The following is a 115343-nucleotide window of genomic DNA, read 5'->3' on the forward strand; positions in this document are numbered from 1 at the left end:
ACGGCCAACACAAACGATACCTAAAGGCGGGTCACTTCTCGGTGGAAACGCCGGGTCAGCTCTCAGTGGAAATCAACAGCCGAGCCCTCCGACCAATCTCCAGATCAAGTTCCCGCACCTTATCAATGAGGGCTCGCAATGTTGAAACCAATGCCAAGCAGGGTGCGCGTGCTGCCACCGTCAAGCTTGAGCTATCGTCTTCAACGTAACTGATCAGAATGCCGACATGCGAGGGGCCTTGCGGAACGGTAATTCCAAACTCTGCCATTAGACCACGTAGCGCATTGATAATCTGGGTCTTTTGCCGCACGAGAAGGTCACGGACCTTGAATGCTGTCGCCGCTGCCTGCTTCTCTTCGCTTTTTACTGCGACAAAACGCATAGTGGGTCGCATTGCCGCTTCGCAGACGGCTTCTGCATCGGCCGCATCATTCTTCTGACGCTTGACAAACGGTTTGACGTAAATGGGCGCAATCAGCTTTACTTGATGACCAAGCTTGACAACTTCGCGACCCCAGTGGTGGCTCCCCGCGCAGGCTTCCATCGCCACAATACAAGGATCAAAGGCGGATAGGAACGCAAGCAATTTCTTGCTCGAAATCTTTCGCCGAAAAAGCACCGAGCCATCACCGCTTGCTGCGTGAACTTGAATTATGCTCTTGGCCAAATCCAGGCCGATTATGCTAACCTTTTCCATGGACGCTCTCCCTTCTTATGGTTCCAACACAACCATTCTGGCATGAAGATGCCGTTGAGTGGGAGCGTCCACCTCATCGCTCACGGTGTTTCCAGGGGATGTTATCGTTGGAGATGCCGAAGGCGTTGTCGTGATCCCGGCCCATCTCGCGGACGAGATCGCGAACGAAGCCATAGAAATGACTGCATACGAAGACTTTGTGACTGAGAAGGTAGTGAATGGTAACTCGATCATAGGGCTTTACCCTGCAACAAATGAGCGGTCACTGCGAGATTTTGCAGATTGGCGAACAAGAAACAACCGATAGTGTTTACCGGCTTAGCCGAAGCTCTGACCTGTTTTTGTACGCACCGGTTTTTTGCGAGAATGTTATTAGTGTAACCGAGATGATGCGTGGCTTGCCTATGAGCCACGCGTTTTAGTGTTGGAAAACTCCCAAAATCTTTTCACAACTGACTTGACAATTGTATATGAACCTCTGCCCGATGTCTGCCAGCTGCAACTCGATCAGTATCTCCTGAAGAAGGCTAACGATTGTAAACAGGGCCCGGCAACGATTTCAAGGATCTTAGATACTTGTGGGGTAGCGAGTTTTGAGCGCCTGAATATCGATAGGCCATCGGTTAGCGGATGCGTTGCCTCGATTTCGCCGCACCCACCAGGTTAGCCACGGCTCGACCCCGTCGGCTTGTAAACGGAATACATGTCAACTTGGTTATATGACCTCAGCGCGGTGACACGCTCCCGTGTCCAGCTATTACTGTTGCCGGTCTTCATTCTGCCGCTATTGAGGACACCGGCAATCAGATCGTCAGTGGCGATCAAGCCAGTGAATGAGGAGGACGATCATCATCAGCATGGGCGACCACTTCGTTGATGAGCGTGCACACAATGCACTTCGTTAGTATTGCATAGCGTATCGGCGCCGTCCAGATGGTACGAAGGTTCCCTGCAAGCGCGGATACCGTGATGCGGACATGTAGATCATCTGTGGCGTGTGTAATCACGAGCCATCGACTATGGTTAACACTGAAAAAAATACAATCTTGTCCGGAGTTCCCTCCGACTATCCGGTTCAGCAATTTTCGATTGTGTGGATATGGACTGGCGTCATGAGCGAGGCTGGGGGGTCTTCCTTGCGTCCAAAGACAGCTGCGAGTGCCTCAATGGCAGTGCGAACCTCGAACGCCGGTCCCTGGTCGATGATGACGTCGATCAGGCCCTTTCGAAGCAAGTGTCGTCGGTCATCCGTCAATTCATGGGTTATGAAGACGATCTCTCCGGCTCGGCCCAGGGATTCAACGGCATTAACGACGGATGACGCTCCCGCTGACGCGTTGTAGATGCCGCGAATGGCGCAGTTGCGTTTCAAAGCGCTGAACACGAGATCCCCCGCCCGTTCAGCGCGCTCAAGACTTTCGAGCACGTCAGTTATACGGCAATCAGGATAGCGTTCGTTCAGGACGGCACGGAATCCAGCTTCACGCTCTTCATGTCCCATCATGCTTAGCATGCCGGAAATCACAAGGACGTCTCCACCGCCCTTGCCCAGAAGGCGCCCCATCATATCCCCGGCAATTCTGCCCGCCTTGAAGTTGTCGGGACCGACGTAGGCAAAACGCTCCGAGCCCGCGATGTCGGTGACAAGGGTGATCACCGGCTTGCCGAGCCTGCCAAATTCTCGCAACGCCGCGCCAATATCTTTATCTGCCGCACTGACAATCACTATTCCATCGCATATCTTCAAAAGGCTCCTGATCAGGCTAGCTGTTGCACCGGGCTTCGCCGGCTCGATGTGGTGGATCCTGAACTGCAGATTGAACTGCGGAAATTCCCGCATTGCCGCTTCAAAGTTAGTCTGGACAGCGGCGTGAAACGGGTTTTCGGGGCGCTGTAGCAACACCGCAATCCTGAGCGTTCGTGCCGCCCTCTGATTGAGAGCACGATCAATCTTGAGCTTGCGAGCCCATTCGACGACGCGTCTTTCCTTTGCTTCCGCGACGCCGCCGCGATTGTTGAGAACCCGGTCAACGGTCGAAAGCGAAACGTTTGCGGCCTCAGCGATGTCTTTGGCCGTGATCTTTCCCATACGTAGCCCTTCCATTTGAAGAAATCTCTTCAAAAATAAGATACTGCATCAAGAGCCTAAAGCTATCATCTTCTCCAACCGAGCGTCATGGAGGGCGCGTCGGGGCAAGGAGGTTAAATACATGATTGAGCTCGCCGTCTTTGGCGCAGGCCGTATCGGGCAGGTGCATGCCCTGAACGCGGCTGGCCACCCCTCAGCGCGCCTGAAATACATCGTTGACCCCGTAGCAAGCGAGCATCGCGAGCATCTCGCAATCCAAACCCGAGCCGTGCTGTGCGAGCCGGAAGAAGTCTTTGCCGACCCAGACATTACAGGCATCGTCATAGCGAGTTCCACTGATACCCATGCGGAACTGCTTTTGCGGGCTGCGCAGGCAAGCAAAGCCGTGTTCTGTGAAAAACCGGTCAGCCTTGATTTTGCAACCGTCGTAAATGTCACAAGCAAGGTTGAAAACGCCGGTGTGGCCTGCCTACTTGGATTTCAACGCCGATATGATCCGGATTATCGTCTGGTGCGTGACAGGATTGCGAGTGGTCAGGCGGGCCGCTTGGAGCACATCGTCATGCACACCCGCGACCCGTCGCCCCCGCCACGTTTCTACGTCGAGCGGTCGGGTGGCATGTTTCGAGACCAGGCGATCCATGATTTCGACATGGCCCGTTATCTTCTTGGAGAGGAAATCGCAATTGTCTACGCGGTTGGAAAAAGCCTGATCGACCCCGAAATCGAAGCGGCAGGCGATATCGACACGGCAATGATCACACTGACATCGGTTTCTGGTCGCTTCGTTCAGATGATAAATTGCCGGCGTGCGCCATTCGGTTACGATCAGAGGTTGGAGGCCCTGTGCTCGAGCGAGGTGCTCTACGTCGAAAACCGCCCGCAACGGGGCGTCATGATCGCCGACGCCAATGGTTTTCATTCGTCGATACCCATGAACTATTTCATCGAACGTTTTGCGGGTGCCTATCTCGCGGAAATGCACGCCTTCATCGATATGATCGAGAAGGGTACCAAACCCCTCGCCGGGATAAGAGATGGCTTGGAGGCGCAACGCCTTGCCGAGGCCGCGATCGTTTCGATGACAACCGGCTCACCCGTCCACATCAGTTCCGACTGGCATCCTTGAGAAAGGAAGGCAACAACTATGACAACCACCGATCTCCTGCCAGAAGGTGTCAGAATTGCCGTCAGCCCGTTGTCATGGGTAAATGACGTGCTTGAGGATCTCGGACGCGACATATCGCTTGAAACCTGCCTGAACGATGCGGCAGCAATCGGCTACCAAGGCGTAGAGCTGGGTCGCAAGTTCCCCCGAGACGCCGCCGTGCTTCGTCCGCTTCTGGACAGCCGCGACCTGCAACTCGCATCCGGCTGGTATTCCGGCGAACTTGCCGAGCGCGGCGTCGATGCGGAGATGGCAAGCGTCGCCGCGCACGCTGCCCTGCTGCGGGACATGGGCAGCAGTGTGCTTGTCTATGGCGAGGTGGCGATGATGGCACCAGGCGCGCCGCTCGATGCGCCGATGTCGAAACGCCTGACCATGCCGGCGGATGATATTGGCGGTTACGCCGCGAGACTGACAGAGTTCGGCAAGCGGCTTGGCGGAGAATACGGGCTGGTGCTCGCCTATCATCACCACCTGATGATGGTCGCAGAGACCTTCGACGAGATTTCGTCGCTCTTCGACAAGACGGGAGCGGAGGCTGGGCTTCTGCTCGATACCGGCCATGCCGCCGGTGGTGGTTTCGAGTACGCACGGCTGATCGAACGTTTCGGCGATCGCATCAACCACATTCATCTCAAGGATATGCGCACTCCCGTGATGACGGATGTTCGCAGCCGCGACCTCAGCTTTAACGACGGTGTTCGTGCCGGCATGTTCACTGTTCCTGGCGATGGTAACGTCGATTTCAGTCCGATCGTGCGCTTTGTTCGCGGCGGCTACAAGGGCTGGCTCGTGGTGGAGGCTGAGCAGGATCCCGCCCAAGCGCCGCCGCGTCCTGCCGTCACTCGCGCCTTCTTTCACATGCACGACCTTTTCGCAGCTAGACCAGATTGAAAGGGAGAGAGGCCATGACCCAAAAAAAACTCAATATCGGCCTGATCGGTTCAGGCTTCATGGGCCAGGCCCATGCGGACGCCTACCGTCGTGCTGGCGTGCTGTATCGTGATCTGGCGGCCATCCCCCATCTCTATATGCTCGCCGATGCGAGCGATGAAATGGCTGCCGATGCCGCCGCCCGATATGGTTTCGAGAAAAGCACCGGAGACTGGCGGCGACTGGTTGAGGATCCCAACGTCGATATCGTCGACATCACCTCGCCAAACGTCATGCACCATGAAATGGCGCTTGCAGCGATAGAAGCAGGCAAGCACGTCTACTGCGAAAAGCCACTTTCCGTGACGCTGGCAGAGGCAGAGCAAATGGCTGCAGCTGCCCGAAAAAAAGGCGTCAAGACGATGGTCGCCTTCAACAACATCAAGACACCGGCGGCAATGTTGGCCAAGCAATTGATCGACAGAGGCGATATCGGACAGCCCATGCGCTTTCGCGGCTGGTTCGATCAAGGCTTTTTCAATGATCCCGATTTGCCATTTTCGTGGCGCTGTACGCGTCGCGATGCAGGATCAGGGGCGCTGGGCGATCTCGGCAGCCACGTAATTTCCGTTGCACAATATCTGCTGGGTCCGGTTGAAAGCGTCATCGCCCAAAGTCAGACGTTTTTTCCGACGAGGCCCGTGCCCCGGGGTGGTTCGGGTTACGGTGCAAAGGCGGGCAATGATGCGCCTCGCGCGATGGTCGAGAACGAGGATCAGATCCAGGCGCTGGTCCGCTTCAAATCCGGCGCAGGTGGCACCATTGAGGCATCCCGCGTAGCTGCCGGCAAGGTCTTTGGCGTCTACTGGGAAATATCCGGGACGGAGGGCACGATCATCATGGACGGAGAGCGCTTCAACGAGCTGAAGATATCGCGTTTCAACGACCCCAAGCCTGACCGCGGATTCAAGACGATCCTAGCGGGAAGCCAAGTGCCGCAGTTTTCGGCATTTTTCGGCTTTGATTTCGCTGGCGGTGGCCTCGGCTACTTCGACGTCAAGGTTATCGAGGTACGTGACCTGATCGAAGGCATCATGCGCGATGCCGACTGTTACCCAAATTTCGAATTCGGGCTAGCCAACGAACAGATTATTGACGCCATGGAGCGGTCTCTGGCAACGGGCCAGTGGGAACAGACGGCGTCCTGAGCAATCGAGAGGCTTTTTGAGGAGATTTAAGATGACATTTCCAACCGCTCTTCCACCGTCCCGATTGCGAGCACCCCTGGACGCTCCTCCACTGCGCTGGGGCATTTTGGGGACTGGCTGGATAGCGGCAAAGTTCACAGAATCGGTAAAGGCACACACTCGGCAAGTAATCGCGGCCGTGGGTTCGAGATCGGAAGAAACTGCCAAGCGGTTTGCATCTGAGTGGGGTGTCGAGAACGCTTATGGAAGTTACGAGGCGCTCGTTCAATCACTCGATATCGATATCATCTATGTGGCGACACCACATGGTTGGCACCATGAGCACGTCCTGCTCGCGATCAACGCCGGTAAGCACGTGCTCGTCGAAAAGCCGATGGCGCTGAATCATGCCCAGGCTGCCGAAATGGTCACTGCTGCTCGTAAGAAAGGCGTCTTTTTTGCAGAAGCGCTCTGGACGTATTTCCTGCCGAAATTCGACATTGTCCAGCAGGTCCTTGATGCGGGCGTTATTGGGGACATCAAATCGGTCTACACGGAATATGGCGAGTATCTTCCGCGTGAGCACCGCATCTTCAACCCAAAACTGGCAGGCGGGCCGCTGCTTGATCTAGGTACGTATCCAGTGTCGTTAATAAGCAAGCTGCTTGGCGTTCCTTCCAAGGTCGTCGGCGTTGCAAGTCCCGATCCGGCCGGAGTGAATGGGCAGCTGGCTGTCGCCATGATGAATTCCCGGGGCTGCCAGGGGACCATGGCAACGACCCTTTATGGGTTTACGCCAACCGGCGCGACCATGGTCGGCACGGAGGGCTCGATCCGGTTTGTCAACGAGTTCCATTTGCCAGGCGCGTTCGAAGTGTGGTCGCTGGACGGGACTGTCAGGTTGAAATACGCAGAACCTCGTGGCGCGCATTTCGAAGGGCTTTACCATCAGGCTGCTGGGGTCGCTTACAGTATCAGCGACGGCGACCTTGAAAGTCCTTGCAGACCGCTTGATGCATCACTTGACACGATGAAAACACTTGATGCGATCCGTGCAGCGCTCGATATCGACTTCAGGAAAGCAGGGTTGTCTGAATGACCGCAAGACGGGTCCGACAGTCGTTATGTGAGGCACCGGTTCCCGTTGCGCAACAGGCTTACGCTGGACGCGAGGAGCTCACCGAGTGCAATACCGGCAATAGACATCAGAGTGTCGTTCGTTTCCGTACTTGGGAGAATGAGATGGACAGATGCGAGTTCTGCCAGACGTGAAAGGCTCTTATCCGTCGTTGCGATGACGGGTACGCCCTGCTGCACAAGTGTGGCTGCCAGACCGGAAATCTGGTCGGCATCAGCGCCACAGGCGATAACGATTGCCGCATCGCCTGGTGCCGCACAGGTCAACTGTGCTTCTCCGCCCGTAAGATCAGTCACCAGGATCGTTTTGATTTTCGACCGGACGAGGACGTGTTCCATGGCGACCGCAACTGGGAAGGCGCTTCCCCGCCCGATGACAAACATGCAATTGGCGCTGGCGATGATACGGGCAGCAATCTGGACATCCCTTGTCTTGACCGCGCTCAATAGATCATCCAGCACGTGGTGGCAGGCGTCAATCGCCCGACCAAAAAAGCGGTCATCCGGCCTTCCGTTCCGCTCGACAGCTTGTGGATCATTCCTTCCAGGGCGCCCTGAGATCTTTTGGCGCAGGGCGTCGCGAGCGATTGCCTGGACCGCAGCAAAGCCGTCATAGCCGAATAGTTGCGCGAACCGTATCAATGCTGATGGTGTGACATGTGCCGCCGCCGCGATATCCGTTGCAGAGTTCAGCGCAACATCATCCGGGGAATCCAGAACGTAGCGCGCAATTGCCGCGAGGCGTTTTGGCAATGAGATATACCGTGCGCGGATTCTCGCAGAAAGGTTCTCAAAATCCTCGGGGGCGCTTGTACTCTGACCTCTTTGATCAGACTTTTCGGGCATCGCGTTCCATGATCCATTCGACAGCGGGGTCTGGTACAAATCGCCACTTGCGCACTGGTCCTGCCATCACGTTGAGATAGTACATTTCGAACCCGTGCGGTGCACCACACGGATGATGACCGCGCGGCACAAGCACGACATCACCATCCGAAACGGCGATGGTCTCATCGAGCCTGCGATCATCAGTGTAGACGCGCTGAATTCCGAAGCCGCTTGCCGGGTTCAGTCGGTGATAATAGGTTTCCTCCAGGTAGGTGATGCGAGGGTAGTCATCCTCGTCATGTCGATGGCTCGGAAAGGAAGACCAGTTGCCGGCCGGCGTGAAAACCTCCGTGACGAGCAGGCTGTCGCAATAATCTTCGGCCTCCATGGCAATGTTGTTGATGTGTCGCTGGTTGGAGCCAACTCCCCGTGGAGTGAGCTTGATACCATCAGGCCCGATTTTGCGGGCAGGATGCCCACGTTTGCCGGGCGCTAGGCAAACCGCGATCGTGCAATCCGTCGTCGCCTGTGCCGCCCAACGCGAACCGTTCGGGAGATAGAGACAATGCGGTGGCGTTTTTTCGAAAACGTTCATCCGCTCGCCAAGCTCGCCCCAGTCCTCCCCATCGGCAGTAAAATGGGCCTTGCCTTCAACCATCACCAGTATTGCTTCCATGCTACCGGTTGCCTCGCTAATGGCTTCCCCGTCGCGCAGGCGATAAAGATTGAATCCGACATACCGCCACCCCGCCGACTGCGGGGTGATTTCGTGAACCTTGCCGTGGCCGCCGAACGGCCGGCGCAGAAGATGGCTCATGATGATGCTTCCTGTTTGTTTGCGTTGCCTGTTCAGGTCGCGGCCTTATCCAGCCCGACCTCGCAGGAGATCGATTTCAGTGCGTTCAAACCCATGTACTGGTAGAGGAAAGGTTCTCGAACGGCGCTGTCCTGCTCGGCCTCGATCACCAGCCAGCCGGTGTAGTTGTGGGCGGCGGCGACCTTGAGAACCGGCGCGAAGTCGACGCAGCCTTCCGGGTCACCAGGCACGGTGAAGACGCCGCGCCGCACACCATCGAGGAAGGAGAGGTTCTCCGTACGAACCTGCTTCATGATCTCGGGACGGATGTTCTTTGCATGGATGTGCGTTACGCGACCCATATACTTGTTTGCCACCTCCAGAGGGTTCGCGCCGCCGAACGTGCAATGACCCGTGTCGAGCAGCAGGCGGGTATAGGGACCGGCCATCGCCATGAAGCGATCGATGTCGGCCGCGCTTTCGATGATCGTGCCCATGTGATGGTGATAACCCATCTTCACGCCCTGTTCTGCCGCGTGCTTGGAGAGCGCCTCATAGCCCTCGGAAAATCGCGCCCACTGCTCATCGGTCATGATCGGGCGATTATTCACTGGCGTGTCGTCGCTGCCATGGACGGTATTAGAGCACTCGCACGCATTAATGTGATCGCCACCGGCCGCCTTGGTCATGTCGATGAAGGTCTGCAACGCTTTGATCTCGGTCGCGATGTCATTGATCAGGAGATTGGTCGAATGCCATCCGCCGACGAAGCGCAGGCCAAATTCGCCGAGCTTGGCCTTTAGCGCCTTGCCTTCGTTCGGCATCTTGTGTCCTTTCTCGATGCCGTCAAAGCCGATCTTACGGCAATCGGAAAGGCAATCTTCCAGCGACAGATGCGCGCCGATTGTCTGATCGTCGTCATTGGACCAGGCGATAGGGTTGGTTCCGTAGAGTATCATGGTTCAGTCCTTTCAGGCATTCGAAGCGTCAATTGATCCGCTGGCGAGCGGTGTTGGCTTCATAGTGTGCGCGCGCCTTCTTCAGTTTTTCGGTGTTGCCGACTTCGGGAACCGCGACGTCCCACCAGCCGCCGCCGATGCCAGCGCCGGTTTCGGCTTCGGTGTCGATGACGATGACGGTCGGGATGTTGCGGTCGCGAGCGGCGACCAACTCGGTCTCGAGCGCGGCGATGCCCGACACCTTCATGGCATGGGCGCCCATCGAGGCCGCATGTGCCACGAAGTCGATCTCCGGCTGCACTTCGATATTGCTGTCCTTGTACATATTATTGAATTCGGCCCCGCCGCATTCCTGCTGCAGGCGGTTAATGCAGCCGTAACCGCGGTTGTCGGTCAGCACGATCGTGAACGGGACACGCATCATCACGGCCGTCGCCAGCTCGGAGTTGGCCATCATGTAGGAGCCGTCGCCGACGAAGCAGACGACATCCTTGGCCTTATCCGCAAGCTTGATGCCGAAGGCACCTGCTACCTCGTAACCCATGCAGGAGTAGCCGTATTCCATATGGTAGCCATTTGTGGCTGCCCGCCACAGCACCTGCAGCGCCCCCGGCATGGTGCCGGCGGCACACATTGCGACAGTGTTCTCCTTGGCTTGGCGCAACACGGCGCCGATGACATGGGCATCCGATGGCAGGAAGTTGGCACTCTCTGGGTTCGGGGCGGCGAGGGCGCCGTCGGACAACCGGAACCATGCATCGCGCGCGGCATAGTCAGGATCTTCAAACCGGTGGCTATCCAGTCCCGCGGATAATCGTGAGAGCGCAACCTTGGCATCTGAGACAAGCGGGATAGCGCTGTGCTTTGCAGCGTCATAACCGGCAAGATTGATCGAGACAAGCTTGCGCGCCGGGTTGGCGAAAGCCGTCCAACTGCCCGTGGTGAAATCCTGGAAGCGGGTACCGACACCGAGGATGAGGTCGGCATTAGCCGCAATCTCGTTGCCGCAATCGGTCCCAGTGACACCTGGCGATCCGAAGTTCAATTTTTCCTTCCAGTCGATCGCGCCCTTGCCGGCCTGGGTTTCGACGACAGGAATGTTATGCATCCTGGCGAATTTTAGAAGATCGCTCTCGGCGCCAGAATAAAGGACACCGCCGCCCGCGACGATCACGGGATTGCGCGCCGACTTGAGAGCGGCGACGACATCGGCGACTTCACGCGGATCCGGCTCCGGCCGCCGGATGCGCCAGGTCCTTTCCTCGAAGAAGCTCTCCGGCCAGTCAAAGGCTTCCGCCTGCACGTCCTGGCAGAAAGCGAGCGTAACAGGACCGCAGTTGGCAGGATCGGTCATAACCTGCATGGCGCGTGGCAAGGCCGACAACAGGTGTTCCGGCCGCGTGATACGGTCAAAATAGCGGCTGACCGGCCTGAAGCAATCGGTGACGCTCATCGTTCCGTCCTCGAAATCTTCGATCTGCTGCAGCACCGGATCGGGTCGGCGATTGGCAAAGACGTCGCCGGGGATGAACAGCACGGGAAGCCGGTTAACATGGGCAAGGGCTGCCGCCGTCACCATGTTGGTGGCCCCCGGACCGATCGACGACGTGATCGCCATTGCCTTGCGGCGGCGTTTCGTCTTGGCATAGGCGATGGCTGCGTGCGCCATGGTCTGCTCGTTCTGGCCGCGCCATGTAGGGAGTCTTTCCTGGATACCGTGTAACGCCTCGCCGATGCCAGCGACATTTCCATGCCCGAAAATCGCCCAGACGCCGTCGATGAAGCGCTCCCCGTCCTCGTTCATCTGCACCGACAGCCAGCGGAACATCGCCTGTGCTGCGGTCAAACGGATCGTTGTCATATCAATTCTCCTTGGCGGCCTTGCGCGCCGCATCCCAAATCTCGCAAAGGCGGCTGTATCTCCGCGTCATTTCGGCAACGGCTGCCGCGTCTGTTGTCTCGCCCTTGAACCACTGACGCGCGACCTCACCAAAGATGGTCCGGCCAACGGCAAAGCCTTTCACCAGTTGATAGCGTGCGGCGACTTTGAAGCTTGCCTCGAGCTCCGCTTCCGGCGCATCAAGTCCGAGGACGACAATGCCGCGCGTGTTCGGGTCGTTGTCGTTGATCGCCGCGCAGGTCTTGTCCCAGGCGGCTGCGCTGACCATCGGCTCAAGCTTCCACCAGTCCGGATAAATCCCGATCTCGTAGAAGCGCCGGATAAGGGCAGCAGTGGTGTCGTCATCGACGGGTCCGACCTTGGACGGAATGATCTCAAGAAGGAATTCCAGCCGGTTGCGGCGAGCCGCCGAAAACAGGCGGCTGATGGTTGCTTCCTGCTCAGCCCGCATCTCTGCAGCGTCGCTCGGATGGCAGAAGCACAGCACCTTGACGACGTTCTCCAGAGCCCATTCGCTTAGAGCCCCATAGTCAGGCCCGAGTTCGGGCTCCAGCGTCAGAGGACGCGAACCTGGCCACTCGACCGGTCGCCCGATCCAGAGCCCCGTGCCGGAGGCTGCATGCAGCGCCTGACGCCCAAGCCTATTGTCGCAGAGAATTCCATACCCCGCCTTTCCGTTCTGAACATCGAGCGCCGCCTTGAGACAAAGTTGTTTAAATTCTCGGATCTTTTGCGATGTCGCTCCTTCCATCGCTTCCAGCTGAATGCGATGGTCGAAGGCAAAGACGCGCATCGTTGACCAGTCATTGTGGCGGTTGGTCGCCCAATGGATCTGCTCCAGCTCCGCATCTTTGCGAAGCGCCTTTTCCTTCACGCCACGCTTGAGGAAGAACTCCAGTTCCTCGAGCGAGGGATAGGCCGGCGTGCAGCCATGGCGACTGACGGCGAATGCACCGCAGGCATTGGCGTATTCCAGCGCTCTCGGCCAGGACGCGTCTTCCAGCCAGCCCTTGATCAGGCCGGACATGAAGCCGTCTCCTGCGCCAAGAACGTTGAAGACTTCGATCGGGAAACCCGGTCCCCGCTCGCCATCATCAAGACTGTCTGGGATCGCGCCGGTAAAGGCGACCGCGCCGGCTGCGCCGCGTTTGCAAATGAGCGTCGCTGGCGAGAGCTCGCGCACCGCGCGCAGTGCCGCGATCGTGTCGGTCGAGCCGCCCGCGATATGGAATTCCTCCTCCGTGCCGACGATCAGGTGGAATAGATGCAGGTGGCTCTGCAACTTCGTCGTGACACGATCACTTTCGATGAAGCGACTTTCTCCGTCGCCATGGCCCGCCAACCCCCACAAGTTTGGGCGATAGTCGATATCGAGGCCGATGCGCGCGCCGTGTTTGCGGGCAAGGTCGATGGCTTTGAGAACGGCACTTTCGGTCTTCGGGTGGCTGAGATGGGTACCGGTCACGACGAGGGCGCGGCTCTCGGAAATCAAGTCCTCTTCGATATCGTCTTCGCACAGCGCCATGTCTGCGCAGTTCTCACGATAAAAAATCAGCGGGAAATGTTCTTCATCGCGGATGCCGAGCAGGACGAGCGCAGTCAGTCGCTCGGGATCAGTCTTGACCCCGCGTACATCGACGCCTTCCTTCCGCAACTCCTCGCGAATGAACCGTCCCATATGCTCGTCGCCGACGCGCGTGATCAGACCGCTTTTGAGGCCAAGTCGCGCCGTTCCTGCCGCCATGTTGGTGGGCGAGCCGCCAATATATTTCTGGAACGACCCCATGTCCTCCAGCCGGCCGCCGATTTGCGCGCCATAGAGATCCACCGAAGAGCGGCCGACCGTTATCACATCCAAAGTTTTTGCCATTTCACTCCTCAAGCATCCCAGGAGACACACGCGTCAGAAGATCGCTCGCGGCAAAGCCGCGAGCGACTGGGTCAAATTGCCCGGTTGATGTGACCAATGCTGTCCCTCACGGCAGCAACCGGGTCATTCAATTCGTGAACGTCCTCCGCAAAGGGCTCGAAGCTGTAAAGGCCTCGGTATCCAGCGGCACTGAGTGCCTTGATCTGGGCAATGTTCTCCAGGCGGTCCGCGCCATCCACGAGAACGCGGTGCGCATCGAGCATATCGGACACCGCGACGGCCGGATCGACGACGCCTGAGATATGCACGAGCCCGGTCTTCTCCGGGAAGAACTCTGTCTCGCCTGCCAGGTGGTGGTGGAAGGTATCATGCACGAGCTTGTAAACTCCTTCGCCACCGGCAGCCTCGATGGCCTCCAACGCTTCTTTCTTCGTTCGCAGCGACGAAATCGGAAAGCCGAGCGGCTCAACGAGACCGGTCAGGCCGCGTTCTTTGAGGATCGGCTTCATCGCTTTCAGCGCAGCGACCAGATCATCAAAGGCGACCTTCGTGCCATCGTTGAGCGGGCACATGACGAGTGCCTCTGCACCGCTTGCGGCGGCGTAGTCGGCCAAAGCGACGGCGCGCCTCGGCAAGTCGCCGGACCAGACATTAAAGGGATAGAGCGCGTTGATCGAGATGATCGTCACGCCGGCCTTTGCCGCTGCGTCCTTTACCGCTGCGGGATCGATGGTGTTGACGACATCCGGCAGATCATTCCGAATTTCGACCTCGGTCAGCCCGAGACCTTTGGCGGCAGCGAAGAATGCCTCGAGAGTGAGTTTCGGTGCGGTGATGTGGTTGATCGCAAAACGCATGACAAACCTCAGTTATAAAGCGCCGGACGGGTCGGCAGGTCGATCGCGACGGACTGCCCTTCCTTTTCCTGCGCGGTGACGCAGGCGTCGGACGTGATGGCGGCCACATAGCCGTCCCAGGAGGTCGGTCCGGATGCGGTACCCTTGGCGGCAGCGTGGATGAAGTCCTGCAGCTCGACGTCGTAACTCGCGATGAAGCGATCCTTCCAATCCGTCAGGATGTCGTTCTGAAGCTTGGCGTCTAGGCGCGTCTGGATTGCCAGGGGTTCCGGCAGCTTGGCGATACCATCTTCGCCGACGACTTCGCACTGGATGTCGTAGCCGTAGTGGCAATTCACGAAGATCTCGACATTGATAATCGTGCCCTTCGCCGTTTCCAGGATCACGATCTGCGGATCCTTGAGCTTGGCGTGGCTGCGCACGGCAGAACGAGGAAACAGGACGCGCGCAGAGACGTAGTCGTCGTCAAGCAGCCAGCGGAACACGTCGATCTCGTGGATCAGCGTGTCGTGGATGGCCATGGGCGTCACATATTGCGCGGGAACAGACGGGTTGCGGTGCGCAGCGTGCACGATGATCGGTGCGCCGATCTTCGTGTCGACCGCCTTCTTTAGCGCGACGTAACCGCTGTCGTAGCGGCGCATGAAGCCAACTTGCACGACACGCTTGCCATGCTTTACCTCAGCATCAACGATGCGCTTAGCACCTTCGGCGGTCGTTGCCAGCGGCTTCTCGCAGAAGCAGGGCTTACCCGCTGCGATTGCTGCCAATACGTATTGCTCATGGGTAGCGCCCCAAGAGGTGACGAGCACGGCATCGACGTCGGAGGCGGCTATAAGTGCTTCGCCTGTGTCGTAGATGGCCGCATCCGGCGCGATATCTTTCTTCACGGCTTCGGCGGACGCCCTATTCACGTCGCTCAGCGCCACGATCCTCGCGCCGCCGAGAACCTGGTTGATGCGGCGCGCATGCTCGCGGCCGATTGCGCCGGTGCCGATGACACCAATTCTCAAAGTCATGGGAAGAGCCTCACTTCTGGTATTTGTTGATGTATCTGTTGATTTCGGAGCACATGAAGCGCCCGGATTCATCCGCCTTGTCTTCCCAGGCGAAGACGCAGGAGGTTACGATGCCGTCGAAGCCGATCTCCGAGAGCGTGCCGAAGAAATCCTCCCACGGCACCTCGCCCTGGCCGATATTGAGGTGCTGGTGGACCCGCGCCTGCGTGCCGGGTGGGTTCAGGATGTAGCGCAGCCCCGAGCTTGCCTTGTGATTGAAGGTGTCGCCGACGTGGACATGCGCCAGCACATCCTTTGCCTCGCGCAGCATCGCCTTGGTATCGTCGCCGAAATAAAAGGTATGCGGCGCGCAATAGAGAAATTTGACGCTCTTGGAGTTTACGGTACGAATGATGTCGAGTGCTGGCTGCAACGTTTCGCACCAGTCTTCCGGATGTGGTTCGATGTTGAGCTGGATGCCCTCACGTTCGAAAATCGGAACAAGCTCTTCCATCGAGCGCCACCAGGCATCTTCGCAGGCCTCGATCATAGAGCCTGTGTGGCAGCAGTAGCATGAGCCCTTATCGGGGTGCGGACCACGGCCGAATTCCGAGTTCATCGTATCGACTTCGAGCTCAACCGCGATCTCGATCGCGCGCTTCCAGTGCTTAACCGCCGCCTTGCGCTCGGTCTCGTCATTGGAGGCCCAGCGATACATGGGAAGCAGCGATGCGATACCGACATCCGCCTCCTTCAGCGATCTCTTGAGTGTCTTGATACGTTCGGGGAACACGCGTGGCGCCTTGAACCACTCCAGAAAGTCAGCGCGTGGCGATAGCTCGATCCAGTCGAAGCCAAGTTCCTTCACCTTGTGGGGAAGTTCCTCCAGGCTCAAATGGCGATGCATGAACGGGTCTATGGCGATCTTCATGGATGCCTCCTTTTCTCTGTCCTTGTGATCAAGGGAATGGTGGGGGCGCGGCGTTGAGAGGAGCCGATCGCGCCCCGGGGTGCTACTTCGCGTAGCTGGCCATGTATTCAGTGGTCATGCGCTCGAACGGCACACACAAGGTTTTCCGGACCGTTTCGCCAAGCGCCGTATTCTCCGCGAAAGAGGTCATGTTAACCCCGAGACGGATTTCGCCTGTCATTGCCGGAACGGTCTGAACCAGGCAAAGTGCGGTCGTTATCAGAAGCTGATTCATTACAGTTCCTCACAAATTGCATATCGATGTGAAGTTGCTCTGAGAGGCGGGGGAACGACGGGCCTGTCGCCACTCCTGGTCAGCTCTTTTTAACGCGCTTGCGCTGACGGTAGACGTCTGCCACCACGGCAGCGACGATAATGACGCCTTTTAACATCTCTTGGTAATAAGCGTCCAAACGCAGAAAGGTGAAACCCGAGATAATCACGCCGAATATGATCATTCCGATCATCGTTCCGAGTATGGAACCGCGCCCACCCGACAGGGAGACGCCGCCTATTACGGCCATCGCGATTGCGTCGAGCTCGTAGCTCATGCCCATGCCGGCTTGTGCGGTTAGACCTCGCGAGGCCACCACGATACCAGCCAGTGCCGACAGTAGGCCAGCAACGGCATAGACCTTGACCGTGTGGCGTTCGACGTCGATACCCGAAACCCGAGCGGCCTGACGATTTGCCCCTATCGCATAGGTGAATTTACCGTAGCGCGTGTAGCGCAACACGACATGCATGACGGCCGCCACGCCCAGAAAGATCAGGACAGGCGCGAGACCCTTGCCGATCATGGCGAAACTGTCGGTCGGGAAGCTAATCGGCTGCCCTTTGGTATACCATTTCGCAAAACCGCGCGCAGTCACCATCATGCCCAGCGTGGCAATAAAGGGAGGTATACGACTATAGGCGATCAGCACTCCATTGATGCCGCCGCAAACAATCCCGACCAAAAGACCGACTGCTACAGGCACGATAACCGGCAAATCGGTTAAATGGGGGTATAGGGCACGTTCATAGGTGCCGGCCTGTGCGAGACTCATCGAGATCATTGCGGTTGCGCCAACGATCGAGCCCGAGCTCAGATCAATACCGTCTGAAATGATGACCTGAGTGACCCCGATCGCAATAATGCCGATCACCGAAACCTGAAGAATCATAATGGAAAGACGTTGCGTATTCCCGAGAAAGCTCTGCCCCTGCAAAATCCACCCGAGGATTTCAAAAGTCAGCGAAATCCCGATCAGAACCAGGAATATTGTCAGTTCAGCCGGTAACCGACGTTTTGTGGTAAAGGTCGACGCTGTAGATTGGGTGATGGTGTTCATAATTTCCTCCCTTTCCCGCCGTCATCGGGCAGCAAGGTCCATAATTTTCACTTGAGTTGCATCGGCGCGATCAAGGAAACCGGCCACGTGGCCTTCGTGCATGACCATGATCCGATCGCTCATGCCCAACACCTCCGGCAGTTCCGACGAAATCATCAGTACGGCCACCCCTTCCGCAGCCAAGCCGGTGATCAGTCTGTGGATTTCGGATTTAGCGCCCACATCAATGCCGCGGGTTGGCTCGTCGAGGATAAGGATCCGGGGATTCGTCAGAAGCCAGCGCGCAATCAGCAGTTTCTGCTGGTTCCCGCCGGATAGATTCTCGACCGTCTCATGCAAATTCGGGGTCTTGACGCGAAGTTTGGCGGCCATCTCTTCGGCCAGTTTTGTGACGGTGGATTGATCGACGAACCCAGCCTTGACGTGTGAGCGTGTGATAAGGGCAGACTGGATGTTCTCGAGGCAGTTCAACGTCAGGAAACAGCCCGTCTCCTTGCGATCCTCGGTCAGGAACGCCAGTCCACAAGCCATCGCGTCGCTTGGGTTTGATATCGCCGCGATCTTGCCGTCGATCAAAATTTCACCTGAACTCGCCGGTGTGACACCAAAAAGAGCCTCCGCGACGTTCGAACGTTTTGAACCCACCAATCCCGCGAGCCCGAGGATCTCGCCGCGGCGGACTGAAAAGGAGATGTCGTAAAAGACACCCGGGATTGTCAGGTTCTTTACTTCCAGGATCACGTCGCCGATGGGGCAATCGACTTTCGGGAACATGTCGGTGATCTCGCGGCCGACCATCATGCGAATAATGTCATCGCGCGTCACATCCTTGGAAGAATGGGTGCCAACGTATTTTCCGTCTCGAAAGACTGTGAATTCGTCGGCAATCTCAAAGAGTTCATTCATCTTGTGAGTGATGTAAACGATGCCAATGCCGCGAGAGCGAAGATCGCGAATGATTGCGAAAAGGTGCTCCACTTCGCGATCGGTCAACGCCGAGGTTGGCTCGTCCATGATCAGGATCGAGGATTCATAGCTGACCGCACGGGCGATCTCGACCATTTGTTTCTGCGCAACGGTGAGTTCGGAAACCTGAGCCTTCGGATCGAGCTTAATGTTGAGACGCGAAAACAGATCCTCAGTCATCTTGGCCATATTTGAATGATCGATAAGACCAAAGCGATTTTTCGGTTCGCGGCGTATCCAGATATTTTCCGCCACAGTCATCGAGTTCATCAGCGCCAGTTCCTGATGGATCATGGCAACGCCCTGCTCGAGGGCGTCAAGCGGAGATTTCAACGTAACAGGTAATCCGCGCAACCTGATTTCACCGGCGTCTGGTTGGTAAATTCCTGCGATGATTTTCATCAGCGTGGACTTTCCAGCGCCATTTTCACCCATCAGCGCATGAACAGTTCCGGGCCGCACCCGCAGCCTGACATCATCGAGAGCGACGACGCCGGGAAACTCTTTTCGGATGCCTTCGATTGCCAGCAAACCATCGCGCTCGGTATTTTCGAGCATCTGCTTGATCGCTGCAGCTGTTGTTTGACTTACCATTGCAAATCCTCCGTCTCGCGAAAGAGGAAGGCATAGAGTTGCCTTCCTCGCATGGTCGCGCAGGTCAGTTCTTCGCCTGGTAGTTCTTTAGGTTTGCCGGGGTGACGAGTTCGAACGGAACATAGACCTTCTTTTCGATCTTTTCGCCCTTGGCAATCTTAATAGCAGCGTCAACCGCGCCTTTTCCTTGGCCGGCAGCGTTCTGGAAGACGGACACGTCGAGGTCGCCAGCCGCCATGGACGCAAGAGCGTCCTGCGTGGCATCGATGCCCGCGACAACGACGTCATTCATAGAGCGGCCCGATGATTTCAACGACTGAATCGCGCCAATTGCCATCTCGTCATTGTTGGAGATCACGGCATCGAACTTGACGCCAGCCGACAACCAGTTGGTCATCAGATCGGCACCCTGTGTTCGAGACCAGTTTGCAGTCTGCTCTTCGACGATCTTGATGAAGCTGCAATCGGGTGTTGCGATGACGTCCTTGATGTCCTGTGTGCGCACGCGCGCGGCTTGATTGGACAATTCACCCATCATGACGACGGCATTGGCTTCCTTCTTCCCTGCTTCCTTGAGAATTCGGCAGACCTCTTGAGTTTGAAGTGTTCCGGACTGTTTTTCATCCGATGCAACGAAAGCCTGCTTCTCGGGCAGGTCATCAACATTGACCGGTTGGCGATTGACATAAATGAGAGGGATACCGGCTGCTGCGGCTGCCTGTGAAAGCGCCGTGGTCGCATCGGTGTCGACCGGGTTAACGATGATTGCATCTACGCCCGAGGCCACAAAGTTTTGAACCTGGCTCAGTTGTTTCCCGACATCATTTTGCGCATCTTCGATCTGGAGAGTGACGCCGTCGAGGCCTTTGGCGTAATCAATCATGCCATTGCGCAAGACTGTCAGGAAGTTGTCGTCGAACAGTGCCATCGAGACGCCAATCGTCTGGGCAGACGCCGATGTAGCCAGCAAGCTGGCAAATGCGGCCATGATCAAATGTTTTTTCACGTGTTTCTCCTCCACGGTTTTCCTACCCACTCAGCGTGACAACGCCGGTGGGCTTGGTCTGTCAGAATATGCAACAGTTTTCCATGAGCTCTGACGAGGTCAGTTCCCTTGGCACGGCCATCAATGATCTTTACGAACGCGATGGCCTCCTGTCTCCGCCATCGCGCTCTCACCCTTTCGCAAAGGAGGGCCGTCGTCAACGATTTGTCGCCGCAGAATCTATCAAGCCTGATAGAAAAAACACACGGCCAATGAGAGATTCTATCAGATCTTTACAGGCTTTCAGGAACCCACAAATGCGCTGGCAGGAAGCGCTGGCCAGGATTCTCAGCCATCCCGTGCTCCTTGGTGTGGACCATTGTCACGATCAAATCTGCGCACAGGTCGCGCAATGGCGTTTGAAAGATGCCCGAAATGCGCCGCTCCAGAAGGGCCTGACGTGATTCAGGGGTTAGTTCATTGACGAGGCACGCAATGGATCCGGATCTGTTTTGCTGGATTAGCGCTTCAATAGCGCCCTCCATTCCACCGCCGATGCAGTACAGACCAACTAAGTCAGGATGGTGCGAGAGCGTGTCCGTCATGAGGCCATAGGTGAGGCGGCGGGTCTCAAGATTGACGAGGGCATCCAGAACTTCAAACTCAGGGGCGTATTCCCGCATATATGCGCGAAACCCTGTTTCCCGAAGCGAATGTCCATGAAACCGGTGTCCACCCAAAATCAGGAGCACCTTGCCGGGGGTGGGCGAAAGCTTTGAAATCATCCAGGCTGCAGTACGTCCAACTTTCATATTATTGGTGCCCAGATAGGTTTCACGGACACCTTGCGCGAAGTCGGAAAGTAGGGAAAACGTCGGTATTCCCTTCGATTTCATCGTGGCAACGGCTTTCGTCACGTCGTGGTGGTCTGGTCCTGCTGCCGCGATTGCCTGGACCTTGCCCGCCATTCCCAAAATCAATTCAGCGAGCTCGCTGGGTTCCTCTGATTTGGCAAATTCTATCTTGAGGTTGATGTTGCGGTCCTTTACAGCCAACGCAGCTGCCTGGAGTTCGGTGGCAAAGTCCTTGTAAAAAGTCTGCCGTTCCTTACGCAGAATTATCCCGAAATTATACGTAGGAGTGTCTCCCAGCATTCTCTGGCGGATAATGTTGGTGCCGCGAAACCCGATCTTCTCGGATGCCTCAAAAACTTTTCTGGCGGTCTCTTCGCGAACAGGTAAACGCCCGTTTAAAACGCGGTCTACGGTCGCAACGCTTACGCCTGCGGTGCCTGCAAGATCTGATATGGTTGGGCGCTTCACTGGAATGCCTTTCATAAATGGGCGAATGCTATCAAGAACCGCCCGGGATTTTTGCATTAACGTGAAAAACTATCAATCAGGTCGCTGTCTGCCGAAACTGGCCTCCGTCAGCGCGTAACCGTTGTGCGGATCAGCAGGCACCGGATATCAACTTTGACAAAACGATTAGCGGTTATGATGTGCGTTCATCAAAGCTCAGCAGCGCTCGCATGACCAGCTTGACGTGAATAGAGAGGTTTATCTCCATTTCCGGCGTTCTGCGGGAATCCGAGATCAATCTAGACACCGTTGCTCCGAAAAGTAGTGCCATCACAACTCCTGCCAGCTGAGATGCTTTCGAACTGAACATCTTTTTTGCAACGCCGTCCTCCAATATCGTATTGATCTTCGAGAAAACGGGTTCCGCGAATATCTCATTATAGTGGTCGATCAGTTCGGGAAACCGGGGGGCCTCCGCCAAGAGCAGCCTAAGCAGTTCCCGCATTTTCCGGTCATTTACAATGGCATCGAATAGGAAGCCCAAAAATGCTTCGATCTCTTCGACGGGATTTTTCCGCGCACCTGAATAAGTGTCGAGCACCTCTTGGACAGCCCTTGTAAGATTCTCGATCGTCGACCTAAAAAGTTCTTCTTTCGTTTCGAAATAGATGAACACGGTACCCTTCGTGACGTTCACGCGGTGAGCGATATCTTCGACGCGTGTAGCGGTGAAGCCATTCTTTGCAAATTCCTCGAATGCGGCATCAACGATCTCCAGTCGGCGCTGAGCTTTCTGCTCTGCGCGCGTTAATTTCTCGGCTGCGGACATTCTACACCCCCTCTCGACCTTCTTCGGTTTCGCTGCTCGCGTTGAGCGTGACCCTAACCGAACCCTCGCCAGTGACGTTCTAGTTCTAAGAGTGCGCCGCCCTGCAATTAGCATAGGAGCAGAATTGCATATTATATTTACAATCGGAATGTATGTATATAAACACGGGAGGGTGGGCTCGTTTCATGTGGCCCGGCAAAATCGTCATCGGAAGGTGAAAAAATGGTCGAGAAAAGTCAGTGGCGGCGCGGGCAAACGGTGGCCCTTGCGTTGATCCTATCCTGTGTCCTCTATCCCGGAAGAGTGCTCTCGCAGCAACAACCCACCCCGTCGGTCACGGTTGAAACCGCCAAAGCGGCGGATTTCACGCTGACTGCGCGTTTGCCCGGACGTATCAAACCTTCGACGATTTCAGAGGTACGGCCGCAGGTCTCAGGCATCATCCGGGAACGATTATTTGAAGAAGGCGCCCGTGTCGAGGCCGGTCAGGTTCTCTACAAGATCGAGGATGAAACCTATGTCGCGGCGGTGGAATCCGCAAAGGCCAACGTCGCCCAGGCGCAGGCCAGCTATGATTTCGCCGTCGTCGATGCGCGCCGTGCTGAGGAGACATTTGCCAATAATGTCAGCTCGGCGTCGAACCGCGATAACAAGATTGCAGAGAGAAACAAGACGCAGGCCGCACTTCAGGTGGCGCGGGCTCAGCTGACGACAGCACAGATCGACCTCGAGAGAACGACGATCCGCGCGCCAATCTCCGGCATCATCGGGTTTTCGGAAACGACTGCCGGCGCGCTTGTGGCTGCGCAGCAGACGACGGCTTTGACCACGATCCGTGCGCTCGACACGATCTATGTCGACGTAACCCAGTCCGTAAACGATCTGTTACGCTGGAATGCCGACAAAAGGGTAGGGGGCAGCCAGTCCCTGTCCGTCGCAACGATGATCCTTCCCAACGGCCAGACCTACCCGATCAAGGGCGACCTGAAGGCGGCCGAACCGAGGGTCGAGCCGACGACAGGCATGGTCACCCTTCGAATTTCATTTTCCAACCCGGATAACAGGCTTCTGCCGGGCCTCTATGTCGAGGTTGAACTGCCGCAGGCCGTCACCAAGGACGCGATCCTCGTTCCGCAAAGCGCCGTGATGCGCAATACAAAAGGCGAGGCTTCCGTCTGGATCGTGGAAGGCGGCAAGATTGTTCCCCGTCCGGTAACCATCGTCACTGGTGCCGGCAATCGCTGGGTCACCAGCAGCGGCCTGAAACCGGGGGACCAGATCGTCATGTCCGGTTTCCAGAAGGTGGCACCCGGTGCTTCGGTGGAAATAGAGCAACAGCCGGTGGCCCAGCAGGCTGCCCGGGTCGGGAGTAACTGATCCATGGCGCGGTTTTTCATAGACAGGCCCATTTTCGCCTGGGTCATCGCGATCATCATCATGGGCCTCGGCGTCCTGTCGATCATGAGACTGCCGATCTCGCAATATCCCTCGATCGCCGGTCCATCCGTGGTCATCGGCGCGACCTATCCCGGCGCATCCGCCGAGACGGTCGCGGATACGGTGGTGCAGATCATCGAGAAGGAAATGACGGGCCTTGACGGGCTGCGTTACATCGACTCATCGACGACCTCTACCGGTCGCGCCACCGTGACACTCACATTCAATCTCGGCACGGATCCCGACATCGCCCAGGTTCAGGTCCAGAACAAGCTCAGCCAGGCCGAAGCGAGCCTGCCTTCGGAAGTGACGCGTCAGGGTGTGACGGTTGAGAAATCGACAACCGGCTTCCTGATGGTGATCGCGCTGATCTCGGACGACGGAACCCGAAGCGCCATCGATCTCGCCGATTATCTGAACTCCTATATGGTCGAACCGGTGTCGAGACTGAAGGGTGTCGGCAAGGTCGAAGTGTTCGGGTCGGAATATGCAATGCGGATCTGGCTCGATCCACAGAAGCTGAAATATTACGGCCTCTCTCCCACGACCGTCATCAATGCCATCAGCGCCCAGAATGCGCAGATATCGGCCGGTTCCTTCGGCGCGATGCCGGCGCCGGAAGGCCAGCAGCTCAATGCCACCGTCACAGCCCAGTCGCTCCTGAAGACGCCGCAGGATTTCGAACGCATCGTATTGCGTGCCGATACCGATGGCGGCATGGTGCTGCTGCGCGATGTCGCGCGGGCCGAGCTTGGAACGGAAAACTACGAAATCTCCAGTTTCTATAACGGCAAACCGTCGTCAGGTATGGCGATCCAGCTGGCATCCGGCGCCAATGCACTTGAAACGGCGGAGTTGGTGAAGGCCAAGATGGCCGATCTCGGTGCGTTTCTTCCCGCCGGCGTGAGCTATGTCATTCCCTATGATACGACGCCGTTCGTCTCGCTTTCCATCGAGGCGGTCATTCACACGCTCATCGAAGCGATCGTACTGGTCGTGTTCGTGATGCTGATCTTCCTGCATAATTTCCGCGCGACGCTGATCCCGACGCTGGCCGTGCCGGTGGTTCTGCTTGGAACCTTCGGCATCATGGCGGCGCTCGGATTTTCGATCAATACGCTCACCATGCTCGCGATGGTTCTGGCGATCGGTCTGCTGGTAGATGATGCGATCGTGGTGGTGGAAAATGTTGAGCGTATCATGCGCGACGAGCATCTCGATCCCGTCGCGGCCACGAAAAAATCGATGGGAGAAATCCAGGGGGCGCTCGTGGGCATCGCCATGGTGGTTTCCGCCGTCTTCGTGCCCATGGCGTTTTTTGGCGGCGCAACAGGGGAAATGTACAAGCAGTTCTCGGTGACCATCGTCGCGGCCATGGCGCTCTCGGTGCTGGTCGCCCTCATCTTCACGCCGGCGCTTTGCGCGACGATGCTGAAGGCCCATGATCACAATGCCAAGCCGGGTCTTGCCAGCCGTTTCAGCAACTGGTTCGAGCGCAATTTCTCATGGCTGACGACACGATACGGCAATATCGTCAGGGCTTCGGCGAAAAGGCCTGTCAGGATGTTCCTTGTCTACCTGCTTCTGGTGGGTGCCATGGTCTTCCTTTACCAGAAGACGCCAACCTCGTTCCTTCCCGATGAAGATCAGGGAACCCTGCTCACCATCATCCAGACACCACCCGGTTCCACCGCGCAAAATACCGAGGCGGTTCTGGGCAAGGTGGAAAACTACTACATGAATGCCGAAGCCCAGAACGTCGAGTCTGTCTTCTCGGTTCGTGGTTTCTCCTTTGCCGGTCAAGGCCAGAACATGGGCATGATGTTCGTCAAGCTGAAGGACTGGGAAGAGCGCAAGGGCAAGGAAAACTCCGCCCAGGCCATCGCCGCGCGTGCCTTCGGGCCTCTGATGGGCGGCATCAAGGAGGCGATCGTGGTTCCGCTGGTACCGCCGGCGGTCACGGAACTCGGCAATTCCAACGGCTTTACCGCCTTCCTTCAGGCGCGTTCCGGCCAGAGCCACGAGCAGCTTCTGGAAGCGCGCAACATGCTGCTGGGTCTTGCGGCCCAAAGCCCGAAGCTTATGGCCGTCCGGCCGAACGGCGTCGAGGATGCTTCTCAGTTCGAACTCAACATCGACTGGGGCAAGGCCGGCGCTGTTGGCCTCAGCGCTGCGGATGTCGGGTCGTTCCTGACCACCGTCTGGTCGAGTTCCTATGTGAACGACTTCCTTTACGAGGGACGCATGAAACGCGTTTACGTGCAGGGCGAGCCCTTGGCACGCACAGGGCCGGAAGATCTTGCTCTCTGGCGGGTGCCGAATGCGAATGGCGATTTCGTCGATCTTTCAACCATCACCAGCCAGAACTGGGTCTTCGGCCCTCAGCAGGTCAGCCGTTATGACGCCCTGCCCGCCATGTCGATCGAAGGGTCGGCGGCTCCGGGTTTCTCCTCCGGTGAGGCGCTAGCGGAGATGGAGGCGCTTGCCGCGAAACTGCCGCCGGGCTTCAGCCTGCAATGGACGGGAATGTCGCTCGAAGAAAAGGATGCCGGTGCCGGCGCCCTACCTCTCTACGGGTTGGCGTTGGCAACCATGTTCCTTTGCCTTGCGGCTCTTTATGAAAGCTGGACCATTCCCGTTGCGGTTCTGCTCGCCATGCCGGTCGGTATTCTCGGTGCGCTTCTGGGCGCATGGATCGGCGGGCAGTCGAACGGCGTCTACTTCCAGGTGGGTCTTCTGACCGTGGTCGGCCTGACGGGCAAGAACGGCATCATGATTGTCGAATTTGCGCGAGAGCGAATGGCGCAACTTGGCGAAAGCGCATTCGAGGCGGTTTGCGAGGCGGCGAAGCTTCGCTTCCGGCCGATCCTGATGACGTCGCTTGCCTTTGGCCTCGGTGTCATTCCGCTGGTCATATCGACGGGCGCCGGCGCCGGCGCGCGCCAGGCTATCGGCTTTGCCACCTTCTTTGGAACGGTGACGGGGACTTTGCTGGCGATTGTTTTCGTGCCGGTCTTCTTCGTGCTGATATCGGGAATATTTAGCCGCAGAAGCGTGAAGGCGGCGGAGCCGAAAACCGCCTGAGGTCGATGCATTGCCGTCCCGTCGTGATAAGTTGCGGCGGGACGGGGTTTGCTTTTGCCGGGCTGGTCCATGTAGGAAAGCAACGGCGAAATTCAGACATGGGAGTTTAGAGACGTGAGGAGAACCAAGGAGCAGGCGGCGGAAACCGGTCGCCAGATTTTGCAGGCGGCAGAGACCCTGTTTCTGGACAAGGGCTATGACAATGTCAGCCTAGAAGAAATCGCTGCTCTTTCCGGTGTGACTCGGGGTGCTATCCATTGGCATTTCAAGAACAAGCACGGGCTTCTGCTCGCTCTCCGAAACGAGGCGCAGGAACCGTTTCGGCGATTTGCCGACGAACTTTCCGAAGGCCGCAGCTCCGCTTCCATCGAAAAACTTGGCGACATCATAGCCGACACCTTCAGGCTGCTGGAGAAGGATCCGCGTCAACGCGGTCTGCTGCGGGTGATGATGCGGCTCGATATCGTTCTGGCGGAAAAGGATGAGGCCGCACAAAACACGTTTCCCGAGGAAATGCATGAATTATTCGTGCGCATATTCAGGGCAGTCGAACGAAACCCCGGAATGGTGAAACCGTGGACGCCGGAAAAGGCTGCCTCCATGCTTTATGCGGCCATGGGCGGTCTAATTACGGAATGGGCGCTGAGCAAGAGCGTCTTTACACTTTCCGAAGACGGGAGCCTTCTGGTCGCGACTTTGCTCGCCGGAGTTCAGCAAAAACACCAAGGCCTCAACTGAACCAATCCTGACAGAATTACAGCAGGCAAATTACGTCCGACATGCGCTGGTGACGGAAAATGACTAGGTTCGAATTTACAAACGTGCTGTATGTATATATAAAGATATGGCTACTGTTGCCCCGGATAGCAGGCCTGGTTGGCCGGTATGATCCCGAAAACGCACCGGTTGCCCAATCGAGGAGGCGATTCCGAAAATGATGAAGGATCGGGAAAATATTTCGCGCCAGTCCCTTGCCCTTCGCGGCAGTCTGGCCGTTCCCACGGGTTACGGAGGTTCTGTGCCTGCTCCGTCTTCGACAAACAGGGCCCTGACGTATCGTCCCCTGCCGTCAGGGACAATGATGTCCGCAACGCCCATTGCAGGACATCGGACGGGGCACGTTTTCCCCCACCAGCGTGCCCCGTCGCTTCTCCCGCGGCTTCGCCGCCTCATCCGCAGTGGCCGGGAGGTCGGCCACGACCGCTTCAGGAAACCGTCCGACTGGCTGAGAGTCGTCGCGCTTGGCGTCATTCTGGTCGATTTCTCCGTGTTGTCCCTCGCCAACAGGTTGCTCGACCGGAACTTTGAGGGTTATCTGCCGGGCCTCGGGCCAATGCTGGGCGGATTGCTGTTTGCAATCATCATCATGCGGCTTGCGCGCCCCGCATTTTATCCGGACTGGATTGCCATCGGCGCCCTTCAGGCAGCGATGGGGTGTATCGTCTGTGTTGATCAGACCCTTCGGTCGTCTACAGCTTTTCTGCTTTTCTGCTGTCTGTTTCTTGGTCTTTCGTTATTGCGGCTCTGGGTTGGAGAAACGATCCGTCCCCACCGGGGTGCTCCATCCCTGCTGGCAGGCGGCTTGACAACCCTCTTTTTTGTCGCATGGGTCGTCGTGGATCGCTCCTTTGGACTTGGAGGGGGCCCGGACATCATTCTGGCGGCCGATCTCTTGGTGGCGGGTTTCACCATCATATCGTTTGGATTTTCCCTTCGCGCGCGCTAAACGCACGTTTCGAATGGTGTCCATCCTGCCGACAATAAAATCGGGACAATCCTTTCCCGAGGATCGACATCCTCCTCGCTATGTACCTGTGCTTCTGGCGGCTTCAAAAACCTGGGTAAAAGAAAGGGCCGTTCGCTCTGGATCGGCTTACATAGAGCAAAGCTGGTGATCGAGCGGAAATCTTTAAAATACCGGATTTGGTTGAACTGTTGAACGAAGCCGCTCAGATCTGCGGGAGTATAGCAGATACAAAAGTCATTGATTTCGCGTCCCATGTTGTGGTTTGTTCCGTCTCTCCAACTTGGAATTGTTCCACTCCGTCTTGTCATCTGGTTGCTCAGCGTCCGAGAGCGACCGCACAACGTCCAACAGCACGTTTGCCCCGGTGATTAAGTCCTCCTCGGGAGTGAATTCCTTCGGATTATGACTGACACCACCGATGCTGGGTACGAATATCATGGCGGTAGGCGCGATGCGCGCGATCATCTGGGCATCGTGGCCCGCTCCCGAAGTCATCCGCTTGTGTCTATATCCCCGCAAACTGGCCTTCTGCTCGATTAGCTCGACGATGTTTCGGTCGAACTGGACCGGTTCGAACCTTGCAAGACGTTCAACCTCGACCGTAACGTCCTCGTCCTTTTCTAACTGCTGTAGAAATTCCTCAAGTGCCGCCTCTTCTTGCCTGAGCCTTTCCGCGTTCGGGTCTCTAAGGTCCACCGTGAAGGTGGCGCGGGAGGGGATGACGTTGATAGCGTTAGGCTCGAAGCTGATCGTTCCAACTGTCGCAACCGTCGGGCTATTCGATGCCTGTGCCCGATCGCGCAAGAACGTGATCACCCGGGCGGCAGCCAGCCCCGCGTCTCTCCGCATCGAGATAGGTGTTGTCCCGGCGTGATTGGCATCACCGCTAATAACGATCCTCTGCCAGGAAATGCCTTGCAGGTTCTCTACAGCGCCGATCGCGATGCCTTCGCGCTCGAGTACGGGGCCTTGCTCGATATGGAGTTCGACATATGCACGGGGTTTCAGAAAGCCTGGCTCCTCCGGTCCGGCATACCCAATCTCGGCTAAACGCTCTCCCAGAACCGACCCGTCCGCCCCGACAGTAGACAGTGCAGCCTCAGCGGAGATACCGCCGGCGTAAACCAGGGACCCCATCATGTCGGGCGAATAAAGAACGCCTTCTTCATTGCAAAAAGCCGCAATAACGATCGGTAGGGCCGGCTTCGCGCCCATTTCCTTCAGCGTCTGAATGACCTCCAAACCCGCCACAACTCCGTAGCAGCCGTCGTAGATGCCCGCATTGATGACAGTGTCTATGTGAGAACCGAGCATCAGGACGGGGTGGTCTGGGTCTACGCCATCCGGATTCCAGATCCCAAACACGTTGCCAACCTTGTCTACGGCGACATCAAGGCCGGCTTCTTTGACCCATTCGACGAATTTATCCCGTCCGAGCCTGTCTTCGTCCGAACCCGCAAGTCGGACTAGCGAACCGTCTTCCGTTCGGCCGATAGATCCAAGCTCCCCAAGATGACGGATGAGGCGCGGACCGTTGATCACATCTGCGGGCATTTCTTTGTCCTTTCAGTATCAGCCGGCGCTAAATTCGAACGAAGTCGGACAGTCTGGCATCCTGTTTGCGCTTCTCAATCAGCAGCTCGGGCGAGCCGTCGAAAACGACCTTGCCGCCTTCCATGAAGATGATGCGGTCCGATACTTCGATGGCGAACTTCATTTCATGGGTGACGATCACCATCGTCCGTCCGGATTTGGCGAGTGCTGCCATGATGCGCAGCACCTCGCCGACCGTCTCAGGGTCAAGCGCTGAGGTGGGCTCGTCAAACAACATAATTGAAGGATGCATGGCCAATGCCCGTGCGATCGCGACACGCTGCTGCTGACCACCCGACAGCTGATGAGGGTACTTGTTCTCATGCACAAGCATCCCGACCTGCTGCAACTGATGCCGCGCTTCCTTCCTGACCTCTTCAGACGAGCCGCGCTTGTGATAGGCCGGACCCATCATGACGTTTTCGAGCGCCGTTTTGTGCGGGAAGAGGTTGAAATTTTGGAAAACCATTCCGATGCGGAGTGCATCTGCACGGTTTTGCCGCACGTTGAGGCTTTCTTGCGACCCCGCCAGGAACGGGACGCCGTCAACGTAGACAACGCCCTTATCCAAAGTCTCCAAACCGTTTAGCGAGCGGATAAGCGTGGTCTTTCCGGATCCCGACGGGCCGATGATGGAGACCACTTCGCCTTGCTTCACGGTTAAATCGAGCTCTGCAAACACGGAATGGTGGCCGTAAGCCTTTTCACCACGCTCAAGGCGAACTGCGGGAGCGTTGTTCGAGGCCGATCCCGAAACTTCGGGCTTGAATGAAGACCCGCTGTTGGAATCCCCTCCCTCGCTCGTCAACTGTGCCGTCCGGCGGGAGAAGTCCAAGCGGCGTTCGAGGGCCTTCAAACCGAAGTCGAACACCGACACGATGAGGACGTAATAGAAAGTGACAGCCACCATGGTTTCGATGACAAGAAAGTTCTGGGTGTAATACCGCTGGCCAACCAGCAAGATTTCGGCAAGCGAGATCACAGACACCAGCGAAGTCAGTTTGACGATTGAAATGAACTCGTTGGCCAGCGAAGGAAGGGCGATGCGCAACGACTGCGGGATGACGATCTTGCGCTGGATACCTGTAGTGGAGAGACCGAGAACCCGGCCCGCCTCGTACTGGCCCTTTCCGACAGCAACCAAGGCACCGCGGTGGATTTCCGCAATATAGGCGGTCTCGCTCAAAACGAGCGCCAACAGACCAGAAATAAAGGGCACCGACAGGAGGCCCGAAGTTGATGGAAACGCCTGTGGGAGATTGTAGACAAAAATAAGGAGGACCAGAAGTGGGAGGCTCCGGAAAAACCAGACATAAAGCGCAGCCGCCCGTCTGACGACAAGGTACGGTGACCGGTCGGCGAGAGCGACGAAGAAGCCGAGGACGACGGCGATGACCCAGGTAGCGACGCTCAGTTCGACGACTGTCAGCGACGCATTCCAGAAATCGCGACTCCAAAGGAGCCCTAGTGTGTAAGACCAATCGAAAGCCATATTTCACATCCATTCAAGAAGGCCCCGGCTTGTGAAGGCCGGGGCGTGATTGGCTTTAGTTGCTCTCGGCAAGAGCAGCGGCGAACTCGGCGTCGGTGGGAAGTGCCAGATTGTACTTGGCGAGGACGGCCTTATATTCCTCCGTACCCTTGATCGCTTCGAACTCCTTCTTGATGCGCTCGAACAGCTCATCGTTACCCTTCTTGACCGCCATACCGATCACAACAGGGAACAGTATTTCCGTAGACGTGATCTTGAGCCGATCCTTGGAGGCCACGACCGCCGCTTTCGCGACGCCGGCATCATCGAACACCACGTCCGCTCCACGCGCCAGAAGAGCTTGGTCTGCCTCCGCAGAAGTTGCGTACTCCTTCACGTCCATCGGGTTGGAGCCGCAGGACGTCTTGGATACTTTCAAGAGTTCCGGGACCCAGGCAGCGCCCTTGAGATTAGCCACCTTCTTGCCGCAGAGGTCCTCGGGCTTCTTTGGCGCGAAGGTGTCGTCTGCTCGAACGAGGAGCGAGCCACCGGTCTTAGCGTAGGGTACGTACTCGACGACTTTGGCACGGGCAGGGGTCACATAGAGTGCCGACGCAATCACGTCGAAGCGGTTTGCCTGAAGCCCCGGGATCAGGCTTGCAAAGCGGATGTCCTGGAATTTGGGCTCGAGCCCAAGCTTTGGCGCAAGCAGAGACATGACCTCGGCGTCGAAGCCTTTGGTGACACCGTCTTCGAGGTAGTCGTAAGGGGGGTATACCTGGTCTGATCCAATGGTGATCTTTCCAGGTTCAATCGTCTTGAGATCAGCGCCATGAGCAGAGAAGCTGCCCATGACGAGAGTTGCGAATGCGGCCATAAGAGTGAGGCCGTTAGAAGCGAGTGTTCTGTTCATCGAGATTCCCCTTTTGTTGGACGATAATGCGTTAGCGAGTTGGAGTTGTTTCCCTCCGTTTCCTCCCACTGCCATCAGTTGATGACGGGCATTTCTCTTGGCGCGCGTTTCGTCAGAAGACGCGGTCCATCGCTAGTGATGGCGATGTTTTCTTCGTGCACGATCATTTTCCCCGGGGCGTATTCCATGCCCGGCTCGATGGTCAGCACCATGTTTTCCATGATGACCGTCCCGTCCCCGAGGCGATGCGACGGAGGCTCCGTCAGCTGAAGCCCAAGGCCGTGTCCAAGGCGACCTACGTTGTTTCCGATCGCGCCAGCCTCTTCAATGATTTTGGACATCGCACGGAAGACTTCGTCGGTGGTGGCACCGGGAACCGCAGCGGCGATGCCAGCTTCCGTGGCAAGCCATAGTGCGTCGTGGACGCGACGGGCGTCATCGGAGATCTTTCCGACGGCATAGTTGCGGTCGAAGTCGCAGAAATAGCCGTCGAAGGTCGAGCCCGTGTCGATGAACAGGACGTCGCCTTCCTGAATCGCGCGATCGTGGGGCCCGCAAACAATCTGGGCTACTCCGCCCGGTCCCGAAATCGCCGGCATGAAGGGTGTAGCGTCCGCGCCGCGGCGAGCGATGTCGATGCGCAGCTTACGAGCGATTTCGCGCTCGGTCTCGCCAGCAGAAATCTGTCCCGGCAAGGCTTCGTAGGCATCGCTGGCAATCTGGCAGATGTAGTTGATGTGCTCGATTTCGGCGGCCGTCTTCACCATACGGATTTCCCAAATGCACGGCGAACCATCTGCGATCTCTGACGAGAGACTGTCGCGCAGCTTCAGAAGGTCAGAAACGGGCATGCGCAGAGACATCTCTCTGCCCATCTCGGCCCCAACACGACCGTACTTTTTCGGGAAGCTCTCGATCGTGGACTTGAGGAGAGAGATGCCGTCGTCTTCGGGCACGGGAGCCGGCCATGTTCGGATGTCCTTCATCCATGTAAGCGCCATTTCGGGCGCGCCGATTTCCGGGATGACCGCGACCGGATCACCTTCCAGACCAACCACGATGAACCAGGGGCGTGTCGGGCTTTCCCAAAACTGCGAGTCGAAGCCCGTGAAATAGCGGACATTTGGGGGCGCGGAGACGACCAATGCGTCGAACTTGTGCTTGTGCATGATCTTGCGTGCACGTTCGACACGGCCTTCGAATTCGCCTGCGGAAAAGCCACGTTTTGGAATTTGGAGTATAGACAAGGTCGGTTCCCTTTTTGTGGTTGTAAACTTGGGTTGCGGTTCAACTGACGCGTTTGACTGCGCGGTTCGAAACCTGTTCCGGCGCGCTTCCGACAATGCTTTCGTAGGAAGCGGGGTCGGTTGCGCCTTCGGTGTTGATGAGGAGGATGCGGCTGTTACGGTCCATACCGAGCTTGGTGCGGGCCTGAGAGTCGCCTGCTACTCGCAGCAGTCCAGCTAAACCGGCCGCGCCGCTTTCGCCGGCGACGACAGGATTGTCGCGGTCCGCCAACCGGCGCATTGCATCTCGGGCGTCGTCTTCGGAGACAGTCATGAAGGCACTTGCAACGGCGTCCAGAATACGCCAGGCCACGAGAGAAGGCGTGTAGCACTCAAGCATTGCCATGATCGTGGCTTCACCTGGTTCAAACGCCGACAGTTGGCCGTTTTGTGCAGAGACGAGAAGGCAAGCCGCGCGATCAGGCTCCACGATGACAGTCGTCAGATTATCATGGCCGATGTTCTCACCGACGTTTACAGCGATGCTGCTGGCGAAGCCGCCAACGCCAGCCTGCAGGAACACGTGCGTGGGCGGCTGGACGGAAAGCTGCTCCATCTGAGTGAGCGCCTCACGCGCCAGGATCGTGTAACCTTGGCTTACGATAGAGGGGATCTCTTCATAGCCCGGCCACGAAGTATCCGAAACAAGCTGCCAGCCTTTCTCGCGGCTGACGCGTTCGGCCTCCTCGACGGAGAAATCGTAATTGCCGTCGACACGAACGACTTCATCAGCACCAATGGCATCTGCGCGTGCCTGGGTGACGCCCTCATGAATGAAGATTACCGATCGGCAGCCGAGGATTTTCGCTCCCGCGGCGACCGACTTTCCATGGTTCCCATCTGTCGCGCAGCAGAAAGTAACGCCAGGCGCGAATTTGCGGGCGGTCGGAGACAGAAGTTGCGTGACAGAAACAGTCTGATCAAGTTTCTGCTCGAGAAGTTTCTTGAAGATGGTCATGACGGCGTAAGCGCCGCCGAGCGCCTTGAAGCTGCCTAGGCCGAGCCGCTGCCCTTCGTCTTTTATGTAGACGCCAGCCACGCCGGCGAGTTCAGCAATCTCAGGCAGCGGGATCAAGGGAGTAGACCTCTCGTCTCTCCAAAGCGATAGGTAAGGACGCACCTTCTCTGGCGCACCGGCACCGAGAAGCGTTTTGTCCTCCGACGTAAGCTGGTTAGGCTGGGGATTATGGAAGTGGATCATGTTCGCTCCGCTTAACTGTGAGCGATAAATTATTTCATTTCGTAGTTTTTTTGTTCGCAAAGTTCGGTATTAATTTGCAACAAAATTGCAAGGACTACGCCAAAATGGATAAGAGCAAGCCATCGATCGATGACTTTGATCGCAAGATTCTGAGGATGGTGCAGGCGGATAATATGACATCGCAACGCACGATCGCCGAAAAGGTAGGGTTATCCGCACCTGCCGTCGCCCGTCGCCTGCAACATCTTCGGGAAAGCGGCGTCATCCAGCGGGATATTGCGGTCTTGGACGAGAGGCTGGTCGATAGGCCCCTGACCATCATCGTTCACATCACCACTGAAAACGAGCGGCTCGATCTCTTGGACGGTATGAAAGAGCGATTTTTAAAGTGCCCTCAGGTTCAGCAGTGCTACTACGTCACTGGCGAGATGGACTTCATTCTCATTCTCAACGTGCGTGATATGGCTGAGTATAACGAGGTCACGCGCACGACGTTCTTCGAGGGCGGCAACGTCAAAAGTTTCAGAACCTGCGTTTCGATGGAGAACGTTAAGACGCACGGCGGTCTCCCGTTGTAACCGTCAGGAGCCCGGGAATGCTCCTTTTCTCGCTTCGACCACCTCTGCCACCAGGTTCAAGACCCTTCTACCGCCGTATCGTCTTTTTTCTCCGCGATATTCTTATACGAGAGTGAGAGGTTGCGCAGGTCCGTGGGAGGATGGCGGAGGCAAAAGTTTCTCGTTCCGAGGCTCCGGCGACGGTGGAAACATCAGGCAAGCTCCCCGGAATCATGCAGTTTCAGACGGTACTCTCGGCACTCTCGAGCGGAGTCGCCAGTTTGTCCTCCTTTTCCCGTAGCAGTCCAGCATCGTCCCCTAATTTGGCTGAAGTGTTCTTTTTAGTCCTAACCGGTCTCGTGGCCGCTAGGTAGGGAATTCGACGGACTCCTGATCCTCATTGGATCGGCCCAGTTTCCTAAAGTATACTTGAATATCGAAAACGTGCCTTCTTGAACAATACGCGAATGTCGATAAGTAATTACTTAGTTTCTAGCAGATACAGGAGTTTACGAATTATATAAATCATATCCCTTTCTTGATGTGCTGGATAATTTCGCCAGCGTCGACATAGAACGATAGGTCATCCAACAGCTTCTCATGGAATGTGATTGGGTCGTAGCGATGGTGAATTATCCGACGGACGTGCGCACGGTGCAACAGGCGTAGTCGATCCTCTTCCACGAGTACATGTATCTCAAAGCAGGCCTCATGGCTGAATTTCAACCCCATCAGAAGGTCTTTCCTTATGTCAATCTGCAAGTATAGCTCTTACGATATCGTCATTGCGGGCAGCGGAGCGTCTGGCTGTGCCGCCGCCGTCCAGGCCGGACAGGAAGGACTGTCGGTGCTTCTGGTCGAGAAGGCCGACGCGGTGGGCGGTTGTGGTGTTTTTACTGAAGGGCTGCTGGGCCTTCAAACCGCCGAAGCAAAAGCTCAGGGTATCGATATCACCCCGGAAGAGGTCTTCAAGGAGGAGGCGGAGTTTTCAAAATATAAGGCAAATCTCCCTATCCTGCGAAACCTCATCAATGCGAGCAACGACACCGTGGAATGGCTGAGAAACCTTGGCGTCAGCTTCGATCCGATCACAGCCATGGGTCACGGAAAACCGGTGATGCAGCCTTACAAAGGTGGCGGCTGGGCCGTCATCAACGACGCTCTGATCCCTAATGCGAAGAAGCTGGGCGCAGAGATTTTGACTTCCACCGCGCTTGTGGAACTTCACGCCGACGAAGCCGCGACATCGAGGGCGTTACGCTTCGAAACGAAAGCACCGGCGAAACCGAATTCATCGCCACCCGCGCAGTCGTTGTGGGAACCGGGGGATACATTAACAACGAAGAAATGCTCCGTGAATACACGAACTACGACATAGACCGCTTCGTCCCTCTAAATCACGGCCACGCTACAGGTGACGGCTCCCGGTCAATGTGGTCCGTCGGCGCCAGAAAGCATCGGGTTGGAACGCTCATGGTCTATGGCGCTTTTCTGAAAGACTCCGAGCAGCCCACCTTCGCCATGATGAACCATCTGACCAACGCTGCCGCGATGCAGCCGTTGCTCTGGGTCAACGAGAAAGGCCTGCGATTTGTCAACGAAGACGTCGTCTTCAACATGGTCATGGCCGGAAATGCAAATCTGAGCCAGAATAAGGTGTTAAGCATTCTCAGTCAGGACAATGTCAATCGCCTGATCGAAGTCGGGAATTTCGTCGGCATGGGTCTGGCGGTCCGCAACGGCGACAAGCTGGATCAACTGCAGCACCTAATCGACGGGGCCGTGAACGGACACAAGACCTATATCCAGAAGGCTAACAGCCTGCCTGAGCTGGCTGAAAAGCTCGGTGTTCCGGCGGATACATTGCAAAAGACGATCGCCGACTACAATCACTACGCCGAAACCCAAACGGATGAGCAGTTCGGCAAGCCCGCCGAGTATCTGCTGAAGGTTGAAGGTGGCCCGTTCTACGGATTTGTGCTGAGCACCTGCGGCTTCTGCTCGATGGGAGGCGTCGAGGTGAACACCAGGAACGAGGTCATCAGCGAAGAAAATGGGGCGATCGGCGGACTGTATGCGACAGGCAACGAATCGTCCGGAATGCTAGTTGGCGATTCTTACGACTACACCAATGGCGGACTGGCGGTGAGCTATTCGTTTTACTCAGGGCGAAATGCTGCTACCAATGCCGCTGCGTATCTCAAGAAACGGGCCTGATTCTTCTTCCCGCGCGGTGTGCTAGTGATGCCGCGTGGAAAGCTGGCGGCTGAATAGTGCGCTCACCGCTACAACTATCAGACTACGACAATATCTTTTGGTCGAGTTAAGGGAAAACCTAAGAATGCAGGAAAAGAAATCCAATTCTGACTTTTGGTATTATCTTGTCGTTGGAAGCGGCAATGTGAATCAAGGTCTTGCGCGAATTATGGGCGCAATACTGGCGATAATCGTTTGTCTCGGCACCCTATTTTGGTCGATCTGGCCGGTGTGACCTCTACTTTTGCTGCGCTTCTACCGCAGGCTTCGCGGCAGAAGCTTTCGAAGCGGCACAATGAACTATCGCCAGGTGCGACGGGAACACCGCCTGCGGTTAAGCTTTATCGCGCCCTATGGTCAAATCTCTAACTGTTGTTGCGAGATTCATAACGTGAGCGTGATTCTTCCACGGCCGCCGAGTTCTCTATGGCCCAGTTCTGCACCGCATCGAGCGGCCCAAGCAGCGTCGTACCGAGCGGCGTCAGCGCATAGTCGACGCGGGGAGGGATTGTGGGCGTCACCATACGCTCGACAATTCCATTCTTCTCCAGTTCCCGCAGTATCGAGGTCAATGATTTCTGCGTGATACCGCTGACCTCCCGCATTAGCTCGGAGAACCGCTTCGGACGCTCCGAGAGCAGCGTGACCAGCAAGACGGCCCATTTGCTGCCAATGGTCTGCAAAAGGTGGCGCACCGGTGCACAGCCGGGATTCGTGTGATCGAGATGTGGTTTCATCGAGGATACTCCGGTTGCGTAGAAGTGCCGTCTAGCAAAGATACAACCAGCAGATAGGTATCTACCAGTTTCTTTAATATACGGAGGTATAAAATGGCAATCACTTATGAGCAAGTACCTTCGCTTGCCGGCCAGCTCGTGGTGGTAAACGGAGCCACCGGCAATGTCGGAGAAGGCATCGTGCGCTCCTTCCTTCGAGCTGGGGCACGGGTCATCGCCCTCAGTCGCAACAGTGAGAAACTCGACGTGCTGCGGAGCTATCTCAAGGATGAGAACCTTGAGCAGCTTGTCGCCGTGGCGGGTGGCACAACGACCTTCGATGGCTATCGCGCGCTGGCAAACGAACTCGCCGAAACGCATGGCGCGATCGACCATGTTGTATCCAGCGTCAACACGGGATGGTCGCAGAGCAAGGCGGTATGGGACGTCAACGAGGCCGAGTTCGATAAATACGTCCTTCCCAATATCAAGGCTCATTATGCCGCTTCCCGTGCCCTAGGACCGCATTTGCGCCGAGGTGGCAGCTTTTCCTTTATCGCTGGCATGTCCGCAATTCTGCCTCTCCCGGGCATGTCCTTGATGGGTATCCTCGGCGGGGGACAGCTCATGCTTGCGACCGACCTTCAGGCCGATGCCGACGACAGATTCCGGGTCAACACGCTCGTTCTCGGCATTGTCGTCTCGCGCAGCCGTCCGCAAGGGAAGCCCGATTGGATCACCTCGGACGATGTTGGCCGTGTGGCAGCCCATGTGGCTGCTTCTTCGGTGAAAGGGCAGCAACTGAGGTTGGACGATAAGAGCGTGGCAGCAAGAACGGTGGCGGGCCTATCGGGATGACCGTCACTCTGATCGATGAAACCAAACGACCGAAGGCGCCGCCCATACCAGGCGCTACAGAAGAGCATCGCCAGCGCGGCCGGCATCTGGCCGCGATGCACCGCATTCACATGCGCGAGTTGGATAGGGTGCGTTCGCTGATCAACCAGATCGAGACGGGAAACGCTGCGCCTACGGCACTAGGCGCGGCCGTGCACCAGTTACAGATGACCCAGAACTATAAGGCGTTCGGCACACTTTGCGGCCATGAATGTCGTGCCCTGACTTGGCACCACACATCAGAGGACAACGACATCTTCCCCATTTTGCGCGCGAACGGCACCTATGGCCTGCGTGCCGTTCTCGATCAACTCGCTGCTGAGCACAAGATCGTCCACGAACTGCTCGAAGACCTTTGGGAGAAAGCCCAGGCGATCCACGCTAATCCCGGCCCGGAGACCTTCGCGCCCCTGCGCAAGACGTTCGATACGCTCGATGCCGTCATCCGCTCGCACTTCGGCTATGAGGAAACTCAGCTTGAAGAAGCGCTCGGCTTCTACAATGCGCTTTGAAAACAACGCTGCCTACAGTCGCTGTTGAGCGAGTTCGTGGCGGAAAAATGCCTCTCAGTTCGCTATAACGTGGCGGACCTACGAGCAGTCCCAATTGCTAGTCATCAAAGACGGACGGAATGGCCCAACTTCGGCCAGTAACAGGGCCGCCTGACCTACCTGTCAATTAGGGACTCCGACGTCCCGATGACGTTTCTCGTAGAGACGCGCTAGTCAGCAGGCGCGCTTGCCGTCGAAGACCTTATGCTCAAACCCGCAGGTAGTTCGGTTTCCAGGGGAATAGGCTGACCGTTCATCGCGCGATTGAGGTAATCGGCGGCGATGCGGCCGATCTCGGCCGCCGGGTTTTTGACCGTCGTGAGCGCTGGGTCCGATTCTGCTGCGACGTCAATGTCGTCAAATCCTACAACGGAGAGATCATCAGGGATGTGAAGGCCTTTTCTACGAGCCTCCGACATCGCCCCAAGCGCCAGTGCATCCGTGGTGCATATAATTGCCGTCGGCACGGTCGCGAGTTCGAGCAGACCCGCGAGGCCGCGCCTGCCGTTTTCAATCGTGGGCAGTTTCACCTCAACGACATTATTGAGGGGCAGGGGAACGCCTGCTTCGGCAAGTGCCTCGCGAACGCCGTCCAAACGGGCCTGTGATCGATCGTTCTGAAGCACGGTGTTGGCAATGATACCGAACTTTTTGTGCCCCAGCTTGAGCAGCAAGCGGGTCAGTTCTCGACCAGCCGCCCTGTTGTCGATCCCGATCGCCGGTATGCCGTGGCGGGATCTATTCGTGTAGGTCGTAACCGTTGGGATGCCCTGCTTCTTTATGAGTCTCAAAGCATCTAGCGAAAACGTGTCGCCGACGAGGACGAGTCCCGCCGCTCCGTAGTCAAGCAGTGTCTTGATCTGCTGAAACTCCCTCTCGATATCGTATCTCGAACTGGACACGATCAAAGAGTAACCCAGTGTTTCGAGCTCATCTTGCAGCGCTTCCACGCCATCAGAAAAGATTGCGCTACCGCCGATCGTGGGCACCACCGTACCGATCGTGTGACTACGTCCCGAGCTGAGGGCTTTCGCCATCCGATCCGGCGTGTAGTCCAGCATGTCGATGGCCTTCTGCACGCGTTCCCTTATCTCCGGACGCACTATGTCCGGTTGATTGAGGACGCGTGATACGGTCGATGCCGACACGTTCGCCAAGCTTGCGACGTCGGAGAGCTTGGCTTTCTTCGTCGCGGTTGGTTTGGGAAAGTGGCTCATGGTCATGTTCGTCAACGGGTGCTTAGCCTTGCTGATCTATCAATGATTTCGACTTCAGTTTCAACCTACCCACGATCATCAGCCTGACAGGATGCGCCGTGTGGCAGACTTTTGCTCTTTCAGGCTTGCTTTGACGGCCTCAGGTGGAAACTGTCAATGCTTCGGTCCGATGCTATTGCCATACTTTCGAACCGACCGGTTTAAGTCCTAGGAGTAGCAGGCAGACCCTAGGCAACAGGATCGAATTCAAGCTACGGGGTCACCTTCGCTTCCGCCACGACGTCGGTATCAAGCTTCGTTTCCGAATTCGGGACCCATTTACCCAAATGTTCGCCAACGGCGACGAGGACGCCATCTTGATTGAGAACCTTTACTTCCGCTCGCGTTCGACCGCGAGCCTCGTCGACCTCACTCACGGTGTAGATGACGTCAACGGTATCACCGAAGAACACGGGAGCCAGAAAGCGTACCCGATCATACCCAAGGGATACGGGCGTGAAATCAATGCCTTTCTCCAGGCTGCGGTCCATCATAAGGGTAGACGCAGTCGACATGAAGCCTACCAGCAGAGCCCCGTGGGCTATTCTGCGCCCATACTTCGATTTACTCATGAAGGCTTCATTGATGTGATTATGCGAGAAATCCCCTGTTATTCCCGCGTACATGTAGACGTCGGCCTCGCTAACGGTTTTGGAAAACCGGACGGTGTCTCCGATCTCAGAGTAAATCGATCGCATATTCCCCTCTCCACTCGCTCAAAGCCCACCTGATAGGCGGGCTATAAGCTGGTCACAAATCCTGTCGCGCGAGGCGGTCGCCGAGCGCTCTGACATCGCTTTCTGAAAGCGCTTGCAGAATTGCACTATTGCAGCTGGAAAGCAAGCTTGCTGTTACGCCCGGTCTAAGTCCGCCTCGTCATCAGGAATTCAATTTATGGCTCGATGGAGAAAAGCTTTCGCTTAAATTGAATATCGCCAAATACCTGATTATACGTAATAATTCCTTGCGAAAAGGCTTCCTGGATCTTCGTCATGCAGCACTTCTGGAAGCGGCAAGTGCGGCAAATTATAAAAATCTGTTGCAAAGAAATTTGAGTCTGCGTACGTTCTGAGAGCGATTTCAGAAATCGTCTTCAAAGAAAAACGGGAACAAGACTATGACCACTCACGACAAACGCCGCAAGCCAGCGTGGCGGCACTCGCTGGCCGGAATGCTTCTGATGCTCTCATCAACGGCTATCGCCCTTCCGGCTGCCGCCGAAACGCCGAAAGATATTCTGGTCGAAGTCGCCGAGTACGGCCCGAACTCACTGGACGTCATGGCTCCCGGTGCGAATGATGGTAGTCAGCTCGTCACCTGGCAGATTTTCGACCGTCTGGTCACCTACGGCGTCAAGACTTCGTCCGACGGCCGGAAGGTTTACGACAAGGACAAGATCGAGCCGTCGCTGGCCGAAAGCTGGGAAGTGAAAGATGATGGCAAAACCATGATCTTCAATCTGCGCAAGGACGCCACGTTTCATGACGGAAGCCCGGTAACGGCGAACGACGTGAAGTGGTCCTTCGAGCGTGCGATCGCGACGGGCGCGTTTCCGGCGGTTCAGTTCGCCGCGGGTGGTTATACCGATCCGAGCGTCTTTTCGGTCGTAGACGAACACACATTTAAGATTTCCCTGCCCAAAGCCAACAAACTGGCGCTGCCGGACCTGACTATGATCGTCGCCTCTGTCGTCAACTCGAAGCTCGCGCTTTCGCATGCAACGCCGGACGACCCCTGGGCGCTTAACTGGACCCGAAACAACGACGCCGGCGGCGGGCCGTACAAGGTCGCCAAATGGGCTGCGGGCAATCAGGTCGTCTTCGACCGCTTTGATGACTGGAAATCCGGCAAACTCCCGGCCCTCAAGAAGGTTGTCTATCGGATCGTGGCTTCGGCGGGCACGCGACGGGCGCTGCTCGAAAAGGGCGATGCCGACATCGCAGTGGGTCTGCCTCCCAAGGAAAATGCCGAGCTTGCAGCTGCTGGAAACGTCAACGTTGTTGGCGATTTGATCCAGAACGAGATGTACTGGCTCTCCATGCAGGTCGACATGAAGCCGTTCAACGACGTCCGCGTCAGAAAGGCGATCGCCTACGCCCTTCCATACGATGCGATCATGAAGCAGGCCTTCTACGACCGAGCCGTCCCAATGTATGGCGCGAAAGATGTGACGTCCTATCCGCCAAAATGGCCGGCGGTATCGCCGTACAACACCGACCTCGACAAGGCTAAAGCACTTCTTGCGGAGGCGGGCTATGCCGACGGCTTTTCCACGGAGCTCTTCATCGACTTGACGTCAGCCACGGTGCAGGAGCCCATGGCACTGCTCATCCAGGAGCAACTGAAGAAGATCGGCATCGAAGTCACCATTAACAAGGTTCCGGCCTCCGAGCGCTTCGCCAAGATGGCGAGCAAAACAATGCCTATGGATATCAACTCGTTCTACGGCTGGCTGGACTATCCGGAATACTTCTTCTTCTGGAACTACCACGGTAGGAACAATAGTGTTTTCAACACGTCCAACTACAAGAACGCTGAACTCGACAAGCTTGTCGACAGCGCTCAGTCTAATGATCTCGACAAGAGGCAGTACGACAAGGCGATCTCCGACATGATCGGCATCGTGATGGACGATGTCCCGCGCGTACCTGTCGCCCAAGTGTTCTCAGACGTCGCAATGCGCAAGAACGTTGTAGGGTATACCTATTGGTACCATACTCACGTTGATTACAGGGACATCTCAAAGCAATGATCGTCGGCCGCCGCCCGCTCAAAAGAGAGCGGAGCGGCGGCTGCCTGTCCTAGGCGCGAAGAGACCGAAGTTTGGTCGCGTGCCCAGTCGTTGAAAGCACACGCAATGAATACGCTAATAACCATCTTGCGCCGCGTGTTGGTGGCGGTCCCCACAATTGTTGGGGTCGTCATCGTCACCTTCGCTCTCCAGCGCGCACTGCCTGGCGATCCTGCAGTATTTTATGCAGGTCCGTCCGCCAATCCGGAGGTCGTCGCACGGGTGCGCGAGCAGCTTGGTCTTGACCAACCTGTTTTCATGCAATTTCTCGACTTCATTCGCCGCCTGACCCATGGCGACCTCGGTCTATCGATATCGAGCGGACACCCCGTTCTCGATGACCTCTTGTCGCGCGCTCCGGCCTCGATCGAGTTGACGCTGGCCGCTTTGCTGTTCGCGATCGTCGTCGGCCTGCCATTGGGCATGCTTGCCGCCCTCAAACCAGGGACTTTGGTAGACCACGCATGTCGCGTCATTGTCACGGTAGGCGCAGCATTCCCGACATTCTTCGTCGCGCTCATTCTCATTTTTGTCTTCTATTACCAGTTGGGCATCGCTCCTGAACCTCTGGGCCAACTCAACGAGATTTACGATACCATTCCGACAACCGTGACGGGCTTCCTGTTAATCGACACCCTTTTGGCAGGGGATTCTACGACGTTCCAGTCAGTTGCCATGAAGCTTGTCCTCCCGATGATTTCTCTCGGTCTCTTCGCTCTGGCTCCGATCGCCCGGATAACGCGCGCAGCGATGCTGGAAACCCTCTCGAGCGACTACTGTCGCACAGCTCGGGCCATGGGTCTGTCCTATTCGAGAATGGTCTCAAGCTACGCCCTTCGAAATGCCATGCCGCCGATTATCAGCATCCTCGGAATGGTCTTTTCATTCCTTCTTGGCGGTAGCGTGCTCGTAGAGCAGGTCTTCGCGTGGCCGGGTGTCGGAGCTTACGCAGTATCCGCAGTCATGGCCTCCGATTACGCCGCGGTCCAAGGCTTCGTCCTTCTGATGGCCGTTCTCTACGTCCTTCTTAATCTGGTGGTCGACTTGGTGATCACCGCAATAGACCCGAGGGTTCGCTATGAGCACTAAGAAAACCGCGTTTTCGGAATTCATGAGCGACGCTCGCTATATTGCGAGCACCAATAAGTTGACTTTCGGCGCAGCCCTGATCCTGCTGGCACTCGTGGTCTTGGCCGTGATCGGCCCCGCGATTGCACCTTATGATCCGATCGCGACCGACGCCGCAAAGACGCTGCTGAAGCCGTCGTGGGCTCATCCTTTCGGAACGGACGCTTTGGGCAGGGACATTTTGAGCCGCGTGATCTACGCCACCCGCCTCGACCTTGGAATTGCAGTGGGCGCGGTCGCGGTCTCCTTCTTGATCGGTCTCGCGCTCGGCTCTATCGCCGGATATGCGGGTGGGTGGACTGACACGATCATTGGGCGCCTGATGGACACAATCATGGCATTCCCGCTTTTCGTCCTGGCGATGGGCATCGTTGCGGCTCTCGGCAACAACGTGTTCAACATCATGGTCGCCACGGCCATCATCAACCTCCCATTCTATACACGGTTCGCTAGGGCCGAGGTCAACGTCATCAGCAAGTTGACTTATGTCGAGGCCGCGAGGATGGGTGGAAATGGGTCGGTGCGGATCCTCGCCACCCACATTACGCCGAACATCCTTCCCAAGATGGTCGTTCAGGCGTCCCTGAACCTGGGATGGGCGATCTTGAATGCCGCAGGCCTGTCGTTCATTGGCCTTGGCGTCCGCCCCCCGACGCCTGAGTGGGGGATCATGGTCTCAGAAGGCGCGCCGTATATCTTCTCCGGCGAGTGGTGGACCTTCGTATTCCCGGGGCTCGCCCTCGTCATCGCTGTCTTCTGCTTTAACCTGGTTGGCGACGGATTGCGCGACCTCATCGATCCGCGAGCACGCACATGACAAAACAGCTCCTCAGCGTACAGGACCTCTCGATCGACTTCCTTACTCGTCGCGGACGGGTGCAGGCTCTCGAAGATGTCAGTTTCAACGTCAGCGAAGGCGAAATCCTCGGCATTGTAGGCGAGAGCGGGTCCGGCAAATCGGTACTTTCCTACAGTATTATGGGCCTGTCCGACAAAGCCGCCAACATTCGATCGGGAAGCATAAATTTCAGGGGTGCTCCCCTGAAGCCTGAGAAGATGGCGGATTTGCGTGGCCGCGAGATTTCCATGGTCTTTCAGAGCCCGCGAACGGCCTTGAACCCCATCCGCAAGGTTGGGCATCAGATCGAGGACGTATTGCGGCGTCATACGACCCTTCGTCGCAAGGCGCTCAGGTCGGCGGCGATCGAGGCGTTGACCCGCGTGAGAATCCCGGATCCCGCTCGGCGGTACGAGGCCTATCCGTTCGAAATGTCGGGCGGCATGTGCCAACGCGTGATGATCGCCATGGCATTGGCATGTAAGCCGGCCTTGCTGATCTGCGACGAGCCGACAACCGGTCTGGACGTGACAACCCAGGCCGTCATCATGGACCTGATCCGAGATCTGGTTGCCGAAACCAAAATGGCCGCGATCCTGATCACCCACGATCTCGCTCTTGCAGGTGAGTACTGCGATCAAATTGCAGTCATGCATGCCGGACACATCGTCGAGGTGGCACAATCGCGCAGCTTCCCCGACGAGCTCAGGCATCCGTACACAGAGCGGCTGTTTGCGGCTCTGCCGTCGGCGGCTGCCAATCTGAGTGAGCTGGCAGTCATTCCAGGCAGCTTGCCCGACCTCAGGGGCACGCTCCCGCCTTGTCGTTACATCGCCCGGTGCGAACGCGCGAAAGAGGACTGTTCGCTCGGACCTCTGCCGTGGGCTCAAATCGATTCCGATCATCTCGTTCGCTGCAGGTATCCGAAATGAAAAATCTCCTCACTGCACACGGTTTGACAAGGCGGTTCCCGGTACGTCGCGGTCTGAAGACCCACTGGGTTCATGCGGTCGACGACCTTAATTTTTCGATCGGGGAGGGCGAATGTGTCGGCCTCGTCGGCGAGTCCGGCTGTGGCAAGACCATTCTGTCGCGCTTGCTCTCCCGAATGATAGATCCCACGTCCGGATCGATCCTGTTCGACCAGGTCGACCTGACGCAGATGCCAACGAAGAAGTTCGCGGAAACCCTTCATCGCGCTCAGATTCAGATCGTTTTCCAAGACCCCACCGAGTCGCTGAACCCGCATTTCACGGCGTTTCAGGCGGTGGCAGATCCAGTCCGCCGGTTGATGTCCAATCTCAGCGCTGCTGAAGTCGAGGAAAAGGTGAACCGCACGTTCGACGACGTCGGATTGCCAAGAGCGCTCGGCTCACGCTATCCGCATCAACTCTCCGGCGGTCAAAAGGCACGCATCGGGATCGCTCGGGCGATCGCGGTTGAGCCGCGCCTGCTGATCCTCGACGAGCCGACATCGGCTTTGGACGTTTCCGTCCAGTCTACCATCCTTCGTCTCCTCGGCGAACTACGCGCCAAGCGCGGCATGAGCTACCTGTTCGTCACGCACGACCTGGAGGTGGTTCGGATCATCAGTGATCGCATTCTGGTGATGTATCTCGGCAAGATCATCGAAAGCGGGCCGGCAAACCAGGTGTTCGAGAACCCGGCTCATCCCTATACACAGGCTCTCTTGGCGGCGAGCCCTGATCCGGCCCGGCGCGGCATCAAAACGCAAAGGTTGGAAGGGTCTGCCAGCAGCCCGATCGATCCGGACCCGAACACCTGCCGATTTGCCGGCCGTTGTCCCGTCGAAATGAGCAACTGTCGTACGGTGATGCCTCCGTTGATCGAGGTGGAAGAGGGACACCAGGCGGCGTGTCTTCGCGCCGAACCGCGCGGGGCTCAGATTACACATATTACTCCACGCAAGTCGGCATTTCCAAACTCGGGGATACGTCCATGACGCCTGATGAATACACCGAGCTGACCGCGGTTGAGATCAGAGACCTGGTCTCATCGCGGCAGGTCAGCGCCCTGGAGGTTATCGAAGCCGCATTTGCCGTCCTTGAGGACGCAGAACCTCACATCCACGCGTTTGCTACGCTGAACAAGGAGGGTGCGATACGTGCGGCCAGAAAGCTGGATGCCGACCTCGCGCAAGGTCAAAGCGTGGGTCCGCTCGCTGGGGTGCCGGTCGCCATCAAAGACCTCGTCCTCACAAAGGGTTTGCGGACGACATTCGGCTCCCGACTGTACAAAGACTTCATTCCGGAAGATGACGATATCGTCGTGGAACGCCTCAAGGCGGCCGGCGCGATTGTGATTGGAAAAACCAATGCATCGGAGTTTGGTTACTCGGCGCACGGATGCAACCTCCTTTTCGAACCCACCTGCAACCCGTGGGACCTGACGAAGACGCCCGGAGGATCGAGTGCAGGTTCTGCGGCTGCGGTTGCAGCAAAAGTTTGCCCGTTGTCGATCGGCAGCGATGGCGGCGGCTCGATACGCATACCCTCGGCCCTGACGGGCAATGTCGGTATCAAGGCGTCGATGGGACGAGTTCCGCTTTGGCCGGGATGCCGCGACGAGCGCCTACCGGGGGCGTCCGGCTGGGAGTCTCTCGAACACGTTGGTCCGATCACCAGGAACGTCGCGGACGCCGCCCTCATGCTGTCCGTAATCGCGGGGGCGGATGGTCGAGACCGTCTGTCGAACAACACCAGCGACGTTGATTGGCTCGGGGCCGCCAGCTCTAACCTCCCAAGGGGATTGCGCGTCGCCTACTGGCCGGATTGGAACGACCAGCCAACCGATCCTCGCATCAAGAGGAAGGTGACCGAAGCCGTCGGTAAACTGTCGGAAGCCTACGGGTTTGACGTTGTCGAAAGCTCGCCTCCGGCCTTGGAGATCGTAGAGGCGTTCCAGACGATCATGGCACTGGAGACGGACATCACGGGCGTTCGTCGGCTTGTCGAGGAGTCTCATGAGCCTGTTGGCGAAGCACTTCACGAATTGCTTGCGCGAAACCTTCCATTCGAAGCGGCTACCGACGCGATCACGACTCGAAAGGCGTTTGTGAACGCCATGGCGGTCGTCATGGGATCGTTCGATCTCATCCTCACGCCAACCGTGGCTCTTCTGCCCATTGCGGCAGACGGTACTGGCAAAGGCCAAATCGCAGGCAAGGATGTGAGTTACGACGATTACGCTCGATTTACGTTCCCGTTCAATCTTACTGGCCAGCCAGCTGCGAGCATTCAGTGCGGTATAGTCGACAGCTTCCCCGTCGGTCTGCAGATTGTCGGCAGGCATCTTGATGACGCAACCGTGCTGCGAGCCGCTGCATCCTTCGAACGCGTTCTCCCGCCGCAGAATGCACCTCTGGAATGGCGGAAGGTAACGACGATGTGATGAGAGCGCACGAGAACCGCCATAGCGAGACAGTAGCCCGTTAACGGCTCATCTCAAACTCGAAGACAAAAACGAATTTCGATCAGTCCGCAGCGAGCGCTGGTGGGCCTGACGACCCGCGGCCATATGCCATTGTTTTCTGGCGAACCGCAGAGGGTCGGTCGGCGAACAAGGAGGATGTCAATGAACTTAAATCTGAATGGCCAAGTCGCTTTGGTAACGGGATCGACGAAAGGGATCGGTTTCGCCGTCGCCGCTGGATTGGCTGGCATGGGCGCGCAGGTTGTTGTTCAGGGACGCTCACAGACGTCCGTGGATGTGGCAGTTGAAGCCTTGCGCCTAGACCGAGACGTCCATGTCCGAGGAGTAGCCGCCGATCTAACAATCCCTTCCAACATATCCCGACTGTGCGAAGAGCTTCCGCATGTAGACGTCCTCGTAAACAACGCTGGCTTCTACAACCAGAAGGATTTTTTCCAGACAACCGACGACGAATGGGATGAGATGTTCCGGCTTAATCTCATGTCCGGTGTCCGTCTCACGCGTCACTACCTCCAGGGCATGCTCGACAAGGGCTGGGGCCGGATCGTGAACGTCTCGAGCGAATCCGGCGTGTTCATCCCTAAGGAGATGATCCACTACGGTGTCTCCAAGGCTGCTCAACTGGCGTTCAGCCGAGGGGTCTCGGAATTGACGGCTGGTACCAACGTCACCGTCAACTCCGTTCTGCCCGGTCCCACCTGGGTCGAGACCACCAGGGATCAGATCAAGCAACGCGCGCTGGAGCAAAACGTCAGTGAGGGCGAATTGATGGCCCGGACCTTCAGCACGCGCCGTCCAACATCGCTCATCCAGCGGTACACCACGCCCGAAGAAGTGGCGAACGTCATTTGTTATCTCTGCAGCCCCGCGGCTGCCGCCACCAACGGGGCCCCGATACGGGCCGACGGCGGAATAGTTCGCACCTTTGCGTAGTCGCACCCGGGGCCAGCTGGCCAAACAAGAAAAACAGATCCTTTAGAGGAAACTCCAATGAAAAACGTCAACATCGTAACGGCCGAAGAGGCAGCATCCTGGGTAAGGGACAACGACTGCATCGCGATTTGCGGATGCGAAAACGTCCTCACTCCCGATGCGCTGCTCGGCGCCCTCGGAGCACGCTATGTTCAAAGCGGGTCGCCCAAGGCAATCACGGAAATCCATCCCATTATCGTCGGCATGGGGGAGGGCCGGGGCCTCGAGAACCTGGCCCACCCCGGTCTGGTCGCCACGGCAATCGGCAGCGGATACAGCTACCTCAAGACCTCACGATATACCGAACTTCTCAAGCAAGGGGCGTTCGCCGCGCACGTCGCCCCGATGGGAACCATCTTCCAGATGCTGCGAGATTGCTCCGCTGGACGAAAGCGGACCTACACGAAGGTGGGCCTCGGGACCTTCGTCGATCCAGACGTCGAAGGCGGACGCATGAACCGGGCGGCCGGGGAGTCGCTTGCCAGACACGTGGAGATCGAAGGTGACGTCCATCTCGCCTACGATGTGCGGCCAATCGATGTGGCGTTCCTGCGCGGCACCACAGCGGACGAATGCGGCAACATCAGCCTTGAGGATGAGCCGGTATCGCTCGGCATCAAAGCCATCGCACAAGCAACCAAGGCTTCCGGCGGCAAGGTCGTTGTCCAGGTTCGCCGGATGACGCAGAAAGGGTCGATCCATCCAAGGATGGTCGAAGTTCCAGGCATCTTCGTTGACGCCGTCGTCGTGGTGCCCGCCCAGGAGCTTGCAGGCGGACGCCTCAATCCGGCACTGACGGGTGCGGTTCGTCTGCCGGTTGGCGATGTCGGTATCGTGCCTCCCGGTATCGAACGTATCGTTGCGAGCAGAGCGAGCTTTGAAGTGTTCGACGGAGCGACCGTCAACCTCGGCGTCGGAATGCCGATCGCCGTGCCCACCATTCTTCACGAGCGGCGGTCGGCGCCGAACGCGACGTATTTTCCTGAGCATGGTTCGCTGGGCGGTATCCCGGGCGAGCGGGCGATCTTCGGGACCAACATCAACCCCGATGCCATCATCGACTCCACGTCGGTCTTCGATTGCTTCCAGGGTGGCGGCCTGGACATCACATTCCTTGGCTGCGGGCAAATCGACGCAAACGGCAACGTCAATGTCAGCAAGTTCAATGGGATTGTTCCCGGGTGCGGCGGCTTCATCGACATTGTAAGCAGAACGCCTCGAATTGTGTTCTGCGGAGCGTTCAGCGCCGGCGGTCTCGACGTCGGGACAGAAGACGGTCGCCTTATCATTAAGAACGAAGGCAAGTTCAGCAAGTTCGTGCCCGCCGTGGAGCAGGTCACGTTCAACGCGAAGCTTGCGGTCGAACGTGGCCAGCGGGTCACCTACGTCACCGAGCGCGCAGTGTTTGAAGGACGTCCGGACGGGCTCGAACTGGTTGAGGTCGCACCCGGCGTCGACGTCGACCGTGACATTCTCCGGCTGATCCCGTTCTCGGTCAAAATCGCCGAAGACCTCAAGACCATGGAAGTCGGTCACTTCAGCTAAGGATGATTCATATGTCGGATTACAAGACGTTTGAGACAGACGTTCTCGTTATTGGCAGCGGCGGCGCTGCTTTGAGAGCGGTTCTCGCGGCCAGCGACGAGGGGGCCGAGGTTACGGTCCTCGTCAAGAACAACTTCCGAAAGAGCGGAGCGACCTTCTACAGCGTTGCCGAAGTGGGCGCTTATAACGTCCCTGACGGTGCGGGCGATCCCGCCGATAATCCAGACGTCTTCAGAGAAGACATTCTCAAGGCGGCTCAGGGTATGGCGGATCCTCGCCTCGTGGATATCCTGGTCAACGAGTCCGAGCCCAGCCTGCGCTATCTGGAGAAGTTCGGAGTCCATTTCGAGAGGAACGAGGATCGGTATCTCGCCTTCCGGGCCTGCTTCTCCTCTAAGCCGCGATCGCACGTGCTGAAGGACCACTTCAAGCCAATTATGCGCGCGTTGGGTGAAGAGGCGACCCGGCGCGGCGTCCGTGCGCTGGACCGGATGATGGTTGTCGGCCTGGTCAGCGACGGTACCTCGTGCCACGGAGCCATGGCTATCGATGACGAGGGCGGCCTTGTCTTCGTCCGCGCCAAGTCTGTGATCCTGACGACCGGCGGCGCGAGCCAGCTGTTCTCCAAAAACCTGTACCCGGCCGATATCACCGGGGACGGCTATGCCATGGCTTGGCGGGCAGGGGCCGAGCTTGCGAACATGGAGTTCATGCAGGCGGGCGTTTCCATTATCGACCCATTCATCAACCTGTTCGGCAACTACCTCTGGGACGCTCATCCCAAACTCACGGACCGAGATGGTGTGCCCTTCGTCGAGAGCTACCTTCCGGCTGGCCTGACGGTGGCTGAGGTCATGCAGGAGAAGGAACGTCACTTCCCGTTTAGCTCATCCGACATTTCCCGCTATATCGAAATATCGATCCAGCGAGCGATCAACGAAGGCCGTGGCACCGACAAGGGCGGCGTCTACATGGACTTCAAGAACTGCGATTTCGATCGCCTGCTCGCCGACAAGACGCGCTCATTCGGCCAGATGTGGCCGCTGACCTACGAGTGGTACAAGGAACGCGGAACCGATCTCTATAAGGACGCGGTTCAGATCACGTGTTCGGCGCATGCGATCAACGGTGGTCTTCGTATCAACGAGAATGGCGAGACGACACTGAAGGGGCTGTTTGCAGCAGGTGAGACAGCGGCCGGGCCGCACGGAGCGGACCGTCTCGGCGGCAACATGGCTATGACCTGCCAGGTTTTTGGTGCGCGCGCCGGAAAGGCTGCGGCCGAGCGCTGCCGCGAAGTCGGCGTGACGTCTGTTGGAGATGGTATCGAGGCGATCCAGGCGTACCTCGCGAAGTTCAGCCGGACCGGTGGAGAGGACGGAGCAGCCATACGCCTCGAACTGCAGGCCGCGGCTAACCGCAGCTTGTTGATCCTGCGAAACGAGCCAGGTCTTAGTCAATTCCTGTCGGAGCTGACAGAGCTGCAGGCACGGCTGCAGGCCGTATCGGCTCCGTCCCGTGACAACTTTGTCCACGCGATCGAAACCGACAACTTGATTGAGACAGGCCGCATGATGACCCGCGCCGCATTGTTGCGGACGGAGAGCCGGGGAAGTCACTTCCGAGAGGATGCACCGAGCTCCAATGAGAACTTTGCGGTGAGCTACATCCTTTCGCGGGGTCATGAAAGCGGTGGCTATTTCGCCTCGCTCGGAACTCTCTAAACAAAAACCTCAAGAACAAAAGCAGGAAGCAACCAATGCTCATTTCGCAGATCAAGGGTTCGAACGGAGCGATCGTCGTCGCCGTGCGCGAGCCGGGCGGTACCGCGAGGGCCGTTAAGAACGCCGCCAGTGTCTATGCGTTGGCAATGGAAGCCGCAAATGGCGGCAAGTCGCTGGTGTCAGTGATCAAAGCGCATGGCCTCGGTGACGCCGTCGATCTCGAAAAGGCCTATGCCGAAGGCAAGTTCCTGACCCCGATGACGCATCCTGACGCCGCGCACCTGCACCTGACGGGCACCGGTCTGACGCATCTCGGCTCGGCCGCAACGCGCGACAGCATGCACAAGAAGACCTCCGAGGCGGCCGAGGAGACGCTGACGGACTCGATGAAGATGTTCAAGATGGGTCTTGAGAACGGCAAGCCGAAGGCCGGCGAAAGGGGCGTCCAGCCCGAGTGGTTCTACAAGGGCAACGGCTATGGCGCGGCGGCTCCTGGTGCTGCACTCGTCTCCCCGTCGTTTGCGCTCGACGGCGGCGAAGAGCCCGAGATGGCCGGCATCTATGTGATTGCTGAGGACGGCACGCCGTTCCGTATCGGTTTTGCGCTGTCGAACGAATTTTCCGACCACGTCACCGAGCGCCAGAACTATCTCTACCTCGCGCATTCCAAACTGCGCCCGGCAAGCTTCGGCCCGGAAATCCGCATCGGTGCTGCGCCTGACGACATCCGCGGCACTTCGCGCATCAAGCGAGGGACCGAGGTGATCTTCGAGAAGCCCTTCCTGTCGGGCGAGGCGAACATGTCCCACACCTTCGCCAACCTTGAATACCACCACTTCAAGTATGGCCTGTTCCGCGTTCCCGGCGACGTCCACGTCCACATGTTCGGCACGGCGACGCTATCGTTTGCCGAAGGCATCAGGACGGAAGAGGGCGACGTGTTCGAGATCGAGGTTGGCGAGTTCGGCCTGCCGCTGCGCAATCCGCTAAAGTTCGACGCCGAAGAGCAGATCGTGGTCAAGCAACTCTGAGGGCTGCCGAGGCTAAATGGGAACAGGCATGACAATCCATCAGAATCTCATTGCTGGCGAATGGATCGGTTCCGAAGCGACGCGCAACATCAATCCGTCCGACACCAATGACACTGTCGGTCTGTATGCCAGTGCTTCAGCCCAAGACGCAGCCAATGCTATTGCAGCCGCCAAGGGCTCGTCCTACGGCCCGCGCGAACAGGGCAAGTACGCGGCTGAGTTCTACACGACCGTAAAGACCGCTTACACGCTCGCTTAGCCCTAGCGCCAACGACGGCAGCGAGATCTTCAGCGAATGCCAATCTGCCGCGGGATCGAACCTGCGGCAGCCGACGAACCTGCGTGCGCGATTGTCGCACGATATGCGATGACCAGGAGGAGGATTCTTTTGACCAGTATGTATCATAACGCCAATGCGGCAGTCAGCGATCGACCCAGTGACGTCGAAACACCGATTTACAGAAAGGTCACATGGCGGCTTTTGCCATTCCTGACCCTTTGCTACGTGATCGCATACTTGGATCGTGTCAACGTCGGTTTTGCAAAACTGCAGATGCTGAATGACCTCCAGTTCAGCGAGACCGTCTATGGTCTTGGGGCGGGTATCTTCTTCCTCTTTTATGCGGCCTTCGAAACACCAAGCAATCTTATCCTGCACAAGGTGGGGGCAAGGAAGTGGATCGCCCGCATCATGATCTCGTGGGGCATCATCTCCGCATCGTTTATGTTCGTACAAACGCCGATCCAGTTCTACATCCTTCGCTCGCTGCTGGGGATTGCGGAGGCCGGGTTCTTTCCCGGGATAATTCTCTATCTAACCTATTGGTACCCCGCCCAGCGCCGCACGCGCGTGATTGCGACCTTCATGGCGGCGATGCCGCTTGCAGGCATCTTCGGCGGCCCTGTCTCCGGATGGATTCTGGACAGCTTCCACAACGTCCACGGGCTGGCCGGGTGGCGATGGCTGTTCTTGCTTGAGGCGATGCCTGCCGTCGTGCTCGGAGTCGTGACACTCTTCTGGCTCGACGACGGCATACGCAAGGCGAAGTGGCTGACCGAGCGAGAAAAGGAAATCTTGGAACGCAACGTTCAAGCAGAGGACCGAGCCAAGGTCGCCCACGCGTCGATGAGCTTGCTGCTCAAAGACGTTCGCGTATGGATGATGGGTCTTGTCTACTTCTGCCTGGTAATGGGGCAGTACGGTATCACCCTTTGGCTCCCAAGCCTTGTGAAAGGTGCGGGTATAACGGGCAACCTTCAGATTGGCCTCGTGACCGCAGTACCGTACGTGGCGGCCGCTGTCGCTATGATCTTCTTCGGCTTCCGCAGTGACGCAACCCGGAGGCGCCGACGCTACCTTATCGTACCCTTGTTGCTGGGAGCGATAGGCTTCGTGGCCTCTGTGCAGTTCGAGAACAATACCGTGCTGGCGATTGCCGCTCTGACTGTGGCTTCGATCGGCGCCGTCTCGGCAGCACCTCTCTTCTGGCCGCTTCCGACAGCCTTCCTGGCGGGTGCGTCGGCGGCTGGCGGCATTGGGCTGATCACGTCGCTTGGGAACCTCGGAGGGTTCTTCTCTCCCTACATGATCGGTTGGCTCAAGGATTTCACCCAGAGCGGCCACGCAGGAATGTACGCCCTCACGGGATGGCTCTTGCTCGGTGCATTCATTGTGTGGCGAACGCCATCGAAGCTCGTCGACAAGTGAGGCAGGTCGTAGCGCCGGCATGACGACATTAACCCGTGCACCTGAGCACTCGCCGCGCCCGACTAGCTGGGCGCGGTAGGCTCTCGGCGCTCGGTCCTGAAAACCAGCACCCAATCATTAAATCACCGCGCGCATGCGTCGAAGAAAAGGAAAGTGAGGCAATATGAGCAACCAGGTTGTCGAAGCCATGGGGCGCCTGACCGTTGGCGAGAGCTATACAGTCCGCAAGACAATTTCAGAATCCGATGTCTATCTTTACGCAGGCATTGTCGGCGATTTTCATCCAAATCACGTTGATGAGGAATATGCAGTAAAGCACCTGGGACGGAGGGTTGCTCATGGCGCGCTTCTACCCGGTTTCGTATCACGGGCGACCGTCGACATGATTGGCGAGCGGCTTAACCCGCCCGGCTACGCGGCGCAGGAGTTCCGCCTAAAGATGATCTCTCCCGTTTTCATCGGCGACACGATCAACACGACGGTCACCGTTTCTGGGCTTGATCCGGAACGCCGGAAGGTCGTTATGACGACGGAGATCCGTGTAGGTGATCGCCTTTGTGCCATAGGTGACACGACGGTGAAAATTTTGCACCCCGTCGAGGAGTAGGCGTTCGCGGGGTCGGAAGACCCGGTTAGGTCAACTCGATAAAGCACGGGCGGGGCTTTCCGGATCTGGTGGTTTCCGCGCGGAGCACGACGACGCGCCGCGAATGGGCGAGGAACGCACTCCGACCCTTAGCAAATTGAAACGTTCACTGCCCGGCCGCCTAGGAACTACTTGGTTGGAGCGCCCAGGTCCAACGTTTTGCAGCCGCGAGCGCGGTTCGCGACAGCCCCATCCTTTTAAGCGGTCAGGTCTTGCTCGAACAGTTGACGGTGTTAAAGTTATAACCGACACGGTTGACGACAGCGTAGGATACGCGTGAAGCGCTGTCGTGCCGGATGACGCTCTGAGGAACATCCGAGCTCTCCGGCGTACTGTAATGAGCGTTCAACCTTGTCTGAGGCGAGCGATCAAGTAGATTGAGGTCGAGCACGGAGTTCGTGTTAGCGATCGGGATGGAATATGCAAGATACTGTCACGCGGCAAACCAACAGCCTGTCGCGTCGTCGGCACCGATATCTGGTGCTGGAATACATGCGCCGGAACGAGCAGGCCACACCGTCCTTGGTAGCGAGTGCACTCAATATCAGTCTGCCGACAGTCGTTCGCGTCCTCGCCGACCTAGTCGATGAGGATTTCATCGAATATGTCGGTAGAGAAACCTCCTCAGTTGGGCGGCCAGCAAGCGTCGTGCGCTTCAAGTCCGAAGGACATGCTGTCGTCAGCGTTTATGCTCACATGTCCGGTTTGTACGGCATGGTGACGGATTTGTCGGGCCGTGTCATTGAAGAGCTCGTAGTCGGTACTTGTCGAAATGGTGACGAGAACAAAACCCTATTGCTTCAGCTCATCCGAACCCTGATCTCGAACGTTCGCCCGAATGTGAAAACGATCCGTGGCATTAGCGTCGCTGTTCAATCCATGGTGCGAAGGCCAGCCGGCACGGTCGTCCTCACGGGCGCAGCTCTCGATTGGAAGTCGCTTGAACTCGGCAAAATCGTTCAGCAAGCATTTGAGGAGCCGTCTCTCGTTGAAAGTGACCATATTCTTGGTGTTCTCGGTGAGTGGACTTATGGACGATTTCCTCACGTTGATATTCTCGTCCGCTTGTCCATCGGGCCTGGTACGAGCGCAGGTTTGATGGTGAACGGCAACATCTACCGAGGTAGCACCGACGCGGCGGGCGAATTGAAATGGTTTGCCGACAATCCCCGCCTGGGCGGTCCCCGACTTCCTCTCCTCGGCGACATGAAATCATTGCGTTACGGTGAGGGTTTGCCCCGGACGGCATTCGAGGCCTTAGAGGTAGCGAATTCCCGCTACTCACGCGGCGAAATCGGGATCGAGGACTTCGAATACGGGTCGAACAAAAAAGATGGGCTCGACATCGTGCGTGAGCTCCTCCACTACACGACCACCGCTGCTGCCAGCTCATCGGCCCTCTTGAACCCATCAGCCATTATCGTCTCAGGGCAAATTACACGAGGGGGCAATCTGGTGGTTGATGTCCTCAACGACAGGCTAGGGGGCGATGTATTCGTCACACCAAAGATCGCGCTCAGCAAACTCGGACTACAGGCTGTTATGCTCGGGGGGGTTAAGGCTGTCCTCGATTTAACGACGCTCCAGCCGCCAATTCAGACAGAACAAGGAGGCGTGCCGACTTTATCAGCCGGCTCGGGGAACTGGCAATGACTCGTTCACGTCGGGTGCATCGCAAGTAGCTGCATTTTCGAATTAAAACGTTGTGTTATCGCTGATATTCGTCCGCGAAGATGGGCGTTGACAACAATTATGTTTGGATTTATTTTCACACTGAAAATAATGGTTGCTCATTTGGGAGGAAACTATGCATCCATTGAATTTGGTGACCCGCAGATCGGTGCTGAAGACGACCGTAGGGGTTGGCGCGGTAGCAATGACGTCTGGATTGGGAGTTCCGGCAATCGCATCAACCCGCGAGTTGACCATCATCGGTAACGATGGGAATCCCACCGCCCGGGAAGTCTTCAAGAAAATCACGGAAGATTTTGCCGCTGCCACCGGCGTCAAGGTTTCACTGAACTACATGGACGTTGAGGGTCACAAGACTGCTATCCGCAGTTACCTGATAACGTCGCCGCCAGACCTCTGTTTCTGGTATTCGGGCGAGCGTATGCGTTACTTCGTCGGGCGCGGTTTGTTCGAGGACCTGTCGGGTCTCTTCGAAATGAACGGCTATGGTAACGTCGTCGGAAACCAGATTCGTGCCGTTACCGTAGAAGGTCGCCAGTTTGGTCTGCCTCTCGGTGGTCGCCTTCTGGCTAATTTTTATCTTGAAGATGTCTTCGCGAAGCATGGCCTGAAAGTCCCCAAGGATTGGGACGAGCTTTTGACCTACATAGAATCTGCGAAGTCAGCTGGTCTGGCTCCCATTGCTGTGGGCTCAAAGGAGCTGTGGCCCGTCGCTGGCATGTTTGACTCGCTCAACCTCAGGACCAATGGCCTGGACTTCCATATGTCGTTAATGGACGGCAAGGTGAGCTATCTCGACAAGGCAGTCCTCTCCGTTTTCGATCGCTGGGAAGAGCTCGTCCGCAAAGGCGCGTATCTCAAGGACAACACGTCCTACAGCTATTCCGAAGCTGCTGCCTTCCTAAGCCGGGGCGAGGCGGGTTTCATGACAATCGGAAGTTTCGTTGATCGCGAGGTCCCGGTCGACCAGCGCAAAAACCTCAACTACTTCCCGTTCCCCAAGATCGCCGACATTCCAACGTTTGAGGACTTTTTCGTCGACTCGATACATATACCGTCGAAGGCTAAGAATAAGGAGGAGGCACGTGAATTCCTGACCTATTTCTACCAGCCTGCGGTTTTCGCGCTTTATAGCGGAGCGAGAAACTTTATTCCGGCTCGATCGGATCTTCCGCCGAGCTCTAATGAGATGCTGAACCGTCAGCTAAAAACGATTGCCGGAGTGGCCGGTACGGCACAGTATTTCGATCGCGACACCAATCCTGATCTTGCGCAGGTTGCGATGAAGGGTTTCCAAGAGTTCTTGACCTACCCCGACCGCAAGCAAACCATCCTCGAGCGTATCGAACAGACCCGTCAGCGGGTTTTCAAGTAAACTGTGGTTGGACGTTGCCTCGCTCGTCGCGGCATCAAATTCGAGGAGTAGCGAGACTGTGCCTACGGTGCGGTCCGCAAGTCGAAATCGACCTCCAATCTCAGTTTTCAGGTTTATCAAAATGATCAGACATTATCGGAAGTGGGTAGTTCCCGCCCTTCTCATACTCCCCTCGATTACCCTATTCGGTATCGTCATCATAGTATCTGCTCTAGAGAGCTTCTGGATCAGTTTTCACGACTGGGACGGGTTGGGGGCGATGTCGTGGATCGGCATTGCCAACTATGAAGAATTAGCAGGCGATCCGCAGTTTTACGTTTCTGTGAAAAACAACGCGATCTGGATTGCAGTCTCCATGCTGTCGATTCCCCTTGGGCTTGCATTCGCGCTGCTGGTCAATCAGGACATCTCAGGCATGAGGGTGATGAAATCACTCCTGTTCATGCCGAAAGTTCTCTCGAGCGTGACCGTAGGTGTCGTCTTCACGTGGTTTTACACGCCCAATTTCGGGTTGCTGCCAATTGCCGGCTCATGGTTCGGCATTGAGGTGCCCGCGGTCTTGTCTCATCCGGATCTAGTGACCTATGCCGTTGTCGGCGCAGCGCTCTGGATACAAGTTTCCCTCAACCTGGTACTTTTCCTGGCTGCGCTTTCGGGATTGAACGGCGACCTCATTGGCGCTGGCCGTGTCGATGGTGCCAAGGGCTGGCAGATGCTTTGGCATGTGATCCTGCCGCAACTGGCGCCTATTGCCGTGATTGCCGTCGCGCTCACAGCCATCAGCGCTCTCCGTTCATTCGATCTCATTGCGGTGATGACGGCTGGCGGACCATTTGGCTCATCGACGACCCTTGCCTTCCAGATGTACGAGCAGTCCATCTTCTCATATCGTTTCGGATACGGCGCGGCGCTCGCAGTCGTCTTGATGGCGATCACCGGAATTTTTATCGCCTGGTATCTTTTCAAGGTGCTGCGTTCGGAAAGGACTTCTTGATGTACCCACTTCCAATACCCGTGGGCGCCAAATCCCAGCGGTTCACTTATATGCTGGGTACGGCCTTGATCGTCACGATATGGCTCGCGCCTCTGGCCGCCATCATCATGACGTCACTACGTCCCCATGAAGATATTTCCCTTGGAAACTTGTGGGGTTGGCCCAGCCAATTTGTGATGTTTGAGAACTATGCGGCAGTTTTCGCGAGGAGCAAAATGCTACGCTATTTCTTGAACAGCGCAATCATTACAATTCCCTCGGTAGTCATTGTATGCGGATTGTCACTTTGCGCCGGATACGTATTATCGCGGTTCAGATTCCCGGGGAACACTGCGCTCTTCGCAGTCTTCGTAGCTGGTAACTTCCTGCCAGCGCAAATATTAATGATCCCGGTTCGTGATCTCATGCTCCAGCTCGGGGTCTACGATACCTACCTCGCATTGATCATTTTCCACGTCGCATTTCAGACGGGATTTGCAACGCTCTTCATGCGAAACTTCATCGCGGCTCTCCCTGATGAACTGTTTGACGCCGCGGGGTCCGAGGGTGCGTCCACTCAGCAAATCCTCTGGCACATCGTTCTTCCGCTCGTGCGGCCTGGCCTGGCTGCTCTTTCGATCCTGCTGTTTACGTTTATCTGGAACGACTATTTCTGGGCTCTTGTCCTGACAGTCGATGACAGCGTGAAGCCAGTGACCGCCGGCCTGGCGAGTTTGAAAGGCGAGTTCGCCGCCGAGTGGAACCTGATTTCGGCGGGCACTATCGTGGTCGCACTCCCTCCCGTCATCATGTTCTTGCTGATGCAACGCCATTTCATCGTGGGCCTGACCCAAGGCGCAGTGAAGGGCTAAATCTAATGAGTTTGGAGCCATACATGAAAAGCCTAGCCCTTCACAGCATCGGAAAGAGCTACGGAAGCTATTCGGCGCTGGCCGACGTAAATCTCTCGGTAGAGAAGGGAGAGTTCATCGTCATTGTCGGTCCTTCCGGCTGTGGCAAGTCAACCTTGCTGAAGATCATATCTGGCCTCGAAGACCTCACGCATGGTACGATCCATATCGGCGGACGCAACGTTACGAAGGCCGATCCGGGCTCGCGGGGCATTGCAATGGTGTTCCAGTCATATGCGCTTTATCCGCATATGACGGTTGCGGAGAACATGGGTTTTGGCCTTCGAATGGCCAAGCGGCCGAAGACCGAGATCGCCGAGGCTGTTCGCAAGGCGGCGCAAATCCTTAGGCTCACAGAACAGCTAAATAAGCTTCCGAGACAATTGTCGGGTGGCCAGCGCCAGCGTGTGGCGATCGGCAGGGCTATCACCAGATCGCCCGAGGTCTTCCTGTTCGACGAGCCACTGTCCAACCTGGATGCCGCGCTCAGGACACAGATGCGGGTCGAGTTGGCGCAACTCCACAAGCAACTGAATTCGACCATCATCTATGTGACCCACGATCAGGTGGAAGCGATGACGCTGGCAGACCGGATCGTCGTTCTTAATCGCGGTCAAGTCGAACAGATCGGTCCTCCGACGGAACTTTATGAACGCCCCCGCAATCGTTTCGTCGCCGGGTTCTTGGGCTCGCCTCGTATCAATTTTTTCGAGGGGCAGATTTTGGAAGTTCGGCAGGGGAGCGCGCTAATCGGGATGCAAGATGCTGCGCCGTTCGAGAAGCGCATCGAGTCTGCCGATCTCCAGGTAGGGCCAGTCACGATTGGAGTTCGGCCTGAAGCTCTGCATCTGAATCCGTCCCCAACAGCAGCAAGTTTTGGGGGGGCTGTAACAATGATCGAAGCGCTGGGGCGCGAAACGATCGTTTATTTGGATGCCCGGCCGCTCGTCACGACGGATTCCGATACGGGGACCGGCAATGTGGCACTCCATCTTGATGCCGCCACTACCTACACGCCCGGAACGCAGTTGATTGTCGGCTTCGAGCCCGATCGCTGCCATCTCTTCGACCATGGAAACGGACGCACGATCGGCTGATCGTCCGTTTCCTCCCGTTCATTGATAAAGATTGTGAGTTCACCATGAGCATTGCACCATCGCGCGCGCCGTCTGCCTGGCGTGCAACCAGATTGAAACAGTTTCTGATAGGGTCGGCACATTATCCCGAGCACGTTGATCGCTCCTACTGGGAGCGTGACGCAGAACGAATGGCCAATGCGGGGTTTCGTGTTGCTCGTCTTGCCGAATTCGCGTGGCATATTCTCGAACCGCGCGAAGGTGAGTTCGATTTCTCTCTGTTTGACGATGCTATAGCCGTGCTAGCACGCCACGGCATCTCCACCATCATGTGCACGCCAACGGCAACGCCACCGCGCTGGCTCACGCACCGATACCCCGAGGTTCTGCGTGTGGATGAGAAGGGAAGACCCGCCAGTCACGGCTCGCGGCAACACGCTGACACCACAAGTCCGGTCTACCGCCTTCACAGCAAGCGAATCTCCGAAGCGATGGCGCGCCACTATGCAAACAACCCGAATGTCATTGGTTGGCAGACTGATAATGAGCTTAACACATCAACCTCGCTCACTTATTCCGAGGGCGCCTTGCGCGAATTTAAGGTCTACCTAGAACAACGCTATGGCACGATCGAAAAGCTTAATCACGCATGGGGAGGCGATTTCTGGGCAACGGCCTTCGATAGTTTCGACCAGGTCGTGTTCCCCATTCACGAGCTTCCGGTGAGTCCCGGTCCGGGACATATCCAAGACTACCATCGGTTCCTGGCGCATGCGACGGCACGATTCCAACTCGATCAGATCGAGATTATCCGGAAGGCAAATGCATCGTGGTTCGTATTTCATAATCTCGGGCGACTGAACGATATCGACTTCCGAGGGGACTTCTCCCGGGAGCTTGATTTCATGGGATACGACGTCTATCCGTTCTTGCTTGATGAAGGACAGCGAATCGGTTCCGCGGCCTTGTCCCAAGCGCTATCACTCGACATGTTCCGCGGATTTTCTGGTAATTTCATTGTGCCAGAACAACAGGTGGGCTTCGGAGCCCAATCGCTCGTGGCAACCGTCGCGCCCGAGCCGGGAGAGATGCGCCGTATGGCTCTGAGCTCAGTGGCTCGGGGTGCCGACGGCATCATCTTTTTCAGATGGCGAGCGGCTCACTTTGGCGCAGAGATTTACTGGATGGGCATCATCGATCACGACGATGTCCCGCGTCGTCGCTACAACGAGGCGGCGGAGTTCGCGCGCGATCTGATCTCCATCGAGAATCACATTCTCGGGACCCACGTCAGGATCGATGTCGGCATAGCTGGTGGGGATTTCGACAACCAAGAAGCCCACCGCACCTATCCCATGGGGCTTCCAAGCCCTCAGGACGAAGCGATCCGTATCTATAAGCACTGCTATCAGCAGGGAATTGCATGCGGCTTCGTGCATCCCGACGACGATATCGAGCGGCTGAAGGTTCTCATCGTTCCCCATTGGGTCATGTGGCAGGCTGAATGGACCAAGAAGATTGCCGAATACGCTCAGAAGGGAGGCACTGTCGTCTTCACGGCGTTGTCGGCCACGCGTGACGAGAACAACCACGTTTTGCGGGAGACAGCTCCCGGATTTGGTGTTGGTGACCTTTGTGGCGTTAAGGTAGAAGAGATTGGCCGCCTGCCGGCTCCTGGCGATGATGGCCTCTCGGCCTACGATGATCGACACGTTTCCACGCGGCTCCGTACTCGCCACCCAGCCACTTCGGCCGAAAGGGTACATACCGTGACGATCGGCAACAAAACGGTGAGTGCTGGATATTTCTACGAGAGACTGAGTATTCAGGAGGGCACACAAGTCATAGGCACCTGGTCCAGCCGTTTCGTAGCGGGCGAGCCCTCCATCACATCTCGGGATGTAGGGCGGGGCCGTGCGGTTTATGTCGGCACCTATTTGACTGAAGAGCTCGTGTCAGCTGTCTGCGACAGGATTTTTCCGATGGCCGAGGTAGAGCCCTTGGTTCAGGATCTGCCGTCAGGCGTTGAGGTCTCTATGCGAGAAGACAAGGCGGGCAGGTTCCTGTTCGTCATCAACACCACTGAACACGCCGTCTGCGTCCCAAAGTTGCCGCACGGTAAATCAATCCTGCTGGATGGAGAACAGACCGCCAACGAGATCAAACTGAGGCCTTACGGCGGTGCGGTACTGAAGCTGTCCTAGCGTGGCAAAGCCGCGGCGTCACTTTGATGTCGTAGTCCGCTTCAGCCGGTACCACATGCTGCCAACCAGAGTTTGTTACGAAAAAGTGGCAACCCGGCTTCCTAAGCAACCCCGTAAACAAAGACACTCAAAGTCTGTCTATTACCCGGACAGACTTTAGCGTTTCGGACCAGCGGATTGCGAGACGATTTCGATTGAAAGCTCGCCTTAATCCTTATTGCGGCATCGTCATTTCAACCCGTGATGGTCGGGCGAATGGCCGGGTCGGTCGGTATAAGGCGAGATGGGTATGCCAGCAAGCACATAAGCAGATGAAAGAGGAGAGTGGTTTCGACGATTTCGGAGGCCGATTATCGCAAAGCCTGCGTCGACACGTTGAAATGACAATTATCGCTACGCTTGTCTCGAGCACCACACATTGCAGACTGCGAAGCAAAAAAAGGAGAGCGACAATCACTGAAAGGTTCGCCAGAGCGAACCGTATCACCGGCCCGACGGATGCTTGGCACCCGCCGGCATGGAAGGAATGACTGAAATTGGCTCACTAAAAAAGGCGCTCGAGACCGCAAGGCTTGCGCGAACAGTCTGGTCGATTTTCGCACGGATAAGAGCCTTGCGTTCGTCATGGTTCATATGGAATGTGGGATTTGAAGCTGCGGTACCGATTGGCTTCGACGTCATAAAGACTAATCTCCATCTAACGCGCGACAAGGCAGCTTCGACCAACTTTTGCAAATTACTTAAGGAATTGCTTTTCGTCGGCCTTTGTCCGTTCCATTCCCTGCAGACGGAATAATTCTTCAACGGCAACGATGTCTTTGTGGCCGTTCTGGACGCCTCCGTCGCCCACAATCCGGCGGAACGTTTCCTGCATGGCGGTCGTGGCGGCACGCACACCATAATTGCCGTAGATGACCATGCGAAAATTGCCGAGTGCCTTGATGCGCGATGCATCGAGCTCAGGATAAGCGTTCAGCACGAAGGTGAGCGGTACATCGCTTTTCCACCCACGCGCGAAACTTTCGATCTCGGAAGGGTCTTTCTTTTTGGAGTGGACGAGGATCATGTCGGCGCCGGCTTCGACATAGGCATGGGCGCGCGCGAGAGCGTCTTCCTCTCCGAGGCCGGCGATGAGGGCCTCGGTACAGGCAATGACCAGGAAGTTGGGATCGGTGCGGGTGTTGGTGGCCGCCTCGATCTTTCCCTGGAATTCCTCGAGACGCAGGAGCTCTTGGCGACCATCCGCCTCAAGGCTGGTGACTTTGGGAAACGTCTTGTCCTCGATGACCACGGCCGAAGCGCCGACCCTCTCGTACTCCCGGATGGCATGAATGACATTGATCGCGTTGCTGTAGCCTGTATCAATGTCGGCGACGATCGGCAGTCACGACTTCCCTGCGATCGTGCTCAGCATGTCGAGATACTGTGTCATCGAGATGAGTCTCATGTCCGGTACCCCGTAAAGTGTTGATTGCCACTGACAACTGACCCGGCGTTTGAGTGAACCCCTCGGGCTGGACCACAGGACCCAGCAAAACTGATACACTCTGCGGGCCTCAATCGGAGAAGGCTCATGAAGTCCCGAAGTCCTTATCGCCGGCATTCGATGCCGTTCAAGTTGCAGCTTTGCCAGGATTTCCGAAACGGCGTCATCGGACGGCGCGACGCACAGCGGACATACGGCGTTTCGGCAAACCTCATACAATTGTGGCTGACGCAGTTCGATCGCGGCGATCTGAACGATGAGCAGGCTGAGGCCAGCGTCATTGCCGAGTACGAGGCCCACATTGCGGCGCTTGAACGCGAGGTCGGCCAGCTCACCATGGAGCTGGACCTGGTTAAAAAAACACCGCGCCAGTTGATCGCCGGCGACAGCGGGAGCTCCTCCATCATCACCGGTCCCCGGCCTGCTCTGTCAGACGGGGGTGCAAAATGATCGATCTCCCGAGGAGCACTTACTATTACCAATCAACGGCAAAAGCTTTAAATCTCGGCGACAGCGAGCTCATTATAATCATAGAGTACATCCAGGACGAGCTGCCTTGCTATGGATACCGACGCGTAACATACGAGCTTCAGCGAAGAGGCCACATCGTCAATCACAAGCGTGTCGCCCGCGTCATGCGGGCCAATGCCTCGGGATCAAGCCTCGCAAGCGGTATGTTCGCACGACGGATAGCAACCACGATTCGCCGATCTACGCGAACCTTTATCGCAATGTGATCCCGGCGCGGCCCGATATGGTCTGGGTGGCCGACTTCACGTACATCCGCATCGCCGCTGGGCTTCTGCTATCTCGCTGTCATTCTTGACGCCTGCAGCCGGAAAGTCATCGGCTATGGCCTGTCAAAACGCCTGGATACGCCGCTGGCATTGGCAGCGTTGCGGTCGGCGCTCGAGAACAGAAAGCCTCCACCCGGCTGCATTCACCACACGGACCGCGGATGCCAATACGCAAGTGAGACCTATCGACGAGCGCTCGATGCGACAGGTCTACAGGGATCCATGAGCCCCGTCGGCAACCCTTATCACAATGCGCAGACAGAAAGCTTCATGAAGACCCTGAAAGTGGAGGAAATCTACCCCGCAGGCTACGAGACATTCGCTAACGTGGCCGAACACTTGCCCAGGTTCATCGAGCAGATTTACAATGCCAAACGGCTGCATTCAGCCCTTGGCTATTTATCGCCAGTAGAATTCGAAACTCAACTCGCCCAGCAGGTGGCTTAGTTTGAAGCGGTTCGATGGTCCAGCACGAGGGGTTCACTCCAACGCCGGGTCAGTTCTCAGTGGCAATCAACAATCTGACCTTTAACAATAGTCGACTCCCTTATTCGCCAGACCAGGCCGACTTCAACGCGCTAGCACCAATGACGGTGGCGGGCATAATCGAGGGGGAAATCCACTTAGCGAAACGCCCGAAACTGTTCAGACTAACCGAGCCAGCTCTCGTCTCACCAAATTGCCGCTCCTATCAAAAAAAGCTTAGGCGTGTGCGTTATGAAGCATGCTTGCTGCCAAACTTAACGCCCGCGGGGATTGTAAGGTTGATCCTGAGCTTCACGTATAGCTGTCTTAAAAGGTAAGTTGGAGGGATTCGATGGTCCACTTTGAAAGCGCGCTCGATATTCATTGGGACTGACACCGATTGTCTTTGCGAAGGCGCGCCGCATCGCGTTGAGATCAGTGAATCCGCTCGCGATTGCTATTCGCTGGAGCGGCTGGAGCGTGTCCTCAAGTAGCCGCCTTGCTGCATCCGTTCGCGCTGCCTGAACGAAATCGGCTGGGGTGATGCCTATTTCCTTGCGAAAAACGCGGGCGAAGTTCCGCAAACTCATCCCGCTGCGGTCAGCGAGTTCCTCGACACTGAGGTCCGCGGAAAGGTTGGCTAGCACATACTCCTGAACACGCTGAATCACTGTCGTCTCGGACATTTGGCCAACAAGATGGGCACTAAACTGCGACTGTCCACCAGGACGCTTGAGGAACACAACCATGTAACGCGCAACGATCATCGCAATATCGCGGCCATGGTCCTCTTCAACAAGTGAAAGCGCTAGATCGATGCCGGATGTCACCCCTGCAGCGGTGATGAGCGTACCGTCCCGAATGTATATGGAGTCGGGAGCGAGGTCGATATCTGGAAAATCCCTAGAAAATTTCGACGCGCATTCCCAATGTGTCGTCACTTTCTTCCCGTCCAAAAGGCCCGCGGCGGCGAGGAGAAACACACCCGTACATATCGATCCGAACCGCTTAACCGTTGGCACCCGGCGCTGGAGCCATGCGATCACGGCGGGATCTATTTCCAGAAACGACGGATCCCCGGCGACGAGCAGAGTGTCGATGGGCTCGTCGTCGTCCAAGATAGTTCGGTCGGCCAGGAAGCGGAGCTGCCCTGTTCCAGAAACAGACGGCGCTCCCGTAGATATGATCTGAACGTCATAGGCGTTCATGTCGCCAAGCCTGCGCGCCGCCTCCCAAAAAACTTCTGCTGGCCCGACAATGTCAAGTGACTGAACCCCAGGTGGGGCAAGTATAGCTACGCGCATCGTCCGCTCCTTTGCAACAAAATAGCTCATGCAAGTTGCGAGCCAGTCCCGGAAGATATCTGCTGCTTGATATGCCTGCTGGTTAGATGGAAAGAAAGCCGCCCCTTCATCAGGAGCGTCTCGGCCGCAGCGAGAAACGACCAACTTTTTTCCCTGAAGAAGCGCAGGCAGTCATCCTGGACCGGAGATTTTCCAAGGAGTGTGCGGAAGGAGAGCCTATGCACGAAGCATCGGCTTCCTTCGGGGGTAGCAAAAAGCAAGACATCTAGGTCGGCGCGCCATTCCAGGGTGATCAACGCGCTTCCAAGCGGTTGAAGACCGCTGCGCCCAGGGAGCCGATCATCGACCACAGCACCAGGCTGGTGATGACAGCAGCCACAATGAACTTCCTCTCGAGCGCCTCAGGTGCCAGGGCATGCGCCCCTTCCGGAGCGATGGGCGCGCCAACCAGATGCGGAGCCGCGAAGATTGCAAGCGCAACGACCAGTGCCCATGGTTTTCGTTTGAACACGACCAGGGCGATCGACACCGCCGTGCAGAGTGCAGTCGCGACCCACCACAGCTGCCTCTCGTTGAGCGGTGCAGACAGCGCACCGGGAAGTTCCGGCGGCAGTCCGAGCATCGGAGCCAGCATCACACAGGCAAATGCCGCGACGCCCCACGCGAGACCGTCGCGCCACGTGACGGGCTTGCCACGCATCGCGATCAGCGAAATGATTACGAGCGCGTATCCGACGGCGGTCAGAATATTGGCAGCGAGCGTGAAGGTGGTTCGCTCGATTCCATCGGCGGGTTCCCAGCCACCTTCTTCGTGTGCGGAAGCGTGGTGGGCCGAGGCGACTTCGCCGGATTCATCCGCTTCCGAATGGTGATGGCCTTCGCCAGCCTTCTCATAGACCTCGGCCTGAGCAATCAGACGGCTTGTGCCTACGAACTGCACCGCCGTGATCGCAGCGCCAGCCACGGCACCGGCGAACACCGATGCGAAGACGATTGAACGGAAGAGAGACATTGCCCTCTCCTTCAGTGGCACGGAAACGCGTTGGCGTGACGCGTGTCGTGGGCCGCATTGTGCACGACCTCGAGATGCGAAAAACCGACAAAGCCGACGATCACAAGCCCGATGAAGGCAGCGAATGCAGACTGAAGAATACGAGACGACGTGCCCGAAAGCAGGGCAATGGATCCCAAGACGGATGAAGTGGTCATTTGAGTTGCCTTTCAGTGATTGTCTGGTTGTGCTAGATCAGGCCGCGAGCGCTGCCATAATCTCTTCTGCATCCACGACGCCCGCCTTCACGATGGCCTTTTCCAAGGCCGAAAGGAACTGGTCGTAGTAGTTCCAACTCGAGCGGTCGACCGGGTGGTCTCTTTCCCAGGCACCGATCGCTGCGATTAGTTGGTCACGGAACTCGTCCCACTCGAAGAACCCGTTCTTTGCGAGGGCAAGCGCCATCCCGAAGGACTTCCGCTCCCACTCCGAGCCGAAGCAGAGTGTTCCGTTTGCACGGGGAGGGCTGTCTGACTGCCCCATCATCTCGGTGACAGCGAAATGCTCAAACTGCGTCAGCATGCGCACCTCACGCGGCCTTCGCGACAGCAACGCCCATCATTGCCTCGGGCGTGACAAGCGCTTCCAGTTCCGCTTCTGTGAGGCCTTCCGTGCCTTCCGGACGTTCTGGGATCACGAACCAGCGGATTTGGGCACTCGAGTCCCAAACCTTGATCTCTACATCGCTTGGGACTGGAAGACCGAATTCGTTGAGAACGGCACGGGGTTCGCGCGCAGCGCGGCTCCGGAATGTCGGATCCTTGTACCAGTAGGGAGGCAGACCGAGGACCGGCCAGGGATAGCAAGAGCAGAGCGTGCAGATGATCAGGTTGTGAATACCAGGGCCATTGGCGACCGCCCGCATGTGCTCACCTTCCGCGCCCGCCATTCCATCCGGCAGATCAAGCTCGGCGATCGCGCGAGGCGTGTCGGCGACGAGCCTTTCCTTGAAAGCGGGATCCAACCACGCGCGTGCTACGATCTTCGCGCCATTGAAGGGTCCCATTTTCGTTTCGAAGAACTCGAGAACGGTATCGACCGTCCTGTCGGTAATGATTCCTTTTTTGATGAGGAGCGCTTCGAGGGCGCGGACGCGAGCGGCGCTATATGCCTCACGATCTTCGCGATACTGAAATCTATCGGTCATTGATGTTCTCCGGATTCAGGCGGCCTTGACAGCTACCGCCGCTTCGGGTGCTTCGATGTAGTGGGAGTAGAGGTCGGCGTAGATCGTGAAATTTGGCTCCGCGTTTCCTGGCCAGAGGTGGTCTGGGTCGAAACGCACGCAGTAGACGGGCATAGGGGCGCCGATGCCGTCTCCCCCGGTGTCACAGAGGTATGTGAAAGCGCCATCATAAACAGTCTCAATGGTGCCGCTCTTGCCCCTCAGGAAGCCTGGGAGGCGGGTGTGCTCGACGCTCGGAACGTTGCGGATCAAGACTTCGTCGCCGACTTCGAAGGCAAAATTCACCGTGACGTCACGCTTCGGGCTGTCGCCCTCGACCAAATATTGCACGACCCGGTCGTCGATAGCCTTTTCCCCGGCACTTGGCAGCGCCATCGACGGATCGCGGTAATATTGCTCAGTCAGTTGGTCGAGTTCCTCGGCGGTGATATAGCCGTTCTCGATGAAGTAGCCAGAGATCCCGCCAAGCCATTTCTCGTAGTAGCGGAACTTGAAGTAGTCGAAGGGATTAAGAGACTCAGCTCCCTTGCGCAGATCGGCCCAGGTCCAGATGGTCGAGAACACGGATGGTGTCGCGGGGAGGGGCAGTTGCGAGGAGAGTGCCATCATCGCCGTGTGGATGCCGAAAATCCTCGTTTCCCATGTCTCGACAAAGACACGCGTTTCGGTGCTGACAGGGCCAAGCCCTTCCAGACCCCCAAGATAATGCTGAAGCTTCATTACAGTCGTCCTCTGTTGAATTTGGCGTCAGGCCGTTGCCGTCTTCTTGGCGGCTAAGATGTTGGTGCCGATCTCGGACACGAGGCCGAAGAGGCCCCCGAGCAGCATCGCCGCCATCGCGACCAGCGTCGGATGGTTCAGGCCGGAAGTCGTGACCGTGGTACCTGTCGCGGCCGTAGTTCCCACAAATGACGCGAAGCCAAAGACGATCGCGGGCGGGAAGTTCAGGATTGGCATCGCAGACACCAGGATCATCGTTGAGGTTCCGGCGCCAACGAGGATTGCGGCGAACAGGGGATGGGCGGGTGCAAAGCCGATGAGCAGCAGCGTAATGGAGGCGATGATGATGCCAGCCCAGTTCGACACCACGGACTTTACGAGGCCCCGCTGCCCGCCACCACAGGCGAAGAACGAAGCCCAGGCGATGAAGGTGACCCACACGGGAACAGGAAAGACGGTAGCGGTCACGTAGGTGTCAACAGCACCTAAGACACCCAGGCTGATCATCGATGCGACAAGTGGGGGCATGGAATTCTCCTTTTCAATAGAGGGAGTGATCTGGTCACGAAGCAAGCGCGCGTGGCGCTGCCAAGCATGCCTCAAAGCCGGAGCGGAGCGCGGCCTCATTCAGATGCCGTCCGATGAAGACGAGTTCACTTTTCCGGACATCCGTCGCCTTCCAAGGCTTCCCTGGCCGTCCTTCCAGTGTCATGTGGACGCCGTGAAACACGTATCGGCGGGCCTCATTCGCAAAGCTCAGGACGCCCTTCATTCGGAAGAGGTCGGCACCAATCTCCTGCACGAGACGGTTCAGCCACGCATTGAAGAGCGCAGGATCGAGCAGACCCTCATCAACGATTGCGACGCATCCGACCGCATCATCATGCTCGTGATCGTGCTCTTCGAGGATGTTGGGGTCGATCGCCAATATATTGTTGAGGTTGAAAGCGTCGATGCCAAGCACCTCGAGTGGGTCGATACTGCAGTCCTTCGTCTGGACGATCTTCGCCAGCGGGTTAAGAGCGCGAACACGTTGCTCTATCGCTGACAGACCTTCACCATCGACGAGATCGGACTTGTTTAAAAGCAGCAGGTCGGCAAACGCAATTTGTTCGACCGCCTCGTCCTGCGAAAGCTGATGTGGAAGGTGCAAGGCATCGACAACGGTGACGATTGCGTCGATCTTTAGCCGGGCCTTCAATTCCTCCTCAAGCACGAAACTCTGAATGACCGGGGCGGGGTCCGCCAGACCAGAAGTTTCGATGACGATCCGATCGAGCGGGCCGGCTGTCGACACGAGACGAGTGAGCGCAGTTATTAGGTCGGAACGAACAGTACAACAGATGCAACCATTGTTAAGTTCGACCACCTCATCCTTCGTTTCAACGACAAGTTGGCCGTCAATACCGACCTCTCCGTATTCATTTACGACGATCGCTAGTCGCTGTCCCTCTGCCCCCAGAACGATCCTGTTCAGGAGCGTTGTCTTTCCGGCACCGAGGAAGCCAGTGATAATGGTGACTGGGATCTTTTCCATACTAGTTGTTCTCCGAGAACAGAGTGCGCATGTCTTGACAGCCGCAATCAAACGCCCTGGAGTGGCTCCGAAATACCGCCGGTGCTTCATGTGTGGTGTCGTGATAAAAATGATTACAGATGCATTGCGCCTTCCTTGCAAGGAGACCGATGTCTCACTAACGGACAAAGAAGAAGCAGATTCGGACAAAAATCAGCCTATTTTGCCGAATGAATAAGCATTAGATAGAATGATTACTATTTAGGCGTTTTCCGCCTATTTTCGCAGCACCAAATCTGAGATGGAAGCCGCCCAACCCGGGGATAAAAAGTTAAGTGGGCCCGCTGTCGGCTCAAGGACAGACTTCACCGCCTCCCTGCTTTTGTGGTTCAGCCGCCTCCCTGATCATCGAACGGCGCAATCGTACCGTCGAGCGCCTTATCGACTTTTGAGTATCAGTCTCGATAGACTTCGGGCACTTCGTTTGCCAGTCTGCTACCCTGAGATCGTAGCAAGCGTGGCGTGCGCCATTCGGGGACCCATCGGCGGTCGAGGGGACTGCTCACAGAATTCTGCAGACTGTTGCAATTAACATTGGTCGTTTTTCAGCTTGCTGAAAACACCGAGGAATAAAAAGCGGTTGCACGGGGACAACTCAACTACCAAGTCACATATGCATTGCAGTATGATAGAACATTTTTTCGAGAATTCTCAGGAAGGATATTGTGGAAGTTTTGTCTTACTTGAAGCTCACGTGCCGGGCGCCTACTGCGACCCAGTCAAAAACCCACAACGAAAACGCCGGCCTCTAGCGCACCGTCGAACGCCACAGCATTGGCAAACTCACGGCAAGGCATAGACTTCTTGAGGGAGATGACCCGTCGCCTGCTGCTCGTCACGGTACGAGGGCTTGGCCTCACATCTCGCGCTCCCAGACGCCGCGGGTATTTACATTTGCCGCGTCGGCAAGCGTTTCCAGTTCTGCGATCTCCTCACTGGTTAGGACGATGCCTTTTGCCCTCACCAGACCATCAATGTGGTGGGACTTGGTGATGCCGACGATCGGTGTCGTCCCCTTGGCGATGGCCCACGCTATTGCGACATCAGATGCCGTTGCGCCGTGGCTTTGGCCGATCGCAGCGAGCTTTTCAGTCAGGTCCCGCAACTGCGCCAGCATGCCATTGTAAATCTTCGCGCGGATGCTGCCGTGGGGAAGAGGATTCTCCGGACTGTACTTGCCGGTGAGGGCCCCCTGTTCAAGCACCATATAGGCGAAGAAAGAAATGCCGTGATCGTGGCAGTAGTCTAAAATGCCAGCTTGTTCAGAGCTACGGTAGAGAAGACTATAATGGTTCTGGATTCCCTCGACCCGGTATCCGGCTTCGGCGAGGATCTCGTCGGCCATCTTAATTTCCCTTAGGTTGTGGTTTGAAACTCCGACATGCTTGACCTTGCCACTTTTCAGCAATGGAATGAGGTCAGGAGTCCATCGCGGCACATCGGCTGCATTGTGAATCCAGTAGAGGTCGATGTAGTCTGTGCCCAAGTTTTTCAGACTTTGCTCGAGCATTTCCGCCATCTGGTTGAGGCCGGCTCCGGCGATCCGCGGATTGAACTTGGTGGAAATCTGGTAGTCGCGGCGGCTGTACTTCTTCAGAACGCCCCCCAGCGTAGTCTCCGAACGGCCCATGCCGTATATAATGGCGGTGTCCCACAGAGTTAGCCCCACCGAATGCGCCTTGTCTGCCGCCTCTGCAAGACCCGCCTGGGTGAGGCTGGAACCGAAGTAGCCATTTCCACTTTCTCCACTATCACCCCATGCCCAAGTCCCTAATGCGACTGGAGGCGTAATCAAATTGCTCAGTTAATTTCTCCTCCATAAGGATGAAGCTAGCATGCAGTGCCGCAGGCGCGATCACTATTTGGCGGGAATTGACTCTTAGCTTAATCCGACGCGATTATCCTCGCGTCCCCGTCGAGCCAAGACTGTTTCGATAACCGCCACCGCGTCACAATCATCATCCCCACGCCAAGCCACAATCTGATCCGGACGAATGAGCACAAGTGGGGCCCGATAAAGCTCGATCAACTGATCTTGATCCAGGTCCAAAACAGCAATCTCCATTCCTAGCGCCCGAGCCGCCGATATCAGTTCTGCGCCGCTTGACGATGAGTGACACAGTCTCAAAAGCGTCCATTCAAAACCGAAATGGTCGTAGAGCGATGTGTGCATATCCAACCAAACGTGAGGAGCCCTTCCGCCAGGCGCGGCATTGGGTATATAGACATCTGGAAGATCGGGTCCGGTGTTAGGCTGCTCAGAAAAAATTATCGGCGAATGGTCGTAACGGACACCGAACGTGACGCCAGGTATGTTGAACTCGGATTTCCCGTGAGCCTCGAGGTACGCACCAGCTTCGCGGCGCAAATTAGCCCCGACATCTGAATCAGCCTCAATATCCGGATTCGGCAGATAGTTTCCAATCGACTCAGCGAATGCTTTGGCAAAGCCTGTATTCCTAACCGCTGCCGGACGCCGCTCCAACTCATAGGTGTTGAGAAGAGATGGTGGTGCGATGCCTTTCACTACGGCCGCAAGTTTCCAGCCCAGATTGACTGCGTCATCTACAGCGGTATTGTAACCAAGCCCGCCAGCAGGCGTGAAAAGATGAACTGCGTCGCCGCCGAGCAGAATTCGGCCCACCTGAAACTTTTCTGCGACAAGCGCGAAACCTGCTGTCCAAGTGCCGCGCGACAAGATTTCGGCCTCAACGGGATAACCGACCACCGACCGGAAAATGTCCAATGCCTCTTCGTCGGAAATATCCTCTTCGCTTTCGCCTTCTTTCAACTGTGTGTGGAAAGCGAACTCCCCCCTGCCATCGACCGCGGCCATGAAGGCTCGACGTTCGGAATTGAATGCTACGTTCATCCATGCGGGGGCGAACGGGACCACATCGTAGAACTGCGGGCACCGAAGATAGAGCGCAAACATTTTCCCCCCAAAGAAATCCCTGACGGCACCCCCGTCGCCTCGATATCGGATACCAAGAGTGCGCCTCACGAAGCTCTTCGCTCCATCGCCCCCGATGAGATACTTTGCGGTTATGAGGCGGGAATTATCAGTGCCGACTTGCGTTGCGGCCACGGTAACTTTCTCGCCCACGTCTTCAAACCGCGTAAGTCGCCAGCCATAGTTGACCGAAACAACTGGCAAAGATTCTGCGTGTTCACGCAGAACACGCTCGACGTATTTCTGGGAGACGCGGTGGGGTAATTCGGCAGCGCTCCATGGGCCGGTCATCGTCGAGATCTTCTCGCGCGCTTCTTTGGCCGAAGGGAGGCGAAATCGAGCTAGCTCGTGGCCAGCATACCGTGTGAAGTAGGCGATATCTGTTGGAAAATCCTCGGGCATGCCGAGCGACCGGATCTCATCGGCAATACCGAGCCGCCGGAAATGCTCCATGGTTCTCGCCTGAGTGGCGTTGGCCTGAGGGTTGAAAGCCGTCGAGGCCTTTTCGTCAAAGAGGATCGCAGAAACCCCTCGTCGTCCAAGTTCAAGAGCCAATACCAGTCCGAACGGACCGCCACCAGCGATCACGACGTCGAAAACTTCATGAGCCACAGTAAGACCTCCCAAATCTAATGGGAGTAGAAATAGTAAGGAAACCAGACCAATGTCAATCGTTTTGAGCGGCCTCTTTTTGCGTTTGCGCCTCTACATACTTCCCTAGAGCCTCCACTATAAAATCCACCAGTGCTGACCCCAGCTGGTCACGCATTTCTTTTTCTGCAACATCGAGACTGTGGTGGAATGCCTCGAGCCAGACGAGGCCCTTCTCTGTAAAACATACCAGTTTGGCTCGGCCGTCATTGGGATCGCGCCGCTTTTCGATCAACCCCGTCCGCTCCACTTGCTCGACCAACTCGCTCATCGACTGCTTCGTTAGAGACGCCCGACGAGCGAGTTCCGTCAGCCTCGTTCCGTCTTCATCGAGGTTTCGGGTCAAGTTGATATGGGCTGCAGTCAGTTCGTCGTGTCCTTTGACCTTCAGATTTTCGATAATTTTGTTCTCAAAAATCCGCACCGCTTCATTCATCCGGCGGCCAATGTTATTCCTTCGCCATACATTTCGAAAAATCATCCTGTGTCACCCCGCGTAGTATCATTTAAACGAGTAAGCCCGACGCAACTATTTTTCCAGTCCGTTTCTTAAATTGATTGACAGAAGCCAATCAAGCTCGATATGGTCAGGTTACCGTACTAACTTGAGGTGTCGAAGGAGGAGTGGTGCGGCGGTCAGGTCGTGGCATCGATAGTTGTGCAATTTGCCGGTGCGTGAACGCATCATTTTCATATTGCTTCGAGCCAGCCTGTTCCAAAGTCACCTCATCAAGGCGCGACAAGTTGCTTGGCGAAGCGGATCACAGGGAGGATGCTCGAAAATGGTGAAGGCAAACGGCGGACGGTCACTACAGACGCTTGTCGATGAGAAACCCAATCTCGTTGAATATTTTCATAATGATACTCTTGCTCCTCATTACCGCGCCAGGACTGGTCTGACGGCAGCATTCATCCCGCCTGAGTTCAGCAATTGGCGAGATGAGCAACGCGCGTGGCGTGAATCCGCCATTCTATTCGACCAGTCGCACCATATGCCTGAACTGATGCTTCGTGGTCCTGACGCCTTTCGATTGCTCGAGAAGCTCGGCATCAACAGCCTGTCAAACTTCACGATCGACCGAGCGAAACAGTTTGTCGCGTGCACGCCTCGTGGCCATGTCATTGGCGATTGCGTCGTCTACAGACTTGGCGAGGATCAATTCGAACTCATCAGTGGCATGCCAGTCCTGAACTGGGTGCAGTATAACGCGGAGTCCGGCGGTTACGACGTTACCATCGAACGGGATGATCCCACACCTTATAATCCGACTGGCAGACGCTGGTTCTATCGTTTCCAGTTAGAGGGTCCAAATGCTGGCCATATCTTTCACGAAGCGGTCGAGGGGGGTGCCCCGGAAATTGCATTCTTCAGAACCGCGAAGGTAAAGATCGACGGATGCGAGGTCCTCGTGCTGCGTCACGGGATGGCAGGCCATCTTGGCGCCGAGCTTTCGGGTCCGTATGAAGACATGGAAAAGGTGCGCGCCGCTTTTCTCCGGGTCGGGAAGAAGCACGGTCTCAAGCAGGGTGGCACGAAGACCTATTTCAGCACGATCTTCGAATTCGGCTGGATGCCATATCCCCTCCCGGGAATCTACACAGGCGAAGAGCTGCGCGACTTTCGCGAGTGGCTATCTGGCAATGGCTGGGAAGCCAACGCTCAGCTCGGTGGAAGCTTTGTCTCGGACAATATCGAGGATTACTATGTAACACCATGGGATCTGGGTTACGGCCATATTCTGAAGTTCGACCATGAGTTCATTGGACGTCAGGCATTGGAAGCGCTGCCAGCGGAGAAGCGGCGTCAGAAGGTGACGCTGGTCTGGAACCATGAAGACGTTGCAGCGATCTTCGCTTCAGCGCTCGGCGACGGGCCTCGATACAAGGCTATCGATCTGCCTGTCGCCTACTATGGCTGGCCGCAGTTTGATGAAGTTCGAGCCCTGAATGGTACGCTTGTCGGCCACTCATGTCATTGTGGCTACAGCAACAACGAAGGCGAGATGCTGTCGCTTGCTATGCTCAACCCTGAGGCCGCGACCCCTGGAACTGAGGTAACGGTCACATGGGGTGAGCCCGGCGGAGGATCGCGCAAACCGCATGTCGAACGGCACCAGCAGTTCAAGGTCAGAGCGGTCGTCGCGCCTGTGCCCTACGCAAGTTCTGTCCAGAAGATGAAGCGGGCTGCGATCAGCTGATCATCGCTCGTTGTTTGCCGGCGCGGGGACGCCGCTACCGTTCAGGTGGCAGGTCAATCGTGACCTGCGCCTCCGGAATATTTGCATTTCCGAAGCAAGCAGAAGTCGCCGGCGCGCGCAGGCGGGAGGATATCCTTATGGGCATACCAAATGCAGTAGATCCAGCTAACCAGGGCGACGTGCTCCGTGGCTTCTCCGTTGAAGTGACGACGAAGGATACCTCCCTATTGGCTGGATTGTCGGATGCCATCCCGAAGGGCACGATTGTTTCGGTTCCTTTTCTCTCGACCGAAAGCGATGCTGATCGCATCACGGCAGCAAGGATGACCCGACGGGCCGGATATGAGCCTATGCCTCACATTGCGGCCCGCCGCCTGAGCTCAGAGGCCGAACTCTCGTCGATGCTGTCCGACCTCGTCAACGAAGCGCAGGTAAGCCGACTGCTCATTCTTGCCGGCGATGCCGACCCTCCCAAGGGCCCGTTCAAGGATACCGCGACGATTTTGCGAAGCGGTATCCTTGAACATTACGGGATCAGGCATGTTTCAATAGCCGGACACCCGGAAGGGCATCCCATCCAGAGCGGCGCAATGTTGAACGCGGCCCTGCTAGAAAAACGGCAGATTCTGAAAGAAGCGGGCATAGAGTGGTCCATCTTCACCCAGTTTGCCTTCACCTCGGAAAAGGTGCTTTCATGGACTGCCGAACTTCGCCGTTCGGGTATTACGGCTCCGATCCATATCGGGATACCAGGCCCGGCAAGTGTAAAAACTCTTTTGAAGTTTGCAGCCGTTTGCGGTGTTTCCGCTTCCACGGCAGTCCTCAAGAAATATGGATTATCGATTACCCAGTTGCTGTCGAGCGCGGGGCCTGACGTGCTGGTGGGCGAGTACGCTGCTGCCTTGGGTCATAGCGCATACGGCGACGTCCGCCTGCACTTCTATCCATTTGGGGGGATACGCAAAACTATCAACTGGTTGGAAGACTATCGTAGCCGCGACTGATTAACTTGGCCTTATATCGTCAGGAATACGGACGATATTATTAGAGAGAAGATCGATAAATGGCCGTATAAGCTACGGAGATGTTGAAAATCTTGACATATTAGTACGGCATCCGTACCAATATAATTGGAGGAAGCGGCGCTTCAGCGCCAAGCGTGCCGGACGTTTTCCGGCTGGGAGGAGTAACATGAAGACAACAAGACTCAGGCTGTGTCTCGTCGCATCCACGACATTTTTCATGGCGGGCACATTTGCGTACGCCGACACTATCAAGGTCGGCGTTATCGCTACATTCTCTGGCCCCAACGCTATCTGGGGCAAGCAGTTTCGTGAGGCGATTGATGTCTACGTCGCGCAGCACGGGGACGAGGTTGCCGGTCACAAAATCCAGTTCATCTACAAGGACGTTGGCGGACCCAATGCAGACGCAAGCAAGGCAGCAGCCCAGGAACTCCTTGTTCGTGACGGGGTGAAGTATCTTGCCGGCTTCGACTTTACGCCAAATGCGGTCGCGGTCGCTCCGCTGACTAAACAGGCCAAGGTGCCAGCGGTGATTTTCAATGCTGCGACGTCATCGATCAACAAGCAGTCGGAGTTCTTTCTTCGCACGAGCTTCACCTTGACGCAGTTGGCACAACCGGCAGCGCAATGGGCGGCGACGAATGGTTCCAAAAAAGCGGTAACCGCCGTTTCCGACTATAATCCTGGAATTGACGCGGAAACTGCCTTCTCGGCATCTTTTGAGAAAAACGGCGGAGCGGTTCTCGAAAAGATCCGTATGCCCATGCAGACTAATGACTTCGCACCGTTCATGCAGCGTATCAAAAACTCCGGTGCCGATACGGTGTTTGCTTTCCTGCCGGTAGGGCCGGCAACATTCGCATTTACTAAAGCCTATAATGAAAATGGTCTCAAAGCCGCAGGGATTTCGTTCCTCGGCGGTGGAGAGACGGACGAGACCACACTGGATGCGCTGGGAGATCAGGCTATAGGCTTGGTGACAGCATACCATTACTCGGATGTCCACGATTCCCCGCTCAATAAGAGCTTTGTCAATAAGCTACAGGAATTACATCCGGGTTCCCGTGCCAACATGGCATCGGTCGGCGCATATGACGGCGCAGAGCTGATTTACCGGATGATCAAGATCGCCGGTTCTGATGGAGCAAAAGCCATCGAGGCGGCGAAGGGCATGGAGTGGGAGAGCCCACGTGGGCCGGTGAAGATCGATCCGGCCTCGCGAACGGTGGTGCAGAACGTCTATCTCCGACGCGTGGAAAGAGGCGCAAACGGCAAACTGGTCAATACGGAGTTCGCGACAATTCCGAACGTGCCCGACCTTGGCTTCAATCCCTGATCTCGATGAGCGTGGTGGAAAATTTCCGCCACGCAATGTCTGACCTCCTAAATTTCAGGTTCGAGAATGTCTCTCATTCTAAGTATCGCCGTCGATGGCGTCGCCTACGGAATGATACTGTTCATGATTTCCGTCGGACTTTCAATCACGATGGGGCTCATGCGCATTATCAACCTTGCGCACGGCGGTTTTGCCCTGCTTGGTGGCGCAGCCGTCCATTTGCTCGCCACCCGTTTGGACGTTGCGTTCGTTCCGGCTCTTTTGGTCGCCGTTCTCGCAGTTGTTTTACTCTCCGTGCTTCTCGAGAAGCTGCTTTATCGCCAAATCTATGGCTTCAATGAGTTGCGTCAGGTGTTGGCGACCATTGGTATCGTCTTCATCATGATCGCGACGGTTAATCTATTTCTGGGATCGACGATCCTGCCTCTTGGTGTCCCGGCGATTTTCACGACATCGGTTGATCTCGGATTCAGAACACTGCCATTCCACCGGCTCGTCGTCATCGCTTCCGGCTTGTGTGTGCTGGGGGGTCTCTGGCTGCTGATGGAAAAAACGAAGTTCGGCATCTATTTGCGTGCAGCTGTGGACAACAGAAATGCAGCCGCCTCGCTCGGCATCAACACGCCACTCGTCTACCTTGTGGCATTTGCCATCGGCGCCGGTCTCGCTGCGGTCGGAGGCATACTGGGTGCGGAATTGCTCCCGATCGAAGCCTATTATCCACTGCGCTACATGGTACTTTTCCTAATCGTCGTATCTGTCGGTGGACTTGGTAGCATTTCCGGATCTTTCCTTGCTTCGATTGGCCTCGGGATCCTCGATACGGCTGGCCGCTACCTTCTGCCGGGCATTGGAACCATCTTCTTTTTCGTCGCGATCGCATTGCTACTCGCGCTTAGGCCAAACGGCTTGATGGGGAAGGCGCAATGACGAACCACGCTCTCCCGAAAATGCCGAGGCGGATGCTAGCCGCTGTGGGCCTCCTCACCCCTTCCATCTGTTTTCTGGTCGCTGCGACACTCGCCTTTTTGTTATTTCCATACGACCTTTCCTTTCTGACCCGTATCGTCATCATGATGATCTTCGTCGTGTCATTTGACCTGGTCCTTGGGCAGGCCGGTATAGCAACGCTCGGTCACGCCGCGATGTATGGCTGCGGCGCTTACGCGGCTGGACTGTTCGCTCTCCACCTCTCGCCCGATCCGCTGCTTGGACTCCTTGTCGGCGCCGTGGCCGGTGGCATGATGGCTTGGATTTCCGGGCTTGTCTTGCTGCGCACGCATGGAATGACCCTGCTGATGATTTCGATTGCCGTGACCATGGTTCTTCAGGAGGTCGCATCCCAAGGTCGATGGCTGACGGGCGGCGCAGACGGTTTAGCGGGCATTACAGCTGGACCATTGCTGGGCTTGTTCGAATTCGATTTCGTTGGACAGGTGGCTTTCATTTACAGCGTGTCCGTTCTTGCCGGCGTTTTGTTGCTTTGCCAGGTTTTGATCGGCTCTCCTTTTGGGCTCGCTCTACGAGGGATTGAAGGCAGCGCAAGCCGGATGCGAGCAATCGGTACGCCGGTCTATCGACGAAAGGTGACGGTCTATGTGATCGCCGGCGCAATTGCCGGAATTGCCGGCGCGCTTGCGGCCCAAGTGACAGGTCTGGTCGGCATCGAAGTGTTCAATTTTTCGTTGTCCGCCGATGTGATGGTGATGCTGATCTTAGGGGGAGCCGGGCGGCTTTATGGCGCGCTGATCGGAACATGCCTGTTCATGGTGATCCATCACGTCGCGTCAAGTATAGATCCCTTCAATTGGCTCTTCGTCATAGGCTCTATGCTTCTTTTCGTCGTGTTCGGGCTGCCGAAAGGGCTCGTTTCGTTGCCAGATCGCGTCACGCGAATTTTGAGGAGGGCAAGATGAGCGCTGGACTGGTTATTGCCGGGCTTTGCAAAAACTTCGGAGGCCTTCAGGTTGCGCGGGATCTGACGCTCACTTTGCCGCAGGGCTCGCGCGCCGCCTTGATCGGGCCGAACGGTGCGGGCAAGACGACATTTGCAAATCTCCTCACCGGCGTTCTGAAACCTACGTCGGGCAGGATCATGCTGAACGGTGAAGACATTGCCTCACTGAATGAAGCTGCTCGGGTGAAGGCAGGTATCGCAAAAACATTCCAGATAACCAACCTTTTCCGCGATTTGAGCGTACGTGAGAACCTGCGGCTGCCGATGCTAGAGCGGGAAGGGTGCACACATCATATCTTTCGCCGGGCGGACGGGTGGCTGACTATCGAGGCTGAAATTGACCGTTTGCTGCAGGATCTCGACATCCAGTCATTGGCCGACAAGGAGGTACGCGATCTGGCATATGGGCAGCAGAGGCTGGTGGAACTGGCACTGACGCTTGCAGTGAAACCAAAGGTGCTCATACTCGATGAGCCGGCAGCAGGCGTCCCCTCCACCGAGAGCCATCTGATCGTGGAGGCCATCAAGCGGCTTCCGCCGGACCTTTCTGTTCTCATCATCGAACATGACATGCAACTCGTTTTCGAGGTTGCAGACCGCATCATCGTCCTGGTGAATGGAGCAATCCTGATGGAAGGCAAGCCAGGCGAGGTGGTCACGGACGATCGGGTTCGGCAACTCTATTTGGGAGCGGGTCATGTCTGATAACCTTTTCGAGATGGATGGAGTGGTCGCTGGATACGGTGACACACATATCGTCCGCAATGTTTCGCTCAGCATTCCGAGAGGCGAGCGGCTTGCTATTGTCGGACGAAACGGCGTTGGTAAAACCACCCTGCTTTCCACCATCATGGGTCAGACGCGGCAACACGCGGGAAGCATCAGACTTAATGGCTCAGCTATCGACACACTTACCTCGCATCAGCGGGCAAGACTGGGGATTGGCATCGTGCCACAAACTCGGGACATATTCGGATCGTTGACAGTTGAGGAGAACCTGGTTGCTGGACTTCGGAATGGGTCAACCGTCGAAGAGGCTTTCGATCTGTTTCCCCGGTTAAAGGAGCGTCGATCGAACGGCGGACGTCAATTGTCCGGAGGCGAACAGCAGATGCTGTCGATAGCCCGCACCCTGCTTGGGAAACCCGAAATCATCTTGCTAGATGAGCCGCTTGAGGGCCTGGCACCGGTTATATGTGAAATGCTAATGGAGGTTTTTCAAAAACTGGCTGAGCACGGCCAGACGATCGTGCTGGTGGAGCAACATATCGGCTTGGCGCTCAACTTCGCAGAACGCGTCATTGCGCTCGACCAGGGCAAGATCGTGTTGGAGGAACGAGCTGCGACACTGGCCCTCAATCGCACGGAACTCGACCGATACATTGGACTCTCCGCTAGGTAACCCGAAACAGGGATTGTTGACGTATGGCCAATTTGAGCTGTTCAGGAAGCCGGAACGCCCTCTGCGAACGCGCGAGACCCTTCTAAGAGGCTACAACAAACACGAGGTTGTAATGAAGAACTACGTCTTGACGGTTTCCTGCGATACGACACGCGGCATTGTGGCTGCCCTTTCGGGCTACTTGGCAGAGAAGGGCTGCAACATTGTCGATAGCTCACAGTTCGATGATTTCGATACAGGTCGCTTTTTCATGCGCATTTCTTTCATTTCGGAAGAAGACGTTAGTCGGGAGGCACTGCTGGAAGGTCTCCAGCCGGTTGCCGAAAGGTTTTCGATGCAGGCTGAAATGCACGATGCCAAAAAGCGCATGAAGGTGCTGCTGATGGTCTCCCGTTTCGGCCATTGCCTCAACGATCTACTTTATCGCTGGAAGATCGGCGCATTGCCGATCGACATCGTCGGCGTCGTCTCCAACCATTTCGATTACCAGAAGGTGGTCGTCAACCACGATATCCCCTTCCACCACATCAAGGTTACGAAGGAAAACAAGCCGCAAGCGGAAGCCCAGCTTCTCGATCTCGTCGATCAGACAGGCACCGAACTCATCGTGCTCGCCCGCTACATGCAGGTGCTTTCCGATTCTATGTGCCGCAAAATGTCGGGCAAGATCATCAATATCCACCACTCCTTCCTGCCGAGCTTCAAGGGCGCGAACCCTTACAAGCAGGCCTATGAGCGTGGCGTGAAGCTGATCGGCGCGACGGCCCATTACGTGACTGCCGATCTGGACGAAGGCCCAATTATCGAGCAGGATACAGCGCGCATCACTCACGCTCAGAGCGCCGACGACTATGTGTCGATCGGCCGCGACGTGGAGAGCCAAGTTCTCGCCCGCGCCATCCACGCCCATATCCATCACCGGACCTTCATCAACGGCAACCGTACCGTCGTCTTCCCGCCAAGCCCGGGCTCCTACGCATCTGAGCGGATGGGATAAAAGCCATGGCGCTAATCATCGATGGAAAGACGGCAGGCGCCGATATCATTGCGAACGTGACGAACGCGGTTTTGAAGTTGGAAGCTTCCCACCAAAGGAAGCCCGGTCTAGCGGTCGTCATCGTCGGAGACGATCCGGCAAGCCATGCATATGTCGCTGCGAAAAGCAGGATGGCGAAGAAATGTGGCTTCCACTCGGTTCAGCATACGCTGCCTGCAAACATAACACAAAGCGAGTTGCTGTCTCTGATCGCAAGGCTGAACTCCGATCCAGAGATTGACGGTATACTTGTCCAATTGCCGCTACCAAAGCATCTTAACGGTGAGAAAGTCATTCAAGCTGTCCTACCAGAGAAGGATGTCGACGGGTTACACGTTGTCAATGCAGGAAAAGTCGCAACGGGAGACCTCACCACGGGACTTGTGCCCTGCACCCCGGCTGGCACCATGCTGTTGATCCAGCAAATTCACGGATCCGATCTTTCCGGACTCAACGCGCTGGTAATCGGCCGCTCCAACCTTTTCGGAAGGCCGATGGCGCAACTTTTATTGAACGCCAACGCGACCGTAATGATAGCTCATTCAAAAAGTCGGAACCTGCCGTCTTTGGCGCGTCAGGTGGACATTCTCGTTGCAGCCGTAGGACGCCCGCAAATGGTCAGGGCTGACTGGGTAAAGCCGGGCGCGACGGTCATCGATGTTGGGATCAACCGCGTGGCAGCACCGGAGAAAGGCGAGGGGAAAACAAAGCTCGTTGGCGATGTCGACTTCGAAGAAGTCGCGGCTGTCGCGGGCGCCGTGACACCGGTTCCAGGTGGTGTGGGGCCCATGACGATCGCAATGCTGATGGCCAACACCTTGAACGCGGCTCGCCCGAAGGGATGCGCGTGATTTACACAGACCTCCGGAGATAATGTCGATATGCGCGAGTCATTTATCTACAAAGGCACAATCCCTCGTATCGTGTTTGGTGCCGGGACCATCACTAGAGTAGCTGACGAACTCAACAACCTCGGCCGGCATAAGGCCCTAATCTTATCCACACCCAACCAGGAAGCGGACGCGAGAACGCTCGCGAACGGGTTGGGAACCTTGTGTGTGGGGGTATTCAGTGGCGCCGTCATGCACACACCCGTCGAGGTAACCCTCCAAGCCCTTCAAGTTTTCGCAGACACGCATGCTGACTGTATCATCTCTCTCGGCGGAGGTTCGACGATAGGCTTGGGAAAGGCCATAGCCTACAAAAATAATGCCGACCAATTGGTCGTCGCAACGACGTATGCCGGCTCCGAAGTTACTCCAATTCTCGGGCAGACGGAAGCCGGAATCAAGACGACGGTGCGCGATCTGTCGGTTTTGCCCGAGACGGTAATTTATGACCCCGAGTTGACTTATAGTCTACCCGTCAGCATGACGATGACCAGCGGCCTCAATGCCATCGCGCACGCCGTGGAAGGGCTGTACGCACAGGATCGCAATCCAATTTCCTCTATGATGGCAATGGAGGGAATTGCGGCATTGCATCGCGCACTTCCCGCCATCGCAGGTGATCACCAAAATCCAGCAGCCCGGTCGGATGCGCTCTATGGCTCCTGGCTTTGTGGCGTAGTTTTGGGCAACGTCGGAATGGCATTGCATCATAAGATGTGCCACACGTTGGGCGGTAGTTTCGACCTGCCGCATGCAGAAACGCATGCCATCCTTCTTCCTCACACGGTGGCGTATACGGAAGCGGCTGTCCCTCATCTGTTAGAGCCCGTCGCTGCCTTGATGGGATCAGAGTCGGCGGCAACGGGGCTTTTCGATTTCGCTCGCACTATCGGCGCGCCTAGTAAACTTCAAGACCTTGGACTGACCGTCCGAGACTTGGACAAAGCGGCCGAAATCGCCCTGAGAAACCCATATTGGAACCCACGGCCCCTCGAAACTCTAGCGATAAGGGAGATGTTGCAGAAGGCATTTGAAGGAGCTCGGCCGAGGCAAAGCTGAGTAACACGTCACGTCCAAGGAGAAACCATCAAGATGAAATACTTCAGCGAAGAAGCGTCCGTAGAGGCTGTTAACGAACGCATGGCCGATTACATCGATCCTCGCACAAGCGAGGTGATGGCCTCACTGGTAAAGCATCTCCATGCCTTCATCAAGGAGGCAAGGATTTCTCAGACGGAATGGGACATGGCAATTCGGTTCCTAACGGATACTGGTAAGATTTGTTCTCAGGAAAGACAGGAGTTCATCCTCCTGTCCGACACGCTTGGCGTTTCCATGCTTGTCGACGCGATCAACAATCGGCGGCAAGTTGGCGCCACGGAGAATACGGTACTGGGACCGTTCTACGTCGCCGGCGCTCCGCGACGTGCCATGGGCGATCGCATTACTCTCGATGGGAAGGGTGAAAGCTGTGTTTTTGAGGGCACCGTGGTCAACTTGGAAGGGCGGGCTGTCGAGGGAGCAATTATCGATGTCTGGTCTGACAATGCCGAAGGGTTCTACGATGTGCAGCAACCCGATATTCAGCCTAGATGGAATAATCGTGGCACCTTTGAAACCGGGGCCGATGGACGCTATAGCTTTATTGGGATCAAGCCAGTATCTTATCCCATTCCCGACGATGGCCCCGTAGGTCGCATGCTGAAGCAGCTTGGCCGGCATCCTTACCGGCCAGCACACATGCATTACATCGTTACCGCTAACGGTTATCAAAAAATTGTCACCCATACGTTCGTGGGCGACGACGACTATCTTTCATCGGACGCCGTCTTTGGCGTCAAAGCCACGCTGATCGCGCCGTTCGAGCGTATTATACGTGGCGTAGCAGAATGGCGCTCCCAATTCGATTTTGTCCTCAACCCGCTATGAGGCCGCAGCAATGCCGAACATGAAGATCTACATGGATCGATCGCTGCCAAAGCAAGTCCATACCAAGGTTGAGGCCATGATGGTCCCGCTGCGAATGCTGTTGTGTGAGACACTAGCTGTCGATATCAGCGCGTGCCAACTAGCGGTGATCCAAGTCTATGGCATGGCAGACCAGCCGGCAATAAATATAGAGCTTTCGATCCTGCCCAATGCGAACAGGACGCGTCAAATACTCCTGAATCTCGTCAAGGAAATTCAGCGCGTTGTCGCGGCGGCGGCGACCACAGAAGTTGCTGTTCGAATTTCCCAACTTGACCCTGCAACATATGTCGCCCTCAAGTGAGTGGTGGTTTGCTGGCACTGCTCCGATTGCATTAGTTTTGTTAGCTATGCGATAACTCGTGGCGCAACATCATCAAAACACACAATATATTTTACGTCTGCTTCGCGATTGAACATCGTTCGCTATTTTAGGAAAACGGGCTTCAAGTCGGGTTACGGTCTGATGGACCGGGATTGTCGCTCCCAGGTCCACCAGTTTTCAGAGGCATCAGAACGGATAGTGCCGCTCTTCGGTTTGCACGGTGATCCAGCGCAAGTCGGTGAACTCAGCGATACCGGCTCGCCCGCCGAAGCGGCCGATGCCAGAAGATTTCACCCCGCCAAGCGGCATCTGAGCCTCATCGTGCACGGTGGGTCCGTTGATGTGGCATATCCCGGACTCGATGCGTCCTGCAACCTGCCAAGCCCGCGCTATGTCGCGTCCGAAAACTGCGGCGGACAAACCATATTCCGTGTCGTTCGCGACTGCGACGGCCTCGTCGACACCACGAACGCGCAAGATCGGCTTGACCGGCCCAAAGCTCTCGTCCCTGAATATCCTCATCGTCGGTTTGACATGATCTACAAGCGTCGCCTTCATTAGCGTCGACTCAGATTTCCCGCCGATAGCGATCCTTGCTCCTTGCAAAACTGCGTCATCGATAAGGGCATTACAACGATCGACGGTCGCCTGGTTAACGACAGATCCTAAGACGACGGGGCCAAGGCGAGGGTCGCCGGCCGGCAAGCTTGCTGTCTTCGTGACCAGACGTTCCACAAATTCGTCAGCGATTTTTTCATCGACGATTATCCGCTCAGTCGACATGCAGATCTGGCCGGAATTCATGAACGCACCGAAGGCGGCAGCCTGAACCGCTGCCTCGATGTCAGCGTCGTCAAGGATGACCAGGGGCGCTTTGCCCCCTAATTCGAGGACCACGGGCTTGAGATATTTAGCGCAGGTGAGTGCAACCAGCCTGCCGACTTGCGTCGATCCGGTAAAGCTCACGCGCCGAACGGCCGGATGAGCGACCATGGCCTCAAATACCGCTCCTGCGTCAGTTGGGGCATTCGTTACGTAATTTACTACCCCTTCTGGCACACCGCCGTCTCCGAGCGCTTCAATGACGAGGGCATGCGTCCGTGGGCATTGCTCCGACCCCTTGAGAACGATTGTATTTCCGCAGGCGAGCGGCGTTGCCAACGCTCGTACGGCAAGAATGACAGGGGCGTTCCAAGGGGCTATCCCAACCGTTACGCCCGCCGGCACGCGGACCGCCATAGCCAAGCTGCCAGGCACATCCGATGGAATGACGTCACCGCCCACACTTGTAGTAATAGCTGCCGCCTCTTCCAACATGTCCGCCGCAAGCCGAACATTGAAGTTTGCCCACACATCTGTGGCGCCGATCTCCGCCTTCATCGCTTCTGTAAAATCCGCCCGCCTTTGACGAATGGCGTCGGCAGCCCTCATAAGCATGTTTCGACGCTTGTGCGGACCAAGCTTTGACCAGGATGCGAATGCTTTCTCTGCGGCCTCGACTGCCAACAGGACGTCGTCCGTTGTTGCTGCAGGCGCCGTGCTGACCGCTTCACCACTTATGGGATTGATACGTTCGAATGTCGCACCGTTCGACGCGTCTCGAAGCTGGCCGGCAATAACCAGTTTCGTCTCAAGCACACTGCTCAAATCACTGGTCGATATCTTCTCTTGTTCCATTCTCCTCCCTCTCCTTCTTTGACAGCCTGAGGCTGCATTCACTGATCAGCGAAGTATGCTGCGCTGTACATGTCGCGCCTTGCCAACTTCATTACCGGACGTTCTTGGCCTCTCCTCTTCACAGACCGAACAGGTATAAATGGACGGTCATTTGAATTGCTTCTCGGCAATGCTGACCGCAATTTGGTTCGGATTATGAACTACTTTCTTCGCATGACTGTCAATCACCGTCAATGTCCGTTGTTAAGTGGTCGGTCTCTTGCAGAACAGAAACTCATCAGATTAGGTGTATATCCGAGGATGATTGTTGCATGTATCGAATGGAGGTCGGGAGATGACGCAAACTGAGCTTTCCCCCCAAACATTCGAAGTCACGCCTTTTAGTCCATATTCCGAACTAAATTGAATGTTCGGCATGCGAGTTCGGACGCCCCCCCTGCAGTCGAACGCGGGGATGATGCGAACGCTTTTATTCAGGCTTACCGCCAACTGGAATGGCGACTTGCATCCAAACCTTGTCACCCTGAGCTGCATTTTTATTGCCTAATTCGTGCCGCCTGAACTGCCATTTCACGGCGATTCCGCCACCGCCCTCAAAGGCGTATGTGACATGCGGGCCGATCGCGAAGCCTTGCTGCCTGAAGCCGTTGCCCACCATCGCACCTTTTATCTTGTCGTCGCTCACTTGCTTATGAATGTCATTAAGCCCTAGCGCGACGCGGCAGCGACGGCGGCAGTTCTTGAAGGACCGCCTAATCCGCCATGAGCAGCCTACTAGAACGGTATCCGGTCTCATCATCCTGTGGGTGGAACTCGGCAACGCCGGTCAGATCATCCTTAGTTGGCCTTAAACAAGGGCTACGTCATTGATTTTCCGGTGGTAGGAAGATCTGGATAAGGATCCGTGTTCGCCATGGGAATGGGAAGCAGGGCCGTGATGAAGGCATCCCATAGGGCCAGTTTGGCCAGGATGAGGCGCTGATTGTGCCCTGCTGCCGCGACGCCATCGTGACCGCAACTGTCGACCTTCGAACGACACAAGCGCTCGTGGTGTTCACAACGCTTAGGGGCCACAGCTGCGCTTTCGGCGACGTCGCGCGCATCGATGAAGCCCGAGATCGGCGCGACCTAGGGCCGATTTCAGCGTGCGTCTCGCAACTGACATGCTGAAAGAAGCTTATGCAACGGCATTCCAGATCGACGGCGAAGTCATTCCTCCGGATCTGCCAGCTTCGCTGGCGATGGCAGTATGGGTTCCTTCAGGCGTTAATGTGGGCATTGCGCCCTGGAACCCGCGGGTCATCCTCGTTGCCCTGGCGGTTGCGGCGCCGCTGGCTCGCGGCAAATACTACTGTTTCTCAAAGGTCGGAGTAGCGCCCCGCCCTCGGCCTAGTCAACGAGGCAATGGCCGAAGGTGGACCGCCTCCTAGGGTTGTCCGGCGGCGGGGCGCGGGGGACAGGGTGTTGGGCGCGTCACCCGGCACAGATCTCACGCCCGGCCTGAGGAATGGCATGAAAGTTGGGACTCTATATTGTTGGCATTCTATGGCCTCCAGCAGAGGCTGAACTCAGCCCTGGGCATCAGTAAAGAACTTCATGAAGCGCTTGCGGGAGCGCTCGATATGATCCCTCATCGCCGACTCGGCCCCTTCTGAATCCCTGTCTTTGATTGCGGCTAGAATCCGCGCATGCTCCTTGTTCGCATCGGAAGTCGCGCGCGTGTGAAAATAAAGGCGGAAAAGATGCACGTGGGTGTGAAGACGTGCCAGCGCCTCATGAATAAGTCCGTTTCCGCTGCCGAGAGCAATTGCATCATGAAAGGCGCCGTCGTTTTGCGCGAAGCGGCTGTAGGCAGAACGCGCATCCTCGTTGCGGATCTGACGCATATCCGAATCGATGGCTTCGAGCGATGTGATGGCCTCGTCAGACATAAGCTTCGCCGCCTGGGCTGCCGCAAATGGCTCCACGAGCATGCGAAGGTCGTAAAGCTGCTCCAACCCCGACAGATCCATCTGCGGCGCTGCGCTGTACCCGATGAGGTGCGTCTTTACCACCAGCCCCTGAGCTTCAAGCCGTGAAAGCGCTTCACGGATGGGTGTTTGCGAGACGCCGAGTTCCCGCACGAGATTGTCGACGGCAATGCGACCACCAGGCGGGATCTTCAGTGACATGAGCTGTGAGTAAATGGCCCCATAGACCTCATCGCCGAGCCGGGTGGGTCGCCGTAGCAATCCTGTGTCGCCCTTCTTCAACTCATTATTCCGATTCGTCATTTTAAAAATTCCTTCTTGACGCAGCAATTTCTTATCAACATAGTGCGGAAAATGCAATCAGATATCCGATCGGATTTGATCTATGATTACGGTTTCCGTCGATATTATTCGGGAAGTTGCCCGGCTGGCTCTCCACCGCGCCGGCGTACCGGAAGAGCACGCATCAGAACAGCTTGATCTCTTGCTGGAAGCCGATTTGAGGGGGGTACCCTCCCACGGACTGTTGCGCCTCAGTCGCATCATTCGCCGGATTGAGAACGGCGTTACGGACCCGCACGCCCTGGGTGAGCACAGATGGCGCAGGGAGGCGTTTCTCGCCGTCGACGGTCAGCGCGGTCTTGGGCCTGTCGTGGCGAACCGGGCAATTACTTCGTTAATAGAGCGTGCGAAAGTCACCGGCATTGCCGTCGCTGCCATCCGCAATTCCAATCACATAGGGATGCTCGGCTGGTACGCAGAGCGTGTTGCAGAGCACGGTTTATCGATCATTGCACTGTCAACGAGCGAGGCGCTTGTTCATCCCTGGGGCGCACGCAAGGCCATGATCGGGACCAATCCGATCGCAATAGGCGTGCCGACGGGTGGCGCTCCCTTTATGATGGATACGGCGACGAGTGTTGTTTCGATGGGCGAGATTCATGATCACGCCAACAGGCGCCAGCCAATCCCCTCTCATTGGGCGCTGGACGAAAACGGAAATCCCACCACAGACGCAGCCGCCGCGAAGAAGGGGGCAATTGCTCCCTTCGGTCAAGCAAAAGGATACGCCTTGGGCCTCGGCTTTGAACTGCTTGTGACAAGCCTGGCCGGAGCCGCGATCGGACGAGACGTCACGGGAACGCTCGACGATACGACGGTGTGCAACAAGGGAGACCTATTCATTGTCATCGACGGTCCGCAGCGGGACCTGCAGGTCTATCTCGAGGCACTCCGCGCGTTGGAGCCAGCAGATGGTTTTCCGGCCGTCGTGATCCCTGGAGAGCGGGGGCGAGCTTGTCGCGACCAGCGCCTGAAGGAGGGCGTGCCGCTTGCTGAGGAAGTCTGGCAACAAATTCAAGTTCTAGCCGGCCTTGGTGCTGCTGAATGAAACAGGAGGTTTTATTGACCCTATTTGGAGCCCTGCGCACCCCGCGCAATCTCGTTTTCGGGGCCGGCCAACGCGCCGCCCTTCCGGGCTATGCCGCAAAGCTCGGTCGTCGTGCGCTAGTCGTCACGGACGCTCGGTTGAGCAACGAGGCAGATTTTCGCAAGTTGGTGGACGGTCTGGCATCGTCAGGTGTGGCAGTGCACGTTTTCGACGGCACCATTGCGGAACTCCCGCTTGAGTGCATCGCTCAGGGTGTGGAAGCCGGCCGCAAATTTGGTGCAGACATCGTTATCGGCATCGGCGGCGGCAGCTGCCTGGACGCCGCCAAGGTTTGTGCCCTGCTTATCGCACACAAGGGCAAGCCCAGCGACTATTATGGCGAGTTCAAGGTCCCTGGCCCCATATTGCCGCTAATTCTTCTGCCAACCACCTCCGGGACCGGTTCTGAGGTAACGCCAGTGGCAGTCATCACAGATCCCGATCGAGCCGTGAAAGTCGGAATTGCAAGTCCGGAACTGATTTGCCACACGGCGATCTGCGATCCTGAACTGACGTACTCCTGTCCGCCCAGCCTCACCGCAGTTTCCGGCGCCGACGCGCTCACACATGCAATCGAGGCCTACACGACCATTCGTCGGAAACCGACCGAAACTATCGTGCATGATCATGTTTTCCTGGGCAAAAACGCTCTGAGCGATGCCTATGCCCTGATGGCCATATCCCACATCTCTTCCAGCATTAAATGTGCTTATGATCATGGTGACGATCAAAAAGCGCGCGAGCAGTTGATGCTCGGGGCGACGACAGCAGGTCTTGCTTTCGGGACAGCCGGGACTGCGGCGGCTCACGCCGTGCAGTATCCGATCGGAGCCATGACGCACACGGCCCACGGCGCGGGCGTTGCCGTGATGATGCCCTACGTGATGGAGCTCAATCGCAATTTTTGCGAGCCGGAACTGGTCGAGATTGGCAAGGCCATGGGACTTGATCTTCAGGGCCGATCCTCGTTCGACGCTGCCAGCGAGACGATAGATGCGGTTGCCGAACTCTTCGCGTCGATTGGCATTCCGCAGTCGATTGCCGACTTGGGAATCGTGGAGGCTCAGTTACCGCAAGTTGCCGAACAGGCGATGGGCAGTGCCAGACTGATCAAGAACAATCCGCGCCTTCTCGATCCAACAGTTATGACCAGTTTGGTCGGCGCTGCCTTCACGGGTGATCGAATTGGACTGAGGAACGATGCAAAAGCATGGAAGGTAAATTGACAATGAAGCCGACAATCACGTCCCAGATCAGCTTTGACCTCAAACAAGTCCCTACTGACCTCTATATTGCTGGAAAGTGGCGCCCTGGAGCCTCAGCTAGGCGGATTGACGTTCTTGACCCGTCTACCGGTCTTGTCATCTCAGACGTTGCCGATGCAACGATCGAAGATGCTTTAGACGCTGTTCAGGCGGCGTACGATGCGGGACCCGCTTGGGCGGCGACCCCGCCGCGGAAAAGATCAGAGATTCTGCGCCGATGCTTTGAGCTGATGGTCGAGCGAAAGGACATGTTGGCAGAGTTGATCAGCCTCGAAAACGGCAAGGCCTTGAGTGACGCCCACGGTGAAGTGACCTACGCCGCCGAGTTCTTTCGCTGGTTCTCGGAAGAAGCAGTTCGCCTGAACGGCGAAATCTCGACCGCCCCCTCAGGGGCGAACAAGATCGTGGTTCAACATCAACCAATTGGCGTTGCAGTCCTGGTGACACCCTGGAACTTTCCCGCAGCGATGGCGACACGCAAAATCGCACCGGCCCTTGCCGCCGGCTGCACCTGCGTGCTAAAACCGGCGACAGAGACGCCGTTGACCGCCTATGCGCTTGCCGCACTGTATGCTGAGGCAGGGGTGCCGGATGGTGTTGTCAATGTGATCACGACTGAACGGTCAGGCGCCGTGGTCAGCAAAATGTTGCATGATCCGCGTGTCCGCAAATTGTCATTTACCGGTTCTACTGAAGTCGGTCGAAAGCTCCTGCACGAGGCGGCCGACACAATCATCTCCTGCTCAATGGAACTTGGTGGCAATGCACCGTTCATAGTTTTCGATGACGCTGACCTGGATGCCGCCATCGAGGGCGCGATGGTTGCTAAGATGCGCAATGGCGGCGAAGCCTGCACGGCTGCCAACCGCTTCTATGTGCAAACGGGTATCGTCGAAGCTTTCTCGCAAAAGCTTACGGAACGCATGGCGGCACTGACGGTCGGAGCAGGCTACTCCAAATCCACCCAGTGCGGTCCGGTCATCAACAGGAAGGCACTCGATCGAATTGGTGGCCTTGTGACCGACGCGACCGAGCGCGGGGGGAAGGTGCTCACGGGAGGTACCGCCCTTGATCAAGACGGCTTTTACTTCCCACCCACGGTTATTCGCGATGTCCCAGCTGATGCAGCGATTGCCAACGAGGAAATCTTTGGGCCGATCGCCGCCTTGAGCACCTTCGAAAGCGAAGATGAGGTTATCGCTGCGGCCAACAACACCGAGTACGGCCTGATCGCCTACCTCTTCACGCGTGATCTTGGCCGCGGCCTCCGCGTTTCGGAGAGACTCGAGGCTGGAATGATAGGTCTCAACCGTGGCCTGGCATCAGATCCAGCCGCGCCGTTCGGCGGCGTAAAGCAAAGCGGACTTGGGCGAGAAGGAGCTCATCATGGCATCCTGGAATTTTGCGAGACCAAGTACATTGCTGTGACCTGGTAACAGCTTGAGAAACTCCTGATCCGGGAACAACAAACAAAATCGAGGTAAAGATGTCGCTGACAAATCCTATCAGATCTGAAATCGCCGACGAGGTGTTTCGAACGCGTGGTGTGTTGACAGAAGTCGTGCCCTTTTCACAGCGGTACCCTGATTTCGAGCTGGCGGACTCATATTGGGTGGTGGAGGAAATGCGTCGGAGGCGAGAAGCAAATGGTGAGAAGATCATCGGTCGGAAGATCGGCTTCACAAACTCAGCCGCTTGGGCAGGCTACGGCATCACTGGGCCGCTCTGGAATTATCTCTACGATACGACGACGTTTGAGCTGAGCGAGACAAGCACGCTTGAGGTCCGCAATTGGCCGAATGTCCGTATGGAGGCGGAGGTTGCTCTTGGCCTTAAGGCTGCGCCGAACAGCCAGATGAACGAAGAAGAACTGCTGGATTGTGTCGAATGGGCAGCGCTCGATTTCGAGGTCTGTACATCGATCTTCCCGGACTGGCAATTCAAGGTCGCCGACGGTGCGGCCACGGGTGTCCATGTCGCATTGCTTCTTGGCGAACGACACCCGGTTGCTGGCGACCGCAGGAAATGGGCCGCGCAGCTTGAGAGTTTTACTGCCACATTGTCCAGCGACGAAGCTTCCTCCGCGACCGGAGGGGGAGCTCAGGTGCTTGGAGGCCCGATCAAGGCTTTTCGCTATCTGGTGCGTGAACTGGAGCGTTTTGGTGGCCAGCCCCTGGCCGCCGGCGACATCGTCACGACAGGCACTTTGACCGTCGCATTGCCTGCAAAATCGGGCCAGCGGTGGAAGGCGACAACGTCCGGAATCCCATTCGGGGAGATCAGCCTAGATCTTGTCTAGGAGGCATAACGGTCTGTTGGCACCAATTCCCGCAATCAAGAAGGAGAAGAGGGGAATGACCTATTTTTCAAAAACTGAAATGACCCGCCGTATCGAGGCTCTTCGGAAGAAACTTGCTGCCGCAAACATCGACTTCGCGTTCATGCATACGGCCGACAGCGTCTTTTACATGAGCGGTGTCCCGCTGCTATCAGAGTGGGGCCGACCCATGTGGGCAATACTGCCCGTATCCGGCACCAGTGCCGTTTGCGGGGCAGCGCTCGAACAAGAGACCATGGAGGCTCACAGCGTTTTCGACGAGGTGCTTGCTTATGGGGATGACGAGAATGTCGTCCATACCAGCCTCAGGATGTGCGCAGATTTCATTGCCCGACAGAGTTCAGGCACAGTTCGCATCGGGATCGAGGAAGCGCTCATGCCGGTCGGCATCCATCGCGCTCTGACAGCCAGGTTCTCCCAGGCGGAATTCGTTGAGATCAGCCCAATGATTGAGGACCTGCGTCTCATCAAATCCAGTGAAGAGGTCCGTCTTCTCGAACTTGGCGGCCAGTTGGCAAAAATTGGCGCAAATGCGTTTCTCGAAGCTCTTCACGAGAACGTCACCGAGCTTGCGGTGGCAGCGCACGCAGTCGCTGAGACAAACAAGGCAATGGGAGCATTGTCCGTTGCTGGTCTCACGAGCACCTACGCCTACGCCCAGTTTGGCGATCACACGCTCACGCCGCATCTGCATCCGACCAGTCGGCGGCTGAAACGTGGCGATCTGGTTGCGCTGAACATCTTCCCCGTAATGTGGGGCTACTGCACGGAACTTGAACGCACTTTTGTGTTTGGCGAGCCGACGCAGGCTCAGAAGAAGCCGCTCGACGCGGTGAATGAAGCCTTCGATGCCATCAAGCTGGCGCTTAAGCCGGGCGTCACCATGTCAGACATGGCGCTTATGGAACGCGAGATTTTCCGAAAGGTCGACCTTGCCGACTACGTGCGCCACGGAACCGGACATGCTCTTGGTATCATGATTGGCGCTGGCGGACGCGAAGAGCGCGGAGAACTGCGGGTTTACAACTCCGGAAAGCTCATAGCCAACATGGTGAATTCGGTGGAGCCGGCAGTCTACATTCCAGGCGTCGGCGGCTTTCGTCACTCCGATGTGATGCTGATCACCAAGGACGGCGCCAGGAACACTACCGACTTTCCGCGTGACATCGGTTTTTGAGATCTCACCGCAAACAGTCGCGTGACGAGGTACCGCGCCAGTTTGAGCGAAGAAGGAGGTAAAGGTGGCGCCGCCCAAGGCGTCTGTTGCAGTGCATCTTAATCAGCATAAATTCAACAGAGGGAACTAAAAAAATGACAAATGCAGAGATGAAATCCACCGGCTGGGCCATGTCCTCGCGCCGTCTCTTCCTGGCAGCCTGCGTCAGCGCAGCCGCCATTGCCCCTTGGCTAGGCCCGAGCCCAGCTGCGGCCGACGACAGCGAGATCGTCTTGGGAGCATTGATGCCTCTTTCTGGCGCGGGCGGTCCATTCGGTCAGGAAATGCTCGCTTCGGCGAAAGTTGCACTCGGGGAGATCAATGCGGCCGGCGGACCATTGGGTCGTAAGATCAGACTTGTTGAGGAGAACGACGAGACCAACGCTGAGGCTGGCGTTCGCGCTGCGCGCAAGCTCGTTGACGTTGACAAGGTGAGCGCAATTTTCGGAACCTGGGCAAGCAGCGTTACGCTTGCCGTTGCACCCATCGTACAGGAGAAGGGCTTGATCCTGCTGTCCAATTCGGGTGCGAGCCGCATCACGGAAGTCCAGAAGAAGGGACATGTGTTCCGGCTTGAACCGGACGACCTGCTGTTCGGAAAGGCTTACGCCGAATACGCCGCCCAGCAAGGCTGGAAAAAGGCAGCGGTCCTCGGCCTGAACGTACCCTTCACCCAGAGCACCGTCGACTCTCTGAAGCAGCGCTTCGAAGAGCGCGGCGGCAAGATCACGAGCTTCGTCACGTATAACGAGGAGCAGACGACTTTCACCACGGAAGTTGCGCGCGTATTGTCTGACCAGCCCGACTTCGTCCACATTTCTGGCTACGAACCGGACACGATCGCGATCCTGAAGGCCGCTTACCAGTCAGGCTTGAGCACTCGCTTCATCGTGCCGGGCTTTTCTGTCAGTGCCGACTTGATCAAGAATGCCGGTCCTGCAGCAGACGGCCTACTTCTGGTCGAAGAGGGCGTTTCTGAGGACTCGCCCGCCTATCAGCGGCTCGCGAAACAGCTAGGCTCTGATCGCTACTACTCCTTCGGCGCGCAGGCCTATGACGAAATAGTCATTCTTGCGCTTGCAATCGAAGCGGCAAAGTCGACAGATGGCAAAGCGCTTGACAAGGCGATCCGTGAGATCACCGGCACTGGCGGCACAAAGGTCACGTCGTTTGCGGAAGGGGTGGCAGCGCTGCGAAAAGGCGAGCGCATCGACTACGATGGTGCGTCGGGACCGCTCGACTTCGATGCCAACGGCAACATTGCAAAGGCGAACTTCCGCGTTTCTGAGGTCAAGGACGGCAAGACCGCTCCTGTCGGAAAGATCAGCGAAGTGCAGTTTTAATCGCACCGATCAAGGCGCCGCATTGGTGCGGCGCCTTCAGCCGAAGGTAACGCAACGATGGAATTCAAGATCTACCTCATCTCGGCGCTCGTGATGGCTGCGATATGGAGTCTGCCGGCGGCAGCCATTTCGCTCATCTACGGTGTGCTGCGCTATCCCAATTTTGCAATCCCCGAGTTCATGACGCTCGGTGCCTATCTCACGCTTCTTCTCTGCGGTTTCTCATTGCCGCTGTGGGCGGCTGGGCTTCTGGCGGCGGTCATTACAGGCCTTATTGCGCTTGCCGTCGACCAGACAGCTTTCCGTTTCGTGCGGAGGGCTGGAATTCTCCCGCCGGTGCTGCTTTCCTTGGGGCTGATGCTGGTCCTGCAAAATTTCGTCCGTTTCGGATGGGGCAACGGAAATCTGCAATTCCCGATCCTGCCGATGCGACCGTTCATCATTGCTGGCTTCATCATCACGCCGGTGCAAGCAGCAATCATCGGGCTGGTCATCGTCATTCTTGCAGGGGTCTTCCTGGGCCTGCGCTACACCGAGTTTGGTCGCGCGGTACGAGCAACGTCGACCAATCCCGAGCTTGCCATCGTAACTGGTGTGCAGCCTGAACGGGTTTATGGCGCCGTCTTGTTTGCAGCCGGCTTCCTCGCTGCCGTCGGCGGAATTGTGCTGGCGACCGAGACGTCTCTTAATCCGCTTCTTGGCTGGCGCGTCCTGATACCCCTTTTCGCAGTCGCGATCCTGGGCGGTCTTGGGAGCGTTGTCGGTGCAGCACTTGCAGCGGTACTGGTGGGCCTGACGTCAGAATTCAGCCTCTTCATCCTGCCATCGAGCTACAAAACCGCGCTGGCATTTCTGGTACTTACCCTCGTCTTGCTGGTTCGCCCAAGCGGCCTCGTGAAATCCAGGAGCTAAGCCATGATCGACTATCTCATCGCGATCCTGATCTTTGCGGGCATCTACGGATTTGTGGCGCTCGGTCTCAACATCCAATGGGGTTTGACCGGACTTATCAATCTGGGTCAGGTCGCGTTCTTCGCAGTTGGCGCCTACACGTTTGCCCTTCTTTCTAAAGCGGGCGTCCCCTTTCTGCTGGCGGTCGGAGTGGCGACGGCCTTGAGCGGTGTCTTCGGTGCTGCCGTTGCAATGTTCACACCGCGTCTGCGCGAGGATTATCTCGCCATTGTAACACTCGGTTTCAGCGAGTTCGTCAGGCTGGTCCTGCTGAATGAGAAATGGCTAGCAGGGGGACCTGACGGGGTTGCAGGCGTACCGCGTCCCGCATCATTTCCCGGACTTGGATCGGAGACTTCCTTTCTGGTCGTCACGGCAGTCGCGCTTGCGCTCGCCTTCTGGTTCACCCGGCGTATCGAGCGTTACCCCATCGGGCGGACGCTCAAGGCGATCCGGGAGGACGAGGGAGTGGTCACTTCTGTCGGCAAGGTCGCACTGGCATACAAGACAAAAGCATTCCTGTTGGGCGCAGCTTTGGCTGGCTTGGGTGGTGCGTTTTTTGCCAGCTACCTCAGCTATATTTCGCCGGACATGTTTGGTCCGAACGTGAGCATTTACGTCCTTGCGGCCGTCTTGATTGGCACCCAAGGCTCGAGCGTGGCAACTCTCCTGAGCACGGCTCTGGTTGCTGCGCTTCTTGAAGGGACGCGTCTCCTTAAGGACTACATCACATTTGTCGATGGTGTCGAACTGGCAGCACTGCGCCTGATGGTGCTCGGACTTGCACTGATCGCGATCGTAATGGTTCGCTACCGCCCGGGGAGGCCATGATGAAACAGATACTCGAGATCAAGGACGTCAGCCGGCGTTTTGGAGGCCTGCAGGCCGTGAACAAATGCCGGTTCTCCGTCCGCGCCGGAAGCATAACCGGTCTCGTCGGGCCGAACGGAGCCGGCAAGTCCACCCTTTTCAGTTTGGTCAGTGGTTTCGTTCGCCCCGACAGCGGCGAAGTCCTGTTCGATGGGAACCACATCGAAAAGCTGAGCGCGCACGATATCGCCCGGCTCGGTCTTCGCCGCACGTTTCAGATTCCGCGCGAACTTAAACAGATGACCGTGCTTGAGAACCTCCTGCTGGTGCCAGAGGGGCAGTTCGGCGACCGGGTGATGTCGGTCCTCTTGCCCGGCAAGCGCGTGCGCGACGAGGAAAGCATCAACCTTCTGAAGGCTCAGGGTGTCTTGGAAATGGTCGGCTTGGGTGAAAAGGCTCATTTCCCGGCAGCCCTACTTTCGGGTGGTCAGAAAAAGCTTCTTGAACTTGCCCGCTGCCTGATGGCTGACCCAAAGCTGTTGTTGCTCGATGAGCCCACCGCCGGAGTCAATCCGACCCTTATACGACATCTGATGGCAGTACTCAGGCGCATTCATGCCTCTGGTGTGACGCTGTTGATCATCGAGCACAACATGACGGTCATCATGGAACTGTGCGAGCGGGTGATCGTCATGGACAGGGGGCAGGTAATCGCCGAAGGCACGCCTGTTGAGATTCAAACAAACAAGGAAGTGCTGGACGCCTACCTTGGAGGGGTGAGCGCATGAACAAGAAGATCATTTTAACAGTCGAGTCCCTTGTCGCCGGTTATGGCGAGATGCAAATCTTACATGGAGTGAGCCTAGAGTTGGCCGCAGGTCAGATCGTCACTATTATCGGTCCGAATGGTTGTGGCAAGTCAACTTTATTGAAGACACTTGCGGGCCTGTTAAAGCCCAAAGGTGGAACTATCACGCTGAAGGGGATCGATATCACCAACGCTCCGACGCGTGATCGTTTGCGCTCCGGTCTGGGATATGTCCCGCAGGTGCGCAATGTCTTCGCCACGATGAGCGTCGAAGAAAACCTGCGTATGGGTCTTTTCGCCGTCCCGGGTTCCGTCAAGGAGCGACAGGCGGTGGTGCGTGAAATTCTGCCCAACCTGGCCGACTACTGGACCGCAACCGCCGGTAAGCTAAGTGGTGGCCAGCAGCAGGTCGTGGCGCTCGGCAGGGCGCTCATGGCTGGACCCTCGGTCTTGCTGCTTGACGAACCAAGCGCAGGCCTGTCGCCCAAGGCGACCGACGAAGTATTCCAGCACATACGCGAGATAAGTCATCGACAAGGCGTCGGCGTGTTGCTGGTTGAGCAGAATGCTCATAAGGCGCTGGAGATCTCCGATCGCTGCTACATTCTTGCAGAGGGAAAAAACCAGATCGATGGGAGCGCCGAGAGCATCATGAACAATCCCGCCGTCGGAAAGATCTATCTTGGCGCCCACGCGGAAGCAGTTTGAAGAACGGTCAGGTGCTGCTGCGGGCACCAGCCTCCCACGTTTTCGTTTTTGACTTTGTCGAGAAAGCAAAAGCACTGCGATCCGCCTACTGCTCAAGCGGCTGCCAAAGGTAGCCGCTTGATAGATTTCTCTAAGACCAACTGTCTTTGGACACCAGCGGACCGCAAGTCTGGACGCTCAGCGCCCAGCAAGCTCTAAAGGACGATCGATTACTTAAAGCAGTTCTCCGATGAACCAGCGCATCGCCACAGGGAAACTGTTTCGAAAGCCCGAAGCCCATTGTCATGAAAGCGCCTGCAGATAGCGGGGGGCCCTTCCGTTGCTGGCAGCTTGAGCCGCGTGCATGATAGCATTGGTATCCAAGCCATGATGCCGATAAAGGTCGGCAATCGTGCCGGTCTGGCCGAAATGTTCAACCCCCAGCGACTTGACGCGGTGACCATAAACGCCCCCAATCCAGGAGAGCGTGGCTGGGTGGCCATCGATCACCGTGACGATCCCGCAATCGCGCGACAAGGGCGCCAGCAGGCGTTCGATGTGGCTAATCGCCCCGACCGCTCCACGTTGCCGGGCGCGTTCAGCAGCTTGCCAGCCGGCGTTGAGCCGGTCTGCTGACGTGATCGCCAGCAATCCGACATCCCGTCGATCTTCGGCTAGAAGACCTGTTGCGGCGATCGCCTCGGGCGCGATCACACCCTGATAGCCAATGACCACACTGGCGTTGGGACCTGGCCGACGCAACCAATAGCCCCCATTAATAATGTCTTGCTCCATGTCAGGAGCCATTTGGCGTGCTGGCTGCTCGAGCGGGCGCGTCGACAGACGGAGATAAACGGATCCGCCCGTCTGATCACGCAACCACGTGGTTTCATCGGGGTCACCTTCGCCGTCGCGCTGCATGTAGTCAAAGGCGAAGCGCATGATGACCGAAAGCTCGTCAACGAAGGCCGGCTCGAAAGAGCACAGCCCGTCCTGCGCCATACCGATCAATGGCGTGCCGATGGACTGATGCGCCCCGCCTTCCGGAGCTAGCGTCACGCCGGACGGAGTTGCAACCAGCAGAAAACGCGCATCCTGGTAACAGGCGTAGTTCAACTGGTCGGCGGAACGGTAGATGAACGGATCATAGACGGTGCCGATGGGCAGGAGCCGGGTACCGTTGATCGAATGGGAAAGGCCGAGTGCACCAAGCATGATCATCAGGTTGGATTCGGCAATACCCAGTTCGAGATGCTGCCCTTTTGGACCGAACTCCCAGTTATAAGTCGACGGGATCCGCTCCGCTTTGAAGAAGTCGGCCATGCTCTCACGAGCAAACAACCCACGCCGATTGACCCAAGGGCCAAGGTTAGTCGACACTGTCACATCCGGAGAGGTCGTGACAATGCGCTCAGCAAGCATCGTGTCCCCACGCGCGATGTCGTTCAGAATCTGGCCAAAGCCCATCTGGGTCGAAAGCAGCTTGCCTGGCTGCCCAGGGGAGGGAAGCGCAGAAGGAACCGGGATCGCCGGCGAGGACATTCTGCGGCGGCCTTCGCTAAAGAACGGCGTCTGAGCGACGAACGCATCGAGCTCAGCATCCGGCATAGTAGCTGCGGACCATTTCTCCCATTCTTGGCCGGGCCTCACCCCCATCTGCTGGCGGAAGCCCTCCATCTGGTTGGAAGTCATCTGACCGGCATGATTATCCTTGTGCCCTGCCAGCGGCAAGCCATAACCCTTGATCGTATAGCAGATGAAGCAGACGGGACGGTCGTGCTCTGAGGCCCGCTCAAAGGCCTCCAGAAGACTGGGCAGATCATGGCCTCCCAGATTAACCATCAGCGCTTGCAGTTCCTCGTCCGAACGCCGCTCGATGAGCGCCGTCACTGGTCCCTGGTCACCGATTTCATCCAGCAACCGTTTTCGCCATGCCGCGCCCCCCTGAAAAGTCAGGGCGGAATAGAGCTGGTTCGGACACGTCTCGATCCATTGCCGCAGCTTGTCCCCGCCAGGCTCGGCAAAGGCCGCCTCTTGCAAAGAGCCGTGGCGCAGGATCACGACGTCCCAGCCGAAGTTTCTGAATATCTGTTCAAACCGCTCCCAGAGGCCTTCGCGAACGACCGCGTCCAGCGATTGACGATTATAGTCGACGACCCACCAGCAGTTTCTCAGGCCATGTTTCCAACCCTCAATCAGGGCCTCATAGATATTGCCTTCGTCCATCTCGGCATCGCCGATCAAGCTGACCATTCGCCCTTCAGGCCGATCGTTCATCCATCCATGTGCCGAGACATAGTCCTGGACCAATGAAGAAAACAGCGTCTGCGCCACGCCGAGACCGACCGAGCCGGTCGAGAAGTCGACGTCATCGACATCCTTGGTCCGTGAAGGATAGCTCTGTGCACCCTTGAAACCTCGAAAGTTTTCGAGCTTCTCGCGGGTCTGGTTCCCTGCCAGATATTGGAGAGCATGGAATATCGGTGCCGCATGGGGTTTGACCGCAACCCGATCCGCAGGGCGGAGCGCCGAGCAGTAGAGCGCGGTCATGATGGTGCTGAGCGACGCGGACGAAGCCTGGTGCCCGCCAACCTTCACCTCGTCCGCTTCGCGGATGTGGTTGGCGTGATGGATGATCCAGGCGGCAAGCCAGGAAACGCAGCGCTCAATTTCGTTCAGATAGCTGATCTTGGAGTTCATCACTCCCCCCTCTATTACAAGTCGAGTTTCAGAACGCCCGTCGCGCGTGATACGCACGGGATAAACCGACGGTCACGCGCGTCGTTTGAAAGCACTGCATCGCGATGAATTGGCTGTCCTTCCAAATACCCGCACTCGCAGGTTCCGCAGACACCGTTCTCGCAGGACGCCATCAGCAACACGCCGGCGGCGCGAATGGCCGATAGCGCTGACTCGTCTGCATGTACCGGAACAACCTTTCCGTTACGAAGCACAATCGTGAACGGTTCCGGTGAAGCATCATCCCGGGCCGGCGGCTGAAAGGCTTCGAAATGGACCGTGCCATCCGGCCAGTGTCCGGAAGCCTGGGCAACGGCTGCCATGAAGCCGGGAGGCCCGCAATAATAAAGCTGCGCACCACCCGGCCGCGCCAACAACAGGCTATCAATGTCCTGCCGGGTTTCGACCTGATCGTCGAAGTGAAGCCTCAGGCTTTCGGAGCCGACGATCTTCTCCAAAGTTCCCAGCAACGGTGCCAGGCTTCGGCTCCGCGAAAAATAATGGAGCTCAAAAGTCTTGCTCTGCCGACAGAGAGCCCGCGCCATTGCAAGGATAGGCGTGATCCCGATACCTCCTGCCAGCAAAAGGACCGGCCCGTCACACTCGCTCAGCGGGAAATGATTGCGCGGGGCGGATACGGGCAGCTCGGCGCCTGATGCAATATTATCGTGGATCCATGCCGAGCCGCCCCGGCCACCGGTTTCACGCTTCACCGCTATCGTGTAGTGGCTGAGATCTTCCGGGTCACCGCAGAGAGAGTATTGGCGCACCTTCCCGTTGGGGAGGTGGACGTCGACATGCGATCCTGGTTCAAAGGGCGGCAGAAGAGGCTTGCGTGCGTGCCTCAGCTCAATCACGCGGACGTCGCCCGGCTCGTCATGGACGCCGGCAACAATCAGTTTCATGATGATACGTGGAGATCCCATGTCGCGTCACTCGTCCATTGGCAGGATCGGGTCACCAGGGCGGATGATACCACCGACCTCGATCGAACAGTTGAGACCGGAACGGTTCAGCAGTCCTTCGTAGAGACCCGACATGCCGAGAAGCTCCTCAATATATTTGCAGGGAAAGTTCATCCGTGCCGCCCGCAAAACCGTTTCGCCGACCCGGAAGCGCTTGCCGACGAGATGATTGAGCGGAACGCCGCGGGTCGTCAGGTTGCGCCTGTGATCTTCGGGTTTAAGCGTGCCCTTTAACCCCGGAATCTTCGGCTCTCCCTTGGCAATCGCTTCGAGAACCTCGACCTCGATCAGCGTGACTTCACGGACGTCAGGCTTGGGCGAATAAGTCCCGGTCCCGAGATAGTAGCGGTCACCGACAATACCGCGGCCAGCGATGAGTTGCGCCTCGGCGAGTTCTTCCATCTCGTAGGAAGCGGCCGGCGCAATGTGAATGTGGAGCAGACTCCCCTGCCAAGTCATGTATCGGCTCCCGCAATGCCTTGCCGTTTATCAACATGGATCTCCACGCCGATGGCCTGCTGCTCTCGTCATGGGATTATCCTATGTCTCACCAGTCCCGGCTGATGGGGAAGTCTGCCGCGAAACTGGCTTCGTCAACAGTGCCAGTTTACTAGCATGTTCCTAGTCCAGTTCGGCGAAGGTTAAAGGCTTGCCACGAGAGGATACAATAAGATGCCCGGCGAGCCGGCTCTTGCTGTCAGCCCGCACCCTTCACCGCATCGACGGCGGGGGCGAAAAGTTGAATGCCCTTTTCGATCTGCCTCGGTGTCAACGCGGAATAGCCCATCACCAATCCGAGCCGCTCTCGTGGCGCCTCACTTGCCCATGGTGCAGAATCGTATAGCAGTGAAATACCGTAGAGGCCGACGCCGCGTTGGCGAGCGGCATCCATCAGGGCGATCTCGGCTGATCCCGGCAACTCATTGAACCAGACGACGACATGCAATCCGGCATCCGCACCCTCGATCGTGATGCGGTCGCCGAATGCAGTCTCAAGAGCGCTCAATAATGTCTCACGGCGCTCCCTATTCAGTCTTCTGACGCGACGCACATGGCTCTCATAGGCGCCACTTTCGATCAGAAAGGCGAGCGCTTCCTGCTCGGTCATGGGTGTATGGCGGTCGGTCAATTGCTTGGCGGTTGCGAACACCTCCTGCAATTGCTTTGGCACCACGAGGTAGCCAATGCGCATCATCGGCGACAGTGTCTTTGAAACGGTGCCTAGATAAATGACGTTGCGCCCGTCCGCCAGGCTCTGGAGGGGCGGAATCGGGCTAATGTCGTACCGGTACTCACTGTCGTAGTCGTCCTCAACCACATAGGCGTCTCTATCCCGAGCCCAAGCGAGTAGCTGGTGGCGACGGCTGATTGGCATAACACCGCCCAGCGGAAACTGATGGGATGGTGTTACATAGGCCATCCGGGCGTCGATTCCTGATAAGTCCGGGGTTTTCAAGCCGCCCGCGTCCGCGTCCACAGCCACGGCGGAAGCCCCGGTGCTTGAGAAGATCTGGCGAGCCATTCGGTAGCCGGGATTCTCCATCACAAATGCGCTGTTCGCGTCGAGGAGGATCCGCGCGCAGAGATCCAGCCCTTGTTGGGTACCATTGACAACGATGATTTGCTCGAGGTCGCATTGTAGCGTCCGCGCCCGCCAGAGATAACCCTGAAGGGCTTGCCTTAGGCGTCGGGATCCTCGCGGGTCCTCATAGGAAAGCCGACCTCGTCGTTGCGTAAGGACCGAATTGATAGCCCGCTTCCAAGCCAGTGCCGGAAAGTCAGATGGGGCAAGATCTCCGTACCGAAAATCAACCGCTAGGTTGGATGGCAGATAGTCAAGCCACGGCGAAAGCGCACGAAGTCTTTCGCCGTAAGCAGAAAGCGGCCCGAATGCCTCCTGTGTGGTGCCGGATTCTCGTGGCCGCTGTCTCACTTCCAGTGCTGTCACACGCGGACGGGCGCCTTGGCGCAGCTCTACAAAGCCTTCAGCGGCAAGCTGTTCATAGGCAACGGTAACTGTTGTCCGCGACACATGCAGTTCATTCGCCAGACTGCGTGAAGACGGCAGTTGACTTCCCGCTTCATAGACACAGCTAAGGATCTGGCTCTTGAGCGCCTCGTAAATCCTGCGCGCGCCCATCCTGGGTGCGGGCACTGCCGCCGCTTGGTTTTCCGACTGGACCATATTCTTTCCGCCAAACTGGATGTTTCATGCCGGCCAGTATGATGCCAGTCTGGGCCAAAGCAAAGAGGATACGATTCAGCTATGACAGGCGGCAGCGAGCATGACGACTATTTTCAGGAGGCAAGCTACGCATTCGACACGCGCGCCATTCATCATGCGTTCAGCCCGGTGGACTACAAACGGGCAGTCCAGCCGCCAGTCTTCTTGACCTCGACCTACGGCTTCGAGAGCGTCGAGGCTAATGACGCCGCAGCAGCGCTTGGCGGCCGACTTTACGCGCGGGAATACAATCCGACCACAGAGATTCTCGAGCAGAGGCTTGCGAACCTGGAAGGGGCGGAGGCGGGCCTCGTCGTATCGACCGGTATGGCCGCCTTCGGCACTCTGATCCTCTCCTTGCTGTCGCAGGGCGACGAGCTTGTCGTTCACAAGACGCTTTACTCAAATACCGTCGCGATGGTGGAGCAGGGGCTGCCGCGCTTCGGCATCAAGGTCGTTCCCGTGGACCTATCCGATCCGTCGAACCTCGACGCGGCGATCACGGAAAAGACCAAGCTCGTCTATTTCGAGACGCCCGTGAACCCGCTCAGCAGCATTCTCGACATTGCAGCAATCTCAGAGCGCGCACACGCGCGTGGGGTAAAAGTCGCGGTGGACAGTACCTTTGCTTCTCCCGCGCTCCAGCGGCCGATCGAGCATGGCGCCGATATCGTGCTTCACTCTCTTACGAAATACATCAACGGTCATGGCGACACGTTGGGTGGGGCGCTACTCGGCGACGCCGAAACGCTCCACCGCCTGCACGAAACGGGTTTGCGTTACATTACCGGCGCCACCTTGGCGCCGCACTCCGCCTTCCTGATCATGCGCGGTCTGAAAACACTCTCGCTTCGAATGGATCGGCACAGTGCCTCTGCTCTGGCGATCGCCCGTATGCTCGAAGCGCATCCTGCCGTGTCCTGGGTGAGCTATCCCTTCCTGGAATCGCATCCCGATCAGGCGATCGCGCGCAAGCAAATGGCGCAGGGGTCGGGCATGCTCGCCTTTGGGCTCCACGCCGGGTTTGACGGAGCAAGAAATATGCTCGATCGCTTGCAACTAATGACTCGCGCGGTGAGCCTCGGCGACACAGATACCCTGATCTATCATCCGGCCAGCATTACGAGGGCGCGGCAATCGATCCGAAAAGACGCCCATATGGTCTCGGGCGTTGGTGACGACCTCATCCGTCTTTCTGTCGGTCTTGAGGACGTAAATGACCTGATTGGTGACCTGCGGCAGGCGCTCGCGACCCTGTAACGCCCGCATTGACGACTGCGAATATAGAAGCACAGAATCGGATCCGGAGCATCGAATGGCCTTCCTGAGCGGGCTTTCCGCATTTCCCATCACGCCGAGTGACCCGGACGGTCGCGTCGACACTGCCGCTCTCAAGAGGCTTGTGGCTCGGCTTTGCATCGCAGGCGTCGACTCCATCGGTCTTCTCGGCAGCACTGGAACCTACATGTATCTGTCCCGCGAGGAGCGGCGACGAGCCTTAAGCGCGGCGATCGAGGAAACCGGCGGGGCAATACCGGTCTTGGCGGGCGTCGGCGCCTTGCGGACCGACGAGGCGGTCAGACTGGCGCAGGACGCCAAGGCCGCAGGCGCAACCGCGGGCCTTCTTGCCGCCGTTTCGTACGCGCCGCTGACAGAAGATGAAGTCTTTGAACATTTCTCCACCGTCGCTCGAAAGAGCGGCCTCCCCATCGTGATCTATGATAATCCGGGGACCACCCATTTCCGCTTCACGGCTGTTCTGGTGGAACGTTTGGCTCAGGTGCCTGGCATCGTGGCGATCAAGAATCCGACGGAAAAACCCGAGGAGATTGCGAGCCACCTGAGGCAACAGCGATCCGCGACTCCTAAGGGCTTCTCAATCGGCTATAGCGGCGACTGGAATGCTGCCCAAGCCATGATCTGTGGGGCCGATACCTGGTACAGCGTGCTTGCCGGCATCCTTCCGGACGTGTGCCTGCGCCTCGTGAGAGCAACTCAGAACGGCGATGCTGAAGAGGCACTCCGGATCGATGCAGGTCTTGCCCCGATCTGGGAGCTCTTCAAGCAGTTCTCCAGCTTGCGAACCGTTTATACGATCGCCGATCTGCTTGGCGTCTGCCGGGCCGAGCCGCCTCGTCCCATCCTCCCACTACCGCCGCTTGCAAAAGAGAAGGTGGCACACTGCCTGACCTTGCTCGAGCAGGATCTCGCCTGACCCCTGGCGAGGTCAGGCGCTCCCGGAGGATTGCGACAGATTGCTTTACATCGTCTGGGCATTGCCCGCGCTCATCGTGATCGGCCTTCTGGCAAGCGGTCGGGCTTCCACGCTCGTTGCCGCGATCATCGGATTGCTGGTGGCAATAGTTGTCGCGCTCGGCGCGGCGCCCGGCGAATTCCAGTTGCGCGACGGCGCCAGCGCACTCTTGCGCGGCGCATGGATCGGCTGGATCGTTGTGCCATATATACTGGGCGGGCTGTTATTCTGGCAGATGGCTATTCGGCCCGGGGATGCAGCGATGCCGGTCGAGAGCCTCCGGCAGAACAGGCAGTCCAGGCGGCGTCTGCTATTTGCTGCATGCTTTCTGATCGGCCCGTTTTCTGAATCCGCGACCGGCTTCGGCGTCGGAATCCTCGGGACGATGCTGTTGTTGCGCAGGCTCGACCTGCAACCGGTCTATCTCATGGCCTTCAGCCTGCTGAGCCAGACAATGATCCTGTGGGGCGGCATGGGTAACGGTGCGATCGTCGCTGGCGCCTTCTCTCAAAGCGATCCGACCATGCTCGCTGTCAATGCCAGCTTTTTTCAAGTCGCCCTGAATGCCCTCTGGTTGCCACTCTACTGGAGGATGGCCGAAAGTGCAGGCGTCGGGGCTCCCTTCCGCGAGTGCCTCAGCGAGGTCGTCTGGCTCGGCGGAAGCCTGCTTCTGCTGATTGCGGCAACGCGAGCTCTGGGGCCTGAAGTTTCGATGCTCTGCGCCTATGGGCCGGTCATCGTGCTGCGTTATCTTGTCGATGAGCGCCCCGATGCGGGCCAACTCCTTGATGCCCTACGGAGAATGGCGCCGTTTGCGATCCTCATCACATGGCTCATGGCAACCCGGCTGATCTCACCCCTGAGCGAATTCCTGCTGCAAACCGGGCGGCTCGAGCCGTTCCTCGGAGCCCCGGCCTGGTCGCCGCTGTTTCATGCGGGCACGTGGTTGGCTTTGGGCGCTGTTATCTGCGCATTTGTCTATGGTCATGTTTCCAGCTTGGGATCGCAAGTCCTCAAAGCCTGGAGAACCGGACGGCTCGCAATTCTTGCCATCATCATCTTCTCGATGATGGCAGAGCTGCTATCCAGCTCCGGGATTGCCGCGGCATTGGGAGAGGGGATAAATTCCGCAGCCGGCGGAGGCGCGTTGACATGGCTTGCTCTTGTCTCGGCAGTGTTCGGAGCCCTTGCAAACAGTGGTAACGCCGCAAACGGGCTGTTCATGAGTTCGCAGGTCAGTCTTGCGAAGGAAGCGGGCCTCAATGTCGCGGCCGTGATTGCCCTGCAACATACCGCCGCTCTGGCGCTCAACCTAATCTCGCCAGTTCGGATGTCTATTGTTTGCAATATGGCTGGGTGTCGTGGACAGGAGCGTACAGTCTACCGGGCCATGTTGCCTTTTGCCGCCGCAGTCATAGCGGTTTTGCTGACGGGCTCGCTGATGATCACCTATCGTGTGCTTTAGCGGGAACCGGCTATTTGCGGATCACCCCAATCTAGGTGGCAGCAGCAGCGGCCAAACGATTTTCTCGATTTCAATGAACCCCAACAAAAGGAAATAAAGCGTGTCCGAATTCAAGCTGCATTGCTTTGCAATGTCAGGAAACTCCTACAAGGTGGCATTGTTTCTCGCTCTGGCGGAAATGGATTGGACTCCGGTATTGGTCGACTATTTCGGGGGAGAAACGCACCGAGAGCAATGGCGACAGGAGGTCAACGGACAGGGCGAGGTTCCGGTTCTCGAGCACAAGGGGGCAAAGTTCAGCCAGTCGGCGCTCATTCTCGACTATCTGGCTGAGGCGACTGGAAAATTCGGCCCCGAAAACGTCCGGGAGAAACAGGAAATCTGGCGGTGGATGTTGTTCGATAATCACAAATTCACCAGCTACTATGCCACCTTGCGCTTCCTGTATGGCATCAAGCGAACCGGGGAGACGGCGGTGACGCAATTCTTGAGGGAACGGGCAATAGCGGCCTACCGCATCGTGGATGATCACCTGCGGCAAACACCGTTCCTTGTAGCTGCTCGGCCCACCATTGCGGACTTGTCTCTTGCAGGTTACGTCTACATGCCCGAAGAGACGGGCCTGCCCCAAGAGGAGTTTCCTCACATCGCCAAGTGGAAGGACAGGATCCGGAATCTGCCAGGCTGGCGACATCCCTACGATCTGATGCCTGGTCCGACATCGCTATAGTCGCATTTTCTCAGTTCGCGGCCGAGCGTTTCAACTTCCTGCTGTCGACGGGCTATACGCGCTCCTTTGATCAGCTAAGGTCCTGCCGATTGTACTTGGGGTCTATCAGGCCTTTCGAACGACGGAGGAGAGCGCGAATGCCGTAAGCGTGTCACGTACCCCGGGGAGTTCGGATATTTGCTGCCAGATCTGCCGAATGCGATCGGCTTGGGAAGACTCGACTCTCACCACCAGGTCGAAATCGCCGGTCATGACGTCACAGGCGACAACCTCCGGAATTTTGCGTAGGACGTTGATGACGTCACCGCCTCTCATGCGGTCATGGCGATAGACGAACATGAGTGCGGTGGTCACCTGCCGGTCGTTTCCGCCCTCACTGGCGACGATCGTGTAGCCTTTGATGAAGCCCTCTCGTTCGAGCCGTTCAATGCGCACCCGCACGGCGTTTCGGGACAGGTTCACCTTTGCCGACAATTCCGCGTGCGAAATGCGGGCGTTGCTTTTGAGTTCGGCAAGTACCAGTTCATCTATTCGGTCCAGAAGATATTTCATCCCGTTGCCGCCTTATTGGTCGAAGATATCTGGCGTGACCGAATGATAGGCAACAAGGGCGCACTCAAGAACCGACGTCGTTCTCGCGCCCAAGGCGGCGCGCTTGGCTGCTGAGGCAAGAACGAACGCCGGCAAAGCTCTTTTTTCTGCTGCCGAGAGCTTTCTGATATTTTGATAACCGCTCAAGAGCGCACGGGCTTTGCGCGGGTCCAAACCGCCGTCGG

The 115343-nt window shown here is 57.0% G+C and carries 106 protein-coding genes and 5 pseudogenes (1 of these 111 running past the window's edge); 65 read left to right on the forward strand and 46 right to left on the reverse strand.

Annotation, left to right across the window (positions count from 1 at the left end; all coding sequences use genetic code 11):
- Positions 1 to 79 precede the first annotated feature (79 nt).
- Positions 80 to 697 (reverse strand): annotated as a pseudogene (locus BS627_RS02780) (IS110 family RNA-guided transposase); the annotation flags it as partial.
- An 85-nt stretch (positions 698 to 782) separates the two neighbouring features.
- Here BS627_RS02780 and BS627_RS24775 point away from each other — a divergent pair.
- Positions 783 to 1004 (forward strand): annotated as a pseudogene (locus BS627_RS24775) (ribonuclease activity regulator RraA); the annotation flags it as partial.
- Between the two features lie 768 nt (positions 1005 to 1772).
- Here the strand turns inward: BS627_RS24775 and BS627_RS02790 are convergent.
- Positions 1773 to 2786, reverse strand: a complete 1014-nt coding sequence (locus BS627_RS02790) for a LacI family DNA-binding transcriptional regulator (protein WP_165691112.1) — start codon at positions 2784 to 2786, stop codon at positions 1773 to 1775.
- Positions 2787 to 2907: 121 nt separating this feature from the next.
- Here BS627_RS02790 and iolG point away from each other — a divergent pair, with 121 nt between their 5' ends.
- Genes iolG through BS627_RS02810 form a run of 4 tightly spaced genes read left to right on the forward strand, consistent with a single transcriptional unit; the run spans position 2908 to position 7113 of the window.
- Positions 2908 to 3915, forward strand: coding sequence for an inositol 2-dehydrogenase (gene iolG / locus BS627_RS02795; RefSeq protein WP_077981792.1), 1008 nt, complete (start codon positions 2908 to 2910; stop codon positions 3913 to 3915).
- An 18-nt stretch (positions 3916 to 3933) separates the two neighbouring features.
- Positions 3934 to 4848, forward strand: a complete 915-nt coding sequence (gene iolE, locus BS627_RS02800) for a myo-inosose-2 dehydratase (protein WP_077981793.1) — start codon at positions 3934 to 3936, stop codon at positions 4846 to 4848.
- Between the two features lie 14 nt (positions 4849 to 4862).
- Positions 4863 to 6035 carry a Gfo/Idh/MocA family protein gene (locus BS627_RS02805; protein WP_022557482.1) on the forward strand — a complete coding sequence of 391 codons (1173 nt, stop codon included), beginning with the start codon at positions 4863 to 4865 and terminating at the stop codon, positions 6033 to 6035.
- Between the two features lie 31 nt (positions 6036 to 6066).
- A complete protein-coding gene (locus BS627_RS02810) occupies positions 6067 to 7113 on the forward strand; it encodes a Gfo/Idh/MocA family protein (RefSeq protein WP_077981794.1) in 1047 nt (348 codons plus the stop codon).
- A 23-nt stretch (positions 7114 to 7136) separates the two neighbouring features.
- On the opposite strand, the gene BS627_RS02815 is transcribed toward BS627_RS02810, so the two are convergent.
- The 14 genes from BS627_RS02815 to BS627_RS02880 form a co-directional block, all read right to left on the reverse strand.
- Positions 7137 to 7997: a MurR/RpiR family transcriptional regulator gene (locus tag BS627_RS02815; protein ID WP_077981795.1), complete on the reverse strand. Its 861-nt coding sequence runs from the start codon at positions 7995 to 7997 to the stop codon at positions 7137 to 7139.
- Positions 7981 to 8796 carry a 5-deoxy-glucuronate isomerase gene (gene iolB / locus BS627_RS02820; RefSeq protein WP_022557479.1) on the reverse strand — a complete coding sequence of 272 codons (816 nt, stop codon included), beginning with the start codon at positions 8794 to 8796 and terminating at the stop codon, positions 7981 to 7983. Before iolB ends, BS627_RS02815 begins: the two co-directional genes overlap by 17 nt.
- A 32-nt stretch (positions 8797 to 8828) precedes the next feature.
- Complete coding sequence (gene iolE, locus BS627_RS02825) at positions 8829 to 9734, reverse strand: myo-inosose-2 dehydratase (protein WP_077981796.1); 906 nt, start codon at positions 9732 to 9734, stop codon at positions 8829 to 8831.
- Between the two features lie 28 nt (positions 9735 to 9762).
- A complete protein-coding gene (gene iolD, locus BS627_RS02830) occupies positions 9763 to 11595 on the reverse strand; it encodes a 3D-(3,5/4)-trihydroxycyclohexane-1,2-dione acylhydrolase (decyclizing) (protein ID WP_077981797.1) in 1833 nt (610 codons plus the stop codon).
- Between the two features lies 1 nt (position 11596).
- Positions 11597 to 13504, reverse strand: a complete 1908-nt coding sequence (locus tag BS627_RS02835; protein WP_077981798.1) for a bifunctional 5-dehydro-2-deoxygluconokinase/5-dehydro-2-deoxyphosphogluconate aldolase — start codon at positions 13502 to 13504, stop codon at positions 11597 to 11599.
- 71 nt (positions 13505 to 13575) lie between these two features.
- Entirely contained in the window at positions 13576 to 14361 is a 786-nt protein-coding gene (locus BS627_RS02840; RefSeq protein ID WP_077981799.1) for a TIM barrel protein, read from the reverse strand.
- Between the two features lie 8 nt (positions 14362 to 14369).
- Entirely contained in the window at positions 14370 to 15380 is a 1011-nt protein-coding gene (locus tag BS627_RS02845; protein ID WP_022557474.1) for a Gfo/Idh/MocA family protein, read from the reverse strand.
- Positions 15381 to 15390: 10 nt separating this feature from the next.
- The gene (locus BS627_RS02850) at positions 15391 to 16290 is read right to left on the reverse strand and encodes a sugar phosphate isomerase/epimerase family protein (protein WP_077981800.1); all 900 of its coding nucleotides are present in this window, start codon (positions 16288 to 16290) and stop codon (positions 15391 to 15393) included.
- Between the two features lie 82 nt (positions 16291 to 16372).
- Positions 16373 to 16564, reverse strand: coding sequence for a hypothetical protein (locus tag BS627_RS02855; RefSeq protein WP_077981801.1), 192 nt, complete (start codon positions 16562 to 16564; stop codon positions 16373 to 16375).
- Positions 16565 to 16643: 79 nt separating this feature from the next.
- A complete protein-coding gene (locus tag BS627_RS02860) occupies positions 16644 to 17663 on the reverse strand; it encodes an ABC transporter permease (protein WP_077981802.1) in 1020 nt (339 codons plus the stop codon).
- A 21-nt stretch (positions 17664 to 17684) separates the two neighbouring features.
- On the reverse strand, positions 17685 to 19223 hold the full coding sequence (locus BS627_RS02865) for a sugar ABC transporter ATP-binding protein (protein WP_205635495.1): 1539 nt from the start codon (positions 19221 to 19223) through the stop codon (positions 17685 to 17687).
- A 64-nt stretch (positions 19224 to 19287) separates the two neighbouring features.
- On the reverse strand, positions 19288 to 20211 hold the full coding sequence (locus BS627_RS02870; RefSeq protein ID WP_222857111.1) for a sugar ABC transporter substrate-binding protein: 924 nt from the start codon (positions 20209 to 20211) through the stop codon (positions 19288 to 19290).
- Between the two features lie 290 nt (positions 20212 to 20501).
- On the reverse strand, positions 20502 to 21530 hold the full coding sequence (locus tag BS627_RS02875) for a LacI family DNA-binding transcriptional regulator (RefSeq protein ID WP_077981984.1): 1029 nt from the start codon (positions 21528 to 21530) through the stop codon (positions 20502 to 20504).
- A gap of 172 nt (positions 21531 to 21702) precedes the next feature.
- On the reverse strand, positions 21703 to 22338 hold the full coding sequence (locus tag BS627_RS02880; protein ID WP_077981985.1) for a TetR/AcrR family transcriptional regulator: 636 nt from the start codon (positions 22336 to 22338) through the stop codon (positions 21703 to 21705).
- 222 nt (positions 22339 to 22560) lie between these two features.
- Here BS627_RS02880 and BS627_RS02885 point away from each other — a divergent pair, with 222 nt between their 5' ends.
- The 4 genes from BS627_RS02885 (at position 22561) to BS627_RS02900 (ending at position 28585) form a co-directional block, all read left to right on the forward strand.
- Positions 22561 to 23715: an efflux RND transporter periplasmic adaptor subunit gene (locus BS627_RS02885; RefSeq protein WP_022557467.1), complete on the forward strand. Its 1155-nt coding sequence runs from the start codon at positions 22561 to 22563 to the stop codon at positions 23713 to 23715.
- Between the two features lie 3 nt (positions 23716 to 23718).
- Positions 23719 to 26859 carry an efflux RND transporter permease subunit gene (locus BS627_RS02890; protein WP_077981804.1) on the forward strand — a complete coding sequence of 1047 codons (3141 nt, stop codon included), beginning with the start codon at positions 23719 to 23721 and terminating at the stop codon, positions 26857 to 26859.
- A gap of 114 nt (positions 26860 to 26973) precedes the next feature.
- The gene (locus tag BS627_RS02895) at positions 26974 to 27597 is read left to right on the forward strand and encodes a TetR/AcrR family transcriptional regulator (RefSeq protein ID WP_048903039.1); all 624 of its coding nucleotides are present in this window, start codon (positions 26974 to 26976) and stop codon (positions 27595 to 27597) included.
- A gap of 340 nt (positions 27598 to 27937) precedes the next feature.
- Positions 27938 to 28585 (forward strand): hypothetical protein, encoded by a 648-nt coding sequence (locus tag BS627_RS02900; protein ID WP_077981805.1) that lies wholly within the window; start codon positions 27938 to 27940, stop codon positions 28583 to 28585.
- A 255-nt stretch (positions 28586 to 28840) separates the two neighbouring features.
- Here BS627_RS02900 and BS627_RS02905 read toward each other — a convergent pair whose 3' ends face one another.
- The 5 genes from BS627_RS02905 to BS627_RS02925 form a co-directional block, all read right to left on the reverse strand.
- Complete coding sequence (locus BS627_RS02905; protein ID WP_077981806.1) at positions 28841 to 30160, reverse strand: Zn-dependent hydrolase; 1320 nt, start codon at positions 30158 to 30160, stop codon at positions 28841 to 28843.
- Positions 30161 to 30188: 28 nt separating this feature from the next.
- Entirely contained in the window at positions 30189 to 31691 is a 1503-nt protein-coding gene (locus BS627_RS02910) for an amino acid ABC transporter permease/ATP-binding protein (RefSeq protein ID WP_077981807.1), read from the reverse strand.
- Positions 31692 to 31746: 55 nt separating this feature from the next.
- A complete protein-coding gene (locus BS627_RS02915) occupies positions 31747 to 32583 on the reverse strand; it encodes a transporter substrate-binding domain-containing protein (protein ID WP_245306964.1) in 837 nt (278 codons plus the stop codon).
- A 74-nt stretch (positions 32584 to 32657) separates the two neighbouring features.
- Positions 32658 to 33830 (reverse strand): M24 family metallopeptidase, encoded by a 1173-nt coding sequence (locus BS627_RS02920; RefSeq protein ID WP_077981808.1) that lies wholly within the window; start codon positions 33828 to 33830, stop codon positions 32658 to 32660.
- 40 nt (positions 33831 to 33870) lie between these two features.
- Entirely contained in the window at positions 33871 to 35070 is a 1200-nt protein-coding gene (locus tag BS627_RS02925) for a diaminopropionate ammonia-lyase (RefSeq protein ID WP_077981809.1), read from the reverse strand.
- Positions 35071 to 35174: 104 nt separating this feature from the next.
- On the opposite strand from BS627_RS02925, the gene BS627_RS02930 reads away from it, so the two are divergent.
- The 4 genes from BS627_RS02930 (at position 35175) to BS627_RS24445 (ending at position 38118) form a co-directional block, all read left to right on the forward strand.
- Entirely contained in the window at positions 35175 to 35648 is a 474-nt protein-coding gene (locus tag BS627_RS02930; RefSeq protein WP_022557458.1) for an Lrp/AsnC family transcriptional regulator, read from the forward strand.
- A 727-nt stretch (positions 35649 to 36375) separates the two neighbouring features.
- Positions 36376 to 37005, forward strand: a complete 630-nt coding sequence (locus BS627_RS24910) for an FAD-dependent oxidoreductase (protein WP_131829394.1) — start codon at positions 36376 to 36378, stop codon at positions 37003 to 37005.
- On the forward strand, positions 36921 to 37844 hold the full coding sequence (locus BS627_RS24915) for an FAD-binding protein (RefSeq protein ID WP_276327066.1): 924 nt from the start codon (positions 36921 to 36923) through the stop codon (positions 37842 to 37844). The genes BS627_RS24910 and BS627_RS24915 overlap by 85 nt, the downstream gene beginning before the upstream one ends.
- A 124-nt stretch (positions 37845 to 37968) precedes the next feature.
- The gene (locus BS627_RS24445; RefSeq protein ID WP_022557454.1) at positions 37969 to 38118 is read left to right on the forward strand and encodes a hypothetical protein; all 150 of its coding nucleotides are present in this window, start codon (positions 37969 to 37971) and stop codon (positions 38116 to 38118) included.
- 130 nt (positions 38119 to 38248) lie between these two features.
- Here the strand turns inward: BS627_RS24445 and BS627_RS02950 are convergent, their stop codons facing one another.
- Positions 38249 to 38620, reverse strand: a complete 372-nt coding sequence (locus BS627_RS02950) for a winged helix-turn-helix transcriptional regulator (RefSeq protein WP_022557453.1) — start codon at positions 38618 to 38620, stop codon at positions 38249 to 38251.
- Between the two features lie 93 nt (positions 38621 to 38713).
- On the opposite strand from BS627_RS02950, the gene BS627_RS02955 reads away from it, so the two are divergent.
- Both BS627_RS02955 and BS627_RS02960 read left to right on the forward strand, forming a co-directional pair.
- Complete coding sequence (locus BS627_RS02955; RefSeq protein ID WP_077981812.1) at positions 38714 to 39457, forward strand: SDR family NAD(P)-dependent oxidoreductase; 744 nt, start codon at positions 38714 to 38716, stop codon at positions 39455 to 39457.
- Complete coding sequence (locus BS627_RS02960; RefSeq protein ID WP_077981813.1) at positions 39454 to 40008, forward strand: hemerythrin domain-containing protein; 555 nt, start codon at positions 39454 to 39456, stop codon at positions 40006 to 40008. Before BS627_RS02955 ends, BS627_RS02960 begins: the two co-directional genes overlap by 4 nt.
- Before the next feature lie 209 nt (positions 40009 to 40217).
- Here the strand turns inward: BS627_RS02960 and BS627_RS02965 are convergent, their stop codons facing one another.
- Positions 40218 to 41264, reverse strand: a complete 1047-nt coding sequence (locus BS627_RS02965) for a LacI family DNA-binding transcriptional regulator (RefSeq protein WP_245306965.1) — start codon at positions 41262 to 41264, stop codon at positions 40218 to 40220.
- 251 nt (positions 41265 to 41515) lie between these two features.
- Positions 41516 to 42001 carry a MaoC family dehydratase gene (locus BS627_RS02970; protein WP_022557449.1) on the reverse strand — a complete coding sequence of 162 codons (486 nt, stop codon included), beginning with the start codon at positions 41999 to 42001 and terminating at the stop codon, positions 41516 to 41518.
- Between the two features lie 128 nt (positions 42002 to 42129).
- Here BS627_RS02970 and BS627_RS24330 point away from each other — a divergent pair, with 128 nt between their 5' ends.
- The 20 genes and pseudogenes from BS627_RS24330 to BS627_RS03065 all read left to right on the forward strand — a co-directional run bounded on the left by BS627_RS24330 (position 42130) and on the right by BS627_RS03065 (position 65370).
- On the forward strand, positions 42130 to 42375 hold the full coding sequence (locus tag BS627_RS24330) for a hypothetical protein (RefSeq protein WP_131829395.1): 246 nt from the start codon (positions 42130 to 42132) through the stop codon (positions 42373 to 42375).
- Positions 42376 to 42420: 45 nt separating this feature from the next.
- A complete protein-coding gene (locus BS627_RS02975; RefSeq protein ID WP_077981814.1) occupies positions 42421 to 44055 on the forward strand; it encodes an ABC transporter substrate-binding protein in 1635 nt (544 codons plus the stop codon).
- Positions 44056 to 44160: 105 nt separating this feature from the next.
- Positions 44161 to 45183 carry an ABC transporter permease gene (locus tag BS627_RS02980; RefSeq protein ID WP_077981815.1) on the forward strand — a complete coding sequence of 341 codons (1023 nt, stop codon included), beginning with the start codon at positions 44161 to 44163 and terminating at the stop codon, positions 45181 to 45183.
- Positions 45173 to 46039, forward strand: a complete 867-nt coding sequence (locus tag BS627_RS02985; protein ID WP_022557445.1) for an ABC transporter permease — start codon at positions 45173 to 45175, stop codon at positions 46037 to 46039. Before BS627_RS02980 ends, BS627_RS02985 begins: the two co-directional genes overlap by 11 nt.
- The gene (locus tag BS627_RS02990; protein ID WP_077981816.1) at positions 46036 to 46992 is read left to right on the forward strand and encodes an ABC transporter ATP-binding protein; all 957 of its coding nucleotides are present in this window, start codon (positions 46036 to 46038) and stop codon (positions 46990 to 46992) included. Before BS627_RS02985 ends, BS627_RS02990 begins: the two co-directional genes overlap by 4 nt.
- A complete protein-coding gene (locus BS627_RS02995; protein WP_077981817.1) occupies positions 46989 to 48023 on the forward strand; it encodes an oligopeptide/dipeptide ABC transporter ATP-binding protein in 1035 nt (344 codons plus the stop codon). The genes BS627_RS02990 and BS627_RS02995 overlap by 4 nt, the downstream gene beginning before the upstream one ends.
- Positions 48020 to 49471 carry an amidase gene (locus BS627_RS03000; protein ID WP_077981818.1) on the forward strand — a complete coding sequence of 484 codons (1452 nt, stop codon included), beginning with the start codon at positions 48020 to 48022 and terminating at the stop codon, positions 49469 to 49471. Before BS627_RS02995 ends, BS627_RS03000 begins: the two co-directional genes overlap by 4 nt.
- A gap of 183 nt (positions 49472 to 49654) precedes the next feature.
- Positions 49655 to 50446, forward strand: coding sequence for an SDR family NAD(P)-dependent oxidoreductase (locus BS627_RS03005; RefSeq protein WP_077981819.1), 792 nt, complete (start codon positions 49655 to 49657; stop codon positions 50444 to 50446).
- 57 nt (positions 50447 to 50503) lie between these two features.
- Positions 50504 to 52030: a CoA-transferase gene (locus tag BS627_RS03010; protein WP_077981820.1), complete on the forward strand. Its 1527-nt coding sequence runs from the start codon at positions 50504 to 50506 to the stop codon at positions 52028 to 52030.
- A gap of 11 nt (positions 52031 to 52041) precedes the next feature.
- Positions 52042 to 53754, forward strand: coding sequence for an FAD-binding protein (locus BS627_RS03015; RefSeq protein WP_077981988.1), 1713 nt, complete (start codon positions 52042 to 52044; stop codon positions 53752 to 53754).
- A gap of 35 nt (positions 53755 to 53789) precedes the next feature.
- Positions 53790 to 54785 carry an AraD1 family protein gene (araD1, locus tag BS627_RS03020; RefSeq protein ID WP_077981821.1) on the forward strand — a complete coding sequence of 332 codons (996 nt, stop codon included), beginning with the start codon at positions 53790 to 53792 and terminating at the stop codon, positions 54783 to 54785.
- Between the two features lie 28 nt (positions 54786 to 54813).
- Positions 54814 to 54966 (forward strand): annotated as a pseudogene (locus tag BS627_RS03025) (aldehyde dehydrogenase family protein); the annotation flags it as partial.
- A 216-nt stretch (positions 54967 to 55182) separates the two neighbouring features.
- Complete coding sequence (locus BS627_RS03030) at positions 55183 to 56493, forward strand: MFS transporter (protein ID WP_077981989.1); 1311 nt, start codon at positions 55183 to 55185, stop codon at positions 56491 to 56493.
- Between the two features lie 163 nt (positions 56494 to 56656).
- Entirely contained in the window at positions 56657 to 57100 is a 444-nt protein-coding gene (locus BS627_RS03035; protein WP_077981823.1) for a MaoC family dehydratase, read from the forward strand.
- A gap of 459 nt (positions 57101 to 57559) precedes the next feature.
- Positions 57560 to 58792 carry an ROK family transcriptional regulator gene (locus BS627_RS03040; protein ID WP_077981824.1) on the forward strand — a complete coding sequence of 411 codons (1233 nt, stop codon included), beginning with the start codon at positions 57560 to 57562 and terminating at the stop codon, positions 58790 to 58792.
- 154 nt (positions 58793 to 58946) lie between these two features.
- The gene (locus BS627_RS03045) at positions 58947 to 60206 is read left to right on the forward strand and encodes an ABC transporter substrate-binding protein (RefSeq protein WP_131829396.1); all 1260 of its coding nucleotides are present in this window, start codon (positions 58947 to 58949) and stop codon (positions 60204 to 60206) included.
- Positions 60207 to 60327: 121 nt separating this feature from the next.
- The gene (locus BS627_RS03050) at positions 60328 to 61200 is read left to right on the forward strand and encodes a carbohydrate ABC transporter permease (protein ID WP_077981826.1); all 873 of its coding nucleotides are present in this window, start codon (positions 60328 to 60330) and stop codon (positions 61198 to 61200) included.
- Positions 61200 to 62051 (forward strand): carbohydrate ABC transporter permease, encoded by an 852-nt coding sequence (locus tag BS627_RS03055; protein WP_077981827.1) that lies wholly within the window; start codon positions 61200 to 61202, stop codon positions 62049 to 62051. Before BS627_RS03050 ends, BS627_RS03055 begins: the two co-directional genes overlap by 1 nt.
- Positions 62052 to 62074: 23 nt before the next feature.
- Positions 62075 to 63187 (forward strand): ABC transporter ATP-binding protein, encoded by a 1113-nt coding sequence (locus BS627_RS03060; protein WP_077981828.1) that lies wholly within the window; start codon positions 62075 to 62077, stop codon positions 63185 to 63187.
- Between the two features lie 44 nt (positions 63188 to 63231).
- A complete protein-coding gene (locus BS627_RS03065) occupies positions 63232 to 65370 on the forward strand; it encodes a beta-galactosidase (protein ID WP_077981829.1) in 2139 nt (712 codons plus the stop codon).
- Positions 65371 to 66106: 736 nt separating this feature from the next.
- On the opposite strand, the gene BS627_RS03070 is transcribed toward BS627_RS03065, so the two are convergent.
- On the reverse strand, positions 66107 to 66754 hold the full coding sequence (locus BS627_RS03070) for an isocitrate lyase/phosphoenolpyruvate mutase family protein (protein ID WP_338065688.1): 648 nt from the start codon (positions 66752 to 66754) through the stop codon (positions 66107 to 66109).
- Positions 66755 to 66943: 189 nt separating this feature from the next.
- On the opposite strand from BS627_RS03070, the gene BS627_RS03075 reads away from it, so the two are divergent.
- From BS627_RS03075 to BS627_RS23850, 3 genes are read left to right on the forward strand one after another with little or no spacing between them, the layout of a single operon-like run.
- The gene (locus BS627_RS03075) at positions 66944 to 67306 is read left to right on the forward strand and encodes a transposase (protein WP_077981830.1); all 363 of its coding nucleotides are present in this window, start codon (positions 66944 to 66946) and stop codon (positions 67304 to 67306) included.
- Positions 67303 to 67593, forward strand: a complete 291-nt coding sequence (locus tag BS627_RS25040; RefSeq protein ID WP_089153207.1) for an IS3 family transposase — start codon at positions 67303 to 67305, stop codon at positions 67591 to 67593. Before BS627_RS03075 ends, BS627_RS25040 begins: the two co-directional genes overlap by 4 nt.
- 57 nt (positions 67594 to 67650) lie before the next feature.
- Entirely contained in the window at positions 67651 to 68100 is a 450-nt protein-coding gene (locus tag BS627_RS23850; RefSeq protein ID WP_276327069.1) for an IS3 family transposase, read from the forward strand.
- Positions 68101 to 68393: 293 nt separating this feature from the next.
- On the opposite strand, the gene BS627_RS03085 is transcribed toward BS627_RS23850, so the two are convergent.
- The 11 genes from BS627_RS03085 to BS627_RS03140 form a co-directional block, all read right to left on the reverse strand.
- Positions 68394 to 69422, reverse strand: coding sequence for a GlxA family transcriptional regulator (locus tag BS627_RS03085; protein WP_077981990.1), 1029 nt, complete (start codon positions 69420 to 69422; stop codon positions 68394 to 68396).
- A gap of 292 nt (positions 69423 to 69714) precedes the next feature.
- Complete coding sequence (locus BS627_RS03095) at positions 69715 to 70434, reverse strand: CbtA family protein (protein ID WP_077981832.1); 720 nt, start codon at positions 70432 to 70434, stop codon at positions 69715 to 69717.
- Between the two features lie 11 nt (positions 70435 to 70445).
- The gene (locus BS627_RS03100; RefSeq protein ID WP_077981833.1) at positions 70446 to 70631 is read right to left on the reverse strand and encodes a CbtB domain-containing protein; all 186 of its coding nucleotides are present in this window, start codon (positions 70629 to 70631) and stop codon (positions 70446 to 70448) included.
- A 37-nt stretch (positions 70632 to 70668) separates the two neighbouring features.
- Positions 70669 to 70995: a nitrile hydratase accessory protein gene (locus BS627_RS03105; RefSeq protein WP_077981834.1), complete on the reverse strand. Its 327-nt coding sequence runs from the start codon at positions 70993 to 70995 to the stop codon at positions 70669 to 70671.
- A gap of 7 nt (positions 70996 to 71002) precedes the next feature.
- Positions 71003 to 71620: a nitrile hydratase subunit alpha gene (gene nthA / locus BS627_RS03110; protein WP_022557409.1), complete on the reverse strand. Its 618-nt coding sequence runs from the start codon at positions 71618 to 71620 to the stop codon at positions 71003 to 71005.
- A 15-nt stretch (positions 71621 to 71635) separates the two neighbouring features.
- Positions 71636 to 72379 carry a nitrile hydratase subunit beta gene (gene nthB / locus BS627_RS03115; protein WP_077981835.1) on the reverse strand — a complete coding sequence of 248 codons (744 nt, stop codon included), beginning with the start codon at positions 72377 to 72379 and terminating at the stop codon, positions 71636 to 71638.
- Between the two features lie 27 nt (positions 72380 to 72406).
- Complete coding sequence (locus tag BS627_RS03120; protein ID WP_077981836.1) at positions 72407 to 72907, reverse strand: DUF1097 domain-containing protein; 501 nt, start codon at positions 72905 to 72907, stop codon at positions 72407 to 72409.
- Between the two features lie 34 nt (positions 72908 to 72941).
- Entirely contained in the window at positions 72942 to 73916 is a 975-nt protein-coding gene (locus BS627_RS03125; RefSeq protein ID WP_077981837.1) for a CobW family GTP-binding protein, read from the reverse strand.
- Positions 73917 to 74811: 895 nt separating this feature from the next.
- Positions 74812 to 75750, reverse strand: a complete 939-nt coding sequence (locus tag BS627_RS03130) for an aldo/keto reductase (RefSeq protein WP_245306966.1) — start codon at positions 75748 to 75750, stop codon at positions 74812 to 74814.
- A gap of 84 nt (positions 75751 to 75834) precedes the next feature.
- Complete coding sequence (locus BS627_RS03135) at positions 75835 to 77520, reverse strand: FAD-dependent oxidoreductase (RefSeq protein WP_077981839.1); 1686 nt, start codon at positions 77518 to 77520, stop codon at positions 75835 to 75837.
- 55 nt (positions 77521 to 77575) lie between these two features.
- A complete protein-coding gene (locus BS627_RS03140; RefSeq protein ID WP_077981840.1) occupies positions 77576 to 77995 on the reverse strand; it encodes a MarR family winged helix-turn-helix transcriptional regulator in 420 nt (139 codons plus the stop codon).
- A 346-nt stretch (positions 77996 to 78341) separates the two neighbouring features.
- On the opposite strand from BS627_RS03140, the gene BS627_RS03145 reads away from it, so the two are divergent.
- The 12 genes from BS627_RS03145 (at position 78342) to BS627_RS03200 (ending at position 89675) form a co-directional block, all read left to right on the forward strand.
- Complete coding sequence (locus BS627_RS03145) at positions 78342 to 79757, forward strand: aminomethyltransferase family protein (protein ID WP_022557401.1); 1416 nt, start codon at positions 78342 to 78344, stop codon at positions 79755 to 79757.
- A gap of 137 nt (positions 79758 to 79894) precedes the next feature.
- On the forward strand, positions 79895 to 80761 hold the full coding sequence (locus BS627_RS03150; protein ID WP_077981841.1) for a methylenetetrahydrofolate reductase: 867 nt from the start codon (positions 79895 to 79897) through the stop codon (positions 80759 to 80761).
- A gap of 187 nt (positions 80762 to 80948) precedes the next feature.
- The gene (locus BS627_RS03155; RefSeq protein ID WP_077981842.1) at positions 80949 to 82118 is read left to right on the forward strand and encodes an ABC transporter substrate-binding protein; all 1170 of its coding nucleotides are present in this window, start codon (positions 80949 to 80951) and stop codon (positions 82116 to 82118) included.
- Between the two features lie 66 nt (positions 82119 to 82184).
- Positions 82185 to 83048: a branched-chain amino acid ABC transporter permease gene (locus BS627_RS03160; protein ID WP_077981843.1), complete on the forward strand. Its 864-nt coding sequence runs from the start codon at positions 82185 to 82187 to the stop codon at positions 83046 to 83048.
- Positions 83045 to 84034 (forward strand): branched-chain amino acid ABC transporter permease, encoded by a 990-nt coding sequence (locus BS627_RS03165; RefSeq protein WP_077981844.1) that lies wholly within the window; start codon positions 83045 to 83047, stop codon positions 84032 to 84034. Before BS627_RS03160 ends, BS627_RS03165 begins: the two co-directional genes overlap by 4 nt.
- A complete protein-coding gene (locus tag BS627_RS03170) occupies positions 84031 to 84780 on the forward strand; it encodes an ABC transporter ATP-binding protein (protein ID WP_077981845.1) in 750 nt (249 codons plus the stop codon). Before BS627_RS03165 ends, BS627_RS03170 begins: the two co-directional genes overlap by 4 nt.
- On the forward strand, positions 84773 to 85477 hold the full coding sequence (locus BS627_RS03175; protein WP_077981846.1) for an ABC transporter ATP-binding protein: 705 nt from the start codon (positions 84773 to 84775) through the stop codon (positions 85475 to 85477). The genes BS627_RS03170 and BS627_RS03175 overlap by 8 nt, the downstream gene beginning before the upstream one ends.
- A gap of 112 nt (positions 85478 to 85589) precedes the next feature.
- Complete coding sequence (gene purU, locus BS627_RS03180; RefSeq protein WP_077981847.1) at positions 85590 to 86474, forward strand: formyltetrahydrofolate deformylase; 885 nt, start codon at positions 85590 to 85592, stop codon at positions 86472 to 86474.
- Between the two features lie 5 nt (positions 86475 to 86479).
- Complete coding sequence (gene folD / locus BS627_RS03185; RefSeq protein WP_077981848.1) at positions 86480 to 87364, forward strand: bifunctional methylenetetrahydrofolate dehydrogenase/methenyltetrahydrofolate cyclohydrolase FolD; 885 nt, start codon at positions 86480 to 86482, stop codon at positions 87362 to 87364.
- Between the two features lie 30 nt (positions 87365 to 87394).
- Positions 87395 to 88462, forward strand: a complete 1068-nt coding sequence (locus BS627_RS03190) for a maleylacetate reductase (RefSeq protein ID WP_077981849.1) — start codon at positions 87395 to 87397, stop codon at positions 88460 to 88462.
- Between the two features lie 33 nt (positions 88463 to 88495).
- Positions 88496 to 89332 (forward strand): dioxygenase family protein, encoded by an 837-nt coding sequence (locus BS627_RS03195; RefSeq protein WP_077981850.1) that lies wholly within the window; start codon positions 88496 to 88498, stop codon positions 89330 to 89332.
- 10 nt (positions 89333 to 89342) lie between these two features.
- Positions 89343 to 89675 carry a hypothetical protein gene (locus BS627_RS03200; protein ID WP_245306967.1) on the forward strand — a complete coding sequence of 111 codons (333 nt, stop codon included), beginning with the start codon at positions 89343 to 89345 and terminating at the stop codon, positions 89673 to 89675.
- A gap of 207 nt (positions 89676 to 89882) precedes the next feature.
- On the opposite strand, the gene BS627_RS03205 is transcribed toward BS627_RS03200, so the two are convergent.
- The 3 genes and pseudogenes from BS627_RS03205 to BS627_RS24785 all read right to left on the reverse strand — a co-directional run.
- Positions 89883 to 91373, reverse strand: coding sequence for an aldehyde dehydrogenase (locus tag BS627_RS03205; RefSeq protein WP_077981851.1), 1491 nt, complete (start codon positions 91371 to 91373; stop codon positions 89883 to 89885).
- A 469-nt stretch (positions 91374 to 91842) separates the two neighbouring features.
- Entirely contained in the window at positions 91843 to 92172 is a 330-nt protein-coding gene (locus BS627_RS24450; protein WP_077981852.1) for a transporter, read from the reverse strand.
- A gap of 59 nt (positions 92173 to 92231) precedes the next feature.
- Positions 92232 to 92387, reverse strand: a pseudogene (locus BS627_RS24785) (IS5/IS1182 family transposase); the annotation flags it as partial.
- Between the two features lie 128 nt (positions 92388 to 92515).
- Between BS627_RS24785 and BS627_RS25045 the strand changes: the two are divergent.
- Positions 92516 to 92803: pseudogene (locus tag BS627_RS25045) on the forward strand (aldehyde dehydrogenase family protein); the annotation flags it as partial.
- A 138-nt stretch (positions 92804 to 92941) separates the two neighbouring features.
- On the opposite strand, the gene BS627_RS03215 reads toward BS627_RS25045, so the two are convergent.
- Positions 92942 to 93703 (reverse strand): GntR family transcriptional regulator, encoded by a 762-nt coding sequence (locus tag BS627_RS03215; RefSeq protein ID WP_245306968.1) that lies wholly within the window; start codon positions 93701 to 93703, stop codon positions 92942 to 92944.
- 25 nt (positions 93704 to 93728) lie between these two features.
- Between BS627_RS03215 and BS627_RS03220 the strand changes: the two genes are divergently transcribed.
- The 10 genes from BS627_RS03220 (at position 93729) to BS627_RS03265 (ending at position 104211) form a co-directional block, all read left to right on the forward strand.
- Complete coding sequence (locus BS627_RS03220; protein ID WP_077981854.1) at positions 93729 to 94733, forward strand: Ldh family oxidoreductase; 1005 nt, start codon at positions 93729 to 93731, stop codon at positions 94731 to 94733.
- A 14-nt stretch (positions 94734 to 94747) separates the two neighbouring features.
- Positions 94748 to 95998 (forward strand): iron-containing alcohol dehydrogenase, encoded by a 1251-nt coding sequence (locus tag BS627_RS03225; protein WP_077981992.1) that lies wholly within the window; start codon positions 94748 to 94750, stop codon positions 95996 to 95998.
- Positions 95999 to 96000: 2 nt separating this feature from the next.
- Positions 96001 to 97473 (forward strand): NAD-dependent succinate-semialdehyde dehydrogenase, encoded by a 1473-nt coding sequence (locus BS627_RS03230; RefSeq protein ID WP_077981855.1) that lies wholly within the window; start codon positions 96001 to 96003, stop codon positions 97471 to 97473.
- A 50-nt stretch (positions 97474 to 97523) separates the two neighbouring features.
- Positions 97524 to 98336, forward strand: a complete 813-nt coding sequence (locus BS627_RS03235) for a 2-keto-4-pentenoate hydratase (RefSeq protein WP_077981856.1) — start codon at positions 97524 to 97526, stop codon at positions 98334 to 98336.
- 55 nt (positions 98337 to 98391) lie between these two features.
- Positions 98392 to 99552 (forward strand): M24 family metallopeptidase, encoded by a 1161-nt coding sequence (locus BS627_RS03240; protein WP_077981857.1) that lies wholly within the window; start codon positions 98392 to 98394, stop codon positions 99550 to 99552.
- Positions 99553 to 99701: 149 nt separating this feature from the next.
- Positions 99702 to 100934, forward strand: a complete 1233-nt coding sequence (locus tag BS627_RS03245; RefSeq protein ID WP_165691115.1) for an ABC transporter substrate-binding protein — start codon at positions 99702 to 99704, stop codon at positions 100932 to 100934.
- A gap of 57 nt (positions 100935 to 100991) precedes the next feature.
- Positions 100992 to 101846, forward strand: coding sequence for a branched-chain amino acid ABC transporter permease (locus tag BS627_RS03250; protein WP_077981859.1), 855 nt, complete (start codon positions 100992 to 100994; stop codon positions 101844 to 101846).
- Positions 101847 to 101849: 3 nt separating this feature from the next.
- A complete protein-coding gene (locus BS627_RS03255) occupies positions 101850 to 102716 on the forward strand; it encodes a branched-chain amino acid ABC transporter permease (protein WP_077981860.1) in 867 nt (288 codons plus the stop codon).
- Positions 102713 to 103483: an ABC transporter ATP-binding protein gene (locus BS627_RS03260; RefSeq protein ID WP_245306969.1), complete on the forward strand. Its 771-nt coding sequence runs from the start codon at positions 102713 to 102715 to the stop codon at positions 103481 to 103483. Before BS627_RS03255 ends, BS627_RS03260 begins: the two co-directional genes overlap by 4 nt.
- Positions 103480 to 104211, forward strand: a complete 732-nt coding sequence (locus BS627_RS03265) for an ABC transporter ATP-binding protein (RefSeq protein WP_077981861.1) — start codon at positions 103480 to 103482, stop codon at positions 104209 to 104211. Before BS627_RS03260 ends, BS627_RS03265 begins: the two co-directional genes overlap by 4 nt.
- A gap of 282 nt (positions 104212 to 104493) precedes the next feature.
- Here BS627_RS03265 and BS627_RS03270 read toward each other — a convergent pair whose 3' ends face one another.
- From BS627_RS03270 to pdxR, 4 genes are all read right to left on the reverse strand, one after another.
- Positions 104494 to 106890 carry a transketolase gene (locus BS627_RS03270; protein ID WP_077981862.1) on the reverse strand — a complete coding sequence of 799 codons (2397 nt, stop codon included), beginning with the start codon at positions 106888 to 106890 and terminating at the stop codon, positions 104494 to 104496.
- A 14-nt stretch (positions 106891 to 106904) separates the two neighbouring features.
- Entirely contained in the window at positions 106905 to 107834 is a 930-nt protein-coding gene (locus BS627_RS03275; protein ID WP_245306970.1) for a PDR/VanB family oxidoreductase, read from the reverse strand.
- A 27-nt stretch (positions 107835 to 107861) separates the two neighbouring features.
- Positions 107862 to 108353 carry an MOSC domain-containing protein gene (locus BS627_RS03280; RefSeq protein WP_077981864.1) on the reverse strand — a complete coding sequence of 164 codons (492 nt, stop codon included), beginning with the start codon at positions 108351 to 108353 and terminating at the stop codon, positions 107862 to 107864.
- Between the two features lie 238 nt (positions 108354 to 108591).
- Positions 108592 to 110079, reverse strand: a complete 1488-nt coding sequence (gene pdxR, locus BS627_RS03285) for a MocR-like pyridoxine biosynthesis transcription factor PdxR (protein WP_077981865.1) — start codon at positions 110077 to 110079, stop codon at positions 108592 to 108594.
- An 81-nt stretch (positions 110080 to 110160) separates the two neighbouring features.
- Here pdxR and BS627_RS03290 point away from each other — a divergent pair, with 81 nt between their 5' ends.
- From BS627_RS03290 to BS627_RS03305, 4 genes are all read left to right on the forward strand, one after another.
- The gene (locus BS627_RS03290) at positions 110161 to 111378 is read left to right on the forward strand and encodes a trans-sulfuration enzyme family protein (protein ID WP_077981866.1); all 1218 of its coding nucleotides are present in this window, start codon (positions 110161 to 110163) and stop codon (positions 111376 to 111378) included.
- A gap of 55 nt (positions 111379 to 111433) precedes the next feature.
- Entirely contained in the window at positions 111434 to 112333 is a 900-nt protein-coding gene (locus BS627_RS03295) for a dihydrodipicolinate synthase family protein (RefSeq protein WP_077981867.1), read from the forward strand.
- 40 nt (positions 112334 to 112373) lie between these two features.
- Positions 112374 to 113837 carry an L-lactate permease gene (locus BS627_RS03300; protein WP_077981868.1) on the forward strand — a complete coding sequence of 488 codons (1464 nt, stop codon included), beginning with the start codon at positions 112374 to 112376 and terminating at the stop codon, positions 113835 to 113837.
- Positions 113838 to 113937: 100 nt separating this feature from the next.
- Positions 113938 to 114567, forward strand: a complete 630-nt coding sequence (locus BS627_RS03305; protein WP_077981869.1) for a glutathione S-transferase family protein — start codon at positions 113938 to 113940, stop codon at positions 114565 to 114567.
- Positions 114568 to 114672: 105 nt separating this feature from the next.
- Here BS627_RS03305 and BS627_RS03310 read toward each other — a convergent pair whose 3' ends face one another.
- Together BS627_RS03310 and BS627_RS03315 are read right to left on the reverse strand one after the other, a co-directional pair.
- On the reverse strand, positions 114673 to 115119 hold the full coding sequence (locus BS627_RS03310) for an Lrp/AsnC family transcriptional regulator (RefSeq protein WP_077981870.1): 447 nt from the start codon (positions 115117 to 115119) through the stop codon (positions 114673 to 114675).
- A 12-nt stretch (positions 115120 to 115131) separates the two neighbouring features.
- Positions 115132 to 115343, reverse strand: partial view of a phosphotransferase gene (locus tag BS627_RS03315; RefSeq protein ID WP_077981871.1) — the end only. 574 nt of this gene lie beyond the right edge of the window; 212 of the gene's 786 nt are visible here — the last part of the coding sequence; its start codon lies beyond the right edge, outside the window — the gene reads right to left on this strand; it ends in the stop codon at positions 115132 to 115134.

The sequence above is a fragment of the Agrobacterium salinitolerans genome (assembly GCF_002008225.1).
Classification (GTDB): domain Bacteria; phylum Pseudomonadota; class Alphaproteobacteria; order Rhizobiales; family Rhizobiaceae; genus Agrobacterium; species Agrobacterium salinitolerans.

What these genes read in the sequence shown, in the direction of transcription:
- iolD (WP_077981797.1), bottom strand. Translation starts at nt 11,595, where the DNA reads ATGACAACGATCCGTTTGACCGCAGCACAGGCGATGTTCCGCTGGCTG.
- BS627_RS03050 (WP_077981826.1), top strand. Translation starts at nt 60,328, where the DNA reads ATGATCAGACATTATCGGAAGTGGGTAGTTCCCGCCCTTCTCATACTC.
- araD1 (WP_077981821.1), top strand. Translation starts at nt 53,790, where the DNA reads ATGCTCATTTCGCAGATCAAGGGTTCGAACGGAGCGATCGTCGTCGCC.
- BS627_RS02850 (WP_077981800.1), bottom strand. Translation starts at nt 16,290, where the DNA reads ATGAAGATCGCCATAGACCCGTTCATGCATCGCCATTTGAGCCTGGAG.
- BS627_RS03290 (WP_077981866.1), top strand. Translation starts at nt 110,161, where the DNA reads ATGACAGGCGGCAGCGAGCATGACGACTATTTTCAGGAGGCAAGCTAC.
- BS627_RS02995 (WP_077981817.1), top strand. Translation starts at nt 46,989, where the DNA reads ATGAAAAATCTCCTCACTGCACACGGTTTGACAAGGCGGTTCCCGGTA.
- BS627_RS03190 (WP_077981849.1), top strand. Translation starts at nt 87,395, where the DNA reads ATGCGCGAGTCATTTATCTACAAAGGCACAATCCCTCGTATCGTGTTT.
- BS627_RS02890 (WP_077981804.1), top strand. Translation starts at nt 23,719, where the DNA reads ATGGCGCGGTTTTTCATAGACAGGCCCATTTTCGCCTGGGTCATCGCG.
- BS627_RS25040 (WP_089153207.1), top strand. Translation starts at nt 67,303, where the DNA reads ATGATCGATCTCCCGAGGAGCACTTACTATTACCAATCAACGGCAAAA.
- BS627_RS03230 (WP_077981855.1), top strand. Translation starts at nt 96,001, where the DNA reads ATGAAGCCGACAATCACGTCCCAGATCAGCTTTGACCTCAAACAAGTC.
- BS627_RS03165 (WP_077981844.1), top strand. Translation starts at nt 83,045, where the DNA reads ATGACGAACCACGCTCTCCCGAAAATGCCGAGGCGGATGCTAGCCGCT.
- BS627_RS03015 (WP_077981988.1), top strand. Translation starts at nt 52,042, where the DNA reads ATGTCGGATTACAAGACGTTTGAGACAGACGTTCTCGTTATTGGCAGC.
- BS627_RS02985 (WP_022557445.1), top strand. Translation starts at nt 45,173, where the DNA reads ATGAGCACTAAGAAAACCGCGTTTTCGGAATTCATGAGCGACGCTCGC.
- BS627_RS02880 (WP_077981985.1), bottom strand. Translation starts at nt 22,338, where the DNA reads ATGTCCGCAGCCGAGAAATTAACGCGCGCAGAGCAGAAAGCTCAGCGC.
- BS627_RS02980 (WP_077981815.1), top strand. Translation starts at nt 44,161, where the DNA reads ATGAATACGCTAATAACCATCTTGCGCCGCGTGTTGGTGGCGGTCCCC.
- BS627_RS03220 (WP_077981854.1), top strand. Translation starts at nt 93,729, where the DNA reads ATGATTACGGTTTCCGTCGATATTATTCGGGAAGTTGCCCGGCTGGCT.
- BS627_RS03270 (WP_077981862.1), bottom strand. Translation starts at nt 106,890, where the DNA reads ATGAACTCCAAGATCAGCTATCTGAACGAAATTGAGCGCTGCGTTTCC.
- BS627_RS02815 (WP_077981795.1), bottom strand. Translation starts at nt 7,997, where the DNA reads ATGCCCGAAAAGTCTGATCAAAGAGGTCAGAGTACAAGCGCCCCCGAG.
- BS627_RS02975 (WP_077981814.1), top strand. Translation starts at nt 42,421, where the DNA reads ATGACCACTCACGACAAACGCCGCAAGCCAGCGTGGCGGCACTCGCTG.
- BS627_RS03030 (WP_077981989.1), top strand. Translation starts at nt 55,183, where the DNA reads ATGTATCATAACGCCAATGCGGCAGTCAGCGATCGACCCAGTGACGTC.
- BS627_RS02900 (WP_077981805.1), top strand. Translation starts at nt 27,938, where the DNA reads ATGATGTCCGCAACGCCCATTGCAGGACATCGGACGGGGCACGTTTTC.
- BS627_RS03010 (WP_077981820.1), top strand. Translation starts at nt 50,504, where the DNA reads ATGAAAAACGTCAACATCGTAACGGCCGAAGAGGCAGCATCCTGGGTA.
- nthB (WP_077981835.1), bottom strand. Translation starts at nt 72,379, where the DNA reads ATGAAGCTTCAGCATTATCTTGGGGGTCTGGAAGGGCTTGGCCCTGTC.
- BS627_RS02860 (WP_077981802.1), bottom strand. Translation starts at nt 17,663, where the DNA reads ATGAACACCATCACCCAATCTACAGCGTCGACCTTTACCACAAAACGT.
- BS627_RS03055 (WP_077981827.1), top strand. Translation starts at nt 61,200, where the DNA reads ATGTACCCACTTCCAATACCCGTGGGCGCCAAATCCCAGCGGTTCACT.
- BS627_RS02960 (WP_077981813.1), top strand. Translation starts at nt 39,454, where the DNA reads ATGACCGTCACTCTGATCGATGAAACCAAACGACCGAAGGCGCCGCCC.
- BS627_RS03040 (WP_077981824.1), top strand. Translation starts at nt 57,560, where the DNA reads ATGCAAGATACTGTCACGCGGCAAACCAACAGCCTGTCGCGTCGTCGG.
- BS627_RS03000 (WP_077981818.1), top strand. Translation starts at nt 48,020, where the DNA reads ATGACGCCTGATGAATACACCGAGCTGACCGCGGTTGAGATCAGAGAC.
- BS627_RS02990 (WP_077981816.1), top strand. Translation starts at nt 46,036, where the DNA reads ATGACAAAACAGCTCCTCAGCGTACAGGACCTCTCGATCGACTTCCTT.
- BS627_RS02970 (WP_022557449.1), bottom strand. Translation starts at nt 42,001, where the DNA reads ATGCGATCGATTTACTCTGAGATCGGAGACACCGTCCGGTTTTCCAAA.
- BS627_RS03150 (WP_077981841.1), top strand. Translation starts at nt 79,895, where the DNA reads ATGGGCATACCAAATGCAGTAGATCCAGCTAACCAGGGCGACGTGCTC.
- BS627_RS03100 (WP_077981833.1), bottom strand. Translation starts at nt 70,631, where the DNA reads ATGACCACTTCATCCGTCTTGGGATCCATTGCCCTGCTTTCGGGCACG.
- BS627_RS02865 (WP_205635495.1), bottom strand. Translation starts at nt 19,223, where the DNA reads ATGGTAAGTCAAACAACAGCTGCAGCGATCAAGCAGATGCTCGAAAAT.
- BS627_RS03035 (WP_077981823.1), top strand. Translation starts at nt 56,657, where the DNA reads ATGAGCAACCAGGTTGTCGAAGCCATGGGGCGCCTGACCGTTGGCGAG.
- BS627_RS03140 (WP_077981840.1), bottom strand. Translation starts at nt 77,995, where the DNA reads ATGAATGAAGCGGTGCGGATTTTTGAGAACAAAATTATCGAAAATCTG.
- BS627_RS02930 (WP_022557458.1), top strand. Translation starts at nt 35,175, where the DNA reads ATGGATAAGAGCAAGCCATCGATCGATGACTTTGATCGCAAGATTCTG.
- BS627_RS03065 (WP_077981829.1), top strand. Translation starts at nt 63,232, where the DNA reads ATGAGCATTGCACCATCGCGCGCGCCGTCTGCCTGGCGTGCAACCAGA.
- BS627_RS02855 (WP_077981801.1), bottom strand. Translation starts at nt 16,564, where the DNA reads ATGAATCAGCTTCTGATAACGACCGCACTTTGCCTGGTTCAGACCGTT.
- BS627_RS02810 (WP_077981794.1), top strand. Translation starts at nt 6,067, where the DNA reads ATGACATTTCCAACCGCTCTTCCACCGTCCCGATTGCGAGCACCCCTG.
- folD (WP_077981848.1), top strand. Translation starts at nt 86,480, where the DNA reads ATGGCGCTAATCATCGATGGAAAGACGGCAGGCGCCGATATCATTGCG.
- BS627_RS24910 (WP_131829394.1), top strand. Translation starts at nt 36,376, where the DNA reads ATGTCAATCTGCAAGTATAGCTCTTACGATATCGTCATTGCGGGCAGC.
- BS627_RS02835 (WP_077981798.1), bottom strand. Translation starts at nt 13,504, where the DNA reads ATGGCAAAAACTTTGGATGTGATAACGGTCGGCCGCTCTTCGGTGGAT.
- BS627_RS02805 (WP_022557482.1), top strand. Translation starts at nt 4,863, where the DNA reads ATGACCCAAAAAAAACTCAATATCGGCCTGATCGGTTCAGGCTTCATG.
- BS627_RS03275 (WP_245306970.1), bottom strand. Translation starts at nt 107,834, where the DNA reads ATGAAACTGATTGTTGCCGGCGTCCATGACGAGCCGGGCGACGTCCGC.
- BS627_RS03260 (WP_245306969.1), top strand. Translation starts at nt 102,713, where the DNA reads ATGATGAAACAGATACTCGAGATCAAGGACGTCAGCCGGCGTTTTGGA.
- BS627_RS02925 (WP_077981809.1), bottom strand. Translation starts at nt 35,070, where the DNA reads ATGATCCACTTCCATAATCCCCAGCCTAACCAGCTTACGTCGGAGGAC.
- BS627_RS03120 (WP_077981836.1), bottom strand. Translation starts at nt 72,907, where the DNA reads ATGCCCCCACTTGTCGCATCGATGATCAGCCTGGGTGTCTTAGGTGCT.
- BS627_RS03125 (WP_077981837.1), bottom strand. Translation starts at nt 73,916, where the DNA reads ATGGAAAAGATCCCAGTCACCATTATCACTGGCTTCCTCGGTGCCGGA.
- BS627_RS02910 (WP_077981807.1), bottom strand. Translation starts at nt 31,691, where the DNA reads ATGGCTTTCGATTGGTCTTACACACTAGGGCTCCTTTGGAGTCGCGAT.
- BS627_RS03255 (WP_077981860.1), top strand. Translation starts at nt 101,850, where the DNA reads ATGATCGACTATCTCATCGCGATCCTGATCTTTGCGGGCATCTACGGA.
- BS627_RS03045 (WP_131829396.1), top strand. Translation starts at nt 58,947, where the DNA reads ATGCATCCATTGAATTTGGTGACCCGCAGATCGGTGCTGAAGACGACC.
- BS627_RS02915 (WP_245306964.1), bottom strand. Translation starts at nt 32,583, where the DNA reads ATGAACAGAACACTCGCTTCTAACGGCCTCACTCTTATGGCCGCATTC.
- BS627_RS03085 (WP_077981990.1), bottom strand. Translation starts at nt 69,422, where the DNA reads ATGCGCGTAGCTATACTTGCCCCACCTGGGGTTCAGTCACTTGACATT.
- BS627_RS03145 (WP_022557401.1), top strand. Translation starts at nt 78,342, where the DNA reads ATGGTGAAGGCAAACGGCGGACGGTCACTACAGACGCTTGTCGATGAG.
- BS627_RS02955 (WP_077981812.1), top strand. Translation starts at nt 38,714, where the DNA reads ATGGCAATCACTTATGAGCAAGTACCTTCGCTTGCCGGCCAGCTCGTG.
- BS627_RS03205 (WP_077981851.1), bottom strand. Translation starts at nt 91,373, where the DNA reads ATGGAACAAGAGAAGATATCGACCAGTGATTTGAGCAGTGTGCTTGAG.
- BS627_RS02845 (WP_022557474.1), bottom strand. Translation starts at nt 15,380, where the DNA reads ATGACTTTGAGAATTGGTGTCATCGGCACCGGCGCAATCGGCCGCGAG.
- BS627_RS02885 (WP_022557467.1), top strand. Translation starts at nt 22,561, where the DNA reads ATGGTCGAGAAAAGTCAGTGGCGGCGCGGGCAAACGGTGGCCCTTGCG.
- BS627_RS02905 (WP_077981806.1), bottom strand. Translation starts at nt 30,160, where the DNA reads ATGCCCGCAGATGTGATCAACGGTCCGCGCCTCATCCGTCATCTTGGG.
- BS627_RS03155 (WP_077981842.1), top strand. Translation starts at nt 80,949, where the DNA reads ATGAAGACAACAAGACTCAGGCTGTGTCTCGTCGCATCCACGACATTT.
- BS627_RS02965 (WP_245306965.1), bottom strand. Translation starts at nt 41,264, where the DNA reads ATGAGCCACTTTCCCAAACCAACCGCGACGAAGAAAGCCAAGCTCTCC.
- BS627_RS24450 (WP_077981852.1), bottom strand. Translation starts at nt 92,172, where the DNA reads ATGATGAGACCGGATACCGTTCTAGTAGGCTGCTCATGGCGGATTAGG.
- BS627_RS03170 (WP_077981845.1), top strand. Translation starts at nt 84,031, where the DNA reads ATGAGCGCTGGACTGGTTATTGCCGGGCTTTGCAAAAACTTCGGAGGC.
- purU (WP_077981847.1), top strand. Translation starts at nt 85,590, where the DNA reads ATGAAGAACTACGTCTTGACGGTTTCCTGCGATACGACACGCGGCATT.
- iolG (WP_077981792.1), top strand. Translation starts at nt 2,908, where the DNA reads ATGATTGAGCTCGCCGTCTTTGGCGCAGGCCGTATCGGGCAGGTGCAT.
- BS627_RS03195 (WP_077981850.1), top strand. Translation starts at nt 88,496, where the DNA reads ATGAAATACTTCAGCGAAGAAGCGTCCGTAGAGGCTGTTAACGAACGC.
- BS627_RS03280 (WP_077981864.1), bottom strand. Translation starts at nt 108,353, where the DNA reads ATGACTTGGCAGGGGAGTCTGCTCCACATTCACATTGCGCCGGCCGCT.
- BS627_RS03235 (WP_077981856.1), top strand. Translation starts at nt 97,524, where the DNA reads ATGTCGCTGACAAATCCTATCAGATCTGAAATCGCCGACGAGGTGTTT.
- iolB (WP_022557479.1), bottom strand. Translation starts at nt 8,796, where the DNA reads ATGAGCCATCTTCTGCGCCGGCCGTTCGGCGGCCACGGCAAGGTTCAC.
- BS627_RS03175 (WP_077981846.1), top strand. Translation starts at nt 84,773, where the DNA reads ATGTCTGATAACCTTTTCGAGATGGATGGAGTGGTCGCTGGATACGGT.
- nthA (WP_022557409.1), bottom strand. Translation starts at nt 71,620, where the DNA reads ATGACCGATAGATTTCAGTATCGCGAAGATCGTGAGGCATATAGCGCC.
- BS627_RS03200 (WP_245306967.1), top strand. Translation starts at nt 89,343, where the DNA reads ATGCCGAACATGAAGATCTACATGGATCGATCGCTGCCAAAGCAAGTC.
- BS627_RS02950 (WP_022557453.1), bottom strand. Translation starts at nt 38,620, where the DNA reads ATGAAACCACATCTCGATCACACGAATCCCGGCTGTGCACCGGTGCGC.
- BS627_RS03060 (WP_077981828.1), top strand. Translation starts at nt 62,075, where the DNA reads ATGAAAAGCCTAGCCCTTCACAGCATCGGAAAGAGCTACGGAAGCTAT.
- pdxR (WP_077981865.1), bottom strand. Translation starts at nt 110,079, where the DNA reads ATGGTCCAGTCGGAAAACCAAGCGGCGGCAGTGCCCGCACCCAGGATG.
- BS627_RS03310 (WP_077981870.1), bottom strand. Translation starts at nt 115,119, where the DNA reads ATGAAATATCTTCTGGACCGAATAGATGAACTGGTACTTGCCGAACTC.
- BS627_RS03265 (WP_077981861.1), top strand. Translation starts at nt 103,480, where the DNA reads ATGAACAAGAAGATCATTTTAACAGTCGAGTCCCTTGTCGCCGGTTAT.
- BS627_RS03245 (WP_165691115.1), top strand. Translation starts at nt 99,702, where the DNA reads ATGAAATCCACCGGCTGGGCCATGTCCTCGCGCCGTCTCTTCCTGGCA.
- BS627_RS02790 (WP_165691112.1), bottom strand. Translation starts at nt 2,786, where the DNA reads ATGGGAAAGATCACGGCCAAAGACATCGCTGAGGCCGCAAACGTTTCG.
- BS627_RS03005 (WP_077981819.1), top strand. Translation starts at nt 49,655, where the DNA reads ATGAACTTAAATCTGAATGGCCAAGTCGCTTTGGTAACGGGATCGACG.
- BS627_RS03095 (WP_077981832.1), bottom strand. Translation starts at nt 70,434, where the DNA reads ATGTCTCTCTTCCGTTCAATCGTCTTCGCATCGGTGTTCGCCGGTGCC.
- BS627_RS03075 (WP_077981830.1), top strand. Translation starts at nt 66,944, where the DNA reads ATGAAGTCCCGAAGTCCTTATCGCCGGCATTCGATGCCGTTCAAGTTG.
- BS627_RS03105 (WP_077981834.1), bottom strand. Translation starts at nt 70,995, where the DNA reads ATGCTGACGCAGTTTGAGCATTTCGCTGTCACCGAGATGATGGGGCAG.
- BS627_RS02840 (WP_077981799.1), bottom strand. Translation starts at nt 14,361, where the DNA reads ATGCGTTTTGCGATCAACCACATCACCGCACCGAAACTCACTCTCGAG.
- BS627_RS03160 (WP_077981843.1), top strand. Translation starts at nt 82,185, where the DNA reads ATGTCTCTCATTCTAAGTATCGCCGTCGATGGCGTCGCCTACGGAATG.
- BS627_RS03250 (WP_077981859.1), top strand. Translation starts at nt 100,992, where the DNA reads ATGGAATTCAAGATCTACCTCATCTCGGCGCTCGTGATGGCTGCGATA.
- BS627_RS24445 (WP_022557454.1), top strand. Translation starts at nt 37,969, where the DNA reads ATGCAGGAAAAGAAATCCAATTCTGACTTTTGGTATTATCTTGTCGTT.
- BS627_RS03240 (WP_077981857.1), top strand. Translation starts at nt 98,392, where the DNA reads ATGACCTATTTTTCAAAAACTGAAATGACCCGCCGTATCGAGGCTCTT.
- BS627_RS03295 (WP_077981867.1), top strand. Translation starts at nt 111,434, where the DNA reads ATGGCCTTCCTGAGCGGGCTTTCCGCATTTCCCATCACGCCGAGTGAC.
- iolE (WP_077981796.1), bottom strand. Translation starts at nt 9,734, where the DNA reads ATGATACTCTACGGAACCAACCCTATCGCCTGGTCCAATGACGACGAT.
- BS627_RS02870 (WP_222857111.1), bottom strand. Translation starts at nt 20,211, where the DNA reads ATGGCCGCATTTGCCAGCTTGCTGGCTACATCGGCGTCTGCCCAGACG.
- iolE (WP_077981793.1), top strand. Translation starts at nt 3,934, where the DNA reads ATGACAACCACCGATCTCCTGCCAGAAGGTGTCAGAATTGCCGTCAGC.